Raw genomic sequence first — 115343 nt, 5'->3', positions numbered from 1 at the left:
CCGGCGCACGGGCGTTGCACCGGAGCCGCGCACCGGGCCGGGCGAGGGGCCACCGGCGCGCCCTGAACGTCGGCCGGCCCGCGGCGGGGCTCAGCGCACGGCTTCGAGCATGTCCGTGCAGCCGAGGGCGTCGGCGATCTCCGTCAGGGCGTCCTCCGCGGTGAGGGACAGCACCGCCGCCGGGTCCATGCCGAGGTCGGTGAGCAGTTCCGCGTCACCCAGCGGCCCGGCCGGCACCTGCTCGGATCCGGAGTCGTCGGCCGGGCCGTCCGCCGTCGCGGACTCCGGCTCGCCGTCCTCCGTCCCGTCGAGGTCCACGAGCTGCTCGAGGGCGGCGAGGTCCTCCGGTTCGCGGCCGAGCAGCTCGTCGGAGAGCAGGATCTCGCCGTAGGCGCTGCGCAGGGCGGCCGCGGCGTCGGAGACGAAGACGCGCGGGTCGTCCTCCCCGTCCACCCGGACGACGCCGAACCAGGCGCCGTCCTGTTCGATGCAGACGAGCACCGTCTCCTCGTCGCCCACGGCCTCGCGTGCCAGGTCGGCGAGATCGGTGAGCGTCTCCACGTCGTCGAGTTCTGTGTCGCTCGCTTGCCATCCGTCGTCGGTGCGAGCGAGCAGTGCGGCGAAATACACCTGACTCTCCCACTGGTTTTCCGTGTGCCCGAGTTGGTGACGAGGACCGTGCGATCGCGACCGTGCGGTCCCAGTCGAATCGTGGCAGAAACAGCGGCTTCGCGAAGCCTCTTCGACGTGGCGTCGTGTCGGGTTTCCGGCGGCGGGCGTCGCGACCCGCCGATCTCACCAGCGAAAGGTCCGCATTCGCATCTGGTGCCGCATACGTGCCACCCGGGCGCGCCGCGGCTGGACGCGCTCCCGGAGCTCCTTGGCCTCGTTCAGCTCGCGCAGGAAGCGGGCTCGCCGCCGCAGCCGCTCGTGGTCGATCTCGGGGCTCGCGCCCTCGCCGGCCGTCTCGGCGGCCGCTCCCCGCTCGCGGGTTCTGCCTTTGTCGGGCATATGCACACCTCCGGCGTACACGACCACTGTCTCCCCCGGTGCCGGGCGTACGCCACTGCTGGGCGTGCAGATGCCTCCGTTACTGTCGAGGTCATGCAGACCCACGTCGTCGACCACCCGCTGGTGGCCCACAAGCTGACCACCCTGCGCGACGAGCGCACCGATTCCCCCACCTTCCGCCGCCTCGCCGACGAGCTGGTCACGCTCCTCGCGTACGAGGCGACGCGGGACGTGCGCACGGAGGAGGTGGACATCACCACGCCGGTCACGTCGACGAGCGGGGTACGGCTGTCGCACCCGCGCCCGCTCGTGGTGCCGATCCTGCGTGCCGGGCTGGGGATGCTGGAGGGCATGGTGCGGCTGCTGCCGACGGCGGAGGTCGGCTTCCTGGGCATGATCCGCGACGAGGACACCCTCCAGCCGTCGACGTACGCCACCCGGATGCCGGACGACCTGTCCGGCCGGCAGGTGTACGTGCTGGACCCGATGCTGGCGACCGGCGGGACGCTGGTGGCCGCGATCCAGGAACTGATCCACCGCGGTGCCGACGACGTCACGGCGCTCTGCCTGCTGGCCGCGCCGGAGGGCATCGACCTGATGGAGCGGGAGCTGGCGGGGGCCCCGGTCCGGGTCGTCACCGCGGCGATCGACCGGCGCCTGAACGAGCACGGCTACATCGTGCCGGGGCTCGGCGACGCCGGGGACCGCATGTACGGCACCGCGGGCTGAGACCCGCGCGGGGTGCCCGGCCCGGTGCGCGTCTCGGCCCGGTGGCCGCCGCCGGGCCGTCGGCCGCCCTCGCGGGGTGTCAGCAGCTCGGTGACGGCTTCGGGGAGGGCTGCGCCAGCGCGGTCAGCGCGCGGTCGGCGTCCTTCTGCTTCGCCAGCCCCTTGAAGTCGTTGCCGATCACCAGGTCGACGTCGTCGCCCTCACGGGCGTCGTGGCGGGTCTTCGCGTCCTCCAGCTGCGTGCCGAGCACCTTCATCCGGGCGAGGGTCTCGGCGCCCGCGGCGCCGATGAGCAGGCCGGGGGCGTCGACCTTGTGGTCGAGGTGCGCGGGGGCGTTGGCGATCTCCCCGACGGCGAAGCCGCGCTTCTTCAGCTCCTTCGCCGTCTTGGCGGCGAGGCCGCTGCGCGAGGTCGCGTTGAGCACGTTCACGGTGACCTTGCCCGGCTTCGGCACGGCCGTCGGGGACACCCCCTCGCCGGCCTTCCCCTCGCCGGCCTTCCCGTTCCGCTGCGCGCCGGGCCGCGCGGAGGCGGACGCCTGCTCGGCGTTGCGCCCGTCGGCGGATGACGTGCCGTCCTGGGCGTGGCACTGGTCCCCGGTGCGGCCGGCGGCCTGGGCGGAGTCGCCGTTGCCCGCGAACACGCCGACGATCTGCAGCGAGCCCCAGCCGACCAGGCCGAGGGTCATCGCCGTCGCCAGGCCGGCGAGCACGATCTTGCGGCGGTTGCGCGGGCGCCGCATGCGCGGGTAGCGATCACCCTTGATGCGGTACTGGCCGCCCATGCCGGGGGGAGTGAGCATGCTCATGAGCGCAGGGTAGTGCGCGCCGGGTGCATTGCCTATTGGATGATCAACGGTGTGCCGTAACGAATCGGCCGTACGGCGCAGTACAACCGCTCGTACGGCCGTCGCCGCTGTTGACCCGGACGGGTGGCGCCGTGCGGCGCCGCGCGCCGTGAGGCGGCGGTGGAGCCCTCACGGAGCCGTCGCGCGGGTGGGCTCAGTCGAGTTCGAGGACGCGCGCGTGCAGGATCTGCCGCTGCTGGAGTGCGGCGCGCACGGCGCGGTGCAGGCCGTCCTCGAGGTACAGGTCGCCCTGCCACTTCACGACGTGGGCGAACAGGTCGCCGTAGAAGGTGGAGTCCTCGGCGAGCAGAGTCTCCAGGTCGAGCTGGCCCTTGGTCGTGACGAGCTGGTCCAGGCGCACCGGACGTGGGGCGACGTCCGCCCACTGGCGGGTGCTTTCCCGGCCGTGGTCCGGGTACGGCCGCCCGTTTCCGATTCGCTTGAAGATCACACGGAAAGCCTACCGGGCGACCGCCGTCGTACGCAGCCTCGGTGCGCGGGCGAGGTGTGAGGAGATCGCGCGCGCGGGGGCGTGTGGTAGGCGTGAACGCGCGCGCGGCGCGGGCTGTGCGCCCGCGTCGCGCGCCGTTCCGGGCCGGTGGCCCGTCCGGTCTCCCCGGTCCGTTACTCCGTCACCTCACCGCAGCCGGCGTGGGCGCCGCCGTGGGCGTGCTCGCGCTCGGCGCCGTTCTCCGGCGAAGGGGAGGCCAGCGACTTCGACTTCGCCTCCGCCGCGCCCTTCGCCACGGCGGCGTCCACGGCGCTGGTGTCCCAGGCGTAGGTGCCGACCGCGTGCGCGATGACGTTCACGTTGGCGTCGAAGGCCGCCATGCTGATGTTGTCCAGGTCGTCGCACGCCGCGTGGTAGCACGGGTCGTACGCGACGCCCGCCTCCCCGCCCCACAGTTCGGCCTGCTCCGGGGTCTTGACGCCCTCCGCTCCCGTGAAGGTGCCGCCGGAGGGGATGTCGACCGCGATGAAGGGGCCGTAGTCGCTGCGGCCGGTGAAGTCGGTACCGCGCGGCGCGTACCCGGCCCGGTCCATGAAGCCGTTGATGCCCGCCTCGATCTCGGCGGAACCCGCCGGGCCCGGGCCCGCGCCGACGCCGTCCGAGTCGTCGCCGTCGTAGACGAACAGGCCGTAGTTCGGGGACGCGATCATGTCGAAGTTGAGGTAGAGCGCGATCTCCTCGCGCTGCTCCTCGGACAGTCCGGCGACGTAGTGCTCGGAGCCGATAAGGCCCAGCTCCTCCGCCGACCAGAACGCGAACCGCACCGTGTTCTCATGCGTGCCGTGCCGGTCGGCGCGGGCGAGTTCCAGCGCGGCCTCCAGCAGACCGGCCGTGCCGGAGCCGTTGTCGTTGATGCCGGGACCCTCGGACACGCCGTCCAGGTGGGCGCCGAGCATCACCGTGTTCGCCGCGTCGCCGCCGCGGGTCTCGGCGAGCACGTTGGAGGTGGTGCGCTCCTCCTGGAGTTCGCGCACCTCCAGGTTCACCACGACCTCGCCCTCCGCGGCGGCTGCCGCCAGCGCCCGGCCGTCCGCCTGGCCGACGCCGCCGGTCGGGATGCGGGCCGCGTCCGGGCTGCCGAGCGTGCCGTTCAGCTCGCCCTCGGTGTTGTTGTAGATGATTGCGCCGGCCGCGCCGGCGTCCGCGGCGTTCTGCTGCTTCTGCGCGAACGTGCAGGCGCCGCGCTGGATCAGAGCGATCTTCCCGGTGTAGTCGCCGCCGTCGAAGTCCGCGGCCTCGCAGCCGGTGCTGTCGTCCTCCGGCACTGCCGCCACCGGGGCTTCCAGGCCGCCCTCCGGCGTGCTCTTGGTGTACGTCATGAGCCGGACGGGCACCTCGCGGGCGTCCGGCGACTCCACGTGCAGCTTCTCGGCGAGCGTCTCCACGTAGGTGAAGTCGAACTCCTGGTACGTCACGTCGTAGCCGGCGCCGCGCAGCAGCGTCCCCACGTACCAGGCGGACAGGTCGTGGCCCTGCGAACCGGCGGCGCGGTTGCTGTCGCTGATGTCCGCGAGGGCCTGGAAGACCCGCAGGTGCCACTTGGCGTCGTCCGCCTCGGCCCGCTTCACGAGCTTCCGCGCGAGCTGTTCCCCCTTCTTCGCCGGGTCGGGCGAGGCGCTGGCACCGGTGGAGGAGGCCAGCATCAGGGGTGCGGCGAGCGCCGCGGCGGCGAGTGCCGCGACGCCTCGGCGTCTGAGGGATGGCGATACGTGCACGGCCAGGGTCCTTCCGTGGGCGGCGAACCGGACTGTTCGACGTGAGCGGCTGCGTGTCCGCGATGCGGACGCGGTGAGGGGGGCGTGGCCACCCGGCGGCCCGCTGGAACGCCTGCGGCACACATCCGCGTCCCGCGGCCCGCCCCAACACCGGTGCGGTGCCGGAATGTTCGCTTTGCCCGGCTCCGTCTCGGCCCGGGCCGGGACCTCACCAGCGGTTCGGGTCGTCGTAGTACCGGTCGTCCGGCGGCGGGTTGTACGGCGGGTTGCGGTCCCCGTCGTGCCGCCGCTTCGTCCAGGTGAGGAACAGGCCGATGAGCAGACCGGCGGCACCGCCCCAGATGAGGATCGTCCCGAGGATCTGCAGGTCGATGCCCTCCGGGTTCCAGGTGATGGCGTACTTCAGGATCGCGCCGATGATGATCAGCGCGAGCCCGCCGGCTGCGGTCATGGCGGAGGGGCCTCCTTGGCTGCGCGTGCGGGCCGCCGTACGCCTGCCGCAGACGGCCGCTCCCCTCCAGTCGAGAGCACACCGCCCCGCGCCGCGACCGCTGCTACTGCACGGGGGTGACGCAGCGTCGGCCACCGCCTACCATCGGCTCCGACACGGAGGAGGTCCGGTCGACGGGCGTCCGGCCGTGCGCGGCGGCCCCCGTCCACCGGCCGGGGGAGCGGAGAACCGGTGACGGAGAAGCCCTACGTAGCGATCGTCGACACGTACCAGCCCACGCGGCGGCTGGTGCCGGAGTTCCGGGCGCGGGGATACGGATGCGTGCGTGTGCAGAGCGGTCCCGAGGTCCCGGAGGCTTTCCGGGCGGCCCTCGACCTGACGCACTTCGAGGACAACATCGTCCATCACGGCGATCTCGACCGGACGGTCGACCTGCTGGCCGCCTACCGTCCCGCCGCGGTCGTCCCCGGCGGCGAGCACGGCGTCGAGTTCGCGGACCTGCTCAGCGAGCGCCTCGGACTGGTGTCGAACGGCACCGAGCGCAGCGCGGTCCGGCGGGACAAGTTCGCCATGAACGAGGCGCTGCGCGCCGCGGGCGTGCCCGCGGCGGAACAACTGTGTGTGGAAGGCGAGGAGGAGCTGCTGCGCTGGCACACGGCGCTCGGCCGCCGCGCCGTGGTCAAGCCGCTGCGCAGCGGCGGCGGTGACGGCGTCTTCTTCTGCGACACCCCGGAGCAGTCCTGCGCGGCCTACCGGTCGATCCTCGGATCCGGACACATCTACGGGGGTGACAACGAGGGCGCTGTGGCCCAGGAGTACCTGGCGGGCACCGAGTTCATGGTCAACACGGTCTCCCGGGACGGCCTGCACCGGGTGTGCGACATCTGGCGGACGACCCGCCTGTCGGCCAACGGGGTACTCGACCTGTGCGCGTCGGTGCACGCCGTGCCGAGGCGGGGGCCGGAGGGCGAGCAGCTCGGGGACTACGCCGCGCGGGTGCTGGACGCGCTGGGCATCCGGCACGGTCCGGCGCATCTGGAGGTCAAGCTCACTCCGCAGGGTCCGCGGCTGATCGAGGCGGGTGCGCGCATCGCCGGGGGGGAGATCCCGCACTACGCCGAGCTGGCCCTCGGCGAGTCGCAGCTCGGCTGGACGGCACGTGCCTACACCGACCCCGCGGGCTTCCGTGCGGAGTACGGGCGTGACTACCGGCTGCGCCGGCACTTCGCGTCCGTGGCCCTGATCTCCCCGGTGGACGGTGTGCTGGGCGGCTACCCGCAGCGTGCGGCGCTGGACGGTCTGGAGAGCCTGCACGACGTGCGCACCCTGGTGGCGCCCGGTTCACGGCTGCGCCGCACCGTCGACGACCTGACCTACCCGATGATCGTCAACCTCGCGCACGAGGTCGAGGAAGTGGTGCTGCGGGACGCCCAGACGGTGCGCTACCTCGACGGCGCCGCCTTCTACGAGCGGGCCTGACCACCGGACGCCGTCGTCAGCTCCTCGGAGTCGCTCAGGATTCCGGAGGTGGCGACGAGGTAGCCGAGTTGCGCGCGACTCCCGCTGCCGAGTGCTTCGGAGACCTTGCGGATGTGCTCGGCGACGGTCCGGCGGCTGGTTCCCACGCGTCGGGCGATCGACGCGTCGGTCTCACCGGAGATGACGGCGCGCAGGATGCTCTTCTGGATGTCGGTGACCACGATGCTGGGCCGCTCGGAGAATCCCGGGTTCTGCAGCGGCACGCTGCGCCGCCAGTCGCGCTCGAACGCCTGCACCATGAAGCGGACCACGGCCGGGTGCCGGATCTCCAGTGCGGCTGCGGCCCGGTCCTCGGAGACCGGGATGAAGGCCACAGCCCGGTCGCAGACGATGAGCCGCTCGAACACCTCGGTCAGCGTGCGCATCTCCGCGCCGGCGGCGAGAGCCTGTTCCACGTAGGCCAGGGTCGGCCCGTGGGAGCGGACGGTGTGCTGGTAGAGGGTGCGCTGACGGACGCCCCGGGCGAGCAGCCGGATGTCGCGGTCCAGGGCGTCCGCGAGGTGCGCGGCCGGACGTCCGCCACCCGGCTGGGCGGTCAGCAGCTCGTCCCGGCACTCGTCGATCGCCGCCGCCAGCGCGTCGTTGATGACGTGTGCGCCGCGCAGGAGCGTCAGGGGTGGCGTCTCCCGGCCCCGGACACCCCGGTAGGCGGAGTCGAAGGCGGCGTACGCCGCCTGGGCGGTCCGTTCCGCCGCACGCAGGTCGGCTATGCGGCGGCGGAGCGGTTCCATGACGGCGAAGGACGCGGCGAGCGGGGGGACGGCCTGCACGTCGGCCGGGTCGCCGTCTCCGGTCGTGACCAGCTGCAGGCCTTGCAGGCAGTCCGGGGCTCTGCGCTCCGGACGCTCCCCCTGCAGAACCTCCCCGTAGTACTCGAGCGCGTACTCACAAGGAGACGGTATGGGCGATTTGTCGCATCCGCTCCGCTTCGTGCACTCTTGTAGCTGCTTCACGATGATGCAACTTACATCCGTGCACCCCTTCCTGTCTGGCGACCCGGTGTCCCTGGACCGGAAACTGGATGCGCCGGAACGGGTCCGGCGCAAACGGGAGGAAAAAAGAATGACTGCTCGTCGGTTCCGGCTCGCCGCCATGTCTTCTCTGGCCGTGGTTTCCGCCGCGTTAACCGTCTTCTGTGCGGCCGGTGTACAGGAAGTGCGGGCCGATTCCGGCTGGGGTCCCGGCCCCGAACCCGTGCCCGGAGGAAAGAGGGCGGCCGTGACCTCGCCGGCCGATTCCGGTGCCGGCGCCGGTACTTTCGGAGATTCCGCATCCCGGGTGGAGCGTGCCGCTCCCGCGCTTCAGGACTTCCGGGTGAACCTCTGAGGGGAAGCAGGCGATGGATCTACGTTCCGCTCGGTATTTCGTCGCGGTGGCGGAAGAGCTGCATTTCGGCAGGGCGGCGAAGAGAATGCACATCTCGCAGCCCGGGCTTTCGCAGGGAATCCGGTCACTGGAACGCGTCCTCGGCATCCCCCTCTTCGAACGCAGCAGGCAGCGGGTCTCCCTCACCGCGATGGGCGAGGCCCTGCTGCCCGGCGTGCGGAGACTCCTGGCGTCCGCCGACGAGGTGGAGGCCGTGGCGAGCGGCCTGGCGGAGCAGTTCCACGGCACGCTCAGCCTCGGCTACACGCGATCGGGCGGCCTCGGGGTCTCCTCGGAGCTGACGTCGGCCTTCCGCCGCGCCCATCCGCAGATCAGGCTGGTGACGTCGCAGGGCACGAGCGGGGGGAACATCGACGCGCTGCTGCGGCGCCGGCTGGACTGCGCGTTCGTGCGTCCGCCGGTGTCGGCCGCCGGGGCGCTCGGGTTCCTGACCGTGGGCCGCGAGGAGGTGCTCGTCGGGCTGCCCGTCGGGCACCGCCTGTCCGCCGTGCCGAACCTGTCGTGCGCGGACCTGGTCCGGGAACCGCTGGTGTTCTTCCCCCGCTCTGCGGGCGGCCTCTGGGACGCGATCGTCGACGCGGTCTACGGACCGCGGGCGACGCCACCGGTGTGCCGGGAGGAACCGGACGTGCCGCACATGCTGGTGGCCGTCGCCGAGGGGGTCGGCATCACGCTCGTCACCGAGGAGTCGGCGGCCGTGCTGGACGTGCCGGGGGTCGTGCTGCGGCGGTTGCGCGACGCCCCGACGGTGCGTCTCGACCTGGCCTGGCACCGTGACAACACCAACGTCGCGGTGCGCACGTTCGTCGCCTACGCGCACGGCGCGGTCGCCCCTCGCGCCGCCGAGCGGGCGGGGGCCGTGCGGGGCGTCCCGCCCGGCCCCCGGTCCCTGCTGGTCAGACCACGCACGCGGTCTGCGCCGGTACGGAGTGCCGCGAGCTGACCGGCACGCGGGTGCCGGTCTGCCGGCCCCGGAGCTCCAGCGTGCAGCACTTCACGCTGCCACCGGCCTTCAGCAACTCGGAGAGGTCCACGCCGATCGGGCGGTAACCCCGTTCGGCGAGCCGTCCGAGCAGGCCGGTGGCGGCTTCGGGCAGGACGACGTTCCGCCCGTCCGAGGTGGCGTTCAGCCCGAACACGGCGGCGTCCGCAGCGGTGGCGAGGACCGCGTCGGGGAACAGCTCGCGCAGCACCTCGCGGCTGCCCGGGGAGAAGGCCCCGGGGTAGTACATGACGTTGTCGTCGTCGAGCACGGACAGCGCGGTGTCCAGGTGGTAGAAGTGCTCGTCCACGAGCCGCAGTCCGATCACGGGGCGCCCGAAGAACTCCTGCGCCTCCGCGTGCGACGCGGGGTCGGTGCGGAAGCCCGTGCCGGCGAGGATCCGGCGCCCGGCGACGAGGTAGTCGCCCTCACCCTCGTTGACGTGCTGCGGGTCCTGGACGGTGTACCCGCGCTCGCGCAGCCACCGGGCGTACGCCGGGCCCTCGGCCCGCCGTTCGGCGTTCCGGAAGCGCGCGGCCAGCACCTTCCCGTCCAGCACCGTCGCCCCGTTCGCCGCGAACACCATGTCGGGGAGGCCCGGTTCGGGGTCGATCAGCTCCACGGTGTGGCCGAGGGAGAGGTAGAGGTCGTGCAGACGCTGCCACTGGGCGCAGGCCAGATCCGGGTCGACCGGCTTTCCGGGGTCCATCCAGGGGTTGATCGAATAGACCACGTCGAAGTGCGTGGGCCGGCACATCAGGTAGTGGCGGGGCCGGGCCTGCCGGCGCCCGTCGGTGTGTGCGGGGGGCATGGGGTCTCCTCCGGGAGGGTCGCGGTCGTCAGGGGCGGGAGTCGGCGGACCGCTCCCGCACGAGCAGCGGGGTCTTCCCGGAGCGCTCGTTCACGGTGAAGTCGCCGGACGCGTCGACCGCGAAGGCGTCCGGCGCCTCGGTCTCCACCTCGTAGCCCATCCGGTAGACCTGGTTGAGGACCGTGCGGTGCACCCGCTGCGCGACCTCCTCGCGGTCCGCGCCGGGACGGACCTTCACCCGCAGTTCCATCCGCTCGTGCGGCCGGCCGTGGTCGAACAGGGCCACCTGGACGTCGGTGACCGCGTCGTCGAGCCGCGCCGCGTCCTCGATCTCCTGCGCGGTGATGAGCACGCTCAGGAACTTCAGCTGCGGGTCGTCGCGGCCGGTGACCCGCAGCGCCGCTCCCGGCCTGCCGCACGCGCAGGAGACGAACTCGCCGCGGTCGCCGATGCGGTAGCGCACCACCGGGTTGACGCACTCGGGGTGCAGGTTGGTCACCAGCACCAGGCCGTCCACCAGCTCGACGTGCTGGTACGGCATCAGGTGGAAGGTGTCGAGGTCGCAGGCCGGGCCGTTGTGCCCCACGACCCAGGTCTCGGTCGAGCCGTAGACGCCGTGCAGCTCGGCGTCGGGCAGGCAGCGCCGCACCACCTGCAGGGCGTGCGGGCCGAACGCCTCGCCGGTCCACAGGAGTGTGCGGAACGGCGGCGGCGTCCGGCCCTCCGCCTCGCAGAACTCCAGCAGATGGGCGATCTGGCTCTGGGTGGCGTTGAGCGCGGTGGCGCCGACGGACTCCGTGAAGTCCAGCCATTCGGCGAGGCGTGTGTCCTCCACCGCACCCAGCGGGATCGTCACCGCCCCGCTGGCGTGGGCGAGGGCGTTGAAGAAGTTGTGCGAGGAGCAGAGCCGGCCGGGGGTGTCGTAGTTGAGCAGCACGTCGTCCGCGGCGAGGGGGTTCCAGGCCGCGTGGACCTCGTCGATGAGCTGACCGCTGGGCACCAGGCTCAGCTTCGGCGCCGAGGTGGTGCCGCCGCTGCCGAGGACGATGGCGCCGTGCGCGCGACGCCGCGCCCGCTGCAGGACGTCCGGGAGTGCGGTGCGGAAGTCGTCCTTGGTGAGGACGGGCAGATCGGCCAGCTCCGGCTCCGCCTTCCGGCGGGCCTCGTCGTAGCGAGCGGAGAGCGCGGGCAGTTCCGACATGCGGGCCAGCAGGTCGCGGACCACGTCGGCGGGAAGTCCGGTCAGTGGGGTCGGGGCGGTTTCCGGGAGGGTCGGGGCCGTCATGAGGGTCGACTCCAATCGCGCGGTGGCGGAACGGATGAAGGGCACCGCCGAGTCAGCCACGGCCCGCCCGGCGTGTCCAAGGAAATCTCCGGCTCACCTGATCACCGGTGCTTATGAGAACTGGTGAAGGAATACTCGTCCGGTACTTCGCTATTCCTCATCACCGGGTCTTATCTGCTGACGCGAAGCCGTTATTGGACGTCGGTCGCGGACCTTGCCAGAGTCGTCGCGGTATCGGCGCCCATCCGCAACGCACGACGAATCGAGGCTGAGGTCAGGCATGTTGATCCGTGACCGTTCGGGGCTCGACCTGCTCCGGCTCGCCCAGGAAGAGATCCGGGAGACGCGCCGTGCGGCGCCTTCCGCCGAGTTCTACGCGGGAAAGCTCGCACAGGTCTGGGACAGGGCACGAAAGTCCGAGGCATTCTCGGAGATCGGTGACTTCTCCCCGGAGGACTTCGCCTCGCTCCCGCTGACGGGCAAGGACGACCTCAAGGCGCACCCGTGGCGGTACGCGGTCGCCGACCTGCCCGCGGCCGCCAAGTACTACGAGACCACCGGCACGTCGGGCCGGGTCACGCCCACGCCCCGTCTCCTGGAGGACATCGTCTGGAACACCGTCTCCGTCGCGGAGGCGTGGCGGGGTGTGCTCGGGCCTTCGGAACGGGTGGCGATCCTGCTCCCCTCCGACATCGTTCCGGTCGCGGACCTGATCGTCTCCGTGTGCGAGTACCTCGGCCTGCCGCACTCCCGCGTCTACCCCTTCGCCACCGGCATCTCCGACTGGGACCGGCTCACTCAGCTGTGGCGTTCGCTGCGCCCCACGACGGTGTTCGCCGCACCGGGCGTCATGCTCCAGCTCACCCGGCTGCTCGCCCGGCGCGGCGAGCTGGAGGAGCTGAGTGCCACCGCGGACAACCTGATGCTGCTCGGCGAAGTGAGCACGCCCGCCCTGCGGACCCGGCTGGGCGCCTGGTGGGACGCCGACGCGTACGACGTCAGCTACGGGAGCACCGAGACCGGCACGCTCGCCGCGACGTGCCCCCGGGGCCGGCTCCATCTCCTGCGCGGCTCGCACTACTTCGAGCTGGTCACGGACCGCGGGGTGGTGCCGGACCCGCGAGAGGGCGTCGGGCGGCTGGTGACCACACCGCTCAACCTCCACGCACGTCCGCTGCTGCGCATGGACACCGGGGACGAGGTCGAGATCACCGGGGCCGGCTGCGGCTGCGGCGACCCCGCTCCGGTTCTCGTGGTGCGCGGGCGCAGCAGTGAGGCCCTCCGGGTCGCGGACGCGCGCCTGACCGTGCACACCGTGGAGCAGGTGGTCTACGGGACCACGTCGGCCGCCGGCTACCTGCTGGAGATCGACGAGGGCGGCGACTCCGCCCGCCTGCTGCTGGAACGTTTCGCGGGCCGCGATCCGGACCGCGAACGGGCCGACGTGACGGCCGTCCAGGACGCCTCCCGGGAAGCCTTCGGCCTGACCTGGAGCGAGGTGGCCTTCGTCAACTCGCTGCCCGCCCGGACCAAGAGCGGCGCCTCACAGAAGAGCTGGAAGCGCTCCAACGTGCGCGTCGTGGAGCGTGCCGCATGAGCGCGCCCACGTCTCTCCCCGGCACCCTCGACACCCCCGACACCTCCGGCACCCCCGACACCTCCGGCACCCCCGCGGCCCCCCGCGGCGTCACCTCCGGCGAGCCGGACCTGTGGTGCACGTACGCGGCGCTGCGGACGCTCTCCTGGCTCGGACGTGCGCCGGAGCCGGCCGCCGGTGCGGAGCCGACCTCGCGGTACCTCCACGGGCGCCGCAACCCCGACGGAGGGTACGCCTGGAGCGTCGGGATGCCCTCCGACGCCTGGGCGACGTTCTACTGCACGCAGGCGCTGCGCGACCTCGGCGAGCAGGTGCCGGATCCGGCACACGTCGCCGAGTGGCTCGCCGCCACCTGGTCGGGAGACGCCTACGCGATGACGCCCGGCCAGGCCCCGGACGTGTGGGCCACGCACTTCTCCACCCGCACCGCGGTGGCCGTCTGCGGCACGGACGTGCCGGACCGGCACCGCCTGCTGGACTGGCTGCGTTCCCTGCAGACCGCGGGCGGCGGACTGGCCTGGAACCCCGGCTCCACCGCGGCCGACGTCCGGGCCTGCCACTACGGCGTGGCCGCCTGGCAGGCGCTCGACACCGTCGAATCGGTCGCACCGCCCTGGGACGTCCCCGCGCTCGTCGGCTGGCTGCGCCGGCAGCAGGCCCCGGACGGCGGATTCCGCTTCTCCCCGGGTGCCCGGACGCCGTGCATGTGGGCCACCTACCGCGCCACGACGGCGCTGCGCGCCCTGGGAGCCGCCCCCGAACGCCCCGCCGAGCCGTGGATCCGTGCCCGGCGCGGAGCCTCCGGCGCCTTCGTGCGCTGGGAGGGCTACGAGGTCGAAGACGTGTGGGCGTCGTTCTGCGCGGTCGGCGCGCTGCAGGCGATCGACGCCCCGACGGCCGCCGTCGCGGACCGGGTCGCGGACCGGGTGGCCGAACTCGCCTGTCCCGGCGGTGGCTACACCTACCGCGAACCGGCGTCCGCCGCCGACGTACTGACCACGGCCGCAGCCCTGATCGCCGCTCCCCCCGGCGACCCGGCCCGTCCGGCCCGGACCGCCTGGCTCGAAGGCTGCCAACTGCCCAACGAGGGCGGGCTGATGTACATGCCCGGCCGGGGCAGCGAGATCCGCTGCACGTTGTGGGCCCTGACCGCCGGAGCGTTCAGCGGGCCGGGCGACGGCGAAGCCCGCGACCGCATCCGCCGGTGGCTCGGCGCACTCCAGAACACCGACGGCGGTTTCGGCTTCTGGGAGGGCCGGGGCTCGGACCTGCTGTCCACCGCCGCCGCGGTCGCGGTGGCCGGGTGCCTGGGCCTGTCCGTCGCCGACGCGATGGACGCCGCGTCACTCGAGCGCTTCACCGCCGGGTGGGAGTCCTCCCCGGAGGGAGCCGGCCGACCGGCCGGCCTGCGGCCCGGACTGCAGCGGGCGCGCATCCGCCGCGCCCTGGGCGGCGCCGACCGGGCCGACGTGGCGGCGCTCCTGGAGGAGCACCGGGTGCGCGGCGGCGGATGGGCGAACACCGGCCGCCGCATGCCCGACCTGCTCTCCACGTACGAGGCGGTGGCCACCGCCGACCTCTTCGGCATCCCCCTGGACCCGGAGCACCTGCGGCGCTTCGTCGACCGGGTCCACGGCCCGGAGGGCACCGCCTGGAGCCCGCTGGCCCCCGCTGCCGGAGGGACGCTCGCCGACTGCCTCGGGACCCTGCTCCGCCGCCGGACCGAGCAGACCGGCGACCACCCCGCACCCCTGCCCCCACTCGTCCTCTCCTGAGACCCCGCCGGAGACCGTCATGCCCACCATCCACGTCAGCGGCTCCCCCGTGCCGGTGCCCGCCCGGAGAGCGGCGGCCCTGCGCCTCACCCGATGGCTCAGCGGCCACGGCGTGCCCGCCGGGCACGTGGTGCTGCGCTTCACCACCACCGAACCGCAGAGCGTCTTCACCGGCGGGCTCCCGGCCGAGGCGCTGCCCTCCGAGGGCTCCGGCCCGCAGCACCTCGCGGTGACCGTCTGCGTCGGCCCCGACCGCGCCGAGGACTTCCGCACGGCCCTGGCCGAGGAGATCGCCGGCGCCCTGGGCGCCTCCGCCGCAACACCGTTCCTCTACATCGAGTTCCGGACCACCGACCCGGCGCAGGTCTACCTGGGCGATTCCGGACGGTTGCGCCGGGCCGCCGACGTCGCCGCCCGCAGAAAGGACCGCACATGACCGTCACCGTCCCCACCGAGGAGCAGACCCGGGTACGCGTCCGCGGGGCGCTGGAGCCGCTGCTCGGCGAGCCCCTGGCCGCCGTCGCGGACGACGACGACCTCGCCCGTGCGCTGGGCGACCGCTACGACAGCCTCACCGCGCTGGAGTGCGTGTCCCGCGTGGAGGCGGAGTTCGACATCGAGGTCGACTTCGTCGAGCACGACGTGCGGCACGTGTTCGCGACGCTGTCCCGGATCGGCGCCTTCGTCCAGGAACAGCTGGAGGACCGGGCCGTACTCGGGGGCGCCGGATGACCGGCCTCCCGTCCCCCGCCGCCGTCCCTCCCGAGACGGGCTTCGCCACGTCCGGACGGACCGGTCCGCCGGTGCGGTGGTGGCGGACGGCACGACAACTCGCCGCCGAGGTCGACCTGCTGACCGGCGCCGTGCTGGGGCCCGTCGAGCAGGTGGTGAACTTCGCACCTCCGCAGCACCTGTTCGGACGCCTCTTCGGCGAGATCCTCCCGCAGCGCCGCGGCACACCGGTGCACCACCTGTGGCAGGACCCGGCCGCCGCTCCCGAGTGGCGTCCCGGCCTCCGGACCCTCTTCGTGTGCCTTCCGTCGAGCTGGCTCCCGCTGCGGAGCGTCGCGGACCGGATCGCGGAGCTGCCGTACGCCGTCGCCCTGCACGGGACCGGCCCGGTCACCGGCACCGCCCGGCGGGTGGTGCGCGCGCTGCACGGGCGGGACTTCCGTGCGGTGGAGGTGTTCGGCTCCACCGAGACCGGGGCGGTCGCCGTCCGCGACATCGACCCCCCGGGTACCGGGACCAGCGGTGACTGGCGGCTCCTGCCCGACGTGGCCGTCGACGGCCTCGCCGACGGCCGGACGTGCCGGCTGACCGTACGCAGCCCCCGGCTCGCCCGGCGGGACGGCGACTCCGCGCCACCGGAACTGCTGCGCACGGACGACGTGGTGTGCGGAACCGGCGACCGCACCTTCCGGTTCCTGGGCCGCGCGTCCCGCCTGATCAAGGTGAACGGGGTGCGGTGCGACCTGGAGCGGGTGGAGGAGGCGGCTTCACGGTCGCTCCCCGGCTGCGAGGTGGTGTGCGTGCCCGGCCGGGACACCGTGCGCGGCGAGCACTACGAGGTCTTCTACACCGACCCCTCCGGCACCGTCCCGCCGGAGACGGTGTGGACGGTGCTGCGCGCCACGGCCGGGGCGACCGCGCTCCCGCGCGCCGTACGCCGGGTCGCGGCCGTCCCGCGCTCGGCCACCGGCAAACCGCGACCGCACCTGCTCGCCGAGGGAGGCGTCCGATGACCGGCGCTTCCCAGGCCGTACGGAACCTCGTCGCCGGTCCCGCGGCGGAGGCGTCCCCCGTTCCCGACCAGGTCGCCTCGCTGCTCGCCGGGACCACCCCCGGGAGGCGGCTGCTGCTGACCCCGGCCGCACGCACCCGCATGACCCACAGCACCGCGGCGCTGGAACGGCTGGCCGGCCGACAGCCCGTGTACGGCCTCACCCGCGGGTTCGGGCCCCTGGCCGAGTACGCGGCGGACGACGACCCGGAGGCGCAGGCGGCGGGGCTGCTGAACCACCTCACCGCCGGCCAGGGCGCGCACCTGCCCGTCGACGTCACCCGCACCATGGTGTGGCTGCGGCTGCGGGGCATGACGCGGGGCCACTCCGCCGTCGACGTGGGCGTGTGGGAGGCGCTGGCCGCGCAGTGGAACCGCGGCTTCGTGCCGGTGGTCCCGCAGGAGGGAAGCCTCAGCGCCAGCGGCGACCTGGTCCCGCTGGCCCACGCCGCGCAGGCGGCGGCGGGCGAGGGAAGGGCGTGGCTCGTCCGCCGCGGCCGGCCCGCCCGCCCCGCCCCGGCCGCGGAGGTGCTGCGCGAACTGAACCTGGCACCCGTCCGCTGGGACGCCCGTTCCGCGCTGGCCTTCGCCAACGGGACGAGCGCCTCCCTGGCCCGGGCGATGCACAACCACGTGCGCCTGGCCGCGCTCGCGGCGGCCGTGGCCGCAGCCACCGGGCGCATCGTCGCCCTGCTCGGCTGCAGCACCGAACCGTACGAGGACGGGCTCAGCGCCGCCCGGGGGCACACCGGTCAGCGGCGCGCGGCGTCGCTCATCCGGGACGAGCCCGGACGGGACCGGGCCGCCGAGGTGCCCCGGGCGCTGCAGGAGCCGTACTCGATCCGCTGTGCTCCCCAGGTCATCGGTGCCGTCCTCGACCAGCTCGACGCGCAGGGCGAGTTCCTGGCCACCGAGGCCGAGGGCTGCACGGACAATCCGGTGCTGGTCGGCGACCGGGTGCTGCACGGCGGGAACTTCCACGCCGCGCCCGTCGGGCTGGCGTCCGAGATGCACGCCCTGTGCGTCCACCAGCTCGCCTACCTCGCGGAGCGTCAGCTCGCCCTGGTGCTGGACCCTCGGCACAACGGGGGCCGCCCTCCGCTGCTGACGCCCAGCCCGGGCCGGCAGTCCGGCTTCGCCGGGGTGCAGATCGCGGCGACGGCCCACCTGGGCGCCATCCGTCAGCGGGGCTACCCCGCGTCGATGACGCCGGTGCCCACCAACCTCGGCAACCAGGACCACGTGCCGCTGGCTCTCAACTCGGCCAACGCCGTGGCGGAGGCCGTCGACCGGGCGTGGTGGATCACCTCCTCGCTCTTCCTGGCGCTGACGCAGATCGCCCACCTCGACGGTCTGCCGGTCGCGGCCCCGCCGTGGCGGCGGCTCGCTCAGGAGTGGCCCGAACTGGTCACCGACCGGCCGCTGGCCGAGGACGTCGCGGCGGAGGCGGCACGGCTGGAAGCGCACTACGCGGCCCTCCCCGTGAGGGCGCACGACGACGACAGCAAGGAGTGCGGAGCGTGACCAGTATGAGTCCCGAGAGGGGGCTTCTCGACTCCGGCCTGCTCGTCGAGCAGGCCCCGCCGTGGCCGGACCGCGGCGCGCTGGCCGAGGCGGTACGTGAACTCGCCTCCCGGCCGCCGCTGGTGCCCCCGGACGCCTGTCACGCGCTGCGCTCCGAACTGGCGCACGCCGCGGAGGGGTCGGCTCTCGTGCTGCAGGGGGGCGACTGTGCGGAGCCGTTCGCCGACTCGGCCGGGCCCCGCATCACCCGCAAGGCCGACCAACTGGACGCCCTCGCCGACCTGATGCGGGAGAGGTCCGGCCGTCCTGCGGTGCGCATCGGCCGGTTCGCCGGCCAGTACGCCAAGCCGCGGTCGCGACCGACGGAAGAGCTGCCCGGGGGGCGCACCCTCCCCGTCTACCGGGGGGACGCGGTGAACGCGCCCCAGCCCGACGCCGCGGCACGGCGCCCCGACCCGCGGCGGCTGCTCCTGGCGTACGACCACGCCGCCGAGGCGCTGGACGCGCTCTACGTGGGCGGGTACATCCCGTTCTCGGGCTGCCGGTCCGGCAGACCCCCGGTGCACACCAGCCACGAGGCGCTGCTGCTCGACCTCGAGACGGCCCTCGTACGCGACGACCCCGGGCACCCCGGCGGCTACGCGTCGTCCGCCCACATGCTGTGGATAGGCGACCGCACCCGCCGACTCGACGGCGCCCACCTGCAGTTCGCCCGCACCGTCGGCAACCCGGTGGGTGTGAAACTCGGACCGGGGGCGGAACCGGCGGACGTGCGCGAGCTGTGCGCGGCGCTCACAGCCGGGCGGGACGCGGGCAGGCTCACGTTGATCTGCCGCATGGGTGCGGGCGCCGCCCGCGAGCGGCTGCCGGCGCTGCTCGACGCGGCCGCGCCCTGGTCCGACCGCCTGGTGTGGCTCTGCGACCCGATGCACGGCAACACCGTCCCGCACGTCTCGGGGCGGAAGACCCGCCTGATGACGGACATGCTCGCGGAGGTCCGGGAGTTCGCGGCGGCGCTCCACCGGCACGGTGACCGCCCCGGCGGACTGCACCTGGAGATGACGCCGGACGACGTCACGGAGTGCGTCCAGGACGCACGCGACCTCACCCGCGCGGGAGCCCTCAGCCGCTACACCACGACCTGCGATCCGCGTCTCGACCCGAGCCAGGCCGAGACGCTCGTCGCCGCTGCCGCGGAGCTGTTCTGAGCCGCGGAGCGACACCGCGGAGAGAAGGAGAATCCGTCGTGCCCACCGAGACCCGCCGCCCGCACGTGGTGGTGCTCACACGCTGGCGGGAGCGCTACGCGGAGTACGCCCGCTACGTGGACCACGCCGCCCACGCCGTCAGCTACGTCGCCACCGACATCGCCCGCGCCGCGGTGCCCGAGGGCGCCGCCGACGTGACGGTGGTGCGGCACACCGACGACCTGGAGGAGGTGCGCTCCGCCGTCGCCGGACTCGTGCGGCGCCACGGCCCGCCGTCACGCATCGTCGCCCTCAAGGAGGACGACCTGCTGGTCGCCGCCTCGCTCCGGAGCGAGTACGGCTGTCCCGGCCCCCGGCCGGAGGAGCTGATGCGCTTCCGCGACAAGTACCTGATGGCCTCGACGGTGTCCGCGGCCGGCCTGCCGGCCCCCGCCTGCGCGCCGGCTCCGGACGCCGTGACCGTGGCGGACTTCGCACGGCGGCACGGCTGGCCGCTGGTGGTCAAGCCGCGGATCGGCAGCTCCAGCGCCGGCGTGGTGATGCTGGACGGGCCCGGGGACCTGGGGCGGGTGGAATGGGCGGAGCCGCTGCTCGTCCAGGTGGCGAACCCGCATCCGATCTACCACGTCGACGGCGTCTTCGACGGGTCGGACGTGCTGTGCTGGCGGGCCTCCCGGTACGTCAACACGTGCCTCGGGTTCCGCGACGGCACCTTTCTGGGCTCGGTCGAGGAGGACGACCCACGGGTGCTGCGCCTCATCGCGGACCACACGCCGCGGTTCCTCGGCGCACTCACCGCCCGGCCCACCCCCTTCCACCTCGAGGTGTTCGTCGACGACGGCGGGACGACCGGCACCCCCGGCGTCGAGTTCCTGGAGGTGGGGGCCCGCGTGGGCGGCGCGGAGATCCCGTTCATCTGGCGCGACCTGCACGGGTTCGACCTCATGGAGGCCGCCTTCCGCATCCAGATGGGACGGCCCCCGGTGCGATCCGCCCGGCCTCCGGGCCGTGCGGGCGCGGGCGGGCAGGCGGAGTGCGGCGGCTGGCTGCTCTTCCCCGCCCCCGCCGCCCGCCCCTGCCGTGTCACCGAGGTGACCCCGATGGCCGGCGACGTGCCGGGGGTCTACGCGGAGTCGCTGCTCAGCCCGGGCGACGTCCTCCCGGACGCGGACGCCTACTACGAGCACGTGGGCGGCAGGTTCCGCTTCCGTGCCGCGGACAGCGCCGCGGTGCGCGAGGCGATGACCCGGGTGGTCGCCGGCTTCCGGGTGGCCGCCGAACCGGTGGGCGACCTCGTCGGCGCCGACGCCGGCTGACCGGCCGCACGACCCGTACCAGGATCACGAGACGAAGGAGAACGAACGATGCCGGACAAGGGCTGCGTCGTCATCGTCGACGCCTACAGCTTCACGCGCCGCCTGGCGCCGGAGTTCCGCAAGGCGGGCTTCGACTGCGTCCGCGTGCAGAGCACGGCGGAGGTGCCGGAGGTCTACCGGTCCTCGATGGACCTGAGTGACTACTGCGACAACATCGTGCACCGCGGGGACCTGGACGAGACGGTCGCCGCCGTCGCGCGGTACGCGCCGGTCGCCGTGGTGCCCGGCGGCGAGTTCGGCGTGGAGTTCGCCGACGTCCTGAGCGAGACGATGGGGCTGGCCACGAACGGCACCGCACTGAGTTCCGCGCGCCGCGACAAGTACACGATGATCGAGACGATCAAGGCCGCCGGCGTACCGGGTGCCGCGCAGCTCCTCGTGCGGGACGAGGAGGAACTGCGCGCCTGGCACCGGGAACTGGGCGGAGCCGTCGTCGTCAAGCCGTCGCGCAGCACGGCCGGAGACGGCATCCACTTCTGCGACACCCCCGAGCAGTCCGTCGACGCCCATCGCGCCCTGACCCGCGCGGAGAACGTGTTCTCCCAGGCGAACGAGGGCATCGTCGCGCAGGAGTACCTGGCCGGCGGCGAGTACGTCGTGAACACCGTCAGCCGGGACGGGCGGCACCACGTGACCGACATGTGGAAGACGTCCCGCATCTCCGCCAACGGCGTGCTGGACCTCTGCGACGCCGTGCACCTGCTGCCCCGGCGGGGCGAAGCCGGCGAGGTGCTCGCCCCGTACGCCGTGCGGGTGCTCGACGCGCTCGGCATCCGGCACGGACCGGCACACCTGGAGGTCAAGCTCACGCCCGGTGGACCACGGCTGGTGGAGGTGGGCGCGCGCATCGCCGGCGGCGACATCCCGCACTACGCGCGCATGGGCATCGGCGCGTCCCAGATCGACTGGACCGTGGACGCCTACGTCGACCCGGAGCGTTTCCACGCCCGTTGCGACGAGGACTACGTCCTCCGCGCCCACTTCGCCTCCGTGGCCATGGTCTCGCCGGTCCAGGGCACGCTGCGCGGCTACCGGCACCTGGAGCAGATCGAGGCACTGCCGAGCCTGCACGAGATCCGCACCCTGGTGCAGCCCGACGGAGCGCTGCGCCGGACCGTCGACGACCTCACCTACCCGATGATCGTCAACCTCCGGCACGAGATCGAGGAGGTCGTGCTGCGCGACGCGGGCACCGTCCGCTTCCTCGACGGCCACGGCTTCTACGACCTCGCCTGACGGCGGGCGCGACACCATCCACCCGGAAGGACCAGCAGATGCAGAATCCGCGCACCGCCGTGCACGACTACCTGGGCGCCGCGCCCGGCGCGGGGGACTCCGCCCCCGAGGGCCGGCAGCAGCCGGAGCTGCTGACCATGCCGCTCGCCCGGCGCCGCACGCTGCACGAGCAGGGACGGCTCTCGGGCCGCGACTGGGAGCGGGCGGCCCGTGACTGGGCCATGACCGCCGACCACCGCTACCGCGCCTGCGTCGAGATGCGGGAGCCGGGGCGCGACCCGGGCGCCCTGCGGATCGGCGTGAAGGACACCGTGGACGCGGCCGGATTCGCCACCCGGCTCGGCCTCCGCCGCTACCGGCACCACCCGCGCCGTTCGGCGGCCCCGCTGGAGTCCCTGCGCCGAGCCCGCATCACGGCGAAGGTGGTCACCACCGAGCTCAACATCGGGGTCGGGTCGGGCTGCCTCAACCCCTACTTCCCGCACATCGACCCGGCGGGATCGAGCACCGGGTCCGGGGTGGCCGTGGCGGCCGGCATCTGCGACGTCTCGCTCGGCACGGACGTCCTCGGCTCGGTGCGGTGGCCGGCCGGGCGGTGCGGCGTGGTCGGCCTGAGGGTCACCCACGACCCCGCCGCCCTGCGCGGTGTCTTCCCGCTGAGCCCGGGCATGGACGCACCCGGCTGGGTGGCGCGTACGGCGGACGACCTGGAGTTCGCCTGGGCCGCCCTCGGGCTGGGCCGGCCGGCTGCCGGCACGGGAGGTCTGCGCATCGGAGTCCCCGAACGGCTCTACGCGGAAGGCTGCCTGGATCCGGAGATCGCCGCCGCGCTCGGGCGCAGCGCGGAGGCGCTGACGGAAGCCGGCCACACGGTCGCCGCGACGGACATGGGGGAGGTGTGGGACCTCCGGGGCGCCGCCTGGGAGTTGTGCGCCCGGGACGCCTGGGACGGCTACCAGGTCTGGCGGGACCTGGTCGACGACGATCTGATGCCCTCCACCGTGAAGGCCCTGGAGGCCGGAGCGAAGGTGGGCGACGAGCGGGCCGCGGCCATCCGCCGTTCGATGGCCCGGATCCGGGCGGGCGTCGGGGACTGGTTCGCCGCGCGGGCCGTGGACGCCTGGCTGCTTCCGCTGGACCCGGGCGTCCCCCTGCCGCGCGGGACGAAACCCGCCGCGGCGTCGACCATCCCCGAGCCGGGCGACCCCGCGTACGACCGCGAGGTGGGCTTCACACCGGTCGCCAGCTTCGCGGGACTCCCGGCCCTCACGCTGCCGGTGGGCCGTGACGGCACGTCGGGAGCCCCGCTGGCCATGCAGTTGGTGGGCCGTCCGCACGACGAGCCGGTGCTGCTGCGGCTCGCCCGGCAGCTCTCGGGCGTGCTCGGTGATCCGGGCTTCGGCCCGGCGGTCGAGGCGGCATCATGAGCGGGGCGAGGACGACGGGTGAGGGGAAGCGGCCGATGGCCACGAACGAGGGGAAGCGGCCGGTGGCCGGCGGGCACGGTGGAGACCGGGAGCAGGACGGCACGGCGAAGGCCGCGGCGCCCGCCGTCGGTGCCAAGCGGCTCGCGCTGATCTACCTGGCGGTGTTCGGCGGCTACACGGGGCAGCAGATCCTCACTCCCGTACTCCCCCCGCTGACCCGCGATCTGGGGCTGACGGAGTTCCAGTTCGGCCTGGTCATGAGCGTCTCCGCGGCGGTGGTGGCGCTCATCAGCCCGTGGTGGGGGCGGCGCAGCGACGTGTGGGGCCGCAAGCCCCTGCTGGTCGCCTCGTTGTTCGGGTCCGCCGTCGGCCTCGCCGCCTTCGCGGTGGCCGTGCAGTTCGGGCTCGCCGGACTGATCGGGGCCACCACGGTGTTCGTGCTCCTCATGGTCACCCGGGGCGTGGTGTTCGGCAGCGCGCTGGCCGCGCTGCCGGTCGCCGCCCAGGCCTACGTCGCCGACGTCACGCCCGACGAGCCCACGCGGGTGAAGGGCCTCGCGCGGGTCGGCGCCGCCCTCGGCCTCGCCCTCGTGCTCGGCCCCGGACTGGGCGGCCTGCTCGCCGACTTCGGGGTGCTCCCCGCGCTCTACTTCGCTCCGGCGCTGATCGTCGTGGTGGCGGTCGCCGTCCTGCTCCTCGTCCCTCGGGACCACCGCCCCGCGACGGCGAAGACCGGGGCGCCGCGGCTGAGCCCGTTCGACGCCCGGGTGTGGCCCTTCCTGGTCGCGGGTGTGGGGATCTACCTGTCCGTGAGCATGCTGCAGATGAGCATCGGCTTCCTGCTCCAGGACCGGCTGGCCCTCGGGACCAGGGAGACGGTCGAGCTGGCGGGGTACGTGCTGCTGGCGGGCGGCATTCCGATGCTCGTCGTCCAGGGCCTGGTCATCCCCTGGCTGGCCTGGCGTCCGCTGAGGTTGCTGCGCGTCGGGGTCCCGCTCACCGCGGTCGCCTTCGTCGTCATCGCGATGGCCGACTCGCTGCCCGTGCTGCTGGCCGCGACCGTGCTCTCCGGGGTCGGGCACAGCCTGGCCATCCCCGGCTACAACTCCGCGCTGAGTCTCCGTGTCGGCGGTGACGAACAGGGCGGCGTGGCCGGGCTGATCGCCTCCACCAACGGCGTCACCCTCGTCCTCGGGCCGCTGGCGGCGACCGCCCTGTACGAGGCCGGTGTGGCACTGCCGTTCGTGGCCGGCGCCTGCGTTCTCGGCCTGCTCTTCGGCTTCCTGATGCTCTTTTCCGGCGTGCGCGACCGGCCCCGGGACACCGTGCCGCAGGCGACCGCCGACGCCGCCTGAACCGGCCCCGCACCCTGCCCGCAGCTGCCGCGCCTCTTCCGCTCCTTCGTCACGCCGTTCGCGCCCGGCGGCCGCCGTTCCGGTGGCCGCCGGACACCCCTTGCCCTTCGACGGGAGGACCACCCATGTCCGCACCACCCCTGGACCAGTCGTCTCCGCCACCCCTGGAGACGGGTGAAGACCGCGGCCTCAAGCGTGAACTGGGCTTCTGGAGCCTGACGTTCATCGCCTTCGGCGGCATGATCGGATCGGGCTGGCTGTTCGGTGCCTATTACGCGGCCCAGTCCGCCGGGCCCGCGGCGCTGCTCTCGTGGCCGCTGGCCGGCGGGGCCCTGATGCTCGTCGGACTGGTCCTGGTGCAGCTCGGAGCCACCCGGCCGCGCGCCGGCGGCATGGTCCGCTGGCCGAAGGAGGCGAGCGGACCGGTCGTGGGCACCGTGGTCAGCTGGGGCATCCTGCTCGCCGTCTCCAGCGCCCTCGCCGCGGAGGCCTCGGCGATCGTCCAGTACGCCGAACGCTATCTGCCGGGCCTCTCCGAGCAGGGCAGCCTCACCGACCGGGGCACGCTCGCCGCCGTGGCGCTGCTCGCCGTGCTCGTGCTGGGCAACTGGTTCGGCGTCCGGCTCTTCGCCCGCATCAACGCCCTGATCACGGTGCTGAAGTTCGGCGTCCCGCTGCTCACCATCGTGGCGCTCCTCGCCTCCGGCTTCGAGCCCGGCAACATCGAACGCGGCGGCGGCTGGGCGCCCTACGGCTGGTCGGCGGCCCTGGGCGTGATCGCCACCGCGGGCATCATCTACGCGATGAACGGCTTCGCCGCGCCGGTCGAACTGTCCGCCGAGGCCCGGAACGCGCGCCGCGACCTGCCCCGGGCGGTGATCACGGCGATCGCCATGGCGGTGGTGCTCTACACCGTGCTCCAGGCGGTGTTCCTGCTGACCGTGCCCGCCGACCGGCTCGCCGGAGGCTGGCACGGGCTGAACTTCGACTCTCCCTACGGCCAGCTCGCGATCCTGCTCAACCTGGGCTGGCTGGCGACGATCATCTACGCGGACGCGGTCCTCTCCCCGGCCGGCGCGGCATCGGTGTTCGTCGCCTCGGGTGCGCGCGAGACCTACGCGACCGCGCGCAACGGACTGCTGCCCCGACAGGTCGCGGTGGTCCACCGGGGCTCGGGTGTGCCCCGTCGCGCCATGTGCGTCAACTTCGTCGTCAGTGTCATGTTCCTGGCGCCGTTCCGCGGCTGGCAGGACATCATCACGGTCGTGGGCGTGCTCTCCCTGCTCACCTACTCGACGTGTGCCGTGGCGGCCGGGGTGTTCCGGGAGACCGACCGGTCCGTGCGCCCGGTCGTCTCCAGGCTCGGCCTGATCGCGCCCGCGAGCTTCGTCGTCTCCACCGAGCTGATCCACTGGGCGGGCTGGCACCACCTGCGGGTCGCGCTGCCCCTGGTGGCCCTCGGCGTCGTCCTCCACGTGGTCCTGCGGCGCCGGGACCCGGACCTGCCGGGCCAGCTCCGCGGCGCGGCCTGGCTGGTGGCCTACCTGCTGATCCTCTTCGTGGTCTCCTGGGCGGGCGCCTTCGGGGGCACCGGCATGATCCCGGCTCCCTGGGACTCGGTCCTGGTCGCCGGCGCGGGCCTCGCCGTGTACGTCCGCGCGGTGCACAGCGGCGTGGCGAACGCGAAGGGCCGACCGGAGGAGACCGGCGACGCGGCGGGCAAGGGCTGAGCGCCCAAGTCAGGAGTCCTTCGCCCGGGCGGCCTTGGCCGCCTTGGCGGCGGCTTTGACCTCCTGCTTGGTGGCGCGGACGCGGTCGAGGGACTCGGGGCCGGTGACGTCGGCGACGGAGCGGTAGGAGTGCTCCTCGCCGTACGCGCCGGCCGCCTCGCGCCAGCCCTCCGGGGTGACGCCGTACCGCTTGCCCAGCAGCGCGACGCAGATCCGCGCCTTCTGCTCGCCGTAGCCCGGCAGCGCCTTGAGGCGCTTGAACAGTTCGGCACCGCTGCCCGCGCCGGACCAGACGGACTCGGCGTCGCCGTCGTAGTGCTCGACCAGGTAGGCGCAGAGCTGCTGCACCCGCTTGGCCATCGAGCCGGGGTAGCGGTGCACGGCCGGCTTCTCGGAGAGCAGCGCGGCGAACGCGTCCGGGTCGTGGGCGGCGATGCGGTGGGCGTCCAGGTCGTCGTCGCCCAGGCGCCGCGCGATGGTCCAGGGTCCCTTGAAGGCCCACTCCATCGGCACCTGCTGGTCCAGCAGCAGCCCGACGAGGGCGGCCAGCGGACTGCGGGAGAGCAGCGCGTCGGCGTCGGGGTCCTGGGCGAGGTGCACGGTGTGGTGGTCCATGGCCCCATGATCTCCGTCGCGCCGGAGGGGTGCGAGTCGGGGCGTGTGCCGCCGGGGTGCGTGCCGCCCGGGGCGTGTGCACGCAGCGCGGCGACACAGGGGCGGACGTCGAACGGATGTCCCAAACCCGCTCGTACGGCGGCGGCCTCCGCAGGATGCGCGCCGGCCGTGCGGGTAGCTCTCGGCAGGCCGCACCTTCGCGGGCCGCTTTCCGCTTTCCGCACGTCGCCGAGGAGTGAACGGGTCCCGTGGATCAGCCCTTCGACCTGCCCGACTTCTACCTCCCCCACCCCGCCCGACTGAATCCGCACGTCGACACGGCGAGAGCGCACTCCACCCGCTGGGCCCGCGAGAGGGGCATGCTGGAGGGCTCGGGCGTCTGGGAGGAGGCCGACCTCCTCGCCCACGACTACGCCCTCCTCTGCGCCTACACCCATCCCGACGCCACCGCCGACGACCTGGCGCTGGTCACCGACTGGTACGTGTGGGTGTTCTTCTTCGACGACCACTTCCTGGAGCTCTACAAGCGGCCGCAGGACCGCGAGGCGGGCCGCGCGCACCTGGACCGCCTCGTGCTGTTCATGCCCGCGGACCCCGCGGACCCCGCCGCCCCGGCTGCCGGGACGCCCGAGCCGCGCAACCCGGTCGAGGCGGGGCTGGCCGACCTGTGGGCACGCACGGTTCCCGCGATGTCCGCCGACTGGCGCGAGCGCTTCGCGCTGAGCACCGAGAACCTGCTGCGCGAGTCGCTGTGGGAGCTGTCCAACATCGACGCCGGCCGCGTCCCCAACCCGGTCGAGTACATCGAGATGCGCCGCAAGGTGGGCGGCGCGCCCTGGTCCGCCGGGCTGGTGGAGTTCGCGGCACGGGCCGAGGTGCCGGCGGAGCTGGCCGCCACCCGGCCCCTGTGCGTGCTGCGGGACGCCTTCTCCGACGCGGTGCACCTGCGCAACGACCTGTTCTCCTACGAGCGCGAGACGCGCGACGAGGGCGAGCTGAGCAACGGCGTGCTCGTGCTGGAGACCTTCCTCGGCTGCTCCACCCAGGAGGCCGCCGAGTCGGTCAACGACCTGCTCACCTCCCGGCTCCAGCAGTTCGAGTCGACCGCGCTCACCGAACTCGGCCCGCTGCTCGCCGAGAAGCACGTGCGGCCGGACGAGAGCGCGGCCGTGCTGGCGTACGTGAAGGGGCTTCAGGACTGGCAGGCGGGCGGCCACGAATGGCACCTGCGGTCCAGCCGCTACATGAACGGCGGCGGCGCCGCGGCCCCGTCCACGGCGGCTACGAGCGGGCCGCTGTCGCTGCTCGGCGTCGCCGGGACGGCCGGGCCCGGCGGGCTCGGCAGTCCCGGGGGGCTCGGCATGTCCGCCGCCGCGCTGCCGTCCACCACCCGCCGGGCCGAGGAGGCACGGGCGCGCTCGCGCAGCCACGTGCCGTTCCAGCGGGTCGGCCCGTCCGAGATCCCCGCGCTGGACATGCCGTTCACCGCCCGGCTCAGCCCGCACCTGGACGGCGCCCGGGAGCGCCTGGCCGGCTGGGCGCACCGGATGGGCATCCTCCAGCCGCAGCCGGGCGTCCCGCACTCGCACGTGTGGGACGAGGCCCTGCTCCGCGACATCGACCTGCCGTTGTGCGCGGCCGGCATCCACCCGGACGCGGACGAGGACGGCCTCGACCTGTCGTCCGGCTGGCTCGCCTGGGGCACGTACGGCGACGACTACTACCCCGCGGTCTTCGGCCGGACCCGCGACCTGGCGGGCGCGAAGGCGACCACCGACCGCCTGCCGGCCTTCATGCCGGTGGAGAACGACCTGATGCCGCCGCCCGCGAACGCCCTGGAACGCGCGCTGGCCGACCTGTGGCTGCGTACCACGGCGACGATGGATCCCGCGGCACGGCGCACGTTCCGGCGGGCGGTCGAGGTGATGCTGCAGAGCTGGCTGTGGGAGCTGGACAACCAGTTCCACCACCGCATCCCCGACCCGGTGGACTACCTCGAGATGCGGCGGATGACGTTCGGCTCCGACCTGACGATGAGCCTGTGCCGGCTCGGGCACGGGCCGGGCATCCCGCCGGAGGTCTACCGCAGCGGGCCGATGCGTTCACTGGAGAACTCCGCCGCCGACTTCGCGATGCTCGTCAACGACGTGTTCTCGTACCAGAAGGAGATCGAGTTCGAGGGCGAGCTGCACAACCTGGTGCTCGTGGTGCAGGACTTCTTCGACTGCGGACGGGCGCAGGCGGTGGCGGTCACCGGCGATCTGATGAACTCCCGGATGCGGCAGTTCCAGCACGTCGTGGCGCACGAACTGCCGGTGCTGTACGACGACTTCGGGTTGTCCGAGGACGCGCGGCGGGTGCTGGACGGGTACGTGACCGACCTGGAGCACTGGCTGTCCGGCATCCTCGTCTGGCACGAGGACTGCCGCCGCTACCGCGAGGAGGACCTGCTCCGCCACGCGGCCCGCCCACCCGGCGCGTCCGCCCTCCCCCACGCGCCCACCGGGCTGGGCACCTCCGCGGTGCGTCTGGCCCGTACGGCGGCCGCGGCCCGGGGGTGACCGGCGCCCGGACCGGCCCTCCCCCGGCGGGGCCGGTCCGCCCCTCGGCGGGCCGGTCCGGCCGCGCGGCCGGACCGGGGGCCTACGCCGCCGCGGACGCGGGGCCGGGGTCCCTCGGGGGCTGCCAGTAGCCGAGGGCGTCGACGCGCTGCTTGGGCACACCGAGTTCCCTGCGGACATACGCGCCCAGCGCGCGGGTCGTCGCCGTGTCGCAGGCGATCCACACGTACGCGCCCGCCGGGCCGCCGTGCTCCTCCAGCAGCGCCGGAAGCGCGGCCCTGACCTCCGTCACCAGGCGCCCGCCCGCGTCCTCGCGCGGGACGCGGTGCACCTCGTGCCGGGCCGGGTCGTGGCGCAGCGGCAGGTCGTCGTCGGAGGCGTGCTGGGTCTCCAGCCAGAGCGTGGCGGGGGTCCGGGGGAGTGCGTCGAGGAGCGAGTTGACGGCCGGGAGCGAGGCCGTGTCGCCGATCACGACCATCCGCTGCGGCAGCGGGTCGGGCGCGGTGAAGCCGGTGCCCTGCACGGTGGCCTCGACGGTGTCGCCGGGCACGGCCTTGCGCGCCCAGCCGGCGGCGGGGCCGTCGTGCAGCGCGAACTCGACCGTGAACGTGCCGGCTTCGGTGTCCGGGTCGACCAGGGTGTACGCCCGCTGGTGCGGCTTCCCGGCGTCGGTGAACCACATCCGCACCCACATCGTCGGGTGCACGCCGGTGGCGGCGAGCATGCCGCCGTCGGTGAACCTGAGCCGCCGGTAGTGGTCGGTGACGTCCTCCGCCCCGGTCACGGTGAACGTGAAGTCCTTGCCGCGCATCAGTCTGAGGACGACGCCCTCCCAGCCGTGCTTCGCCACGGTCCCCTCCTCGTCTTTCCGGTCTTCCCGCACGTGTCTCCGGTACCTTCGAACGCGCGTGCTTAGGTTAGCCTTACCTTAATCATCGGGGGAAGGTTTGGCGATGAAGGTCCACGGTGACGCGCGGGGCGTACCGCGCCCGAGAGCGTCGGAAGCGGGGGAGCCCCGCAGGGTCGACCCCCGCCTCGCCTTCCTCTTGCCCTCGCTGCGCGAGTTGTCCTGTGCGAGCAAGAATGACTCTTTCTTCTCTGTTGCGGCTCTCCATGTGACTTTCCGCCGATACTGTTCCCCTGTGCATCGTCGCGTGTGCGGTGCGTCACAGTGCTCGTGTTTCTCCGCAGCCGACCGAGAGCCGGTTCGGGGTGGGTCCCAGGGGGTCGTATGCAGGAAATGTCGAAGGGTGCCAATGTCGGTCTGGCGACGCTGACGGAGAACGCCGGCTCGGTGATGGTGAGTCTGAGCTGGGGCAGCGACGACGGGCAGGGAGACGCGGACGTGTCCGTCCTGCTGCTGAATGCCGACGGCAAGGTGCGCAGCGACTCGGACTTCTTCTTCTACAACAACCCCGCCGCTGGGGACGGCAGCGTGCAGTTGCTGGGCAAGACGCCTACCGCGGTCGGCATGGAGGACCGCATCGGCATCGATCTCACCGCGGTCTCCCCGGACGTGGAGCAGGTCGTGGTCGCCGCCAGCCGCTACGGCGGTGCCCGGTTCGGGGACCTCGATGACCTGAGGCTCGAACTCGCGGACAGCAGAGGGCAGGCGCTGCTCGGGTTCTCCATGGAAGCCGGGGTGGAGAGCGGCTTCGTCTTCGGCGAGCTGTACCGGCGTGGCGACGAGTGGAAGTTCCGGGCAGTGGGTCAGGGCTACGAGACGGGCTTGGCGGGCCTGGCCACCAGCTACGGAATCGATGTGGACGATGCGGAGGACGAGCCGGAGAGCGGACCCGACGTGACGACCCGCGTAGAGAGCGCAGCAGGGCTGCGGCAGCGGGCGGAGGTCGGCGCGCCGACGGATGGAGCGGCGGAGGTGCCCGCGCAACGGGAGGGACCTGCCACCTCCGGACGGCCCCGCCGACCTCGCACCGCGCGGAAGAAGGTCACGCTTCCCAAGACGGTTCGCAAGACCCTCGCCGAGAACGAGGCATGGCGATCCGCCCGGCTCTTCCCCGCGCCAACCCTGAAGAGCGACCGTGAACGCGAGACCCGTGCCACTTCGGTGCTGCTCGCGGTGATGGCCCAGGTGCCCGAATTCGGTCGTCGGCTCACCGCGTCCTTCGGCGCTCCCGCCGGGCGGATGGAGACGTTCACCGAGGTGTCGCTGCCCCACGGTGAGACCCCGAAGCGGCCGGACGGCGTCATCCGGGTGGAGCGAGCCGGCAAGCTCTGGACTGCCCTCGTCGAAACGAAGACCAACGGCAATCCGCTGAAGTCCGAACAGGTGCAGGGTTACCTCGACATCGCCGCCAGGCGTGCCTACGAAGCCGTCATCACACTGTCGAACGACGTCGCTCTCGACGGCAGGCCGCTGGTCGACGTCCGTCTCGACGGCAGGCGCAAACACAAGGTGGCGCTGTGGCATCTGTCCTGGGCGGACGTCGCGCACCAGGCGCAACTCCTCATCCGGCACGAAGGTGTGGGGAATGCGGCGCACGCCTGGCTGCTGCAAGAGCTGCTGTTCTACCTGCAGCACGAGAACTCGGGCTGTCACGGCTTCCAGAACATGGGTCCCGCGTGGGTACCGGTGCGCAACGCGATCGATACGGAGACCCTGTGCCAGGGCGATCGCAGAACTCTCGAAGTCGTGGAGAGCTGGGAGCGTCTGATCCGCCAGGTGTGTCTGCGGCTCGGAGGCGAGCTGGGTCAGAAGATCATGCCCGTTCAGCGCTCGAAGCGCGGTTCGGACCCCGCCGCCCGCAGGGAGGCGCTCGCCGACCGGCTGTGTGAGGAGGGGAGGCTGCACGCGGCGCTTCGTCTCGACGGGGTGCCGGGCGCTCTGACGATCACAGCTGACCTCCGGACCGGCAAGCTGCGTACATCCATGGAGGTACCTGCCCCGGAGAGCGGCTATCCGCTGACGTGGGCCAAGCGGCTGGTGCGGCGCCTCTCGGAGGCCCCCGCCGATCTCCACGTCGAGACGCTTGTCGACGGCTCCGGCACCGGTCCCCGCGGAACGCTGGAACGGCTCCGCCCGGAGCCTGCTGACCTCCTGCCGCGGAACGACGTACAGATCACCGGCTTCCGGCTGTCACTGTTCAAGGGCATGGGCAGCACGAGGGGCAACGGCGAGTCGGGGTTCATCCGCAGCGTCGACGACGCCGTGGACCGCTTTCACGACGCGGTGGTCGCGCAGCTCTGAGCAGCTGCGTGAGACCGGCCACAGGGGTGGGGCACGGGGGGCGGGCGGGGCTAGAGTCGGCCGTCGTGGCTGGTCGTCGGCGGGAGAGCTGTCCGTGGGTGTGACCGTCGTCGGGATCGGGGCCGACGGGTGGGGCGGGTTGCCCGAGGCGTCGCGGACGGCGCTCCGGGAGGCCGAGGCGGTCCTCGGCGGCGTGCGGCAACTGGAGTTGCTGCCCGCGGAGTGCCGCGGCGAGCGGGTGGCGTGGCCGTCGCCGTTGCGGCCCGCGGTGCCGCGGCTGCTCGCTGCGTACGCCGGGCGCCGGCTCGCCGTGCTGGCCAGCGGCGACCCCTTCCACTACGGCGTCGGCCGGGCGCTGGCCGAGGAGGCCGGACCGGGCGGGCTGCGGGTGCTGCCGCACCCGTCGTCGGTGTCGTACGCGTGCGCGCGGCTCGGCTGGCCCCTGGAGGACACCGAAGTGGTGAGCGCCGTGGGCCGGCCCCTCGCACGGCTGGCCGTCGCCCTGCATCCCGGGCGCCGCCTGCTCGTGCTCGGCTCGGGGGCCGGCACCCCCGTCGAGGTCGCGGCGCTGCTGCGGGAACGCGGCTACGGCCCCAGCCGGGTGCGCGTGCTGGAGCAGCTCGGCGGCGCCGGTGAGGCCAACCGTGACGGCACCGCGGACGACTGGCCGCACCCGCCGGGCGATCCGTTGAACGTCGTCGCCGTGGAGTGCCGCCGCGCGCCGGGTGCGCTGCCGCTCGGTGCGGTGCCCGGGCTCCCCGACGAGGCGTACGAGCACGACGGCCAGCTGACGAAACGCCACGTCCGCGCCGCGACGCTGGCCGCGCTGGCACCCGCCCCCGGTGAACTGCTGTGGGACGTGGGCGGAGGTTCCGGTTCCGTCGGGGTGGAGTGGATGCGCGCCCACCCGTCCTGCCGTGCCGTCGCCGTGGAGCACGACCCGCTGCGGGCCGAGCGCATCACCCGCAACGCGCACACGCTCGGCGTCCCCGCCCTGCGGGTGGTGTCCGGCGCCGCGCCGGAGGCGCTGGCCGGACTGCCCGCGCCGGACGCGGTGTTCGTCGGCGGCGGGCTGACCGCGCCCGGGCTGCTCGACGCCTGCTGGGACGCCCTGCCGCCCGGCGGCCGTCTCGTCGCCAACACCGTCACCCTCGAGTCCGAGGCGCTGCTCGCCGAGCGCCGCCGCCGGCACGGCGGGGAACTGGTGCGGCTCGCGGTCGCGCACGCCGTCCCGCTGGGCTCGTTCACCGGCTGGCGGCAGGCCATGCCCGTCACCCAGTGGGCGGTACGCAAGCCGCTCACGTCCGACTCCCCCTCCGGAGCGCAGAGTTGACCGTCCACTTCATCGGCGCCGGTCCCGGCGCCGCCGACCTGATCACGCTGCGCGGCGCCCGTACCCTCGCCGCCTGCGACGTCTGCCTGTACGCCGGCAGCCTGGTGCCGCGCGAACTGCTCGACGCGTGCCCGCCGCACGCCCGGCTGGTGGACACCGCACAGCTCGACCTGGACGAGATCACCGCGGAGTTCGTCCGCGCGCACGAGGCCGGGCACGACGTGGCACGTCTCCACTCGGGTGATCCGTCCGTGTTCAGCGCCGTCGCGGAACAGATGCGCCGCCTGGACGCCGTGGGCGTCCCGTACGAGGTGGTGCCCGGTGTGCCCGCGTTCGCCGCGGCGGCCGCGGCGCTGCGGCGGGAGCTGACGGTGCCGACGGTCGGTCAGACCGTGATCCTCACCCGTGTCGCGCAGCGCGCCACCGCCATGCCGGAGGGAGAGGACCTGGCGACACTCGGTCGCAGCGGCGCCCTGCTGGTGCTCCACCTCGCAGCGGCGTACGCCGACCGCGTGGTGGAGGAGCTGCTGCCGCACTACGGCGCGGACTGCCCTGCCGCCGTGGTCGCCCTGGCCAGCCGCCCGGACGAGGTGATCCTGCGCGGCACCCTCGCCGACATCGCGGACCAGGTACGGGAGGCCGGGGTGCGCCGCACCGCCGTCATCCTCGTCGGCCGCACCCTGGCAGCGGAGAACTTCCCCGACAGCCACCTGTATTCACCCGCTCGCGCGCGGCACGCGTGCGCGCCGGAGGGTGGCGCGGGACGGCCGGGGGGCCGTGCGGGAGGGCCGGAGGCCGGTGCTGACGGGCCGCCACCACGGATGGACGCCGGCTGATGACCCGTCCGGAGGCGCAAAACGGGCACCTGCTTCTGCGGGCTGCGTGAATGTTCGTGCGAAGACATTCCGCTTCGCCCGTACAAGGAGGTTCTGATGTCCGTTCGTACCGTTGCCGCTGCTGCGGCCCTCGCCGCCACCGCCCTGTTCGCCGGTGCCGGCACCGCCGCCGCCTGCGCGAACGGCGGCCCGGAAGAGGTCGAGGTCACCGTGGCCTGCAACCAGTGGCTGGAGCAGGAGGAGGGCATCAACACCTCCTTCGCCGGGCCGGTCTGCATCGACTTCGGCGACTGACACGGGCCGACTGCGGTTGAGCGGTCGTCCTCAGCATGCGTGGCCGTCCGGGCTTACCGGGCGGCCACGCCGCTGTGTGCGGGGCCCGGATCGCACCGGACGCTCGGCGGACGCCCGGCGCCTCGGCGGACCGCCCGGCGCCTCAGCGGACCGCGCTGCGGCCCACCACGGTGCCGGCCCGGTCGATGCACACCACGTCCACCGCCACCGGCGCGCCGCGCAGCACCTGCAGCGCCTGGTCACGGGCCGCGACCGCGACCAGGTCGCCCAGCGGAACGCCCGCCGCCGCGCACAGCTGCAGCGCCGCCAGGCCCGTGTTCGCCGAGGCCACCTCGGCGGCCAGGGCCTCCCCGGCACCGCCCTCGCGGGCCAGCGCCGCCAGGAACCCCTTGTCGACCTGCGAACGCCCCGAGTGCAGGTCCAGGTGACCCGCCGCCAGCTTCGACAGCTTGGCGAAGCCGCCGCAGACCGTCAGCCGCTCCACCGGGTGCCGTCGCACGTACTTCAGGACCGCACCCGCGAAGTCGCCCATGTCCAGCAGCGCGTCCTCCGGCAGCCCGTACTCCGCGACCACGGTCCGCTCCGACGTGGAGCCGGTGCACCCGGCGAGGTGGGTACGCCCGGCCGCGCGGGCGACGTCCACCCCGCGCCGGATCGAGTCGATCCAGGCGGAGCACGAGTACGGCACCACGATCCCGGTCGTCCCGAGGACGGACAGGCCGCCGAGGATGCCCAGGCGCGGGTTCCACGTCGAGCGGGCGATCTCCTCGCCGTGGTCGACGGACAGGGTGAGCTCCACGTCCCCGCCGCCGCCGTGCGCGGCCGCGACCCGCGCCACGTGGTCCCGCATCATCTGCCGCGGCACGGGGTTCACCGCCGGTTCGCCCACCTCCAGCGGCAGGCCCGGCCGGGTGACCGTGCCGACGCCGGGCCCGGCGCGGAAGACGACGCCGGAGCCGGCGGGCAGCGGCCGTACGGTGGCGCGGACCAGCGCGCCGTGCGTGACGTCCGGGTCGTCGCCGGCGTCCTTCACCACCCCGGCGGTGGCCCATCCGTCGCCGGCCTCCTCCACGGCGAGGGCGAACGACGGAGTCTGCCCCTTGGGGAGGGTGATGGTCACCGGGTCCGGGAACTCGCCGGTCAGCAGCGCCGTGTACGCGGCCGTGGCGGACGCCGTCGCGCAGGCGCCGGTCGTCCAGCCGGGGCGGAGACCGGTGTGCTTCAGTTGGGCGTCCCGCCCGCCCTCACTCACGGCGTCACCCACGAGAGGAGCCCCGCGTGCACGTGCTGATCCTGGGCGGCACGACCGAGGCCCGCCGCCTCGCCGAACTGCTGGCGGACCGGACGGTCTGGCCCGGGCTGCGGGTGACCTCGTCGCTGGCGGGCCGGGTACGGCGGCCGGTGCCGCCGCCGGGCGAGGTGCGCGTCGGGGGCTTCGGCGGCGCGGAGGGCATGGCGCGGTGGCTGCGGGAAAAACGGGTCGACGCGCTCATCGATGCCACCCATCCCTTCGCCGGCACCATCGGCTTCCATGCGGCCCGGGCGGCCGCCACCACCCATGTTCCCCTGCTGGCGGTGCGCCGGCCCGGCTGGGCCCCGGGTCCCGGGGACGACTGGCACCCGGCCGCCGACCTCCCGGCCGCCGCCGCGCTGCTGCCCGCGCTGGGCCGGCGCGTCTTCCTCACCACGGGACGCATGGGTCTGGCCGCTTTCGCGGGGGTCCGCGACGCCTGGTTCCTGGTGCGTACCGTCGACCCGCCTGCGGGGGCGTGCCCCCCGGACGCGGAGGTGCTCCTGGACCGCGGCCCCTTCAGCCTGGCGGGGGAGCGCGAGCTGTTGCGGCGGCACCGGGTGGAGGTGCTGGTCACCAAGGACAGCGGCGGCTCCGCCACCGCCCCCAAGCTGGCCGCCGCCCGGGAGGCGGGCGTCCCGGTGATCCTCGTGCGCCGCCCGCCCGCCCCGGAGGAGGTCGCCGAGGTGTCCACCCCCGCCGCCGCGGCGGCATGGCTGCGCACCACCCTCCGGGGCGGGGGTGGGTGAGGGGGCGGGCGGTTGGGGTGTGCGGCACCGCCTTCCGCAGCGGCCCCGCAGCCCGCAGCCCGCGGCCCGCGGCCTGCGGCCTGCGGCCTGCGACCGGCCACCGGGCTCTCAGCCCTCCGGGTACCGCCGAGGGGTCCAGACGACCTGGTGACCGGTGCCGTCGCCCCTGCCCTCACCGATCCCCTCCCCGCGCGTGGCGACGCGGGTCTGGGAGGAGCCGACGATGAGCAGGGTGCGCATGTCCACCGTGGCCGGGTCGAGGTCGGCGAGGCGGACGACGCGGACGCGTTCGCCCTCCCCGCCCACGTCGCGGGCGACGACCACCGGGGTGTCCGGCGCACGGTGCTCCAGCAGCAGTTCGCGGGCCTTGCCGACCTGCCAGGTGCGGCTGCGCGAGCCGGGGTTGTACAGCGCCAGCACGAGGTCGGCGGCGGCCGCGGCGTGCAGCCGCCGGGCGACGACCTCCCACGGCTTGAGCCGGTCGGACAGGGAGAGCGCCGCGTAGTCGTGCCCCAGCGGCGCGCCCGCGCGCGCGGCGGCCGCGCTGGCGGCGGTCAGGCCGGGCAGTACCCGCACCGGCACGTCGCGGTAGGGCTCCTCCGCCGCGGCCTCCAGCACGGCGGTGGCCATGGCGAAGACGCCCGGGTCGCCGCCGGACACCACCGCCACCCGGCGCCCGCGCCGGGCCAGGTCGAGGGCGAACTCGGCGCGTTCCGCCTCCACCTTGTTGTCCGAGCCGTGGCGGAGCTGACCCGGCCGGACGGGTACCCGGTCCAGGTAGGTGGTGTAGCCGACCAGGTCGTCGGCCGCCGCGAGGGCGCCGCGGGTCTCCGGGGTGAGCCATGAGGGACCGGCCGGGCCGGTGCCGACGACCACCACCTCGCCGTCTCCGGCGGCGCGTTCGGGCCGCGGGGCGTCCACCCGGCTGGGCAGTACGGCCAGGGAGAAGTAGGGCACCGTGCCGGCGTCGGTGCCGGCCAGCCGCCCGGTGCGTTCGCCGGGCATGGTCGCCCGCTCGACGTACAGGGCCTCGTCCAGCCGGCCGGAGCGTTCCACCGCGCGGCGCACGTGCGGGAAGGTGCGGCCGAGCTTCATCACCGCCGCCGCGTCGGTGGCGGCGAGCCGTGCCGTCAGCTCTTCCTCCGGCAGCGTGCCGGGCAGGATCGTCAGCACCTCCTCGCCCTCGACCAGCGGGGTCCCCAGGCGGGCCGCCGCCGCGCTGACCGAGGTGACGCCCGGGATGACCTCGGTCGGGTAGCGGTGGGCGAGCCGCTTGTGCATGTGCATGTAGGAGCCGTAGAAGAACGGGTCGCCCTCCGCGAGCACGGCGACCGTCAGCCCCGCGTCCAGGTGTGCGGCGAGGCGTGCGGCGGCCTCGGTGTAGAAGTCGTCGAGGGCGCCGCGGTATCCGCCGGGATGGTCGGTCCCCTCCGTCGTGACGGGGTAGACCAGCGCCTCCTCGACGTGGTCCTCCCGGATGTGCCGCGCGGCGATGGAACGCGCGATGGAACGGCCGTGGCGGGCGCTGTGGTAGGCGACCACGTCGGCGGCGGCGAGGGCTTCGACGGCGCGCATCGTCATCAACGACGGGTCGCCGGGGCCGAGTCCGACGCCGTACAGCCGTCCCGTACCGGCGGCGGGGTGACCGGTCGCGGAGCAACCGGGGGCGGGGTTGGGGGCGTTCACTCTTCCTCGCTCGCGATCGCGTTGAGCGCGGCCGCGGCGAGCGCGCTGCCGCCGCGCCTGCCGCGTACCACCAGGTGTTCCAGGCCGGCCGGGTGTGCGGCGAGGGCGTCCTTCGACTCGGCCGCGCCGACGAAACCGACCGGCACCCCGATGACGGCGGCGGGGTGCGGGGCTCCCGCGTCGATCATCTCCAGCAGCCGGAACAGCGCCGTCGGCGCGTTGCCGACGGCGACGACGCCGCCGTCCAGCCGGTCGCCCCACAGGTCCATCGCGGCGGCGCTGCGGGTGGTGCCCAGCCGCGCGGCCAGCTCCGGCACGGACGGGTCGGACAGCGTGCACACCACGTCGTTGCCGGCGGGCAGCCGTTTGCGGGTCACGCCGCTGGCCACCATCTGCACGTCGCACAGGACGGGCGCACCGGCACGGAGCGCCGTGCGGGCCCGCGCGACGGCCTCGGGGGAGAAGGCGAGGTCGCGGACGAGGTCGACCATGCCGCAGGCGTGGATCATGCGCACCGCGACCTGCGCCACGTCCGGGGGGAGCCCGTCGAGGTCCGCCTCCGCCCGGATGGTGGCGAAGGACTGCCGGTAGATGGCGGCGCCGTCCTTCTCGTACGCGTAGGCGCCTGCGTGGCCCGCGCCACGGTGGTCGTCGGTCCGGTGCATGGGGGTGGCCCCGCCCCTCTCGGTGGTCCCGGTCGTCTGGTCGCCGCTCATCCGGTCACCCGTCGGCGGTGGTGGTGCGTGCCGCTGCGGCGGCGGTGAGCGCGGCGGCGAACTCCCCGGTGTCGTCCGTGGCGGGCACGGACACCTCGTAGCGGCCGTCGCCGGTGGCGACGGCGTCCACGTGCGGGCCCTTCGGACGTCCGCAGCGACGGGGGCAGCCCGACAGGTACACCGGCAGCGGCGGCCGGGAGTCGTGGGCGGCGGCCGCGGCGAGGGCGTCCGCGCGGACGTCGGACAGCGACGCCGCGCAGCCCGGGCGTCCCGCGCAGGCACCGAGGCCGAACCACGGCGAGGCGGCCGAGGTGACCAGGCCGGCCGCTCCGGTCTCCGCCGACGCGGCGGCCGCCGAAGCCGACGCGAGTCCCGGCACGACGACGCCGCGCCACGGGGTGACGCGGAGTACGCCGCTGCCCCGGGTGAGCGCCAGGTCGGCGAGCAGGCGCGCCTGGTCGGACGTGAGGGTTCCCAGTGGCGCGGTCACGCACAGGACGGCATGCCCGCCCCCGGGCGCCACGACCACGCCGGGCGCGGGTCCCGCCCCTTCGACGTGCGCGCCCGGGGTTGCGCGGCCCGCCCCGGCGGCGTCGCGCACGCGTGGGGCGCCGGCGTCGTGCCCGCCACCGGTGGCGGGGCCCGCGCCCGGTACGGGGGACGGCCGTCCGAAACGGGTGCGCAGCGCCTCGGTGACGGCGGCGGCCGTGTCCGGGGCGTCGGAGAAGCGCCAGGCGCCGGTGCCGAGGGCGAGGAAGGTCTGTGCGGCGTACAGCGCGGCGCCCGGAGCGTCCGCCGCCGGGACGGTGACCGCCGCGCCGGAGGTGCCGACCCGGACCACGGCCGTGGCGGACGCGTCCGCCGGGCCGTCGGCACCCGGCGCGGGCGTCGCCGCCGTCACCGTCACGTCGGCACCCAGCGCGGCGACGTCGCCGCGGCCGTCGTCGAAGGCGAAGAGGAAGCGCCCGGAAAGACCGGCTGCCCCCGGGTCGGCGCACAGCAGGCGGTCCAACTCGCGGACCCACGGCCGGACGTCGGCGTGCCCGCGGGCGTCCAGGCCGGACAGCGGGGTGGCCACCACGTTGCGCACCCGTTCGTGCGCGGCGGAGGGCAGCAGTCCCGCCTCCCGCAGCCGGGCGGCGAGTTCGGCGCCGCAGCCGGCGGCGAGTCCGCGGAGCTGGACGTTGCCACGCGAGGTGAGGTGGAGGGCGCCGTCGCCGAGACGGTCCGCCGTGTCGGCGAGCAGGTGTGCCTGGGCGGCGGTGAGCGCACCGCCGGGCACCCGTACCCGTGCCAGGGCGCCGTCGTCCGCGGCGTGCAGCCGCAGCGCGCCCGGGCAGGCGTCGTCGCGGCCCCGGACGGGGGCCGTGACGGGGGCAGGGCTCGCTGAGGTGCGGCCACGGGGCGTCGGCATCGCGGCGAGCATACAGACGGAAGGCGCCCGGACCGTATGCCCCGGATCACGGCTCGGAGCACCTGCGTTGCGCTTACGATGCTGGTCGGCGGGTCGTACGCCCGTCATCGCCGTTGACGGCGACAGGGGAGGAAGCCCGGTGCGATTCCGGCGCGGTCCCGCCACTGTGAGTCCGGTGCCAAGGAACCGGACGAGCCAGGAACTCCCGCCGTCCGACACCGCCCGGGGCGTGGACACCCCGAGGAAGGCTTCACGTCGCATGCCGCTTTCGCCCGCGGAACGAGACCCGCAGCCCGCCGACTCCCCCGGATCCGCACCCGACTCCTCCGGCTCCCCGGCCGTCCTGCTGCTGTCGACGTCAGACACCGACCTGCTCAGCGCCCGCGCGGCCGGCGGTCCCGTGCGCTACCGCTTCGCCAACCCCTCCCGCCTGGACCTGGACGACCTGCCGGGGCTCCTGGACGGCACCGGCCTGGTCGTCGTCCGGCTGCTGGGCGGGCTGCGGGCCTGGGAGGACGGGCTGGACGCGCTGCTCGCCGGGGACCGGCCGGTGGTGGTGCTGACCGGTGAACAGGCCCCGGACGCCCAGCTGATGGCGGCGTCGACGGTGCCCGTCGGGATCGCCGCCGAGGCGCACCGCTACCTCGCGCACGGCGGTCCCGGCAACCTCGAGCAGCTCGCGCGGTTCCTGTCCGACACAGTGCTGCTCACCGGACACGGCTTCGAGCCGCCCGCCGCCGCGCCGACCTGGGGCCCGCTGGAACGCACGGCCCCCGCACCCGCCGACGGCGCCCCCACGGTCGCCGTCCTCTACTACCGGGCGCACCACATGAGCGGCAACACCGCCTTCGTGGAGGCGTTGTGCGCTGCGCTGGAGGAGGCGGGTGCCCGCGCGCTCCCCCTGTACGTGGCGTCCCTGCGTGCTCCCGAGCCGGAGCTGATCGACGCACTGCGCGCGGCCGACGCGATCGTCACCACCGTGCTGGCGGCGGGCGGCACCCGCCCCGCCGAGGCGTCGGCGGGCGGCGACGACGAGTCCTGGGACGCGGGCGCGCTCACCTCGCTGGACGTGCCGATCCTCCAGGCGCTGTGCCTGACGGGTTCGCGTGCCGCCTGGGAGGAGAACGACGAGGGGGTGTCCCCGCTGGACGCGGCCGGTCAGATCGCCGTGCCGGAGTTCGACGGGCGGCTGATCACCGTGCCGTTCTCCTTCAAGGAGATCGACCCGGACGGCCTGCCCGCCTACGTGCCCGACCGCGAACGGGCCGCCCGCGTCGCGGGGATCGCCCTCCGGCACGCCCGCCTGCGCCACCTGCCGCCCCCGGACAAGCGGATCGCCCTGGTGCTGTCCGCGTACCCGACGAAGCACTCCCGGATCGGCAACGCGGTCGGCCTGGACACGCCCGCCAGCGCCGTGACGCTGCTGCGCCGGCTGCGCGCCGAGGGTTACGACTTCGGCGACGCCGAGATCCCGGGGCTGGCATCCGGAGACGGCGACGAGCTGATCCGCGCCCTGATCGACGCGGGCGGCCACGATCAGGACTGGCTGACCGAGGAGCAGTTGGCCCGGAACCCGGTGCGCATCCCGGCCGCCGACTACCGGCGCTGGTTCGCCGAGCTGGACCCGGCGCTGCGGCAGGCCGTGGAGGAGCACTGGGGGCCGCCGCCGGGGGAGATGTTCGTCGACCGCAGCCGCAACGACGAGGGCGACATCGTGCTCGCCGCGCTGCGGTTCGGGAACCTGCTGGTGCTGATCCAGCCGCCGCGCGGCTTCGGGGAGAACCCGGTCGCGATCTACCACGACCCCGACCTGCCCCCGTCGCACCACTACCTGGCCGCGTACCGCTGGATCGCCGCCCCGGACGGGGAGGGGGGTTTCGGCGCGGACGCGATGATCCACCTGGGCAAGCACGGCAACCTGGAATGGCTGCCCGGCAAGAACGCCGGCCTGTCCGCGGGCTGCGCGCCCGACGCGGCGCTGGGCGACCTGCCGCTGGTGTACCCCTTCCTGGTCAACGACCCGGGCGAGGGCACGCAGGCCAAACGCCGGGTGCACGCCACGCTGATCGACCACCTGGTGCCGCCGATGGCCCGCGCCGACTCCTACGGCGACATCGCGCGACTGGAGCAACTCCTCGACGAGTACGCGCAGATCTCCGCGATGGACCCGGCCAAACTGCCCGCCATCCGCGCCCAGATCTGGACGCTGATCCAGGCCGCGAAGCTCGACCACGACCTGGGGATGGCGGACCGTCCGGACGACGACGGCTTCGACGACTTCCTGCTGCACGTGGACGGCTGGCTGTGCGAGGTGAAGGACGCGCAGATCCGCGACGGCCTGCACGTCCTGGGCGGCGCCCCGACCGGACCGGAGCGCGTCAACCTGGTGCTGGCGGTGCTGCGGGCCCGTCAGATCTGGGGTGGCACCTCCGCCCTCCCCGGTCTGCGCGAAGCACTCGGCCTGGACGAGGCCGCGGCGACCCGTACGGCAGCCGACGCGGCGGAGGAGCGGGCGCGGGCTCTGGTGCAGGCCATGGAGGACGCCGGCTGGGAACCGTCCGCGGTCTCCGAGGTGGCCGCGGGGGAGAACGAACAGGTGGCCCGCATCCTGGAGTTCGCCGCCCGCGAGGTGGTGCCCAGGCTGGCCGCCACGACGGACGAGATCGACCACGCGGTGCACGCGCTGGCCGGCGGGTTCGTGCCGGCCGGGCCGTCCGGCTCACCGCTGCGCGGGCTGGTCAACGTGCTGCCCACCGGCCGCAACTTCTACTCCGTGGACCCCAAGGCCGTGCCCTCGCGCCTCGCGTGGGAGACGGGGCAGGCGCTCGCTGACTCGCTGCTGGAGCGCTACCGCACCGACAACGGCGTCTGGCCGGCCTCCGTGGGTCTGTCGCTGTGGGGCACCAGCGCGATGCGCACCGCCGGGGACGACGTGGCCGAGGCGCTGGCGCTGCTGGGCGTACGGCCCGTGTGGGACGACGCGTCCCGCCGCGTCACCGGCCTGGAACCGGTGCCCCTTGAGGATCTGGGGCGCCCGCGCATCGACGTGACGCTGCGCATCTCGGGCTTCTTCCGGGACGCGTTCCCGCACACCGTCGGCCTGCTGGACGACGCCGTCCGGCTCGCCGCGTCCCTCGACGAGCCGGACCAGGACAACCACGTCCGCGCGCACACCCGCGCCGAGATCGCCGAGCACGGCGACGAACGCCGCGCCACCACCCGCATCTTCGGCTCACGACCGGGCACCTACGGCGCCGGCCTGCTCCAGCTGATCGACTCCCGCGACTGGCGCACCGACGCCGATCTGGCCGAGGTCTACACGGTGTGGGGCGGATACGCCTACGGCCGCGGGCTGGACGGAGCGCCGGCCCGGGAGGCGATGGAGAGCGCCTACCGGCGCATCGCGGTGGCGGCGAAGAACACCGACACCCGCGAGCACGACATCGCCGACTCGGACGACTACTTCCAGTACCACGGCGGCATGGTGGCCACCGTGCGCGCGCTGCGCGGCAGCGCGCCGGAGGCGTACATCGGGGACTCCACGCGTCCCGAGACCGTACGCACCCGCACCCTGGTGGAGGAGACCTCACGCGTCTTCCGCGCCCGCGTGGTCAACCCCCGCTGGATCGCGGCGATGCGCCGCCACGGGTACAAGGGCGCCTTCGAACTGGCCGCCACGGTCGACTACCTCTTCGGCTACGACGCCACCACGGGCGTGGTCGCCGACTGGATGTACGACAAACTGGCCGAAACCTACGTACTGGACCCGGAGAACCGGGAGTTCCTCCAGCAGGCCAACCCGTGGGCGCTGCACGGCATCGCGGAGCGGCTGCTGGAGGCCGAGTCGCGCGGCATGTGGGAGAAGCCGGACCCCGCCGCGGTCGCGGCGCTCCGGGAGGTGCTGCTCGAGGCCGAGGGCGACCTCGAGGGCGACGCCGACTGACCCCCGCCGCACCCGCCCGGCGCGGTCGAACGGTTCCGCGCCGGGCCCGCGGCCGGCCTGCCGTTCCCAGCCTCAGGCGTGGGGCCGTGCCTGGCCGGGGTGCGGGCCGTGCCTGGCCGGGGTGCGGGGCTCCGCCCCGCACCCGAGGACCGCCTTACCGGAGGTACATGCCGCTGGGGCCGCCGTGCTGCTGCGTCCACCCGTCGCCGGTGCCGAACTGCGCGAGCTGCTGCGTGAACTCGGCGGCGACCTGCTGCGGGTCCTCCGTCGCCGGGCGCGAGGTGATGTTCATCGCGACCGTGAGGATGCCACTGACCGGCGCGTTCGGGGAGAGGCGCACGGGAGTGCAGGTGAAGGAGTAGGTCTGCGGGGTGTCGGCGTCCCGCGTGATGAGGCGCGCCTCCGCCAGGGTGGTCGTCTGGCCGGTGCGGTACGCGTCGTCCATGGCCTTGAAGACGCCGACCGTGTCCAGGCCGGGCAGTACCGTACGGCCCTCGCTGAGGCGCTGGACGCGGCCGAACGCGTCGCCCTGGCGGCCGTTGGCGTAGCGCAGCACGTGCTTCGGGCCCTCGGTGAGCATGATGGGCCAGGGGGCGCCGTCGAAGACGGCGAACATCTCCTCCTGCTGGGTGAGCAGGCTGTCGCGCAGGCGGAACTCCGACAGCAGCGTCTCGGCGAGCTGCTGCATGCTCTCCTTCACGCCGCGGTCCCACTCGCGGGGCCGCATGTCGGCGACGCACACCGTGCCCAGGATGACGCCGGTGTGGTCGCGCAGCGGCGTACCGAGGTAGGCCCGCACGCCCATCTCGTTGACCAGCGGGTTGCCCTTGAAGCGGGGGTAGTCGAAGACGTCGTCGAGGGCGAGCTGTGCACCCTGCGCGACGACGTGCGGGCAGAAGCCGTAGTCGGTGGGGGCGGAGCGGGGGATGTCCGGGATGTCGCTGAGGTCGAAGGAGACGGCGCGGCGCTCCTGGCCGTCGTCGTCGCCGGACCGCGGGGCGTACATGCCGCGGAACATCTGCTGCTTGTCGTTGATGAAGTTGACCATGGCGAGCGGAGCCTGGGTCAGGCTTGCGGCGATCCGCGCCGTGCGGTCGAATTCGGCCTCGGGGTCGGGTGCGTTGAGGCCGAGGCGCTGCAGGCGTCGCCGACGCCGCTCGGCGTCATCAGGCTGATCGGGCGTCACGGGGTCCATGGCCGCCCATGAAACCAGAATATCGTCTTCCGCACCGCCCCCCGGGCAACATCGGGGACAAGCGGTGGCTGCTGCCGCAGGCACATGCCGGTATCAGTTGCCGTGTGGTCAATCTCTCAGGCTGTCCACAGTCCTGCGTGTTTAACCGACACCCGGTGACTTTGCGCCAGTTGGCTTCATGCCGATGGGCCTGATTCGTCCTTGCGTAGGACAATCGGCCCTCCAGGCAAAACCGGAGTGTGTGGTTCAGCTCGCGTCCTCCGGGTTCACGTATGCGCTTTCGTCATTGATCATTGGCGGGTTCGCTTGTCGACGGCCGGTCAAGAAACAAGCACACAACGCAGTGAAGGAGAGTTCCGATGGGTGGCAGGTCCGCAGGAGATGTCGATGCGCGCTCCGTGGCTGTCATCGGCCTGGCCTGCCGGTTCCCCGGTGCGGCGGACGCCGATCGGTTGTGGGAACTACTCGAGGCCGGCATCGACGCGACGAGCGAGACGCCGGCGGAACGCTACGACGTCGAAGCCCTCTACTCCGCCGGATCCGAGCCCGGCACCCTCGCCGCCCGCCGGGCGGGCTACGTCGAAGGGGCCGGCGACTTCGACGCCGAGTTCTTCGGCATGTCCCCCACCGAGGCCGCCGAACTCGACCCGCAGGCACGCCTGTTGCTCATGACGTCCTGGGAGGCGCTGGAGGACGCCGGCCAGTGTGCCGGGGATCTCGCGGGAAGCCGCACCGGCGTCTACGTCGGCAACACACGGGCCGACTACCTGGAGATCCAGTTCCGCCAGGGCCTCCAGTCCGTCGCGCCCTCCTACTTCCACAACTTCCGTCCCCTGCTGCCCGGACGCGTCTCCCGCGCCCTCGACCTGCGCGGACCCAGCATCCTGGTCGACACCGCCTGCTCCTCGTCGCTCTCCGCCGTGCACTCCGCCGTGCAGGCGATGCGCGCCGGGGAGATACCCCTCGCCCTGGCCGCAGGCGTCAACATCCCGCTGCGTCCCGACGAGGGCGTGATGATGACCCAGGCCGGCACCCTCGCCCGCGACGGACGCAGCAAGTTCGGCGACGCGGGCGCCGACGGCTACTCGCCGAGCGACGGCGTCGGCGTGGTCGTGCTCAAGCCGCTGGCCGCCGCGCTCGCCGACGGCGACCGGATACGCGCCGTCATCCGCGGCAGCGCCGTCGGCAACGACGGCGGCACCGGCGACTCGCTTCTGCTGCCCTCCCTCGAGGGACAACTGGACGTACTGCGGTGGGCGTACGAGGATGCCGGGGTGAATCCGGCGGACATCGACTTCGTGGAGGCGCACGGCACCGGCTCGCCCTCACTCGACCACCTCGAACTCGGCGCGCTCGGCAGCGTCCTGGGCGAGGGCAGGCCCGCGGAGCGGCCCTGCCTGGTCGGATCGGTCAAGACCAATATCGGGCACGCCGAAGCGGCCGGAAGCATCGCCGGCCTCATCAAGACGGTGCTGTGTCTGGAGCACGAGCAGGTCCCCGGAAACCTGCACTTCGACACCCCCAACCCGCTGGTCCCCTGGGACGAACTCCCGCTGGAGCTGCCCGCCAAACCGCAGGACCTCTCGGGCCGCGAACGGCCGCTGCTGGCCGGTGTCTCCGGCCAGGGCGCGTCCTGCCTCAACGCCCACCTGGTGCTCAGCCAGGGCCAGACCCGTGCGATCGACCCGGCGCTGGCGCCCGCACCGGAACACGGCGCCGAGCCGCAGCTGCTCGCCGTGTCCGCGCGCTCGCCGCAGGCGCTCGCCGACCTCGCCGAGGCGTACGTCCGCTACCTGTCCCCCGGCGGACGCGGCTCGGTCCTGCCGCTGGCCGACGTCTGCTTCAGCGCCGCCACCCGCAGAGAACACCAACAGCACCGGCTCGCCGTGATCGGCGCCACCCACGAGGAGCTGGCGGAAGCACTCCAGGTCGCCGCGGTGCCGGACGCCGTCCCGCCGGCCGAACCGCCCGCCGGCCAGGACCGACGCAAGGGCGCGCTGGCCAGCATGGCGGAGCGCTACCTGGGCCTGCGGTCCGCCGACGTCAAGCGCCGGGAGCTGCTGGAGGCCGCCGCCGAGCAGTACCGGGCCGGCGTACTCCCGCCCTGGGCCGAGGTGTTCCCGCAGGCCGGACGCTTCGTCCCGCTGCCGCACTACGCCTGGCAGACCCGCCGCTACTGGGCGGGCGAGACCCCCGACCTGGACGCGGACGGCGAGGCACCGGACCTCGCCGGCCGGGTGCTGCGCGAACACGCCCGTACCGCCTACTCGGACGACTCGCAGCTCGCGGAGATCGGCATCGACTCCCTCGCCCGCCTCGGCATCGTGCTCCAGCTCGCCGAACAGCACGGGCTGGAGGTCGACATCGAAGACCTGGCGGAGCTGCGCACCGTGCGCGCCTTTCGCGCGTGGATCTCCGGCCTGGAGGCGAAGGTCGCATGACCGCCGCGAGCACCACCGCGAGCACCGCGAGCACCACCGCACCGAGAACGCTCTACGAGGTCTTCTCCCGTGCGGCGGCCGCCCACCCCGACGCCACCGCCCTGGAGATCGGCGACGACCGCCTGACGTACGCCGAGCTGCGGCATCTCGCAGACCGTGCCGCCGCCCGCCTCACCTCCGCCGCCGGCGGAGCGCCGCCCCGCCGGGTCGGCCTGCTGGCCGGCCGTACGACCGCCGCGTACGTCGGCTACCTCGCGATCCTGCGCACCGGTGCCACCGTGGTGCCGCTCAACCCGGGCTTCCCGCCCGGCCGCAACGCGGCCGTCGCGGGGGCGGCCGGCCTCGACCTGACGGTCGCCGAGGACGCCGAGGCCGGGAAGGAGACCGGCGTACCGCTGCTGGTCCTGGACCGGGACGACGTCACTCCGGGCGCCGACCACGCCGCCACCGTCGCCGTCGAGCCCGGACCGGCGGGACCGGGCGACGTGGCGTACGTGATCTTCACCTCCGGCTCCACCGGCACTCCGAAGGGTGTGCCGGTCCTGCACCGCAACATCTGCACCCACCTGGCGCACATCGCCCAGCGGTACGCCATCGGTCCCGGCTCCCGGCTCTCCCAGTCCTTCGAGCTCACCTTCGACGGCTCGGTGCACGACCTGTTCGTCGCCTGGGCCTCCGGCGGCACCCTGGTCGTCCCCACCCAGGCGCAGCTCATGGCGCCGGTGAAGTTCGTGAACTCCCGCCGCCTCACGCACTGGTTCTCGGTGCCCGCGATCGCGTCGTTCGCCTCCCGGCTGGGCACCCTGCGCCCGGACAGCATGCCGGACCTGCGCTGGAGCATCTTCGGCGGCGAGGCGCTGCCCGCGCCGCTGGCCCGCGCCTGGCAGGCCGCCGCACCCGGCTCCACCCTCGAAGTGCTGTACGGGCCGACGGAGGCCACCATCTCCTGCACCCAGTACCGCCCGGGCCCCCGCGTCGAGGACTGGCCACAGACGCCGAACGGCACCATGCCGATCGGCGAGCCGTACCCCACCACCGAGGTCGTGGTGCTCGACGAGCAGGGCCGGCCGGGCGACGTCGGGGAGCTGTGTGTACGCGGTCCCCAGCGCTTCCCCGGCTACCTGGACGCCGCCGACGACGCCGGACGCTTCCTCGCCATCGACGACGACGGCACCGTCCACCCGTACGACGGCAGCGGGCCGCTCACCGAGGCGCACTGGTACCGCACCGGCGACCGGGTGGCCCGGGAGGACTTCGGGCTGGTGCACCTCGGCCGCACCGACCACCAGGTCAAGGTCCGCGGCTACCGCATCGAACTCGGTGAGGTCGAGGGCCCGTTGCGCACCCGGCCCGGCGTGACCGAGGCCGCCGTCGTCGCCGTCCCCGGACCGGACGGCCAGCAGGAACTGGTCGCCGCCGTCACCGGCACCGGCCTCGACGCGGACACCCTGTTCGCCGGACTGCGCGGCCGGCTGCCGGAGTACATGCTGCCCCGGCGTATCGAGGTGCTGGCCGAGATGCCGCACAACACCAACGGCAAGATCGACCGCCGCGCGGTGCTCGCCCGGGTCGGGCAGTCCGCGCCGACCGCCCGGTGAAGCCCGGCCGGACCACGTGAACCGCGAGAGCACTGTGAGCACGCCCCCGTGAGCACGCCCCGAAGACCTGTGAGGCCGTACATGTTCGACGCCATCGTGGTCGGCGCCCGCTGCGCGGGCTCCCCGACGGCCATGCTGCTCGCCCGCGCCGGATACCGGGTGCTGCTGATGGACCGGGCGGAGTTCCCGTCCGACACCCTCTCCACCCACCTCATCCACCAGCCCGGCGTCGCCACGCTCGCCCGCTGGGGTCTGCTCGACCGGCTGCGCGCCACCGGCTGCCCGCCGCTGGAACGTGCCGTCTACGAGGTCGCGGACGTCCGCCTGGAGGGTTGCGGCCACGGCGTAGACGGCCAGCGTGCGGGCTACGCACCGCGCCGCCGCGTGCTCGACGCCCTGCTGGTGGAGGCGGCGGCCGAAGCAGGCGTCGAGGTCCGCGAACGCTGCTCCGTGAACGCCCTCCTGCACGACGAGACCGGACGCGTCGTCGGCGTGCAGGGCACCTACGGCGGCCGGCGCTTCACCGAGCACGCGCCGCTGGTCGTCGGCGCGGACGGCATGCGCTCCACCGTCGCCCGGCTCGTCGAGGCCCCCTTCACCGTCGAGGACCCGCGCCTCACCTGCGCCTACTACTCCTACTGGGACGACGTCCCCGCCTGCTTCGAGCTGTACGAGCGCCCCGGCGCCTGGGTGGCCGCCGTCCCCACCAACGACGCCGCGACTCTGGTGCTTACCTACTTCCCGCAGGACCGCTTCGACGAGGTGCGCACCGACGCGCAGCGCGCCTACCTCGAGCAGATACGCACCACCGCGCCCGCCCTCGCCGACCGGCTGCGCGGCCGGCTGCCGATGGAGCGGCTGCGCGGCACCGGCGACCAGCAGAACTACTTCCGGCAGGCCGCCGGCCCCGGCTGGGCCCTGGTCGGCGACGCCGGTCACCACAAGGACTCCATCACCGCGCGCGGCATCAGCGACGCCTTCTTCCAGGCCGAGTGCCTGGTCCGGCACGTCGGCGCCGACCTCCACGACCCCGCCGGGCTGGACGCCGCGCTCGCCGGCTACGCGCTCGAGCGGGACGAGGCGCTGACCGACGGCTACCAGGGCACGCTGTCCGCCGCCCGGCTGGAGGTGCACGACCAGCGGCTCACCCTGCTGCGCGCCGTCGCCAAGGACGCGGAGCTCACCGCCACCTACTTCGACATCGTCGCCGGAGCCGCCACCATCAAGGCGCTCTACACCCCGCAACTGCTGGCCGCCATGTGAACGGAAGGTGAGCGGGCGACGTCGTTCGCGCACACATGCGTCACCGGTCGTGTCCGTGTGCCGTCGCTATCCGGGCGAATGGGACCGCCGTCTACCGAGCTCTCCTCTTACTGTCGAAGGCGCACTACGACCCTGATACGGTTCGGCAGTCAGTCGGTACGCGACGATGACCGGTCAACCGACGCTGCGCGAAAGGCGCTTGGCGTGGGCGGAACCCACTGAAACTCCTTGCTGACACCTTCGCACGAGGACGCAGATGCCAGGTTTGTCAAGTAGGCCTACGGCACACAGAGCCGTGCACGGTAAGTCCCTGACACACTCGCTCGTCCTGCTGACAGTGACGCCTGTCATCGTTCTCGTCGGGCTCTGGGCGTTCGCGGCCACCGCGCTGGTCGTCGAACGGCAGACCGAGGAGAACCCGGCGCGTGCCGACGAGCTGGTGATGTGGGTCGCCATCGGCAGCATCGTCGCCGGCGCCGTACTCATCACCACCTGTCTGCTGGTCTGGCGGTACTCCCGCGGTCTCACCGGCCGCCTCCACCGGCTCCACCGGGAGACCGTGGAACTGGCCGGAACCGGACTGCCGCAGCTCGTACGGCAGCTCACCACCGGCGACAAGAAGCTTCCCGAGGAGCCCGCACCGGACCGCAGCCACGGCGACGACGAGGTCGGCGCCATGGCCTACGCGCTGCACCAGCTGCGCAAGTCCGTCGGCGACACCCTCGCCGAGCAGGCCCGCGGCCGCGAAGGCTCCGAGCAGGTGTTCCTCGGACTGGCCCGCCGCACCCAGGTGCTGATATCCCGACTCATCCCCAAGCTGGACGAGCTGGAACGCAAGCACCACGACTCCGACCTGCTGAAGGACATCTTCGCGGTCGACCACCTCGCCACCCGTGTCCGCCGGCACACCGAGAACCTGGTCATCCTCGGCGGCGCCCCGCCCGTGCGCCGCTGGAGCCGGGCCGTCCCGATCTACGAAGTGCTGCGCAGCGCGATATCCGAGACCGAGGACTACCGTCGCGTCGACGCCCAGCCCGCCCCCCAGGTGTCCCTGGTCGGTCCGGCCGTCGCCGACGTCGTGCACCTGCTCGCGGAACTCATCGAGAACGGCACCGCCTTCTCCCCGCCGGAGACCAAGGTCTCCGTAAGCGCTTCCCACGTCGCGAACGGCCTCGCCCTCGAGGTCGAGGACCGCGGCCTGGGCATGCCGGAAGCCAAGTACGCCCACATCAACCGGCTGCTGTCCGAGCCGCCCCGCCTCGACATGATGTCGCTGGGCGAGACTCCGCGCCTCGGCCTCTTCGTGGTCGCCCGCCTTGCCCGCCGGCACCACCTCGAAGTCTCCCTCCGCCGCTCCCACTACGGCGGCACGCTGGCCATCGTGCTGCTGCCGCACGAGCTGCTGGAGGAGACCAAGTCGCTGCTGTCCAGCATCGTGGACCGGCGCCAGGAGAGCGCCGACCGGCCGATGCCCGCCGGTGCCGGGCTCCTGGGCTCGTCCTCCTCGGTGAGCGAGACGGCGCTGCCCGCCGAACCGGCGGCAGCCTCCGCGCTCCCCGCCGCCGCCTCGGCCCCGGCCTTCCCGGCCCCGGCCGCAGCGGCATCCGCCGGACCGGCACCCGCGGGGGCGGGGAGCGGATCCGGCATGACCATGGCCGCCGTGGCGTCCGCGAGCGACGACAGCGACGGCTTCCCCTCGTACGGAGGTGCAGGTCTTCTGCCAAGCACTGACGAACCGGCCGCGGACGCGGGCCCATCGGAGGCGGCCGCGCGCTCCGAGCAGCCCCCGGCCGCAGATCCGGCACCCGCACCACACGCCCCGGCCCCCGCCGCCTCGTACGGCTCCGGTCCCTCGCTCGAACCCGCCTACGCCCGGACCCCCGGGCACACCCCCGGACTCCCGTCCGGGCAGGGCTCCGAGCGGAGTCACGACCGCGCCTACGGCGGTGGCTACGACCACGGTTCCCCCCGCATGTCCGGCGGTGCCGGCCTCTACCCGGGCCCTGAGGACGGGCCCGGGAACGGCCCCGGCGCCGCACCCGACTACGGCCGTGACCACGGCCGCGGGCCCGGCCGCGGGCCCGACCACGGCAGCGGTACCTCCGCCGCGCCGCCTCCCCCTCCCCTTCCCCAGCGCACCTCCGCACCGTCGGCCGAGCGGGCTCCCGAGCCCTCCGCCGCCCCTGCCGACAGCCCTCCCGGGCCGGACGGGATCGCCATGCCGAAGACCCTCCCGACCCGGGTCCGGGGCGAGAACCTCGCCGCCCCGCTGCGCCGTTCGCCGAACGAGTCGCCGGAGAGCGCCGGCCCGCCGTCCCCCGACAGGGCGGGCGCGGCCATCGGCGCGATCCAGTCGGCCAACCGGCGTGCACGCAACGCGCGGCCCGTTCCGCCCCCTCCGCCCCCATCGCCCGCTTCGTCGTCCACGCCCTCGACGCCGGCACCCCCCGCCGGCGGTCACGAGGCGCCGATGGACAGGCCGGAGTACGGCACCGGTTCCCAGGAATCTTGAGGAAGAACACACGACGATGACCCAGCCCACCGCCAGCGGCGACCTGAACTGGCTTCTCAACAATCTGGTGGCCGGTGTTCCCGAAGTGCACCACGCCATCCTGCTCTCCCAGGACGGTCTGACGCTGGCCTGGTCGGAGGGCATGGCCCGGGACGACGCCGAGCACCTCTCCGCGGTCGCCAGCGGACTGCAGAGCCTCTCGCACGGCGTCGCCCGCCACTTCTCCGGTGGCCAGGTCCGGCAGACCGTGATCGAGATGGACAACGCCTTCCTCTTCGTGACCAATGCCGGATACGGTGCCCGACTGGCCGTCCTGGCATCGGATCAGGTGGACGCGGGGATAGCCGCGTACGAGATGGCGATGATCGTTCAGAAGGTCGGGGAATACCTCAGTGCCGCACCACGCACGGAGGTCGCCTCCCACGGGCACAGCAGGGGGAATTGAGCATTCCGAAGGACAGGCCGTGGTTCGACGAGGGGGCCGGCTACCTCGTCCGGCCCTACACGGTCACCCAGGGACGCACCAGCCACGACCGGTCCGACTTCACCCTGATCACGCTGGTCAGAGCCACCGGACCCTCGATGCTGCCGCCCGGGTACGTGGACCAGTCGGAGTCGGCGGCCATCCTCGAACTCTGCCGGGAGCGGCCGCTGGCGGTCGCCGAGGTCGCCGCCCGCCTGGACCTCCCCCCGAGCGTGGTCAAAGTGCTCTGCGGCGACCTGCTCGACAGATCGATGATCACCATCAAGGTGCCCGGCACGGAGTCCGGCGCACCGAGCGTGGAACTACTGGAAAGGGTCATTCGTGGTATACGCGAACTCTGACCGGATGAATGGCCCCGTCGCGATGCCGACGGCACTGAAGATCCTCATCGCGGGCGGCTTCGGCGTCGGCAAGACCACCATGATCGGCTCGGTCAGCGAAGTGGCGCCGCTGGAGACCGAGGAGTACATGACCACGGCGAGCCTCGGCGTGGACGACCTCGCCGGCACGCCGGACAAGAAGACCACCACGGTCGCCATGGACTTCGGCCGCATCACCCTGGACGCCGACCACGTCCTGTACCTCTTCGGCACCCCCGGCCAGGACCGCTTCTGGTTCATGTGGGACGACCTCTCGCTCGGCGCCATCGGCGCCGTCGTCCTCGCCGACCCCCGCCGGATGAGCGACTGCTTCGCCTCCGTGGACTTCTTCGAGCAGCGCGGCATCCCCTTCGCCGTGGGCGTCAACTGCTTCTACGGGCGCCGGGAGTTCAGCACCGACCAGATCCGCACCGCCCTCAACCTGCGCACCCCGGCGCCGGTCATCATGTGCGACGTCCGCCACCGCAGCTCCAGCAAGAACGTGCTCCTCGCTCTGCTGGAGTCCGCCAAGGCCGCCGCCGCCAACCGCCTCGTCGCCGGCCCCTGACCGCCCGCCCCGGCCGGCGCGGCCGGGGCGGGCGGTCAGGGGGCTCAGGTGGCCCCGGAAGCCGCCGCTCAGGAGTAGAAGTTGCGCGGCCACCGGTGCTTCCGCAGCACGGCGAGCTTCCCGGCGGCCAGCGCGCGCCCGTCGCTGACCGCCACGTTGCGCTCGACGTTCCGCACGGTGCGCATGCCGGGGATGACGGTGGACACCGCAGGCGAACTCAGCACGAAGCGCAGCGCGTGCTCGGCCGTCTCGTCCCGTCCGATGCCGAGGTCGGTGGTCAGCGCGTCCACCCGCCGTTCGACCTGCGCCGGCCTGTCGTCACGGAAGTAGCGGCGGCGGAAGTCCCCTTCGGGGAACGTGCTGTCCGCCGTGATCCGCCCGGTGAGGCCGCCCTCGTCCAGGGCCACCCGCACGACGACGCCCACGCCGTGCTCCACGCACGCCGGCAGCAGTTCGTCCTCCGGCGACTGGTCGAAGACGTTGTAGATCACCTGCACGCTGTCCACGGCACCGGAGCGCACCAGTTCGACGGCGTTGCCCGGCTGATGGTCGTTGACGGAGATGCCGAACAGGCCGATCTTCCCTTCCTGCTTCAGCGCCGTGACCGTCTCCAGCCAGTCGCCGCGCCCGACCCACTCGTCGCTCCACACGTGGAACTGCAGCAGGTCGAAGTGGTCCAGCCCGCTGCTGCGGAGACTGGTCTCCAGGCTCGCGCGAATGTGCTCACCGGGAAACGTCCCGGCCGGGTCGAGCCCTTCAGGGGCGGGCCACACCCCGTTCAGCGGCGGCACCTTGGTGGCGACCCGCACCTCGTCGCGCCGCCGCTCCCGGACGACCCGCCCGACGATCCGCTCGCTCTCGCCGTAGCCCCGGGCCGTGTCGACGAAGGTGACGCCGAGGTCGAGGGCGCGGTCCAGCGCGCGCAGCGACTCGTCCTCGGTCGCACCCACCCAGCCGGACTCCCCGATGCCCCAGGCGCCGTACCCGATCTCGGAAACCGTCACTCCGCTCGCGCCCAACTCGCGGTACCGCACGCATCCACCCCTCCGGCCGACGCGCCCCGGCCCCGGCCGCACTCGGCTCTCCGGAACGTCCCCGGCGACCCTAGAGCGGCCCGCGCCCCGCGGCATCCGGTTTTCCCCCAGGCGCCGCGGCACGCGGGTCGGGCGGACGACGCGGCTACCGGGCCACGAACTGGGTGAGGACGGCCTGCACCTCGTAGATGTCGACGCCCTTGGTGAACGTCTTCTCGATCGGCGCCGGGCTCCCGGACAGCCAGATCTTCAGCTCGGCGTCCAGGTCGAAGGTGCCGGCCGTCTCCACCGAGAAGTGCGTGATGCTCCGGTAGGGCACCGAGTGGTACTCCGTCTTCTTGCCGGTGATCCCCTGCTTGTCGACCAGGATCAGCCGCCGGTCGGTGAAGAGGATGACGTCCCGGACCAACTGGTACGCCACGTGCACCCGTTCGCCGTTCCCCAGCAGCCGCCCGTAGTCCTGCTGCGCCTTCCCCGCGTCGATGGTGTGCGCGTTCCCGAACAGCGCCACGTCCGCCCCCTCTCGTCGAAGTTCACCCGATCTCGGGTAGAGACGCGGACGCGGCGGCCGTGGTTGCCGACGGGTGAGAGCCCGTTCCCGGGCCCACCTCACGGAACGGACGCGGGAACCGGCGTCGTCGTGCGGCACGCGGCTTCCGCGGTCCGGGCGAAGCGGACGGCGTCGAGGACCGCGGCGGCGCCGGGATCGTTGTTGAAGTAGACGAACACGTCGTCCCGGTCGGCGTACGCGTCCGCGATCCGTTCCGCCCAGACGCGCAGCGCCTGCCGGCCGTACCGCGGCCACGGTCGCGCGGCGCCCTCGTGCAGGCGCACATACCCCCAGGACGCCGTCCGCCACAGCGGGGTGACGGGACGGGACAGGCGGTCCGCCCAGCACACCGGGCTGTCGTGGCGCTCCAGCACCGCCCGCAGGGCATGCCGCTCCTCCCACCAGGAGGCGTGCCGCAGCTCGACGGCCACCCGCACCCCGCGCGGGAAGCACCGCAGGCACGCGTCGAGCGCGTCCACGTCCGCGCGGAAACCGGGCGGCAGCTGCACCAGCACCGGCCCCAGCCGGTCACCCAGCCCTTCCACGGCCCGGCCCGTCAGCCGCGCCACCGGCCCGGACGGCTCCCGCAGCCGCCGGATGTGCGTGAGATACCGGCTGGCCTTGACGGTCATCACGAACCCCTCCGGCGTCCGCTCCCGCCATCCGGCGAACGTCTCCGTGGTGGGCAGCCGGTAGAAGGCGGAGTTGTTCTCCACCGTCGCGAACCGCCGCGCGTACTCCTCCAGCCAGAGCCGCTGCGGCACCTGCGCCGGGTAGAGCACTCCGCACCAGTCCCGGTACTGCCACCCGGACGTCCCGACCCACATCACGCGTCGGCGGGTACCCCCGCCCCGGCCGGCGGAACGGCTACTCGGCGTGTACGGCCTGCCGGGGCGCGCCGCGGAACACGTTGCGCGCGTGCCAGGCGCGGTGCTCCGCCGCGACCGTCGCCGCGCCGCGCTGCGGCCCGATCAGCGGCCGTCCCGCCAGCTCCAGCACCTGTTCCCGCGCGGCCCGTCCCCGTCCGACGAAGTGCTGGGACACCATGACCTCCCGGCCCTCCCCGACGCCGAGCACACCCTTGTCGAACAACCGGTGATGCAGCGAGCACAGGCAGAGACCGTTCTCGACGACGTCCGGCCCGTCGAACGCCCACCACCGCACGTGCGCCGCCTCCAGCCCCACGGGCACGGCCCCGATGCTGCCGTCGTAGCCGCAGAACGCGCACCGGTACTCGTACGCGGTCAGTACGGCGTTCCGCATCCGACGGTCGCGTATCCGCCGGTCCCGCCGCCGGCGCGCGGTCGGCACCACCTCCGTCACCACGTCCGTCACGCCCGCACCCGTCACGAGGCCCACCGCATCCAGCAACTCCTCGTGCAGCGACGGAGGGAAGTGCAGATCCAGCAGTACGGCCGCCAGCCGGTCGGCGAGCCCCGCGTCATCCGCCAGCGCCTGCCGCAGCCCGGGCGCCAGCCGCCCGGTAGCCCCCGACTCCCGCAGCGCGCCCACACCGGTTCCGGGGCTGCCCCGCCCGCCGTCGGTGCGCACCTCCCACACCCCGTCGCCGGCCAGATGGTGGAACGGGTACGCCGGCGTCGTCCGGTGCGCGGGCCCGTACTCCTCGAGCAGCCGTTTCAGGTCGTTCTCCACGGCGCTGTACCGCAGCCCCGCGTCCGCGTCCTCCTGGAACCGCCCCAGCGCGTACAGCAGCAGCAACGGCTTGTGCGGCGCCCGCACCCCGTTCGCGCTCCACTGCCGCAGCTCCCCGACGCGCCCCACCCAGTCCACGAACGAAGATCCTAAGCGGAAGCGGAAGCGGAACCTCGAACACCCCGAGCAGCCGCCGCTGGACGGGGCGTCAGGCGCCGCGTGCCTCCGGAGGGACGGGCTGTTCGCACCAGATCGTCTTGCCGTCACGGCTGTGCCGGCTGCCCCAGCGCTGGGTCAGCTGTGCCACCAGAAGGAGTCCGCGTCCGCCTTCGTCGAAGACCGGTGTGCGGCGCAGGTGCGGGGCGGTGCTGCTGGTGTCGGAGACCTCGCAGATGAGGGCGTTGTCCTTGATCAGCCGGAGCTGGATGGGGGGAGTCCCGTAGCGGATGGCGTTGGTGACGAGTTCGCTCACCACCAGTTCGGTGACGCAGGCCATGTCCTCCAGACCCCAGGCGGCCATCCGGCGGGTGGCCCAGGACCGGGCGTCGGCGACGACCGCCGGGTCGGCGGGCACGTCCCACGTGGCGACCCGGTCCTCGTCGAGGGCGTGGGTGCGGGCGATCAGCACCGCCACGTCGTCCTCGGGGTGCTCGGGCAGAAGGGCCCGGACGACCGCGTCGCAGCGGGCGTCCAGGGAGGAGGCCGGACGGGCGAGCGCGCGGCCCAGCCGCTCCAGGTTCTCGTCGATCTCGCCGGCGCGGGTGCTGATCAGCCCGTCGGTGTAGAGGACGAGTTCGCTGCCGTCCCGCAGCCGCAGTTCGCTGGTCACGTAGGGCAGGCCGCAACCTCCCAGCGGGGGACCGCATTCGACGGGCGGGAACGTGACGTCGCCGTCCGGGGTGAGCAGCGCCGGTGGCGGCTGCCCGGCGGAGGCGACGGAGCAGTTCCGGGTGACGGGGTCGTACACGGCGTACAGGCAGCTCGCCGTCGCCTCCGAGGTGGCGGACCCTTCCGGTGCGCCCGCCTCACCGGCGTCGAGGTGGGTGACCTGGTCGTCGAGGCGGGCCAGCAGTTCGTCGGGGGCGAGGTCCACGTCGGCGAGGGTGCGTACGGCCGTGCGCAGGCGGCCCATGGTGGCGGCGGCGTGGATGCCGTGGCCGACCACGTCGCCGATCACCAGGGCGACGCGGCCGCCCGACAGGGGGATCACGTCGACCCAGTCGCCGCCGACGCCGAACTGGGAACTCGCGGGCAGGTACCGGAAGGTGGCCTCCAGCGCGGGACGGCGCGGGAGCTCCCGGGGGAGCAGGCTCCGTTGGAGGGCGAGCGCGGCGGTGTGCTCGCGGGTGTAGCTGCGGGCGTTGTCGAGGGAGATGGCCGCACGGGTCACCACCTCCTCGGCGAGGAGCAGGTCGTCGTCCTCGAACGGCTCGTTCGGCCAGGAGCGGCAGAACACCGTCAGACCCAGGGTCACCCCCCGTGCGCGGATGGGGACGAGCAGCCACGAGTGGAAGCCGTACTGCTCGGCGCGCTCGGCCCGCACCGGGTCGTCCGCGAACCACCGGCTCACCCGGGAGTCCCTGCACCTGAGCAGCAGCGGGCGGCCCTCGGCGAGGCAGCGGAACGGGGGCGAGGACGGCGGGTACGTGTCCACGGCGCCGGGCGCGGCCATGGCCTCCGGGGCCCCTTCGTTCACGGACTGGTGCGCCATGCGGCGCAGCGTGACGCCGGTGACGACGGGGCCTGGTTCGTCGCCGCGGAGCAGCGGCTCCAGCAGGTCGACGCTCACGAAGTCGGCGAGCCGGGGCACGAGTACGTCGGCGAGTTCCTGGGCGGTCATGCTCAGGTCGAGCGTGCTGCCGATGCGTGCGCCGGCTTCGTTCAGGAGGGCCAGCCGCTCCCGGTAGGCGTGCGGTTCGGTCACGTCGTGCACCGTGGCGCACACGCCCAGTATCCGGCCCGCGCTGCCCCGCAGCGGGGAGGCGGTGGCCAGCAGTACGCGGTCGTGGTCCGGGTCGGCCCGTGTGCGCGCGTGCATCGTGCAAGGGGCCGCGTCGGTGCCGCTGCGCATCGCCTGGCGCATGCAGGCCTCCCACCGGGCGATGTCCGGGCTGGTCAGGACGTCGCCCGGCCGTGTCCCCCGGCGTTCGCACTGGGAGGTGCCGGTCATCCTGCTCATGGCGGTGTTCTGCCAGACGCAGCGCAGGTCCGTGTCGTACACCGTGAGCGGCACGGGGGACGCACTGAACAGCCAGTCCAGCATGGCCGGGCCGTCGGGGAGCGCGAAGACCTCCGCGACGTCGTGGGTGACGTCGTGTGTGCCGGCGCGTGCGACGTCGTGCGTGCCGTGGTGCGGTCCCGCTGCCGTGTCGGTCGCGGTGCCGTGGGTCGTGCCGTCCGCCGCGTCGTCCTCCGGTGCGACGGCCAGCAGCGCCCGCTGCCCCGCGCCGCCGTCGGAGAGGCGGCACGCCCGCACCGGAACCGTCAGCAGGTGCCCGCTCGCGTGCCGCAGGGTGACGTCGCCGTCCCATTCCTCGGTGACCGACGACAGGACCCCGGGGCCGGAGGCGATGAGGCGTCCCACCGGCACGCCCACGACCTGGTCGGCGAAGTAGCCCAGGAGGTACCGGGCGCCGGGACTCCATCCCGTCACCACGTCCGCCTCACCGAGGGTGATCACGGCGACCCGGCGGGCGGTGGGCGGGTCCGCGAGAAGCCGGTGGTGATCGCTCCGGTGCTGGTCGGGTACGTTCATAGCGCCTACCTCGCTCCTGTGGAACGCTTCCGGCGTTCCACCGCAGGCATGCCCTCCAGCGTCCCCCCGGATCGGCTCGCACACAAGCACAGCGACCCGTTCCGGCGACCCGCCGCGCCGGGGGCCGTACAGCCCCGGGGCCGGGGCGTCACCTCGATCGGAGCGTCCACGAAAACCCGGGTGAAACATTTCCGTCGTCCCGGCGCATCAAGAAGGTGAACACCACACGCGGCGAGCGGCAACACGGGGGAGTCGTACATGAGGCAGGGACGCTCGGACGAGTACGCCGAGTTCGCGCGAGCGCGAGCGGGGCACCTCTACCGGTCCGCGTGTCTGCTCACCGCCGGCGACACGCACCTGGCCGAGGACCTCGTGCAGGAGACCCTCGGCCGGTTGTACGTCCGCTGGGGGCGGGTGTCCCGCGCGGAGAACCCGGCAGGGTACGCGCAGACCGTGCTCACCCGGACGTTCCTCGCCCACCGCCGTCGGCACAGCAGCGGCGAGCGGGTGACGGACCGGTTGCCGGACCGGGGCGTCGCCGTCGACGGCGACGCCTCGCTGCGGCTGACGCTGATGGACGGACTTTCCCGGCTGGCGGTGAAGGACCGGGCCGTCCTCGTCCTCCGCTACTGGGAGGACCGCTCGGTCGCCCAGACCGCCGACGTGCTCGACGTCAGCTCGGCGGCCGTGCGGACGCGCTGCGTGCGGGCGCTCGGACGGCTCAGGGAGCTGCTGAGCGAGGACCTGGCGGAGTACGCCGGGCGCTGACACCGACCGTCGCCGGCTCCGCCTTCGTGCTCGATTCGACTCATCCCCCGGAAAGGGTGGTTTGGCCATGCCCGAGAACCCTCACGACGATCCGTCCGACGACCGGGTCGTCGCCGCCCTGCGCGAGGCCGCGCACGGCTTCGAGGCCGACCACGAGGCGCTCGTCGCCGGCGGACGGTCCCGTGGACGCAGGACGGTCCTGCTGCGTCGCCGGGCAGGCGTGCTGGGCGGGGTGGCAGGCGTCGCTCTGATCGGCGTGGCCGGCGCGGTGCTGCCCACGGGCGGCGCGTCGGAGCCCGGGCCCGTCAACGTGGCGTCGAGCGGCTCCCCCTCCGCCGCTCCCTCGTCCGCCGTCTCCGCCACGCCCACCTCCCCGGCCTCCGCCGCTCCCACGTCTTTCACCGGCGACGCCCTCCTGCGGGAGCTTCGGGAAATCCTCCCGGACGGTGGTCGCTTCAGCGGTGAGAGCGCCCGTGGCACGGATGCCGAGCTGGGGCCGACCGCGCGACTCGTGTACGACGACGGTGACGGTGCCGCCGCGATCGCGGTGGGCTTCAGCCGGGTCGACCCGGACAGCGCGCGGGCCGAGGAGCTGACGACGTGCCCGGACCCGACCTTCACCCCGCACGACGACTGCAGCAGTAGCCGGCTGTCCGACGGCTCGCGGTTCATGGTGTTCCAGGGCTACGAGTATCCGGACCGGCGTGTAGACACCAAGTGGTGGTCGGCGGGCCTGGTCACGCCTCAGGGACAGTACGTGTCCGTCGACGAGTGGAACGCCCCGGCGCAGAAGGGCGCGCCGGTCAGCCGCGAGAACCCTCCACTGACGCCGGAGCAGCTGCGGGAGGTCGTGACCGCCGACGTGTGGCGCGACGTGGTGGACGCCGTTCCGCAGGACCCCGGGCCGACACCCACGGAGAGCCTCCCGGACGACCCTCCGCCACCGGGCGCACCGGGAAACGAGGTGGGTAGGACCCTCGCCGAACTGCTTCCCGGGAAGCTGGACGTGGTCGAGCGCGGGCACCAGGACTCCCAGTACGCCTACGTCGTGGTGGACGACGGGCGGGGAAGGAGCCTCGTCCAGATCAACGTGCAGTACGGGATGGACGACGTCGCCGACGAACTCTTCGCATCCGCCGAGACCCTTCCCGACGGCACGCTCGTCGCCACCCGGCAGGGACCGGGCGACGACCGGGTCCCGGGGGTCGTCATGTGGACCGTGGACACCCTGCGGCCCGGTTCCGACGGCTTCCGCGTCGTGATCAGCGCCTTCAACAACGGTGCGGCGCACGCCGAGCCGGGCCGCGCCACCCCGGCGCTGACGATGCAGCAGCTGCGGGAGGTCGCGCTCAGCCCGAAGTGGGAGAAGCTCCGCTAGGACGCGCAGTGCGGGGCGCACACGACGGTGCGAGAGGTCGCCGCCGCCGACGGCTGTGAAGCCGGCTGCGGTTCACGAACCCGACGAAGGCTCCGACCGGCGAACCGGTCCGGGGCCTTCGTTCAGCTGGTGAGGCGAACTCGTGCGGGGTTGCCCCAACACGCTTTCCACCTGCGTGGGCGGACTGCTCGATCAGCAACCGTGAGGGTGCCGGGTCTCCTACCCGCGGCAGGGAGCGTGGCAACTGAGACCAAACTGAGGCCACGAACTACGTAGGGCCCCACCGCCGGAGCGGTGGGGCCCTACGTTCAGCCCGGTGAGGCTGGGCGGAGGATACGAGATTCGAACTCGTGAGGGGTTGCCCCCAACACGCTTTCCAAGCGTGCGCCCTAGGCCACTAGGCGAATCCTCCGCCGCAAACCATACAAGACATCGAGGGGTGCTCGCGAACCCGCTCCCCGGGGTCGGCCGGTTGGGTCCGGAGGGGTGGGTGGGTGGTTCGTTCGCAGCTCGGGGCATCGGGTAGGCTGAGCGCAGCCCCTCACGTGGCGCTAACTCTCTGAACTCCCCCAGGGCCGGAAGGCAGCAAGGGTAGGGGGGCTCTGGCGGGTGCGTGAGGGGCGCCTTGCGTTCCGGCCACGGCGTCCGCGCGTCGCTGTGTCCTCGGGGTTCCTGTGATGTCGGTGGGGGCCGATATCGTCGGGGTGTGTCGTCCCTCGCTCTGTACCGCCGCTACCGCCCGGAGACCTTCGCCGAGGTCATCGGGCAGGAGCATGTCACCGACCCGCTGCAGCAGGCGCTGCGCAACAACCGGGTCAACCACGCGTATCTCTTCAGCGGGCCGCGCGGCTGCGGCAAGACGACCAGTGCGCGCATCCTCGCCCGCTGCCTGAACTGCGAGCAGGGCCCCACGCCGACGCCGTGCGGAGCGTGCCGGTCCTGCCTGGACCTGGCGCGCAACGGGCCCGGGTCGATCGACGTGATCGAGATCGACGCCGCCTCGCACGGCGGTGTGGACGACGCCCGTGAGCTGCGCGAGAAGGCGTTCTTCGGGCCGGCCTCCAGTCGTTACAAGATCTACATCATCGACGAGGCGCACATGGTCACCCCGGCGGGCTTCAACGCCCTGCTGAAGGTGGTCGAGGAGCCGCCGGAGCACCTCAAGTTCATCTTCGCGACGACGGAGCCGGAGAAGGTCATCGGCACCATCCGGTCGCGTACGCACCACTATCCGTTCCGGCTGGTGCCGCCCGGGACGTTGCGGGACTACCTGTCGGCCGTGTGCGAGCGCGAGGCGATCCCGGTGGACGAGGCCGTCCTGCCGCTCGCGGTGCGCGCGGGCGCCGGATCCGTACGTGACTCGATGTCCGTGATGGACCAGCTGCTGGCCGGGGCCGGCGAGGACGGCGTGACGTACGCCATGGCCACCGCGCTGCTCGGCTACACGGACGGCGCGCTGCTGGACGAGGTCGTGGAGGCGTTCGCGGGCGGCGACGGGGCGTCGGCTTTCGAGATCGTGGACCGCGTGATCGAGGGCGGCCACGACCCGCGCCGTTTCGTGGCCGACCTCCTGGAGCGGCTGCGTGACCTGGTGATCCTCGCGGCGGTGCCGGACGCGGCGGAGAAGGGGCTGATCGACGCGCCGGTGGACGTGCTGGAGCGGATGCTCGACCAGGCGCGGAAGTTCGGCGCGGCGGAGCTGAGCCGTGCGGCGGACCTGGTGAACAGCGGCCTGACCGAGATGCGGGGGGCGACCTCCCCGCGGCTGCAACTGGAGCTGATCTGCGCCCGCGTGCTGCTGCCCGCGACATACGCGGACGAGCAGTCGGTGCAGGCGCGCCTGGACCGACTGGAGCGCGGCGCCACGGTGGCGGGTGCGGGAGGCCCGGTGGCGGGCCCCGCACCGGCCGCCGCGGGCGGTGTGCCGGCAGCGCCCGGAGCGACCGGGCCGGCAGCGGCGCGTGCCGCGCTGGGCGGTCCGCCCGCGGGGCCGCCGCAGGCGGAAGCCCCGAGCGGGCAGGCACCGCAGACGCACGCACCGCAGACGCACGCGACGCAGGGACCGGTGCACCAGGGCGATGGTGCGCCGGGGCGGCCCGCCCAGGCGGCCGAGGCGGACGAGGGCGAGGTCGGCCCCGACGGCTGGCCGGTCGGAGCCGCACCCGCCGCAGGCCCCGAGCCGGGGCGCCGCCCCGGTGCGTCCCCCGCTGGGAGCACGGCGCCGCAGGAGGGGGCCGGTGGTCCGGGGGCGGGCGGCCCGGGCGCCGAGACGCCGGGACGGCGTCCGGGCGCGTGGCCGACGGGCACCGGGCCCGCCGAGGGCGCTCAGGAACCACGGCAGCCGCAGCAGCAGGCGGAGCGGCGACCGGGAGAGTGGCCCGGCGCGGGAGGTGGTGCGGGCTCCGCGGCCCCGTCCGCCGAGGCCGCCCCGGTGCAGGGGCGGGCGGCCGGGCCGCCCGCAGCACAGCCGCAGCAGTCCCAGCAGCCCCAGTCCCACCCACAGCCCCAGTCCCACCCACAGCCCCAGTCCCACCCACAGCCCCAGGCGCCGTCGCAGGACAGCGCGCAGGGTGCGGCTCAGGTGCGGCAGCTGTGGCCGCAGATCCTCGAGGCGGTCAAGAACCGTCGCCGCTTCACCTGGATCCTCCTCAGCCAGAACGCCCAGGTCGTCGGCTTCGACGGCACGACGCTCCAGGTCGGTTTCTCCACCTCCGGCGCACGGGACAGCTTCGCGAACGGCGGCAGCGTCGAGGTGCTCGTGCAGGCACTGAACGACGCGGTCGGCGTGCAGTGGAAGGTCGAAGCGGTCGTCGATCCGTCCGGCGGCGCCGGTTCGGGACCGGCTGGCGGCGGCCGTGGCCCGGGTCCGGGCCCGGGTCCGGGGCAGGGCGGCCACGGCGGGCCCGGAGGCGCGGGTGGTTCCGGGTGGGGCGGCGGCGGTACGTCGCCGGGCCCCGGCGCGGGAGCGGTCCCGCACCCGTCCCCACCACCCGGCGCCGGTGACGGCGCGGGTCCCGGAGGGGGAGGTGGCGCTTCGGCCGCATCTCCGTCTGCGGGCGCGCGCCAGGCCCTGGCCTACGCCCAGACCGCGCCGGCGGGAGCGGAGGCGGGCGCGGCTCCCCGTCCGTCGGCACCGGTGGCGGCGCCTGCGGCTCAGCCCTCTTCCATCGAGGACGACATGCCGGCGGACGACGACGCCGACCTCGACGAGAATGCCCTCTCTGGCTACGACCTGATCGTGCGCGAACTGGGCGCCACGGTGATCGAGGAGATCCCGCACGACTGACGGGCTCCCGCCGGTCGGCCGGACGAGTCTCCCGGGCGGGCCGTGCGCCGCCGCTCGGGCGCCGAGGGCGGGGGCTCCGCCCGGCCGGGCGGAGTGGCGGACGTCGGGCTCCGCGCACGCCGCGCCGTCCGGGTCGTGCCCCACGGCCCTGCAGTCGGGTCCGGGTGCGGGGTCGCGCGGGGGAGGCGGGCCCACCGAGCCGGCCTCCCCGCTCCGTGCGTCGGGGCGCGGCGTCGGCGGGCGGCTGGTGGGGAGGGCCGCGAACGCGGCGCCGAACACGTAGGCTCGGGCGCGTACACACGTCCTCGACGACCAGGAGCCAGTCGTGATTCCCGGTGGTGGCCAGCCCGACATGCAGCAGCTGCTGCAGCAGGCGCAGAAGATGCAGCAGGACCTCGCGGCGGCGCAGGAGGAGCTCGCGCAGGCCCACGTCGAGGGGTCGGCGGGCGGTGGCCTGGTCAAGGCGACGGTCAATGGTTCCGGTGAGCTGCAGGGTCTGGTGATCGACCCCGGGGCCGTGGACCCGCAGGACACGGAGACCCTGGCCGACCTGGTGGTCGCCGCCGTGCGGGACGCGAACAACGAGGCCCAGGAGCTGGCGCAGCAGAAGCTCGGCCCGCTGGCACAGGGCCTGGGCGGCATGCCGGGCATGCCCTTCTGACGGACGCACGGGGTGACGTACGGGCGTCCGCGCCGGCGGTCCCGCCGCGTGGGCGCCGCGTCGTTCCCGTCCTCGTCCTCCGCTTCGGTGCCACGCCGGGACCCACCCCTGCGTGCAGCGTGCCCCGAGCCGCCCGGGCGACCTGCGGCGGTCCGGTACGACAACCGCCGAGGCGGTAGCAGCCGCGCGCCGCGGGCGACTACCGTACGGCGTACGGCAGAGCCGGGAGCCGGTTCCCGGGGAGTGAGAGCAGGCATCCGTGTACGAAGGCGTGGTCCAGGACCTCATCGACGAGTTGGGCAGGCTGCCCGGCGTCGGTCCGAAGAGCGCGCAGCGGATCGCCTTCCACATCCTCCAGGCGGAGCCGACCGACGTCCGGCGTCTCGCGGCGGCCCTCACCGAGGTGAAGGAGAAGGTCCGCTTCTGCGCGGTCTGCGGCAACGTCGCGCAGGCCGAGCAGTGCCGGGTCTGCCAGGACCCACGTCGCGACCCCGCGCTGATCTGCGTGGTGGAGGAGCCGAAGGACGTCGTCGCGATCGAGCGGACCCGGGAGTTCCGCGGCCGGTACCACGTGCTGGGCGGGGCGATCAGCCCGATCGAGGGCGTGGGCCCGGACGATCTGCGTATCCGTGAGCTGATGACCAGGCTCGCGGACGGTTCGGTGACGGAGCTGATCCTGGCCACCGACCCCAACCTGGAGGGCGAGGCCACGGCCACGTACCTCGCGCGCCTGGTCTCCGCGATGGGCCTCAAGGTCACCCGCCTGGCCAGCGGCCTCCCCGTCGGGGGGGATCTCGAATACGCCGACGAGGTCACGCTGGGGCGGGCCTTCGAGGGGAGGCGAACGCTGGATGTCTGACGCCACGCTCAACTCGATCAAGGACGACCCGAACGACTTCGCCGTGCAGATCTCCGACCAGGTCGAGAGCTTCCTCGTCTCGGTCGTGGAGGTCGCCAAGGGCGACGAGCCGGACAGCGCCGTCCCGTACCTGCTGCTGGAGCTGTCCCAACTGCTCCTGGCGGGGGGCCGGTTGGGCGCGCACGAGGACATCGTTCCCGAGGAGCGCTACGAGCCGGACATCGGCCCGGAGGCGGATGTGGACGAGCTGCGCGAGCGCCTCGCGGGCCTGCTGGAGCACGTCGACGTCTACACCGAGGTCTTCGACCCGTACGAGCCGCACAAGGCTCCGGTGGCCTGCCGGATCTCCGACGACGTGGCGAACATCGTGACCGACCTGCGGCACGGCATGGCCCACTACCGCGCGGGTCGCGTCAGCGAGGCGCTGTGGTGGTGGCAGTTCTCCTACCTCACCAACTGGGGTACGGCCGCCTCGGCGTCGCTGCGGGCGCTCCAGTCGCTGGTGGCGCACGTGCGGCTGAACCAGCCGCTGGGTGCGCTCGACGGGCTGGACACCGACAGCGACACCGAGAGCTACGACGGTGAGCTGGAGGCGGAGGCCGGTGCGGTGATGGCCGCGGAGATCGGCGAACCGCTGGGCATCCGGCCGAACGGCAGCCCGGCCTGACCAGCGGGTGGGCCGGCCCACCCCGAACGGACCGGGCCGGACCGTCCCGAACGGACCCGAACGGCCCGCCGGATCAGCCCGGCCCGCGCTCCCGCCGCCGCCCCCGGACCCTCAGCCCTGTCCGGCCGGCGGCACGGGCTCGCCGCGGTAGACCCCGAAGCACCAGAGGTTGCCCTCGGGGTCGGTGATCGTGAAGTCGCGGTTGCCGTAGTCCTGGTCGGTGAGGTCGCGCCCGATGGTGACCCCGGCCGCCTTGACCCGTGCGTAGAGGCCGTCGACGTCGTCGGTGACCACGTAGGCGCCGAAGGTGCCGGGCGTCACGTTCCACTCGCCGTCGGGCTTGTGGGAACCGAGCATCACGCCGCCGCCCTCGGGCCAGCTGAGCTGGGCGTGCGCGACCCGGTCGCCGTCGGTGTAGACGGCGGTGCGGTGGAAGCCGATCTTCTCCACCAGGAAGTCGATCAGGCCGAGCGCGTCACGGGCCGAGAGGGTGGGCCAGACGGTCGGCGCGGGGGCCTGAGGCGTGGGGTCTCCGGTCTGTGGTGTGCCGGTCTCGGTGCCGGTGTGCTGTGCGTTCATGCGTCCCACTCTTCGCCGTTCCGGTGTCCTCCGGCTTGGATATTCCGGCGCTCCTCGCAGATCCACCCGGTCGGGCTCAGCCCGGTGTACTGGCGGAAGTCCCGCACCAGGTGCGAGTGGTCGAAGTAGCCGCAGCGGGCGGCGATCCGCGACAGGTCGGGCGTCCGCCCCGCCGTGACGGCCTCCGTCACGGCGCGCTGCGCCCGTTCGAACCGCATCAGCCGGCTGACCTGCTTGGGCCCGGCCCCCACCTCGCGCTGGAAGAGGGTGGTGAGCTGCCGCCGGCTGAGCGCGACGTGCCGGGCCATGCCGTCGAGCGAGCCCGCGCCGCCGTGCCAGGCCATCCAGCGCCAGGCCTCCGCGATCTCCGGGCGCACCTCGGCCCGCCGTCCGGCGTCCTCCGCCTGCCGCCGCAGGTACGCGGTCAGCGTCGCGAAGCGTTCCGCCCAGCCGGACTGCTCGCCGAGCTGCTCGCGGATCTCCACGGCCCGCGCGCCGAGGACGTCTCCGCCGTCGCCCGCCAGCTGCGTGAGCTCGGCCGCGGGCATGCCGAAGAGGGCACGCGCGGCCAGCGGGTGCACCGCCAGCTGCACGCCCTCCTCGTGGGACGGCTGCACGACGTACGCCGGCCGCTGGTGCAGGCCGCCGAGCACGATCTCGGTCCGGTACGCGTCCGCCGAGCGGGCGTGCTCGGGAGACTCGCCGGCCACCACCGGGCCGTCGAGGGAGAAGATCAGCGTGAGGTGGGGGGACGGCAGCCCGCGGTGCAGCTGCGGTGTGGCGCCACGGCTGCGGTAACCGGTCGTCGAGGCCACCATGGCGCCGAGGGTGCGGCGGGCGCGCGCGAACTCGTACGTGCCCCCCAGCGGCGGGTCCGCCGGGGGCGCGGTCGGTGCGGCAGCGGTCGTGGCGCTGCGACGGCCGGAGCCCATGGGGCCAGTATGCGCGCCGCCGCCGACAGCCGCCGCTGACAGCCGCCGCCGACAGCCGCCGCGCCCGGCGGTCCGTCCGGCTCGGGCGCCGGTACGGCTCCACGCCGGCACGTCCGCATGGTCGGCGACCTGCTGTCGCGCGGCCCTTCGGGGAGAGGACGGGCGGCATGGCCCAGCCACGTGTTCAGGCGAACGACCCGATCCGGAACGACTTCGTTCAGGCCGTGGCGGGGGCGGCTCCGGCACGGTCGGCGGGTGCGTCGCCCGCCGTCTCGGGGAGCATGGCGCGCACCGCCGTACGGATGCTCGGCAGCGGGTCGAAGCCGTCCTCCGGCAGGGCCACCTGCTGGAACATCAGCCCTTCGAGCAGGGCGGCCAGGGCCCGGCTGTGCTCCTCGGGTTGGGGGGAGCCCATTGCCTTGAGGATGCGGGCGCCCCAGTCGAGGAGCGAGGCGTGGCCGCGGCGCAGCGCCTCGCCGACCGCGGGGCGCGCGATGGCCTCCAGCGTGAGGGCGTACCGGGCGGTGGTGCGGTGCCTGCCCGGCCCGACCAGGTGCCGGACGAGCCCCTCCAGTGCGGTGGCCAGTTCCTCGGGACCGTCCGGGACCGAGGGGTCGTCGGGCGCCGGAGTCCCGGTGGGCGCGGCCGGGAGGGTGCCGACGCCGCGCTCCCAGTCCTCGCGGTCCAGGGCTTCGAGGTGCGCCACGATGCCGTCGAGCAGTGCCTCGCGGTTCCGGAAGTGATTGGAGGTGCTGCCCGGCGGCACGCCCGCCGTCGTGTCCACCGCCTGGTAGGTGAGCCGGCGCAGTCCCCCGGTGGCCAGCACCTCCACGGCTGCGTCCAGGACTTCTCGTCTGCGGCCGCCACCCATCGTCGCCTCGTCTCCCTCCGTGTACCGATCTCCCCCGGAACGGAGAACTCTACGGGTGCCGGCCCGCCACGCCACCGCTCTACTGTAAACGTAGTACGGTGGGGTCCATGACGCGGAGCGCACTGATCATCGGCGGCGGCATCGGCGGGCTGGCCTGCGCGGCACGGCTGGTCCAGGACGGGTGGGACGTGGAGGTCCGGGAACGTGCCGCCGGCCTGCCGCGTACCGGCACCACGCTGGGCATGTGGCCCAGCGCCCTGAGGGCTCTCGACGCCGTCGGCGCCGGCGACGAGATCCGCGCGCGCGGCCACGTGCAGCGCGGCGGTGCCCTGCTGCGGCCCGACGGCCGCCGCATCGCGTCCGTCGACGTGTCCGTACGCTCGGGCACGCACGACCAGGTCCGTCTCGTCGCCCGGCCGACCCTCCTCCGTACGCTCGCCGGCCTGCTGCCCGACGGCGTCGTCCGCTTCGACGCCGAGGTCCCGGACGTCACCCTCGCCGGCGGCGCCCACGACGTGGTGATCGCCGCCGACGGGTTGGGCAGCCGTGCCCGACACGCGCTCTTCGGCGACGCCCACGGCATCCGGTACACGGGCGTCACCTCGTGGCGCGGCACGGTCGACGGCGCGACCGAACACGCGTCGGAGACCTGGGGCAACGCCTCGCGCTTCGGCATCACCCCGCACGAGGCGGGCCGCACGAACTGGTTCGCCTGCGTCCGGGCGCCCTGGCGGGCCGTCGCCAAGGGCGGCGATCCGACGGCGCTGCGCACCGCCTTCGGCGGCTGGCACGCCGACGTGCGGCGCGTACTCGACGCGGTCGAGAAGGCGGGCGGCGAGGACGTGCTGCGGCACGACCTGTGCGACCTGGAACGGCCGTTGCCGAGCTACGTGCGCGGGCGGGTGGCACTGATCGGCGACGCGGCTCACGCGATGACGCCCGACCTCGGCCGCGGGGAGTGCGAGGCGCTGGTCGACGGCGTCACGCTGGCCCGCGAACTCGCGGCCCACCGGCACGTCGAGGACGCCCTCGCCGCCTACGACGCGCTGCGCCGCCGCCCCACGCAGCGGATCGCCCGCGCGGCGGCGGCCATGAACCGCGCCGTCCACACCCCGGGCGTCGCCCCCTTCCGGAACGCGGCCCTGCGCCTCCTCCTCGGCGTCGGCAACCCGCCTGCGTAGGCGCCGTGTTCCGCGGATTGTGACGGTATCCGCACATGACCGTCGCCTCTTCGCCCCGACGAGCCGTCTAGCGTCGGGCACGACCGGAACAGGGCGCCGGGGGAGCAACGGTGTCTGCGCAGTTCGAGGTGGAGCCCGAGGCTCTGCGGACCTACGCGAGGAACGTGGGCAGCGCGCAGGATTTCGGCCACCAGATCGAAGAGGCATTGGCGGGCGTGGACCGGCCGGTGGTCTTCGGCCTCAGCAGTGTTTCGCAGCGCGCGAGAACACCACCACGCCGCCGATGGCCGAACCCGTCGGTGATCCGGAAGCGGAAGAAGACTTTCGGGGACCGGGTCTTCTCCTTCGTCGTCACGCCTGTCTACTACCTCAGCGACCCCGTCGGGACGATCTACGACTGGCTCGTGAGCAAGCTGTTCTTCCGGCGGAAGCGTGCACTGCGCGGCGGCTGGGGAAGTATCGCCGGGTCACTTCTCGCGGCGCACAAGGCCGCCGCCCGTCGCCTCCTGGTGTCGGGCCAATTCGGGCTGCACCTCGTGTACGTCGGCGATCTGGGCTCGGAGACGGGCTGGTCCGTGACGCGGGAGAAGGTGCGCGGTGTCGAGCACCTCGATGGGGAAGGCGGAATGCCGCACAAGGCCACGCTCCGCTTCCACTTCACGGACGGATCCTGGGGCGACCTCGTCGTCATCGGTCCGGCGTGGCAGCAGTTGCTGTCCCAGTTCCCGTCCGTTTCCGGGCAGTAGCGCGCGCCGTCGGGCGTCGTTGCCCCCAGCGACCCGACGCACCTGCGCCGGGCGGTGATTGGTGCGGGCTATGCCCGCATGACATCTCCCCTCGCGGGTGTGACCGGCCGCACACTCGCCGGGACATCACGTTCCAGCGCGAGGTTCGGCCGCCGCCCCACAGCCCCACCCACTCGGCGGTCGCGGCTCGCGTTCGACGAGAGGATCCCCCGCATGAGCCGCTACAGACGTTCGGCCCGCACCGTGAGGGCCCTGTCCGCCGCACTCGGACTGGGTCTGGCCGCCGCGACGATGGCCGCCGTCCCCGCCACCTCGGTCGCCGCCGCACCGGCGCCCCAGAGTGAGGGAACCTTCGCCGCCTACACCGGCGAGGGCGTCAGCGCCGAACAGCGCGCGCAGAGCAAGGCATTCTTCGACGCGATCGCGAAGAAGGCGGAGCAGCGCCAGGCCGCCGAGCCCGGCATCCAGGCCGTCACCGTCACCTACGACGACGACCAGGCCCCCTCGTTCAACTACGAGATCGACCGCAGCGCCCAGATCTGGAACGCGGCGGTCAGCAACGTCACGCTCGTCGAGGTCTCCTCCGGCGCGGACTTCGACTACTACGAGGGCAACGACTCCCGCGGCAGCTACGCCTACACCGACGGGCGCGGCCACGGGTACGTCTTCCTCGACTACCAGCAGAACCAGGTCTACGACTCGCTCCGTGTCGTCACGCACGAGACCGGCCACGTGCTCGGCCTGCCGGACAACTACTCCGGCCCGTGCAGCGAGCTGATGTCCGGCGGCGGCCCCGGCCCGTCGTGCACCAACGCGTACCCGAACGCCAACGAGGCGTACCGGGTCGACCAGAACTTCGCCTTCGGCTTCGCGCCGGCGGCCGACAAGGGCTTCAGGACGGTCCGCTGAACAGCGTGACCTGACCTGACGAGCTCCGGCCGAGGGCCCGTGGGTGCGCACCGGTGCGCACCCACGGGCCCGACGCGTTGCCGGGGGGGCTGCTGTCCTCAGCCGCCGTAGGGGCGGGTGATGATCTCCATGTTGTGCCGGTCCGGGTCCTCCCAGTAGACGCCGCGGCCGCCGTCGTGGTGGTTGATCTCGTTCACCCGGTGGTGGAACGGGTCGGCGTAGTAGGTGAGGCCCGCGTCCTCGATGCGCGCGAAGATCGCGTCGAACTCGTCCTCCGAGACGAGGAACGCATAGTGCTGCGGCGTCACGGGACGGTCCCCGGCGTCGGCGTAGTCCAGCGCGACGCCGTTCTCGGTGACGACCGGCAGGAACGGCCCGTACTGCGGCTGCACCTCCAGGCCGAGCAGGTCGGCGAGGAACCGCGCGGACCGCTCCTTGTCGGTGGCGGCGACGATCGTGTGGTTGAGCTGCACGGGCATGACGTGTCCTTCCGGCGACCGTGGTACGCCTCCAGCGTCGCGCCCCGGTTCCCCCCGGACAATCCGCCACAATGCGTGTCGCACTCCTCCGCTGGGCGTAGGCCCTGCGGAGCGCCCGGGTGCTCGGTCAGCGGGACGCGCGCTCGCCACCCGGCTCCGGGGCCGGGGCGTGCCGGTCGCCCCTGCCGCCGCGCAGGTGCCGGGCCCGGCGGCCGACCAGTGCGATGAGGGCGGCGCTCACGATCAGGCAGAGCAGTGCCCGGCGCAGGCCGGCCGCTGCGGAGAGAGCGCCGATCACGGCCGGCGCGGCGACGAAGGAGACGTAGCCGCACGCGGTCACCAGGGACGCGGCCGCCCCGCTCCGGGCGCCGCTGCGCCGGGCGGCGAGTGAGTACGCGATCGGTACGAGCGGCGCCGCGCCGACCCCGGCGAGGAGGAGTCCGGCCACGACCAGCGGCGCGCGGTCCGTGCTCAGCGCGAGGACGAAACCGGCGGCCGCGATCACGCCGCCACCGGCCACCACGCGCCCCTCGCCGAACGCGCCGATCACCCGGTCGGCGACCAGGCGCCCGGTCATCGTCGCCAGATGGAAGGCGGCGATGCCGACTCCGCCGACCAGCGCTCCGGCATCCAGTACCTGGCGAAGGTAGAGGGAGCTGTAGCCCTCGACGGCGCCGTCGTTGAAGAACTGGAGCGTGACGATCGCGGCGGCCGCCCCCACGCCCGGCAGGGCGAGGACGGCGAGCAGTCCGCGCCGCGCCGGCCGCCCCTCCCGGCCGGCGGTCTCCTCGGCCGCGCCGGCCTCGGCGTCCTCCGCCGCGGGCGGCGGCAGGGGCACGGCGGTTCCCGCGAGGCCGAGCAGCACCAGCAGCACGCCCGTGGCGACGAACACCGCACGGTGGCCGCCGCCGAGGCCGACCGTCGCCGCCGCCGCGAGCGCCCCCGCGGCCCCCGCGCCGCTGAACACCGCGTGGAGGCGCGGCATCATCACTCGCCCGGTGCGGCGCTCGTAGTCGCCGCCGAGCACGTTGACCACCACGTCGTACAGGCTGCACAGCACCCCGAAGAGCAGGAACAGCCCGATCATCGCGCCGTACGAACCGACCGTGCTCAGCGCGGCGAAGGCCAGCCCGGAGCCGGTGCAGCCGACCACGACGCCCGTACGCCGGCCCAGGCGGTCGACGATCCGCCCGGAGACCAGGACGGACGGCACCGCGACGCAGGCCAGCGCGGTCAGCGCGGCGCCGAGGCGGGGCGCGTCCGTGCCGGTCGCCACGGCCAGGTCGGCAAGGAGCACCGCCCACACCCCGGCCTGCGCGCCCAGCAGGGCGAAGGCCGCGAACGCGAGGCGCAGCAACCACCGGTCGGTCGTCTCGACGTGTCCGCTCCGCTTCACGCGCCGTTCCTCCGTCCTCGCGCCGTTCACGTCGGCTCGCGTACGGGGCGCACCATCCCAGCGCGGGGTGTCCCGGAGCCAGCCGTTTTCCGGCAGCCGCCCGCCGCGGGCTCACCTTGACATGCAGCCGAGTGGCTGCCTATCGTCAAACATGCAGCCGCACGGTTGCATGAATGGAGGATCGGTGGGGATGGACGACGAGGTCTTCAAGGCGCTGGCGGACCCCGGCAGGCGCCGGCTGCTCGACAGTCTCAACGCCCGGAACGGGCAGAGCCTGCGCGAGCTGTGCGCGGAGCTGGACATGACCCGCCAGTCGGTCAGCAAGCACCTGGCCGTGCTGGAGGACGCCCGTCTGATCACCACGCTCCGGCGCGGCAGGGAGAAGCTGCACCACCTCGACGCCGAGCCGATCAACGCCCTCGCCGACCGCTGGATCAGCCGCTACGACCGCGCGCGGGCGCAGGCGCTCGCCGACCTGAAGACCGCACTGGAGGCCCCCGGCATGAACCGCGACGACACCGGCGACGCGTTCGTCTACACCACCTACATCGCCACCACTCCCGAGAAGCTCTGGCAGGCCCTGACCGACCCGGCGTTCACCCGCCGCTACTGGGGCGTCGAGTTCGGCACGGACTGGAAGCCCGGCTCGCAGATGACCTGGGCGGAACGCGGCCACGCCACCGCCGGCCCGGAGCAGGTCGTGCTGGAGTCCGAGCCCTACCGGCGGCTGTCGTACACCTGGCACACGTTCACGCCCGAGTGGGCACAGAACGTGGGCATCGGGACCCGGACCCTGGAGCGGCTCACCGCCGAGCAGCGCTCGAAGGTGACCTTCGAGCTCACCTCCATGGAGGGCCTGGTCCGCCTCACCGTCGTCCACGACGGCTTCGAGCCCGGCAGCACCGTCCGCGAGATGATCCAGGAGGGCTGGCCCGCCCTCCTCGCCGCCCTCAAGTCGCTCCTCGAGACGGGCGACGTCCCCCCGGCCCTCGCCCCCGGCGCACCGGACTGAACCCGTCGCGTCCCGCCCGGCACCCGCCCCACGTGCCTTCGGTCGTGCTCTCCGACACCGCCGAACGCCGTGCCCCGCGGGGGAGCGGCGGGCGGGTTGCCCGTTCCCCCGCGGGCCACGGGACGGCAGGCGTCAGTGCGGGGCGTCGGCGCGTTCGAGGAGGAAGAGGGGGATCTCGCGGTCGGTCTTCTCCTGGTACTCGGCGTAGGGCGGGAACGCCTCGACCGCGCGGCGCCACCAGACGGCCTTCTCCTCGCCGGTGACCTCGCGGGCGTGCATGTCCTGGAGGACGGCGCCGTCCTGGAGCTCGACGCGCGGGTCGGCGACGATGTTGTGGTACCAGCGCGGGTGGTCGGGGGCGCCCCCGACGGAGGCGACGGCCGCGTAGGCGCCCTCGTGCTCGACCTTCATCAGCGGGGTCTTGCGGATCTTGCCGCTCTTCGCGCCACGCGTGGTCAGGACGATGACCGGCAGGCCCTTCATCGTGGTGCCCTTGGTGCCGCCGGAACTCTCGTACAGCTCGACCTGGTCCCGCACCCACTTCGCCGGGCTCGGCTCGTACTCACCCTTCAGGGGCATGCCGTCCGTCCTCTCGTCGATGATGGTCCGCCGTGTGGAACGTGCGACGCGCTGTCACCGTTCCCCACCGCGAGGTTACGGAACGTGTGCGCCGGGGGATGTACAGCGGGGGAGGGGGGATCGGATGGAGCGGAAGAAGGACCACACCGCGACGGCACAGGTCGTCGGTGCTGCGGGGACGCTGCAGGTCTGGGCCGCGTGGGGGCTGCAGGTCGCCGAGCCTGCGTCGGCGCTCACTCTGCTCGTCACCGGGGTGCTGACCTGGGGCGGATGCGTGTACTTCGCGGTGAAGGCGTCCCGGGAGGCGTCGAAGTCGCCGTTCGAGGCGGAGCGCGAGCGCGAGCGGATGCGGGCCCGGGTCCCGGCCGACGTGCGCGGTCCGGCGGCGGCCTCGGACCCGCCGCCGGACCGCGCTCCGTGAGGAGGGGAGCGACCTTCACCCGTTCGGCGCAGCGCTCCGACGCCGGGTCCACATGTGAGGTGCCGCACGTTTCCGTGTGCGGGCGGGGGCATCGGGCAGGTGAATCTTCGCTGGGCGGGTCAGACACGAGCACTCGTCCAGTTCGCTGTGTGCGCGGCCGCCTGCCGATGGCGGGCCGGGCGCGGTCTCACAGCGTGAGAGCGGACGGTCGGATCCCGCCTGCTCGGTAAAATGGGCCGAACGCGGGGCTCCGGCCGAAATGAGCCCCGGTGAGACTCGAGGAGCGAGCACACGTGGGCCTTGTCGTGCAGAAGTACGGCGGCTCCTCCGTTGCCGACGCCGAGGGCGTCAAGCGCGTTGCCAAGCGGATCGTCGAAGCCAAGAAGAACGGCAACCAGGTTGTCGTGGTGGTTTCTGCGATGGGCGACACGACGGACGAGCTGATCGATCTCGCTGGAGAGGTGTCCCCGGTAGCGGACGGGCGCGAGTTCGACATGCTGCTGACCGCCGGAGAGCGCATCTCCATGGCTCTGCTGGCCATGGCGATCAAGTCCCTCGGCCACGAGGCGCAGTCCTTCACCGGAAGCCAGGCCGGTCTGATCACGGACTCCGCGCACAACAAGGCGCGGATTCTGGACGTGACCCCGGGACGCATCCAGGCGTCCGTCGACGAGGGCAACATCGCGATCGTCGCCGGCTTCCAGGGCGTGTCCCAGGAGAGCAAGGACATCACCACCCTGGGCCGCGGCGGTTCGGACACCACCGCGGTGGCGCTGGCCGCCGCCCTGGACGCCGAGGTCTGCGAGATCTACACCGACGTGGACGGCGTGTTCACGGCCGACCCCCGGGTCGTCAAGTCGGCGAAGAAGATCGACTGGATCAACTACGAGGACATGCTGGAGCTGGCCAGCTCCGGTTCCAAGGTCCTGCTGCACCGCTGCGTCGAGTACGCGCGGCGCTACAACATCCCGATCCATGTACGGTCGTCCTTCTCCGGCCTGGAGGGCACATGGGTCAGCAGCGAGCCGCAGGGCGGCTACAGCGGACAAGGGGAAATGCCAGTGGAACAGGCCCTCATCTCGGGTGTCGCGCATGACACCTCGGAGGCCAAGGTCACCGTCGTCGGGGTGCCCGACAAGCCGGGTGAGGCCGCGGCCATCTTCCGGGTGATCGCCGAGGCCGAGATCAACGTCGACATGGTCGTGCAGAACGTGTCCGCCGCGACCACCGGCCTGACCGACATCTCCTTCACCCTCCCCAAGGCCGACGGCAAGAAGGCCATCTCCGCGCTGGAGAAGGCCAAGACCAGCATCGGCTACGCCTCGCTCCGCTACGACGACCAGATCGCCAAGATCTCCCTCGTCGGCGCGGGCATGAAGACCAACCCCGGTGTCACCGCGACCTTCTTCGAGGCGCTGTCCAATGCCGGCGTGAACATCGAGCTGATCTCCACCTCCGAGATCCGCATCTCCGTGGTCACCCGCGAGGACGACGTCAACGACTCGGTCGTCGCGGTGCACACCGCGTTCGGTCTCGACAGCGAGACCGACGAGGCCGTGGTCTACGGCGGCACCGGTCGCTGAGGCGGGTGCACGGCAGGTCCGGCTCGTGAGGCGGACGCGGACGACCGGGAGGTCCCGGTGAAGACAGGCGGGGAACCGACCCTGGCGGTGCTCGGCGCGACCGGGGCCGTCGGGTCGGTGCTGCGCGGACTGCTGTCCGAACGGCGGGACGTGTGGGGCGAGATCAGGCTCCTCGCGTCGCCGCGGTCCGCGGGCCGCAAGCTCCCCGTGCGCGGCGAGGAGGTCGAGGTCCTGGCGCTGGACGAGGAGGCCCTGGAGGGCGTCGACGTGGCGCTGTTCCACCTCCCGGACGACGCCGCCGCGCAGTGGGCGCCGGTCGCCGCCGCCAAGGGCGCGGTGGTGATCGACTCCTCCGCGGTGTTCCGGGCCGAGGACGACGTGCCCCTGGTGGTGCCCGAGATCAACGCGCACGCCGCCCGCGTGCGACCGCGCGGCATCGTCGCCTCCCCCGACTGCACGACGCTGGCGCTGATCGTCGCGGTCGGCGCACTGCACTCCGCGTGGGGCCTGGAGTCTCTGGTGCTGTCGACCTACCAGGCCGTCTCCGGGTCCGGCCGCGAGGGCGTGGACACCCTGCGCAGGCAACTCGCCGAGGTCGCGGGCACCGACCTGGGGACCAAGCCCGGCGACGTGCGCCGCGCCGTGACCGGTGGCGGCCCCTACCCCGCGCCGATCGCCCTCAACGTCGTCCCGTTCGCGGGCGCCGGGGCGCCCGACGGCTGGACCACCGACGAGATGGCCGTACGCACCGAGACGCGCAAGATCCTCGGGATGCCGCAGCTCCCGGTGAGTGTCACCTGCGTCCGCGTGCCGGTGGTCACCGGGCACTCCGTCGCGGTGCACGCGCGGTTCGAGAACGAGGTGACCGTCCCCCAGGCGCACGAGATCCTCGCCGCCGCACCCGGTGTCGTGCTGTGCGACGCCCCCGGTGAGGGCGAGTTCCCCACCCCGGCGGACGCGGTCGGCACCGACCCGACGTGGGCCGGCCGGGTGCGCCGCACACTGGACGACCCGCAGGCGCTGGAGTTCTTCGTCTGCGGCGACAACCTCCGCAAGGGCGCCGCGCTCAACTCGGTACAGATCGCGGAACTCGTCGCATCTCCGGGCTGAAGCCACCTACCGGACCAGCCGCACCCCACCGGGCCGATGGGACCGGATCGGGGCGAACAGCCTTGATACGGCACGGGTTTACCCCGCTGTGCGGTTCTGAGTGCGTCGTTCCGGTTTCTGTGAAGAAATTGTGATCGGTTGATGGTCCAGGCCACTAGCTAGCAGCCGTTGGTTGAAAGAGAATCGAACGCCCCGGCCACCGCAACCGACTGTGGGCGGGGGAGCGTCTCTGTGTGCATCGCCGACCCGGACGACCGGGCGCCGGAGCCCCGGGCCGCTTGGAGATCGGGACGACGGCGGACTTCAGGGATGGGGCTGGTACGCATGGGACTTCACCGAGCATGCACACTCCTGCCCGACGCCTGGGAATCCGCGTACAACCCTGACGGGGGGATGCGTGTCCAACCAGCGTGGCAGAGGCACTCGGAATCGCGACAGCACCCGGCCCCGGCGTCCGCAGCCTGCGGCGCCCCGGCTCGGCAGGCATGCCCGTGATGGCGCCCTGGTCGGCGCCGCAGACGGCGACGACCCCCGCGCGGGTCGCGTCCGGACGCGGAGGCGCTGACGAGGCGATGACCCTGGGCACCACCGTCGATCAGCTCACCGAGACCTACCGCACGCACTACCGCTCCCTGCTCGGCCTCGCCGCGCTCCTGCTGGACGACACCGCCTCCTGCGAGGACGTCGTCCAGGAGGCGTTCATCCGCGTGCACTCCGCCCGCACGCGCGTGCGCGAGCCGGAGAAGACCCTGGCCTACCTGCGGCAGACCGTGGTGAACCTCTCCCGGTCCACGCTGCGCCGCCGCATTCTCGGCATGAAGCTGCTGTCCAAGCCCATGCCGGACATGGCCAGCGCCGAGGAGGGCGCCTACGACCGCATGGAGCGGGACGAGTTGAAGCAGGCGCTGCGCGGGCTCCAGCGCCGTCAGCGCGAGGTCCTGGTGCTGCGGTATTTTGCCGACATGACAGAGGCGCAGGTCGCCGAGGTCCTCGGCCTCTCGCTCGGTTCCGTGAAGGCTTACGGCTCGCGCGGCATCGCCGCGCTCAGGGTCGCCATGGAGGCGACGGCATGAGCACGTCGCACGACCGGAACGACCCGCACGAACCGCTCGACGGCGCCGGGCGGGCGGCGGACGACGCCGCCCCCGAGGCCGCGGCGGAGCACACCGAGCCCTCCCCCGAGCAGCGCGCCGGAGGAGACCGGTCCGAGCGGCCCGGCGAGCAGCCCCCCGCCGTGAACGAGGGCCCGGCGGACGACGCTTCGTCCTCGGAAGCCGGCCGCACCGACGGCGACCCCAACGGCGAGGGTCACGCAGACGCAGACGCAGACGCAGACGCAGACGCAGACGCAGACGCAGACGCAGACGCAGACGCAGACGCAGACTCCGGCGCCGCGCTCGACCTCGAGAGCATGGACGAGGTCGCGCTGCGGCGCCTGCTGCAGGACAGCGTGCGCGACATCGAACCGTCCCCCGGCACACTGGAACACCTCCAGCACGCCGTGCCCGCCCGCCGCGCCCGGCGGCGGAACGTGATGGTGGGCGCCGCCGCGGCGGTTCTCGCCTGCGGCGTCGCCGTGCCGACCGTGCTGCACGCCGACTTCGTGCCGGGCGCCGGCAAGCCCATGCACAACGCCGGCCATTCCCAGGACCACGTCCCGGCCGAAGAGCGCGGCGGCGTGAACCAGGGCGACGGCACGGCCGGCGGCGACACCGCTGCCGGCGGACACTCCGGCGCGGGGCACGGCACCGGCGAAGCCGGCGCTCCCACCACCGGGTCCTCCACGGGCCCCAACCCGAGCAGCAGCCTCGGACCCGTCTCGCCCACCTGCACCCGCGCACAGCTCGGCGCCTCGGAGAGCCGCCGGGAGGCGCCCGACGCGCAGGGCCACGTCTACGGCTCGTTCCGGGTGGTCAACGTCTCGGCGGACTCCTGCACGGTCGAGGGCGGCGGCATCGTGATGGCCACCGCGCGGGGCAGGGCCGACAGCAGCATGATCCAGGTCGTCGACCACACCAGCGGCGACGTCGCCACCGGCCTGCCCGATCCGGTCGCCGTGGACGACGAGGTGGTGCTCGAACCGGGTGCCGCGTACGTGGTCCGCTTCGCCTGGGTGCCGACGGCCGGCAGCGGATGCTCCCCGACCACCCCGCCTCCCGGCGAGGGCGGCGACGGTGCTCAGGGCGGCGCACGGCCGATGGGCAGCTCCGGCGACGTGGTCGACGCTGGCACCTCCGGCGGCACCTCCGGCGGCACCTCCGGCGGAGGCGCCGAGGGCGGCGACGGCACGCCCGAAGAGCCTGGAACCGGTGGTTCCGGCACCGGCGGGTCCGGCTCCGGCGGCTCCGGGTCCGGCGGGTCCGGCGACGGCGGTTCGGACACCGGCGGGTCCGGCTCCGGTGGGACCGACGGCGGCTCAACGGGAGGCGGCGGCGAGCCCGTGCCCCCGTCCGCGGTGCTGCTGTCCCACACGCCCGAGGCCGGTGAGCCCACCGTGGACCCCGTGCAGCTCGACGGCGCCTGCGCCGGCACGGTCTACCGGACCGGGGTGCTGCCGGCGGCCTGAGGCCGCGTACCGTTGACGCGTGTACCGGTTCCTGCTGACCCCGCGATGGTGGGGGATCAACCTCTTCGTCGCCCTCGCGATCCCGGTCTGCCTGTTCATGGGCACCTGGCAGCTCAGCCGCTTCGAGGCGCGCGTCGACAGCCACCAGCAGCAGGAGAAGGCGGCCGAACGGGCCGCCGACGCCACCCCCGAGCCGCTGGCCGACCTGCTGCCGCTCACCACGGAGACCGTCGGCCGCACCGCCGAGACCACCGGCCGCTACGACACCGGCCGTCCGCTGCTCGTCCCGGACCGCCGCGTCGACGGCGAGCGCGGGTTCTACGTGCTGACCCTGCTGCGTACGGACTCCGGGCCCGCGCTGCCCGTGGTGCGCGGCTGGCTGCCCGGGGACGCCGACCCGGCGAAGGTGCCGGCGCCCCCCGGGGGCGAGGTGACGGTCGCCGGGGTGCTGCAGGTCTCCGAGACCGAGGGCAGCGCCGGCGTGCACCCGGCGGGCGGCCTGCCCGAGGGGCAGCTCGGCATGATCAGTGCCGCCGCGCTGGTCAACGTGGTGCCGTACGACGTGCGTGACGTGTGGATCACCGTGCAGCGGCCCGAGGCGCCGCTGCGGCCGGTGCCGCCGGTCGCAGCCGCCGGCACCGGCCTGGACCTCCAGGCGTTCCAGAACCTGGGTTACACCGCCGAGTGGTTCGCCTTCGTCGGCTTCGTCCTCTTCATGTGGTTCCGGCTCTTCCGGCGGGACGCCGAACTGGCGCGCGACGCCGCGCTCGGCCTCCCACCGGAGGACCCGACGGGCCGCCGTACGCCGGAGAGCGCTCCGGCGACGGGCGGCCCGGCATCCGGGGAGCCCCGGGAGGGCGGGAACTCCGGAGAAGGCGTCACGCCGGAGCCGCGGGAAGCCCCGGAAGGTGCCGCTGGGCGAACTCGATCTCCAAGCGGAGCTGCTTGATCCGCTCCTCCACCACCAGCGAGCCGTGCCCGGCGTCGTACCGGTACACCTCGTGCGGGTGGCTGCGCGCCTCCAGCCGCTCGACGTAGTTCTCCACCTGCCGGATCGGGCAGCGCGGGTCGTTGACCCCCGCGGAGACGTACACCGGCGCGCGCACGTCGTCCACGTACGTCAGCGGCGACGAGGCCGCGTACCGCTCGGGCACCTCCTCCGGGGTCCCGCCGAGCAGGGTGCGGTCCATGGACTTCAGCGCCTCCATCTCGTCGTGGTAGGCGGTGACGTAGTCGGCGACCGGGACGGCGGCCAGGCCCAGCGCCCACTTCTCCGGCTGGGTGCCCAGGCCGAGCAGCGTCAGGTAGCCGCCCCACGAGCCGCCTGCCAGCACCAGCCGCTCCGGGTCCGCGAGCCCGGTCTCCACGGCCCAGTCGCGCACGGCCGCGATGTCCTCCAGCTCGATCAGGCCGACGCGGTGCTTGAGCGCGTCCGTCCAGGCCCGGCCGTAGCCCGTGGAGCCGCGGTAGTTGACCCGGACCACGGCGAAGCCGTGGTCCACCCAGGCGGCGGGCTGGCCGGCGAACGCGTCGCTGTCGTGCCAGGTCGGGCCGCCGTGCACGTCGAACACCGTGGGGAACGGGCCCTCGCCCGCGGGACGCTGCACCAGCGCGTGCACCCGCCCGCCCGGGCTCTCCACCCAGGCGTCCTCCACCGGGACCGAGCCGGGTGCCTTCATGCCCGGCGGGTCGAGGACGACCGCGCCGGTCGTCGACCGCACCTGCGGCGGCTCGGCGGCCGACGACCACAGGTACTCCACCGAGCCGTCCGGACGGGCGGTCGCCCCGGACACCGACCCCTTCGGCGTCTCCACCCGCTCCGGCGTGCCGAGCCCGTCCGGGGTCAGGGCGCACCGCCACATCTCGCTCCGCGCCTGGTGGCTGTGCACCACGAGCAGCGCGCCGCCGTCCGGGTACCACTCGGCGCTCACGTCGCCGGGCAGGCCCAGGTCCAGGTCGGTGGTCGCGCCGGTCAGCGGGTCCCACACCATGGGCTCCCAGCGGCCGCGCCGCTGGTGCCCGACCAGGAGCCGGGAGTCGCCGACGGCCGGGGCGAAGCCCAGTACGGTCAGCCCCAGCTCCTTCGTGCCGCCCTCGCTGTCGTCCAGTTCGGCGACGGTGCCGCCGTCGGTGCGGACCACGCGCAGAGCCGAGTGCATGGCGTCGCCGTGCTCGGTGTGCTCGACGGCGATCAGGTCCCCGTCGTGGCTGAGGTCGCCGACACCGGCAGACTCCTGGTGCCGGTAGATCTCCACCGGCTCCGCGCCCGGCCGCACCACGTGCAGCGTGGATCCCTCCTCGTCGGTGGAGCGCCCGACCACCGCGCTGCCGTCCCGGCCCAGCGCCAGGCCCGCGGGGTAGGACGGCTCCAGGCCGGGAGCGGCGGGCTCGTCCGGGCCGCCGCCGAACGGCTGCCGCATCCACACGCCGAACTCGTCGCCGTCGGTGTCGGAGAACCACCAGATCCACTCGCCGTCGGGCGTCAGCACCCCGTCCGTGGTGCCGTTCGGCCGGTCGGTGGCCTGTCGCTGGGTGCCGGTGGCCCGGTCCCAGGCGTACAGCTCGAAGGTGCCGGTGGCGTTGGAGACGAACAGGGAACGGTCGGGCGCGTCCTCCGCCCACTCCGGCAGCCCCACGCGGGGTGCCCGGAACCGCTTCTCCCAGTCCGGCATGGCGTCGTCCGTGTGCGTCGTCATGCCCCCATTCTGTGCTCCGCGCGGGGGGTCACGGCCTGCGGGGTGAAGATCGTCCATATAGGTGTCCAAACGCGTCCGGACGGGTGAACCGCAACAACCTCTCGGGGGCTCCGGAGTTGTCCAGGGTGCTCCGGCACCGGGGCACCCCCATGATCCGGAAGGAAAGACTCGTGCTCAAGAAGGTTTTCGCGACCGCTGCCGTCGCTGCCTCCGTCGTCGGCGCCAGCGGTGCCGTGGCCGCCCCCGCCATGGCCGTCGGTGACGGCAACGAGAACGTCACCACGCAGAACGGCAACGGCTCGAAGCAGGTGTACGGCAACACCACCACCGGCGGTCACATGAGCCCGAACATGGCGCTCGTGAACGGCTCGCTGAACAAGCCGTGCATCGCGGTGCCGGTCACCAAGACCAACGTTCTGAACGGCATCGGTGCCGTCGGCGTCAACGTCAACGACGTGCTGACCAGCCAGAACAACCAGAACTGCACCGAGAACTCGACCCAGGTCGACGGCGACGACCCGCTGTCGCACCTGCTGAGCGACGGCATCCCGGTCCTGTCGCAGAACGGTGCCGGCAACGGCAACGGCGACTGACCAACCCCCGTCTGACGGGCACTTCACACTCCGGAAGGAAAGACTCGTGCTCAAGAAGGTTTTCGCGACGGCCGCCGTCGCTGTCTCCGTCGTCGGCGCCAGCGGTGCCGTGGCCGCCCCCGCGATGGCGGTCGGTGACGTCAACGAGAACGTCACCACGCAGAACGGCAACGGCTCGAAGCAGGTGTACGGCAACACCACCACCGGCGGTCACATGAGCCCGAACATGGCGCTCGTGAACGGCTCGCTGAACAAGCCCTGCGTGGCGGTTCCGGTCACCAAGACCAACGTTCTGAACGGCATCGGCCTCGTCGCCGGCGTCAACGTCAACGACGTGCTGACCAGCCAGAACAACCAGAACTGCACCGAGAACTCGACCCAGGTCGACGGCGACGACCCGCTGTCGCACCTGTTGAGCGACGGTGTGCCGGTCCTCTCGCAGAACGGCGCCGGCAACGGCAACGGCGAGTAACCAGCCTCCCGGCTGATCCGGTCCCGGCCCGTTCCCGGTCCGGGACCGACCGACCCTTCGAAGGCCCCTCCCCCGGCGCGCACGCGCCGGGGGAGGGGCCGCGCGTCGTCCCGGCCCCTCCCGGCTACCTTGGGCCGCAGCACACCCGACCCGGGAGAACCATGCCGGCACCGTTCGCACGCCCCCGCCTGCTGTACGTCAGCGACCTGACCTACCCGGCGCGCGGCCGCCGCTACGGCGACGAGGACGTCCACCTCTCCGCACGGCTCCGGGACGTCTACGACGTCGCGCTGTGCCACCCGCTGGACGCCGCCGCGCTGCTGGACGCCTTCGACCTGTGCCTGATCCGCAACAGCGGCCCGGTGATCCACTACCAGGAGGCGTACGAACGTTTCCGCGACGTCGCCCGGCGCACCGGCGCGCGGGTGCACAACCCGCTGACCGGACGGGGCGACATGGCCGGCAAGCAGTACCTGGTGGACCTCGCCGCCGAGGGCTTCCCCGTCATCCCCACCGTGGACCGGCACGCCGACCTGGGACGGCTCCCGGCGGCTCGCCGCTACGTCGTCAAGCCGAAGGCCGGCGCCGACTCCATCGGCCTGGAGACCCTCGGCCACGCCGACCTGGACTCCCTCGCCTTCGACGACGGCACCCTGCTGGTCCAGCCGCACGTCGACTTCCGCTACGAGGTGTCGTTCTACTTCGTCGACCGCGTCCTCCAGTACGCCCTGCACGCGCCGGACCCCGAGCGCCGCTGGGAGCTGCGGCCCTACGAACCCACCGGCGCCGACCGCGAGTTCGCCCAGCGCTTCGCGGACTGGAACACCCTGGACCACGGCATCCAGCGTGTCGACGCCTGCCGCACGGCAGACGGCGGGCTGCTGCTGGTCGAGCTGGAGGACCTCAACCCGTACCTGTCCCTGGACCTCGTGCCCGACGACGTCCGCGACCGGTTCGTCGCCGCCCTGCACGCCTCGCTGCGCGCCGTGCTGGAGACGTGAACGCCCCGCCGTGCCCCGCGTCCTACGGGGCGGGGGAGCCGCCGCCGAGGATGCCCCGCTCGTAGCCCACCGCCACGGCCGCCGCCCGGTCGTTGACGCCCAGCTTGGCGTACAGGTGGGTGAGGTGCGTCTTCACCGTGGCCTCGCTGATGAAGAGGCGGCGTGCGATCTCGCGGTTCGCGGTGCCCGCCGCGACCAGCGCCAGGACCTCGCCCTCCCGGGCGCTGAGCGGCGTGCCCGTGCCTGCCCGGTCCCCGCCGTTCCCGCCGCTCCCGTGCGTCGCCCGCATCCGGGACACCAGCCGTGACGCCACCGCCGGGGACAGCACGCTGCGGCCCGCCGCGGCGGCGCGTACGGCCGTGAACAGCTCGTCGCGCGGCGCGTCCTTGAGCAGGTAGCCGGTGGCGCCCGCCTCGATCGCGGGCAGCGTGTCGGAGTCGGTGTCGTAGGTGGTGAGCACCAGGACCTTGCTGCGGCAGCCGCGCCGGGCCAGCTCGGCGATCGCGGCGACCCCGCCGCCGCCCGGCATCCGCAGGTCCATCAGCACCACGTCGGGGTCCAGGCGGCCGGCCAGTTCGACGGCCTCCTCACCGCTCGCCGCCTCGCCCAGCACCTCGAAGCCCGCCGCCGTCCCGGAGCCTGCGCCTGCGGCCGGGCCGGTGGACGCCGCTCCGGTGCCGGCCGCCGCCTCGAACATGCCGCGCAGCCCGTCCCGTACCACCGGGTGGTCGTCGACGAGAAGCAGCGTGATCGGGCGCTCAGTCATGGCGCACCAACGGTACGCGGGCGGACACCGCCGTGCCCTGGCCCGGCTCCGACTCGACGTCCACGCGCCCGGCCAGACGTTCCGCGCGGGCCCGCATGCCGGCCAGCCCGAACCCGCCGGACCGGGTGCGCGGCGGCACGGCCGCCGGATCGAAGCCGCAGCCGTCGTCCCGCACGTCCAGGACGACCTCGCCGTCCATGAAGGACAGCGTCACCCCGACGCGGGACGCCCCGGCGTGCCGGGCGGTGTTGGCCAGGCTCTCCTGCGCGATGCGCAGCAGGCTCGCCTCGATCTCGTCGTGCAGCTTCTCCGCCGCCCCGGTCAGGGTGAACTCCGCCCGCACCCCGGCCTGCACGCCCCACCCGGCCACCGCCTTCTCCAGCGCGGCGGGCAGCGCGTCCTGCGCCAGCGCACTCGGCGCCAGGTCGTGCACCGACCGGCGGGCCTCGCCGAGGCTGTGCCGGGCCAGCGCCTGCGCGCGATCCAGATGTGCACGGCGTACGGCGGGATCGTCGGCGTCCCGGACGACCTGCAGCTGGGTGACGATGCCGGTCAGGCCCTGGGCGAGGGTGTCGTGGATCTCGGCCGCCAGCCGGCGCCGTTCGTCGGCGACACCGGCCTCGCGGGCCTGCACGAGGAGCTGGGCGTGCAGGCCCGCGTTCTCCCGCAGGGCCTGCTCCAGGCGGGCGTTGGTGCGTTCCAGCTCGGCGATGGTGGCGGCCTTGGCCGCCGCCTCCTCGGCCTCCTTCTCGCCGAGGTGGCCGAAGACGACGCCGAGCCCGGCGTTCAGCAGGTACAGCGCGCCGAACACTCCCCACTGCGTGGCCGATCCCGGCGGCAGTCCGCCGGACTGCGACCCGGCCATCGTCACGGCCGTGGCGAAGAGGCCCGGCCGCACCCAGCGCGGCGGCAGCAGCCGCGCTCCGTCGAAGTAACCGATCAGGGCGTAGATCGCGGCGAACGGGTTCAGCCAGCTCATCGCGAACCCGAGCACGGTGCGCGCGGCGTAGTAGCCGCAGCTCGCCGCCGAGACCCGCCGCCGCCCGTACCGCGACCAGGACAGCTCCAGGGCCAGCGCGGCCACCAGCAGCGCACCGCACGCATACCGTTCGGCGGGCGTCAGGAACACGGACGCGGTTGCCGCCGACAGCACCCCGGCCAGCCCCAGCAGGCCGTACGGGCCCCAGCGGTAGAACGTCTCCCAGCCCTCGCCCGTGGCGAGGACCGGGAGGTCGGGGGCGGCCCGCCGCGCCCCCTCGGTGCTCTCCCCCGCCGCTTCCGTGGCCATGACGCCCAGCATGCCCGTCTCCCGTTCCCGCGTCACTCCGCTCGCGCGTCACTCCCAGCGGAACCAGCGGACCGCGGCCGCCCAGAGGGCTCCCGCCCACAGAGCGATCACCAGCAGCTGCCACCACTGCGGCCAGCCCCCGCCCGCGGTGTCGTGCAGCGCCTGGGACGCCGCACCGAAGGGCGTCAGCTCCACGATCTGCCGCAACGAGTCCGGCATGGTCTGCACCGGAAGGTAGACCCCGGCGGAGAACATCGCCGGAAAGAAGGCCACCGTGCCGATCGTCTGCGCGGCCTTCGAGGTGCGCGAGAGCGCGGCGATGGTGCCGCCCGATGCCGTGCCGGCGAGCGCCGTGAGCACGACGGCGAGCGCGTACCCGAATGGCTGCCCGGGCAGCGGAACCCCGAAGGCGATCCGGCCGACCGCCAGCGCCAGCACGATGGCGGCCAGCACCGCCACCCCGTGCAGGACCAGTTGGGCGCCGATCAGCGCCTTCGGGTCGACCGGAGTGACCGACAGCCGCCGCAGGATGCCCCGTTCGCGGTAGCCGGTGAGCACCGCCGGCAGCGTCTGCACGCCGGCCACCACGATCGACAGCAGCACCGCCACCGGCACGTACAGGTCGATGACGCGCAGCCCGCTAAGCGACGCGTCCGGCTCCCGGAAGCCCGGGATCAGGCCGAGGACGGTGACCAGCAGGGACGGGAAGGCCACGATCCAGAACAGTGCGCCCGGCTCGCGGCGGAACAGCCGCGCCTCCGCGCGCAGGACGGCCCGGGCCGCCTGCGCAGCCGGCGGCGCGGCGTCGGGTGCGGTCGTCGTGGTCATCCTCGCGCCTCCGTGCGGCTCGTGTGGCTGGTGCCGTTGGTGTGGCTCGTGCTGCTCGTGGAGCCGGTCGCGTCGACCCCGGTCAGGTCGAGGAAGGCGTCGTCCAGCGTGCCGTCCGTGACCCGCAGGTGCCGTGCCGTGATGCCGTGCCGGGCCAGCAGCGAGACGACGGCGTTCACCGTCTCGTCGCTGCCCGTCAGTTCGACCCGGCCCGCCGTGACACGCACCGGACCGGCGTCGGGGAGTGCGGCCAGTTCACCGTCCTCCAGCGGGCGTGAGGGCGTGAAGGCGATGACCGTCGACGCGGCCGCCCGGCTGATCAGCCCGCCCGGGGTGTCCAGCGCGGCGAGCCGTCCGCGGTCGATGACCGCCACCCGGTCGCACAGGCGCTGCGCCTCCTCCATGAAGTGCGTGACCAGCAGCACCGTCACCCCCGACGCCCGCACCTCCTCGATCAGCTGCCAGGTGTCCCGGCGGGCGCGCGGGTCCAGCCCGGTGGTCAACTCGTCCAGCACCACGACCCGGGGGGTGCCGATCAGCGCGAGGGCGATGAACAGCCGCTGCTTCTGACCACCGCTCAGCTGGGCGAAACGGGTACCCAGCTTCTCCTCCAGGCCCAGGCGTTCGGCCAGCGCCAGCGGGTCCGCCGGGCGGGCGTGGAACGCCGCGTACAGCTCCAGCGCCTCCCGCACCGTGAGCTTCGGCTGGAGCTCGCTCTCCTGGAGCTGCGCCCCGAGAAGGCGCGTCACCCGGTCGTGGTCCGCCACCGGGTCGAGCCCCGCCACCCGCACCGTCCCCGCGTCCGGAACGCGCAGCCCCTCCACGCACTCCACCGTCGTCGTCTTCCCGGCGCCGTTCGGGCCGAGGACGCCGAAGATCTCGCCCTCCTCGACGGTGAAACTCACCCCGTCGACCACACGGCGTCCCCCGTAGGACTTCGCGACATCCTGCACTTCGATGATCCCCATGCCCGCCAGGATCGCGTCGACCCGCCCCCGCGCACATCGCCCGTTCCGCCCGAAGCGGCATCGACCGATCGGCTGATGCGGCCGTACGACCTGTCGTTCCCGGAATCGGAGGAGACCGGGTGTACGGCTGCCGCGCACCACTCCTTAGGGTCAGGGGGTAGCCGTACGACCGCCCGCCGCGTCCACCGACCCCGAGGTGCCCCGTGACGACCGTCCTCCTCTCCGCGTCCGACCAGTCCCCCGGCGGCATCGCAGGATGGGCCACCAGCCTCGTCGACACCCTCGGCGGACCCGGGGCCGGGCTGGCCATCGCCCTGGAGAACCTCTTCCCGCCGCTCCCCAGCGAGGTCATCCTCCCCCTCACCGGCTTCGCCGCCGCGCAGGGCGTACTCAGCCTCCCCCTCGCGATCTTCTGGACCACCCTGGGTTCCGTCGTCGGCGCCGCCGCCCTCTACTGGATCGGCGCGCTCCTCGGGCGCGACCGCGTGCGCCGCATCTGGGCCCGGATGCCGCTCGTCAAGGCGTCCGACCTGACGCGCACCGAGGAGTGGTTCGAGAAGCACGGCACCAAAGCCGTCTTCTTCGGGCGCATGGTGCCCATCTTCCGCAGCCTCATCTCCGTCCCGGCCGGCGTCGAACGGATGCCGCTTCTGGTGTTCCTCGGCCTCACCACGCTGGGCAGCGCCATCTGGAACACCGTGCTGATACTCGCCGGCTACCTGCTCGGCGACCAGTGGCACCTGGTCGAGCAGTACGCGGGCATCCTCTCCAAGGTCGTCCTCGGCCTGGTCCTCCTGGCCGTCGCCGTCTTCGTCGTCAAGCGCCTCCGCGAACGCAGCCCCCACCCCGACCGCGCGAACTGACCCGCGCGGGGCCGCCCTTCCGGTACGCACGGCGACGTCCCGCCCGAGCCGGGGCCGGGCGGGATCCGCAGGGGCGCGGGTGCGTCAGCGGTTGCGGTGGAGGCGGCCGCAGGTGGTGCGGAAGCCCTCACCGCTCTCGGTGTAGCAGTAGTCGAGCGTGTTCCGGTCGAGCAGTTCGAAGCTGTACGTGCCCTCGGCGTCCGCGCCGGCCATCAGCTCGGCACCCGGCGTGAACGCGCCGACCAGCCGGTCCTGGCGCGGGCCGTCCGGGGTGGACCAGCGCATCACCCCGCGGAACGTCTTGCCCTGCTGCTCCCGCACGGTGAGCGTGACGGGCCCGTTGCGGTACCCCTCCACGTCGGCGATCCGCTCCCGGAAGCCGCTCCACTTGCCGAGCAGTGACACGTGGCGGGAGCCGCCGCCGTCCGCCGCCGACCCTCCTGCGACGGCGGATCCGGCGGTGACCGGCGCCATCAACAGCGCGGCGGCGACGACCACGGCGCCTCTCGTGAGCGCACGCTTCGTGGGGGCCATGAACTGTCCTCTCGTCATCGGCCGGAGACGGCCGGAACCCCCCTGGGCGTGATCAACCTAGGCAGACCGCCCCCGCACCGCATCCCCTGCGCGCCACCCGGGCGACGCGCGTCCTTCCCCCGGAGCCGGGGGAAGGACCAGTACCGGGGAAGGGACCAGCGGGACGACATGCCGAAGGGCCCGTACTCAGCCGAGTACGGGCCCTGTGCGGTGTTCTCCAGTCGGGGTGGCGGGATTTGAACCCACGACCTCTTCGTCCCGAACGAAGCGCGCTGCCAAGCTGCGCCACACCCCGAAGCAACGGGGACTACTCTAGCCCAGGTCCGCCCGGACGCGAAATCCGGTTTCTGCGGGGGCGGCGGGGTCGTTCCGGGCTGGTCAGGAGGCCGGGGTGAGGGTGAGCAGAGTGGCTTCCGGGGGGCAGGCGAAACGGATCGGCGTGTACCGGTTGGCGCCGCAGCCCGCGGAGACGTGCAGGTACGAGGTGCGGCCCCCGGCGCGGTGGGTGGAGAGTCCCTTGACCCGGTCGGTGTCGATGTCGCAATTGGTGACCAGGGCGCCGTAGAAGGGGATGCAGAGCTGGCCGCCGTGCGTGTGGCCGGCGAGGATCAGCGGGTACCGGTCGGCTGTGAAGGCGTCCAGGACCCGCAGGTAGGGGGCGTGCACGACGGCGAGGGAGAGGTCGGCGCCCTCGTCCGAGCCGCCGGCGACCTGGCTGTAGCGGTCGCGCTTGATGTGCGGGTCGTCCAGGCCGGTGAGGGCGACCTCCTGGCCGGTGGCCAGCTTGAGGCGGCCGCGGGCGTTGGTCAGCTCCACCCAGCCCGCGGAGTCGAAGCCGTCCCGCAGGTCCTCCCACGGGTTGTGGACGGCGTCCTTCACGGGAGCGTTGCCGTTGAGGCCGTGCCGGCCCTGCGCCTTCTCGACGAGGTAGCGGGCCGGGTTGCGGAAGCGGGGACCGTAGTAGTCGTTGGAGCCGAAGACGTACGCGCCGGGAAAGTCCATCAGCGGGCCGAGGGAGTCCAGCACCTCGGGGACGGCCTCGGTGTCCGAGAGGTTGTCGCCGGTGTTGATCACGAAGTCCGGACGCAGCCCGGCCAGCGAGCGGAGCCACTGCTGCTTCTTGCGCTGCCCGCACACCATGTGGATGTCGGAGATCTGGAGGAGGCGGAGCGGGGGCGCTCCCGCCGGCAGGACGGGCACGGTCACGCGGCGGAGCCGGAAGGCGCGCGGCTCGACCGCCACCGCGTACGTCAGGGCGGCAGTGCCGGCGGCCAGCACCCCGGCCGTCGCTTTGAGGGGGATTCCGTATCGCGCGCGCATCCGGCCATGGTCGCAGACGCGGCACGCTCCGTGCACGGCCGCGGACCGGGGGCGGGGCCGCCCGCCGGGGAATGCGGTGGGCGGTCGGTGGGTGGGGCTGGCAGACTCCTGTGCCATGACCACGCTCAAGTCCCGGCTGCAGGACGACCTGACCGCAGCGATCAAGGCGCGCGACGAGTTGCGCTCCGCCACGCTCCGGATGACCCTCACCGCGATCACCAAGGAGGAGGTGGCGGGCACCGAGTCCCGTGCGCTCTCCGACGACGAGGTGCAGAAGGTGATCACCCGCGAGGCGAAGAAGCGGCGCGAGGCCGCCGAGGCGTTCGAGAAGGGCGGCCGCGCGGCCTCGGCCGAGCGCGAGCGCGCGGAGGGCGAGGTGCTCGCCGACTACCTTCCGAAGCAGCTGTCGGACGACGAGCTGGAGCAGATCGTCGCCGAGTCCGTGGCCGAGGCGAAGGGGCAGGGCGCCGAGGGGCCGAAGGCGATGGGGGCCGTGATGAAGATCGTGAACCCGAAGGTCGCCGGGCGGGCCGAGGGCGGCCGTGTCGCCGGCATGGTCAAGAAGCTGCTCGCCGGCTGAGGCGCGCGAGGACGAACCGCCGAGGGGGCGCTCCTGACGGGAGCGCCCCCTCGCGCGTGTCCGGTCAGTCCCGGCCGCGGCCCCAGCCGCCTCCGTTGTCGTTGCCGCCGATGAGGTCCGGCGGGATGGTGAAGTCCGGGAACGGGTTCCCGCCGCCATCGCCGGGCCGGTCGTCGTCGCGGTCCTCGTCCCGGTCGTCCTCGGGCTTCTTCTGCTCGGCGCGCGGCACGTCCACGTCCTGGAACGGCGTCGCGGGCGCGCCCTCCAGGGCACCCGCGATCCCGCCCTTCCAGATGGGTGCGGGAAGGCACCCGCCGCAGACCTTCGGGTAGTACTGGCCGCCCACCGTGATGCCGTACATCTCGACTTGGTGGTTGACGTCGCCGACCCAGACGGCACCGGACGCCTCCGGGGTGTAGCCGACGAACCAGGCACTCTTCATGCCGTCGGTCGTGCCGGTCTTCCCGGCGTTGTCCCGGTCGGCCAGTTTGGCGGAGGGGGCGGTACCGCTCGTCACCACGCCGGTCAGCATCTCGTTGAGGGTGTCCGCGATCTTCTCCGGCATCGCGCGGGAACACGTGGACTCCGGCACGCCGAGCTTCCGTCCCTTGTCGTCCGTGACGGCATCGAGCGCGATCGGTGTGCAGTGCACGCCGCGGTTGGCGAAGGTGGCGTAGGCGGTGGCCATCGTCAAGGGGGAGGCGCCTTGCGTGCCCAGGGTGAGGGAGGGGACCTCTTGGGTCGGGTTTCCGTCCGCGCGGTGGAAGCCCGCCCGCTCAGCCGTCTTCTTCGCCGCGCAGACGCCGGCTTTCTCCTCCAGCAGCACGAAATACGTGTTGATCGACTTGGCCAGGGCCGAGCTCATGTCCCAGGTGCCCTTTTCGCTGTCCAGCTCGTTCTGCAGGGACCACGGCCCGGCCCCAGGCGCTCCGTTGCAGTCCGTGAACCTGCTCTTGTCGATCTTCAGCTTGCTGCCGGTGGTGAAGGTCTGCGCGGGGCTGATGCCCTTCTCCAGGGCGGCGGCCGCTGTGAAGGCCTTGAACGTCGAGCCGACTTGGTAGCCGTTCTGCGGGCCGCCCATGTCGTGGTCCACGGAGAGGTTGAGCGTCGTCTCGTTCTCCGCCGGTCGTGTGCCGTACGGACGGGACTGGGCCATGCTCAGGATGCGTCCGGTTCCGGGCTCGACGACGGTCATCGCGGAGGCGACGCTGTCCGACTGGTCGACGCGGGAGGTGACGGATTCCTGCGCCGAGGTCTGGGCCTGGGGATCGAGCGTGGTCTTGATCGTCAGGCCGCCGCGGTTCCACCGGTCACGCCGGTCCTGGGCGGTCTTCCCGAACGCCGGGCTGGCGAGGAAGACCTCCTTCACGTAGTCGCAGAAGAAGCCGGCGCCGTTGACGGCGGTGATGCAGCCCTGCTGAGGCTGACTGACGTCCAGGCCGAGGTCCTGCGCCGCGGCGGCCTTCGCCTCTTCGCGGGTGACGTCGCGGCTGCCGGCCATGCGGGACAGGACGGCGTTGCGGCGCTGCTTCGCGCGGTCCGGGTTGATCGTCGGGTCGTAGTAGCTGGGCGACTGGACGAGGCCGGCGAGCAGGGCGCTCTCGTGGAGTTCGAGGTCCTTCGCGGGCTTGGAGAAGAACCGCTGGGCGGCGGCTTCGACACCGTACGCGCCCTGCCCGAAATAGGTGATGTTGAGGTAGTTCTCGAGGATCTGCTTCTTGGTGAGCTCCTCCTCGATCTGGATCGCGTACTTCAGCTCGCGGATCTTGCGGCCGATGGTCTGCTGCTGGGCCTCTGCGACGGCGTCCGGGTCGTCCTTCGCGGCCTCGACGAAGACGTTCTTCACGTATTGCTGCGTCAGGGTGGAGGCGCCCTGGCTGATCTGGCCGGACTGGGCGTTCTCGTTGAGCGCCCGGAGCACGCCCTTGAGGTCGACGGCGCCGTGTTCGTAGAACCGGGAGTCCTCGATGGCCACGATGGCCTGCTTCACGTACGGCGACATCTGCGCGGTGTCGACGACGGTGCGGTCGCGCGAGTAGACCTTGGCGATCTCACCGCCCTCGTTGTCGAGGATGGTGGTGCGCTGGCTCAGCGGCGGGCGCTTCAGCTTGGCGGGGAGCTCGTCGAAGCCCTCGACGGATCCCTTCGCGGCCAGGCCCATCAAGCCGAAGCCGGGAAGGGCGATGCCGGCCGTGACGGCGCCCGCGAGGACGCTGACGCCGATGAATCTCGCGACCTGCTGGGGCATGGAGAGCCCACCCGCGCGCTTGGAAGCCATAAGGGGCAGCGTAGACGACCGCCGGGAACCGCCGGGAGGGGACGGCCGGGCGCCGTCAGAGGGCGCAGCTCTGGCTGTCGACGGGGCCGAGGTTGTCCGTGCTGCCGGCCTTGATGTCGGGGAGGACCTCGTCGGCGGTGAGGGCGTAGCCGGTGCGGTCGTTCTCCAGCGACTTGGCGAACACCACGCCGTAGACCTCGCCCTGCGGGGTCAGCAGGGGGCCGCCGGAGTTGCCCTGGCGGATCATCGTGTAGAGCGAGTAGACCTCGCGGCGGACGGTGCCGCGGTGGTAGATGTCCGGGCCGTTGGCCCGCAGCGTGCCGCGGACGCGGGCGGACCGTACGTCGAACGCGCCGTTCTCCGGGAAGCCGGCCACGATCGCGCCGTCGCCGCTCTCCGCGTCGCCGTCGGCGAACTCCAGGGCGGGGGCCTCCAGGCCGGGCACGTCGAGCACGGCGACGTCGCGCTCCCAGTCGTAGAGGACCACGGTGGCGTCGTAGAGGCGGCCCTCGCCGCCGATCTGCACGGTGGGTTCGTCGACGCCGCCGACGACGTGCGCGTTGGTCATCACCCGCTGGTCGTCGAAGACGAAGCCGGTGCCCTCGAGGACCTTGTCGCAGCTGGTCGCCGTGCCGACGACCTTGACGATGGACTCCTTGGCGCGGGCGACGACCGGGCTGTTCGCCAGGGCGGGGTCGGGCGGCGGGACCTCGGCGATGGGCTCGTTGGAGAAGGGGGAGAAGACCTGCGGGAGGCCGTTCTGCGCGAGGACGGAGGAGAAGTCGGCGAACCAGTTGTTGGCGTCCTCGGGGACGACCTGGGAGACGCCGAGCAGCACGCGCGAGCTCCGCACCTCCTTGCCGACGGTGGGCAGCGCCGTGCCGGCCAGTGCGGAGCCGATGAGCCACGCGACCAGCAGCATGGCCAGCACGTTGACCAGCGCCCCGCCCGTGGCGTCCAGCACACGGGCGGGGGACCAGGTGATGTACCGCCGGAGCCTGTTGCCGAGGTGCGTGGTGAACGCCTGACCCACGGACGCGCACACGATGACGACGACGACGGCCGCCACCGCGCCGAGCGTGCCCGGGGGCGCGTCGTCGGTCAGCTCGCTCCACAGCGGGGGCAGCACCAGGATCGCCGCGAGCCCGCCCCCGAGGAAGCCGATCACGGACAGGACGCCGACGACGAAGCCCTGCCGGTAGCCGACGAAGGCGAACCACAGGGCCGCGAGCACGAGCAGTATGTCCAGCACGTTCACCGCGTCACCGTCTCATGCCTGCCAATCGAGCGGGACGAGGTTTTCCCGGTCCCACGGCCGCTCCCAGCCTGCGAAGTGCAGGATGCGGTCGATGAGTCCGGCCGTGAAGCCCCACACCAGCGCCGAGCCGACGGCGAACGCGGGCCCGCGGTAGCCGCGGGGGTGGACGACGGTGACGCGGTTGGCCGGGTCGGCGAGTTCGGAGACGGGCACGGTGAACACCCGGGCGGTCTCCGCCGGATCGACCGGCGAGACGGGCGTCGGCCGGCGCCACCAGCCGAGGACGGGCGTGACGACGAAGCCGCTGACCGGGATGTAGAGCGCGGGCAGCGTGGCGAAGAGCTGCACGCCCGACGGGTCGAGGCCGGTCTCCTCCTCGGCCTCGCGCAGGGCTGCGTACAGCGGGCCGTCGCCGTCCGGGTCGCCGTCCTCGGGGTCGAGTCCGCCGCCGGGGAACGACGGCTGGCCGGCGTGGGCACGCAGGCTCGAGGACCGTTCCATCAGCAGCAGCTCGGGTCCGTGCGCGCCCTCGCCGAAGAGGATCAGCACGGCGGACGGCCGCCCGCCGCCTTCGGGCGGCAGGAAGCGGCTCAGCTGCTCCGGACGGACGGTGGAGACGGCTCGCAGCACGGGCGTCAGCCACTCGGGCAGGCCGTCGGGACGGATCTCGACGTCGAGCGGCACGGTGCCGTTCCGGCCGTGCGCGGACGCCCCGGCCCCCGGGCGGGGGCCGGGGGAGGGGCGGGTCACCGAGCCCCCAGCGGGGGCGCGGGCTCGCCCGGGTAGTCGGCCGGGGGCTTCAGGCGCTGGCCCGGCTTGCCGCCCATCTCGTACTTGAGCAGCTTCCGGGCCTTGTCCGGGTCGGTCTCGCCCTCGCCGTACGCCGGGCAGAGCGGGGCGACGGGGCAGGCGCCGCAGGCCGGCTTGCGGGAATGGCAGATGCGGCGGCCGTGGAAGATCAGGCGGTGCGAGAGCATCGTCCATTCGCTCTTCGGGAAGATCTCCGCGATCTCCTTCTCGACCTTGTCGGGGTCGGTCTGCTCGGTCCAGCCGAAGCGGCGCACGAGGCGGCCGAAGTGGGTGTCGACGGTCAGGCCGGGCACCCCGAACGCGTTGCCGAGCACGACGTTCGCCGTCTTGCGGCCCACGCCGGGCAGGGTGACCAGGTCCTTCATCGTGCCCGGCACCTCGCCGCCGAAGCGGTCCCGCAGCGCTGCGGACAGGCCCAGCACCGAGCGCGCCTTGGCGCGGAAGAACCCGGTCGGGCGCAGCAGCTCTTCCAGCTTCTCCGGGTCGGCGGCGGCCATGTCCTCCGGCGTCGGGTAGGCGGCGAACAGCGCGGGCGTCGTCTGGTTGACCCGCAGGTCGGTCGTCTGGGCGGAGAGGACGGTGGCGACGAGCAGCTGGAACGGGTTCTCGAAGTCGAGCTCGGGGTGGGCGTAGGAGTAGACCTCGGCCAACTCGCGGTTGATGCGCCGGGCACGCCGCACCATGGCGAGGTGCGACTCCGGCTTCCGATCCGCCGCTCTCCGTGCCGCCGTCTGCCGCGGCGCGGTCTTCTTCTCGGCCTTCTTCGCGGCTGCGGGCTCCCTGCCGGAGCCTCTCCCTGCCGCGCCGGCCGCCGTGTCCTTCGCTGCGCTCTTCTTCGTCGATCTCACCGAGCGTGTACCCTCCGTCGCCCCAGCGTACTGCCCGGACGCCTGTTCGCCCAGAGCGGAATCGTCCGCCTCCGTCACTCGCCCGGCCCCCTTCCTGCGCGTTCGACCGGGGTGTCAGCCACCCGGCCAGACTAAAGGGGGCGACTGACATTCGCCCCGCACGAGCGCAATTCGCGGCTCAATCGGCCCCCTGCCGTAGGGGTGGGCGGGCGCGTACGTCAAACTTGTGACTGATCGCACCGCTTTACCGTCCGGCATCATGGGGCCACAATCCCCATGGGCAGGTCGACAAGGAGAGAACTCGTGGACGACGTTCTGCGGCGCGCCCCGCTCTTCGCGGCGCTCGATGAGGAGCAATCCGCCGAGCTGCGCGCCTCCATGACCGAGACGACGCTCGCCCGCGGCGAAGCACTCTTCCACGAAGGGGACCCCGGCGACCGGCTCTACGTGGTCACCGAGGGGAAGGTGAAGCTGCACCGGACCTCCCCGGACGGGCGGGAGAACATGCTGGCCGTCCTTGGCCCCGGCGAGCTCATCGGAGAGCTGTCCCTCTTCGACCCCGGTCCCCGTACGGCCACCGCCTCGGCGCTGACCGAGGTCAAGCTGCTGGGCCTGGGCCACAACGACCTCCAGCCCTGGCTGAACGTGCGCCCCGAGGTGGCCTCCGCGCTGCTCCGGGCGATCGCCCGGCGGCTGCGCCGCACCAACGACTCGATGTCCGACCTCGTCTTCTCCGACGTGCCGGGCCGTGTCGCCAAGCAGCTCCTGGACCTGTCGCGCCGCTTCGGCGTGCAGTCCGAGGAGGGCATCCACGTGGTGCACGACCTCACGCAGGAGGAGCTGGCCCAGCTCGTCGGCGCCTCCCGGGAGACGGTCAACAAGGCACTGGCGGACTTCGCCGGCCGTGGCTGGCTGCGTCTGGAGGCCCGTGCGGTGATCCTGCTGGACATCGAGCGGCTGGCCAAGCGCAGCCGCTGACACCGTCGGCCTCCTGAGGCCCTCGCGCCCCGTGCCCCGAGCGCCGTGCGGCTCCCTCCGGGGAGCCGCCCGGCGCTCGTCTCACACCAGGCCGCGCTCCGTCAGGTACTCCAGCTGGGCGCGCACGGACAGCTCGGCCGCCGGCCACAGCGCCCGGTCCACGTCCGCGTACACGTGCGCGACGACGTCCTGCGCCGTGCGGTGTCCGGACTCCACGGCCGTCTCCACCTGGGCGAGCCGGTTCGCGCGGTGCGCGAGGTAGAACTCGACGGCGCCCTGCGCGTCCTCCAGCACCGGCCCGTGCCCCGGCAGCACGGTCGCGACCCCGTCGTCCACGGTGAGCGACCGCAGCCGGCGCAGCGAGTCCAGGTAGTCGCCGAGCCTGCCGTCCGGGTGCGCCACCATGGTGGTGCCGCGGCCCAGCAGGGTGTCGCCGGTCAGGACCGCACGGTCGGCCGGCAGGTGGAAGGAGAGCGAGTCCGCGGTGTGCCCGGGGGTCGCCACCACCCGCAGCTCCAGCCCGCCGGTCGTGACCACGTCGCCCGCCGCCAGACCCTCGTCGCCGAGCCGCAGCGCCGGGTCCAGCGCGCGCACCGGCGTACCGGTCAGCTCCGCGAAGCGGCCCGCGCCCTCCGCGTGGTCCGGGTGGCCGTGGGTGAGCAGGGTGAGGGCGACGCGCTTGCCGGCCCGCTCCGCCGTCGTGATCACGTTCCGCAGGTGGCTCTCGTCGAGCGGGCCGGGGTCGATCACCACGGCCAGGTCGGAGTCCTGCTCGCCGACGATCCAGGTGTTGGTGCCGTCCAGGGTCATCGGAGACGGGTTCGGCGCCAGCACGCAACGCGCGCGCGGGGAGCCCGAGCCGTCGATCGGGCCGCCGAGCGGACGTCCGGGGAGAGCGGCGGGGTCGGTCACGGCGCCACCCGCTTGGTGAACTCGTCGTGGCCCGGCCAGCTCAGTTCGATGCGTCCCTGCTCGTCCAGCCGGGCCTGGGCCAGGACCGGGTCCAGGTCGCGTTCCGCGGAGCCGACGAGCGCGGCGGCAGGGGAGCCGTACTCCTGAAGCTGCCGCAGGGTGGCGATGGTGGGCGGCATCATCAGCAGGTCGCCGCGGTCGTAGCCGGCGGCGGCGTCCGCGGGGCGGATCCACTCCGTGCGGTCGGCCTCCGAGGAGGCGTTGCGGGTGCGCTGCCCCTCGGGGAGGACGGCGACGAAGAACCAGGTGTCGTAGCGCCGTGCCTCGAACTCCGGGGTGACCCAGCGGGCGAACGCGCCCAGCAGGTCGCTGCGCAGCAGCAGGCCGCGGCGGGCCAGGAAGTCCGCGAACGACAGGTCGCGCGCCACGAGCGCGGCGCGGTCGGCCTCCCAGTCCTCGCCCGTGGTGTCGGCGACGACGGTGTCCGCGTCCGGGCCGGCGAGCAGGACGCCCGCCTCCTCGAACGTCTCCCGCACAGCCGCGCAGACGATGCCCTGCGCGGTCGCCTCGTCGGTGCCGAACCGCACGGCCCACACCGAGCGGGCCGGGCCCGCCCAGCCGATCTCCGCGTCCTCGGCCTCGTCGCGCGGGTCGACGGACCCGCCGGGGTAGGCGTACGCGCCGCCGGCGAACGCCATGGACGCGCGGCGGCGCAGCATGTGGACGGCGAAGCCGCCCGCCGCACCGTCCCCGCCCGCCGCACCGTCCCCGGGGGTCTCCCGCAGGAGCATCACGGTGGCGGCCCGGCGCGGCGTGACGGGCGTGAGGTCGCCCGCCGCGAGCGCCCGGATGCGCTCCGGCCACTCCGGCGGGTACCACTGGCCGTTCTTGGTGGTCATGGGGCGGATGCTACGGGTCGGCGGCCGGATGTTCGAGGGCGCCCGGCGGCGGCACCGTCCCGGTGGCGGCACCGCCGGACGGTGCGTGCACCGCCCGTCAGCCGGCCGTCAGGCCGTTCAGTCCGCCAGCTCGACCTGGATCTCCACCTCGACCGGCGCGTCCAGCGGCAGCACCGCGACGCCCACCGCGCTGCGCGCGTGGACGCCCTTGTCGCCGAGGACCTCGCCCAGCAGCTCGCTGGCTCCGTTGATCACACCGGGCTGCGCGGTGAAGTCCGGCGCGGAGGCCACGAACCCGACGACCTTGACGACGCGCGCGATGCGGTCCAGGTCGCCGACCACCGACTTGACCGCGGCCAGCGCGTTGAGTGCGCACACCCCGGCCAGTTCCTTCGCCTGCTCCGCGCTCACCTCGGCGCCGACCTTGCCGGCGGCGGGCAGCTTGCCGTCCACGAACGGCACCTGGCCGGCCGTGTACACGTACGACCCGGTCCGCACCGCCGGCACGTACGCGCCCGCCGGGGCGGCGACCTCCGGCAGCGTCAGGCCGAGTTCGGCGATCCGCGCCTCGACGGTGCCGCCCGCGGTCACGCCTTCTCCCGCTTGAGGTAGGCCACCAGCTGCTCGGCGTTCGGGCCGGGCACCACCTGGACGAGCTCCCAGCCGTCCTCGCCCCAGGTGTCCAGGATCTGCTTCGTCGCGTGCACGAGGAGCGGCACGGTCGCGTATTCCCACTTCGTCATGGCACGACCCTAGCCTCTACGGGTTCGGGGACGGACGCGGCACGGGGGCGCTACGCGTGCGGGGGTCAGGTCCTGGTTAGGCTCCGACACGTGAGCAGGCTGCACGTAGTCACCGGCAAGGGCGGGACCGGCAAGACGACGGTCGCCGCCGCACTCGCGCTGGCGCTGGCCGCCGACGGCAGGCGCACGCTGCTCGTCGAAGTGGAGGGACGCCAGGGCATCGCACAGCTCTTCGAGACGGAGGCGCTGCCGTACGAGGAGCGGAAGATCGCCGTCGCGCACGGCGGCGGGGAGGTGTACGCGCTCGCCATAGACGCCGAACGGGCTCTCCTCGACTACCTCCAGATGTTCTACAAACTGGGCGGTGCCGGGCGCGCGCTGCGCAAGATAGGAGCCGTCGACTTCGCCACCACCATCGCCCCCGGACTCCGCGACGTGCTGCTCACCGGCAAGGTGTGCGAGGCCGTGCGACGCCGCGACAAGCGCGGCAGGTGGGCGTACGACGCGGTGGTGATGGACGCGCCGCCCACCGGGCGCATCACCCGCTTCCTCGGCGTGAACGACGAGGTGGCGGGGCTGGCGCGGGTCGGCCCCGTGCACCGGCAGGCCCAGGCCGTGATGGGCGTCCTCAAGTCCGCCGAGACGGCCGTGCACCTGGTGACGCTGCTGGAGGAGATGCCGGTGCAGGAGACCGTGGACGGCGTCGCCGAACTGCGCGCCGCCGGACTGCCGGTGGGCGGTGTGGCGGTCAACATGCTGCGCCCCCGGCTGCTGGACGAGCCGGGCACCGCGACCGTGGCGGCCGGCGAGGACGTCGTACCGGCGGGGCTGGCGCGGGCGTTCGCAGCCGCGGGCCTCGGCGGCGCGGGGCGCGGCGGACGGGCGGAGCAGCTCGTCGCACCGTTGCTGAGACAGGGCCGTGAGCACGTCGAACGGGTCGCCCTGGAACGGGCCGAGCGCGCCGAGATCGACGCCCTGGGGCTGCCCGTGTGGGAACTGGAGCTGCTGGACGAGGGCGTGGACCTGGCGGGCCTGTACGGGCTCGCCGCCGACCTGGCGGACCAGGGGGTGCGGAAGTGAGCACGGGAACGGGCGCCGGGGGCGGCGCTGCGCGGAGCCACGGAGCGCTGGAGGACGTGCCGGTGCTCGAGATCGACCCGCTGCTGGACGACACGGAGACGCGCATCGTGGTCTGCTGCGGCTCCGGCGGGGTCGGGAAGACCACCACGGCCGCTGCGCTCGGGCTGCGGGCGGCCGAACGCGGCCGCAAGGTCGTGGTGCTGACCATCGACCCGGCGCGACGGCTGGCGCAGTCCATGGGGCTGACCGCACTCGACAACACCCCGCGCCGGGTACCGGGCGTCGCCGAGGACAAGGGCGGCGAACTGCACGCCATGATGCTCGACATGAAGCGCACCTTCGACGAGGTCGTCGAGGCGCACGCGGACGAGGAACGCGCTCGCGCCATCCTGGAGAACCCCTTCTACGCCTCGCTCTCCGCCGGGTTCGCCGGCACCCAGGAGTACATGGCGATGGAGAAGCTCGGTCAGCTCAGGGCGCGCGACGAGTGGGACCTGATCGTCGTCGACACCCCGCCCAGCCGCTCCGCGCTGGACTTCCTGGACGCGCCCAAGCGACTCGGGTCCTTCCTGGACGGGAAGTTCATCCGGCTCCTGACCGCGCCTGCCAAGGTCGGCGGCCGGGCCGGCATGAAGTTCGTGAACCTGGGTGTGGCCGGCCTGTCGATGTTCACCGGGGCGCTGGACAAGCTGCTCGGCGCGTCCCTCCTGCGCGACGTGCAGACGTTCGTCGCGGCCATGGACACCACCTTCGGCGGCTTCCGCACCCGCGCCGACGCCACCTACCGGCTGCTCCAGGGCTCCGACACGGCCTTCCTGGTGGTCGCCGCGCCGGAACGGGACGCGCTGCGCGAGGCGGCGTACTTCGTGGAACGGCTGGGTGCCGAACGCATGCCGCTGGCCGGGCTGGTGCTCAACCGGATGCACGGCAGCGGCGCGTCCCGCCTCGGTGCGGAGCGCGCCGCGGCGGCGGCGGAGGCTCTCGAGGCCTCGGGTGTTACGGCGTCCGGGGCGTCCTCCGAGGGGTCAGAGGCGTCCGGGGCGTCCGAGGTGGACGAGGCGGGCCCCGTTGCGCCGGAGGACGCCGCCCTGGCGGCCGGGCTGCTGCGGCTGCACGCCGAACGGATGCGCGTCATGGCGCGCGAACGCCGTCAGCGCGACCGGTTCGTCGCCCGGCACCGTGAGGTGCCGGTGGCGGAGATCGGCGCACTGCCCGGCGACGTGCACGACCTGGAAGGCCTGCGTGCCGTCGGCGGTCGTCTGGCGGCCCACCCGGGCGCGGACGGACCAGGTGGTGCGGAGACGCGCGGCCGGCCCGCCGGTCCGCCTGCGGACTAGCCCGCGGCAGCCGCGGCGTAGCGCCGGTACCGCGCCTCCGCGTGGGCGATCACCGCGGTCGGACCGTCCACCACCGCGGCGGTGGCGTCCACCACGGGGGCGTCGGCCACGGCGCCGTCCCTCACGCCGTCGTCGGCGACCGGGCCGCCGAGTTCGTCCGGCAGGACGCCCGTGCTGCGCTCGTACTCCGAGCGTGCGGTCTCCAGAAGGCGGCGCCACGAGGTGACGGTAGGGCGGCGCCGGAGCAAGGCTCTGCGCTCCCGCTCCGTCATCCCGCCCCACACGCCGAACTCGACGCGGTTGTCGAGGGCGTCGGCCAGGCACTCGGTGCGCACCGGGCACCCCGTGCAGACCGCCTTGGCGCGGTTCTGCGCCGCGCCTTGTACGAACAGTTCGTCCGGATCGGTAGTGCGACAGGCGGCCTGTGCACTCCAGTCGGTAACCCAGCCCATGCCGGTGCCGTCCTCTCCCGAATCGAGGCTCCCCCACGGCGGCAAGCGGCATATTCACCGTTGCCAGTTGAGGACGTTACGGAAGCCTGCCCTCGGCGCAACACCCCCTGCGGGTCCAATCTTGAATGGCCCGATCGGACTATGCGTACGCGGCAGATCACCCAACGGAGTGACGGGGCGGCAACCTGCGCTTTTCCGGCGGTGCGGGACGATCGGCGCGCCGGGCACCCGGGAGCGGTGCGCGAGGACCGGTCCGCGCCGGCAGTGTGCGGGCAGCCGAGACGGCAGCTGTGGGGTGGTCGGCGCCCGTCCCGAAGGCACCCGTGGGAGCCGCCTGCTGACGGTGTGTCGACCTCCGCAGGGCGTCGTGGTGTCCGTCCCGCTCGCCGGTGGGCGGCGCGGGGTGGGGGCGGTCCGGTGGACGCCTCCACTGCGCGGACGCCTCACTGTGCGGATCTCTCAGGCGCGTGGATGCCTCAGGCGCGCGCCGAACCAGCGCGCCCGGCGGCCCAGGATGCGCGGGATGCCCAGTGCGGGCTCTCGGGGGTCTCGGAGAGCGAGCCGGTCCCCGCCCCGTACGGGACGCCCCCTCCTCGGACCCTTGTGCTCGCGTGCCACGTCACGATGGTCGTGCGTCAAGCCCATACTTCGGTCTCTGCCCGGCGTCCATGGTCGGTAACCGCACTTCGTGCACTCGTCCGGGGGTTTCCTCGGGCATATGTGCGGCAGTCTTCCGGAATTCAGCGATCCGGTTCGGGGTCGCGCAGCCAGTCGATCAGCTCCGCGGAGAAGACCTCCGGGTCCTCCTCGTGCGGAAAGTGCCCGAGGCCGTCGAAGAGACGCCAGCGGTACGGCGCTTCGACATACTCGCCGGAGCCGGCCGCGCTGCGGGTCCGCAGCACCGGGTCGAGGGAACCGTGCAGATGCAGCGTGGGCACCCGGACCGGCCGCTTCATACGGCGGTTGAACTGGAAGCCGTCCGGCCGTGCCATCGACCGGACGAGCCAACGGTACGGCTCCACCGAGCAGTGCGCGGTGGAGGGGATGCACACGGCCTGGCGGAAGCGGTCCAGCGTGTCGTCGTCCAGGGTGCCGTCCAGCTTGGGCCCGGACCACTCGCGGATCAGCCGGGCCACCAGGGCGCCGTCGTCGGCCGTCAGCCTGCGCTCCGGAATCCACGGGCGCTGGAAGCCCCAGATGTGGCTGCTGGCCGCGCTCTGCCGCATGTCGGTGAGCATCGCGGCCCGCCAGCGACGCGGATGCGGCATCGAGGCGACGGCCAGCCGGCGGACCAGCTTGGGACGCATCACGGCCGCCGTCCACGCCAGGTAGCCGCCCAGGTCGTGGCCGACCAGCGCGGCGTCCGGCTCGCCGAGCGACCGGATGACCCCGGTGACGTCGAGGGCCAGGTTCGCCGGGTCGTAGCCGCGCGGGGTGCGGTCGCTGCCGCCCACGCCGCGCAGGTCCATGGCGACGGCGCGGTAGCCGGCGTCCGCCAGCGCGGTCAGCTGACGCCGCCAGGTCCACCAGTACTGCGGGAACCCGTGCAGGAGCAGCACCAGCGGTCCCTCGCCGGCCTCGGCGATGTGGAACCGCGCGCCGTTCGCCGCCACGTCCCGGTGGGTCCACGGCCCGTCGGGACGTACGACTGCGGCGGTGCTGTCAGGGTGCGTCATGGCCTGAGCGTGTCACACCCCGGACTTCTCCATGGACACCGAGGAGCGGACGACCTGCTTGTCCACGGACACGGAGGGACGCGCATGCGGCTTGACGTTCTGGAGCACGGCCGCGGACTCCTTGGCCGACGCGATGGCTCGCTTCGGCGGCTCGATGCGCTTGAGGGCGGCCTTCGCCACGAGGGCGAGCAGCAGCGCCAGGACGATGAAGGCTCCGCCGACGATCAGGAACGACCAGGCGAGGCCGAGCCCCAGGTTGTGGATCCCGTAGGCGGCGGCGAAGGACAGCACCGGCAGGGAGAACAGCAGCAGGACCGCGGCCACGATGCCGGCGCCGCCCCCGATGGCGCCGCGCTTCACGTCCTGGCGGATCTCCGCCTTGGCGAGCGCGATCTCGTCGTGCACCAGGGCGGACAGCTCGGTGGTGGCCGAGGCGACCAGCTGGCCCAGGCTCCGGTCGTCTGCGGCTGTGCTCATCGCTCTCTCCCTCTGGTTCGGTTACCGGTCGGTCATCCGATGATGCCGGATCATCGTCCCCCTGCGTGTACCCACGCGCGTCGCGGGGGCACCGGAAGGCCTTCCGCCTGCCGGTGCCCCCGCGACGCGTGCGCCGCCGGCGCCCTCGGGCCGTGCGGGCACGGCCGGGTGACGGCGCGTCGGCGCCGCCGCCCTCGCCGGGTGGTCGTGCTCAGTCCTCGCTCGGGGCGCTGGGCATCTTGGCCTCGATGAGGTCCATCACCGAGGAGTCGGTGAGCGTGCTGACGTCTCCCCGCTCACGGTTCTCCGCGACGTCACGCAGCAGACGGCGCATGATCTTGCCGGAACGGGTCTTGGGCAGCTCCGCGACGGCCAGGATCTGCTTCGGCTTCGCGATCGGTCCGAGCTGCTTGGCGACGTGCTGCCGCAACTCCTCCGAGAGTCCTTCGTCCTCGGCCGCAGAGCCGCGCAGGATCACGAACGCCACGATGGCCTGCGTGGTCTGCGGGTCGGTGGCGCCGACCACCGCGGCCTCGGCGACCTTGGGGTGCGCGACCAGCGCGGACTCCACCTCCGTGGTGGAGATGTTGTGGCCCGAGACGAGCATGACGTCGTCGACCCGTCCGAGCAGCCAGACGTCGCCGTCGTCGTCCTTCTTCGCGCCGTCGCCCGCGAAGTACTTGTCCTGGAAACGGGACCAGTAGGTGTCGAGGAAGCGCTTGTCGTCGCCCCAGATGGTGCGCAGCATCGACGGCCACGGCTCGGTGAGCACCAGATAGCCGCCCCCGCCATCGGGGACCTCGTGCGCCTCGTCGTCCACGACGGTCGCGGAGATGCCGGGCAGCGGCACCTGGGCGGAACCGGGCTTCGCCTCCGTCACGCCGGGCAGCGGGCTGATCATCATGCCGCCGGTCTCCGTCTGCCACCAGGTGTCCACCACGGGCGTACGGTCCCCGCCGATGTGGTGGCGGTACCAGACCCACGCCTCGGGGTTGATCGGCTCGCCGACCGAACCGAGGATGCGCAGCGACGACAGGTCGAACTTGGCCGGGATGTCGTCGCCCCACTTCATGCACGCGCGGATCGCGGTGGGCGCGGTGTAGAGCAGCGTCACGCCGTACTTCTGGACGATCTCCCACCAGCGGCCCTTGTGCGGGCTGTCCGGGGTGCCCTCGTACAGCACCTCGGTGGCGCCGTTGGCCAGCGGCCCGTAGACGATGTACGAGTGTCCGGTCACCCAGCCCACGTCGGCGGTGCACCAGAACACGTCGGTCTCCGGCTTCAGGTCGAAGACCGCGTGATGGGTGTAGGCGACCTGGGTGAGATAGCCGCCGGTGGTGTGCAGGATGCCCTTCGGCTTACCGGTGGTGCCGGAGGTGTAGAGGATGAAGAGCGGGTGCTCGGCGTCGAAGTCCTGCGCGGTGTGCCGGTCGGACTGCCGGTCGACGAGGTCGTGCCACCACACGTCCCGGTCGTCGTGCCAGGCGATGTCCTCCTGGCCGGTGCGGCGCACGACCAGCACCGAGCGCACGTTCTCCGTGCCCGGACGGGTCAGGGCCTCGTCGACGGCCGGCTTCAGCGCGCTGGCACCGCCCTTGCGGTACCCGCCGTCGGCGGTGATGACCACGCGGGCGTCGGCGTCCTGGATGCGGGTCGCCAGGGCGTCCGCGGAGAACCCGCCGAACACGACGGAGTGCGGGGCGCCGATGCGGGCGCAGGCCAGCATGGCGACGACGGTCTCCGGGATCATCGGCATGTAGACCGCGACCCGGTCTCCCGCCTGCACGCCCAGCTCGGTCAGGGCGTTCGCCGCCTTGCAGACCTCACCCTGGAGATCCGCGTAGGTGAGCGTGCGGGTGTCGCCCGGCTCGCCCTCGAAGTGGAAGGCGACCCGGTCGCCGTTCCCCGCCTCGACGTGCCGGTCGACGCAGTTGTAGGCGACGTTGAGCTTGCCGTCGGCGAACCACTTGGCGAAGGGCGGGTTGGACCAGTCGAGCGTCTCGGTCGGTTCGGTGCCCCAGGAGAGGCGACGCGCCTGCTCGGCCCAGAAGCCCAGCCGGTCGGCCCTCGCCTGCTCGTACGCCTCCGCCGCCACGTTGGCGTGGGCGGCCAGCTCAGCGGGAGGAGCGAATCGACGCTCCTCCTTGAGAAGATTGGCCAGGCTCTCGTTACTCACGACATCTCCCTTTCCCAGGGTGTCCGTTGTGTCCCATGCCTAGGACCTGTCCGGCGCATCTTCTCGGGCCCGCGACGACGGCTACGGCACCTCTCCCCTGTGCCCTTCGGGCACGGGGGTGTCCCCACCGTTGTCGCATCGCGCGAGTGCGACAGGCACGAGCTGCGATCCTCCGCCTTGCGATGCGTCCCCACGGTCCTGGCGGACCTGGGGAGACCCCATGCACCAGACGCCGCGGGCCGACCCTCAAAGATCCGCCTGACAGGCCCTAGCTCATCAGCCCGTGCGCCCCCGTGACAAGGGTTGACGCGGAATATTGGTTTAGACCTGTTGAGGTGTTCTCCTCGCGCTGTCTCACGAGGGCCCTGCTCCCCCTGCGGAGGCGTGCGCACCGCATCCCGAGGGGGCTGGCGCGTGACGTGCGCCCATCGCTCCGCTCATCTCTCCGTCCTCCGGCTGTACCGGGAGGAACACGGGCCGCGCCTCGCGAAGGGACGGTGCGAGATCCATGACGTACGCCTGCGCCTCCCCGACGTGGAAGTACATGCCGTGCAGCTCCAGGGCGCCCCTCGCCACGCGCTGGGCCACGCAGGGGTGAGCGACGAGGTGCTCGAGCTGCTGGACCACGTTGGCGAGACACAGCGCCTCCAGAGCGTCCGAGGTGCGGCCCGGAACGCGCGGCACCGAGCGGGGCTGCTCGGCCGCTCGGCGCACGCTCGACGCGCCGTGCCGCAGCCACCTGCCGAGCGAACTGTCCACGGCCGCCGCGTCGGCGGCCTGCAGTGCCTGCATCGCCCCGCATCCGGAATGCCCGCAGACGGTGATCGACTCGACCTCGAGCACCTCCACCGCGTACTCGATCGCTGCTGCGACCGAGTCGTCCCCGCTCTCCTGGCCGGGCAGTGGCACCAGGTTGCCGATGTTCCGCACCGTGAACAGGTCTCCCGGACCGCTGGAGGTGATCATGCTGGTGACCAGCCGGGAGTCCGCACAGGTGAGGAACAGGTGCGACGGACGCTGCCCCTCGGCGGCCAGCCGGGCCAGCTCCTTGCGGACCCGTGGCGCCGTGGACCGCTGGAAGTTCCGCACGCCGCCGAGCAGCTGCCCCCGGCGCGCGGTGTGTTCCGGGCGCTCGCCGGACGTCGGGCGGGTGCACTGGTGGTTGCGCCACGGTGTCCAGGGCGAGCATCCGTGAGCGGCGGGGGGCTCGGCGATCTGCCGGCCCTCCCGCCCCTCGACGTCCACGCCGCCTCCGCGCGCCTCCTGGGTCGCGCGCCACTCCTGCAGGGTCTCGAAGGCCGCGTGGTCCATGAACGACCCGTCCAACTCGACGACCGCGTCGGCTCCTTCCGGAACGCGTGCGAGTGCCCGGCTGAGCCGGGGCACGGCGAGGAACGTGAGCTGCCCGCGCACGTGGACCCGGTGGACGGCGCCGTCCACCCGGATGGTGATCCGCGTGTGGGCCAACCTGTTCAGCGCGACGGCCACGGCGAGGACGATGCCGATGCCCACGCCCTCCAGTACGCCGAGCAGCACCACTCCTGCGAACGTCGCCGCGTACACCAGGGCCTCCCGGTGCCGGGTGACCGTCCGGATGTGGGAGATCTTCACCATCTGGACGCCGACCACCATCACCAGTGCGGCCAGTGCCGCGAGGGGGATCCGTTCCAGGATCGCGACGGCCAGACCGGCTGCGAGCAGCACCCATACGCCGTGCAGGATGGAGGAGTTGCGGCTGACCGCTCCCGCCGCGACGTTGGCCGAGCTGCGCACCGCCACTCCCGCGACGGGGAGGCCGCCGAGGGCACCGGAGACCACGTTGGAAGCGCCGAGGCCGCGCAGCTCCCGGTCCAGGTCGGCGCGCGGCACCCGGTCGTCGCCGGTCCGCGCGGCGGTGAGCTTGTCCATCGCCACGGCGGAGAGGAGGGTCTGCACGCCGGAGACCATCATGATCGTGAGCAGCCCGGCGAGCAGCCCCAGCAACGGCCCTTCGGGGAGCTGGGGAAGCGCGTGGCTCCGCCACGAGGGCAGGTCGACCCTGGCCAGACCGAGACCGGCCGCCGTCGCCACGACGGTGGCCAGGCCCACGGCGGCGAGCGGTCCGGGCACCTTCGCCAGCACGCCGCCTGCTCCGCCGGGAAGCCGGCGCAGCCACGGCCAGCCCAGCAGCACGCCGACGGTGAGTGCGCTGACCGCGAGGGCCGTCGGGCGGGTGTCGACGAGCTGACCCGGGAGTGCGGCCAGGTTCGCCACCGCCGAACTCTCCGGGCTTCCGCCGAGGACGATGTGCAGCTGTGCCAGGGCGATCGTGACGCCGATGCCCGCCAGCATGCCGTGCACGATCGCCGGGCTCACGACGAGCACCGACCGGGCCACCCTGAGCCGGCCGAGGACGAGTTGCACCAGACCCGCACCCACGGTGAGTGCGCAGGTGGTGCGCCAGCCGTAGACGTTGATCAGGTCCGCGGTGACGACCGTGAGACCGGCGGCGGGTCCGCCGATCTGGAGCGGCGCGCCGCCGAGCCGTCCCCCGACGATGCCGCCGACCGCGGCGGCGACGAGTCCAGCCTGGAGCGGAGCCCCTGCCGTCAGCGCGATGCCGAGAGAGAGCGGCAGCGCGATCAGGAAGACCGTGACGGACGCCGACAGGTCGGCGACACGGCGGTTCCGACGGCGAATCCGTTCGGGGTCACGGGAGGCGCAGCTCTTCTCTCCGAGGGCTTCGCCGGCGCTGCGTGGAGTGCGTACGGGGGCGGTGGACGGCATCGTTCGGTCACCTCCGGGCGTTTGGTCTATGCGCCTTCACCTGCGTATACGCGACAAGCGAAAGATCACGACTACTCTCAGTAGTGGTAAATGAAGCGTAAGGGAACGTAAAGACTTGGAGAAGTCGACGGTGATGATCACTGCGAATGTTCCGCCTTGCGAGTGAAAAAGTAAGCCAGTCCGCTTGTCATACCGGCTCTTCCCTCCTTCCGGTGTCACGTTGGGGCGGCGTCCATCGCGCACATCAGCTGGACGGCTGTTCTTCCCGACTTGTGAGGATGAGGTGAGCCCATGACCGTCAGGAGACGCCGGGCCGCGGGTACGGCCACGCTGACCGCCCTGGCACTGCTGCTCGGCGGATGCGCCGGCCCCGGGGGTGAGGACGCCGACGACGGCCGGTCGTCGCGGAGCTCCGACGACGAGGTGCCCCGGGCCAAGCCCCGGTTGCTGGGGGACGGCTCCACGGCCGTCACCGGCCGGCAGCCCGGCCAGCCCGTGCCGAGCAGACTCGCGCCCGGCGCGAAGCCGCCCCAGTTCGTGGTCTTCTCGTGGGACGGCGCCGGAGAGGACGGCAACCGCCTCTTCTCCCGCTTCAGGGAGCTGGCGAAGGAGTACGACGCCTCCATGACCTACTTCCTCAGCGGCATCTACCTGCTGCCCGAGGAGCAACGCGAGCGCTACCACCCGCCCGGACACCCGGTGGGCGCATCCGACATCGGCTACCTCGACGACGAGGACATCCGCGCCACACTCCGGGAACTCCGCCTCGCCTGGCTCGACGGAAGCGAGGTCGGCACCCACTTCAACGGGCACTTCTGCGGTCCGGGCGGCGTCGGCAGCTGGTCGGTGCAGGAATGGAAGAGCGAGATCAGGCAGTCCAAGTACTTCGTCCAGCACTGGAAGACCACCACCGGCTGGAAGGGCATGCCCCCGCTGCCCTTCGACTACGACAAGGAGCTGATCGGCGGCCGCACCCCCTGCCTCGAAGGCCGTGACAACCTGCTCCCCGCAGCCAGGGACATGGGATTCCGCTACGACTCCAGCGGCAACGGCACCCAGGTGTGGCCCGGCAAGGAGGAAGGGCTGTGGGACCTGCCGTTGCAGCAGATCCCCATGCCCGGGCGTTCGTTCGAGACCCTGTCGATGGACTACAACTTCCTCGCCAACCAGTCCGGCACGGTCGAGGGCGACCCGGCCAGGCGGGCGTACTGGGAGCGTCAGTGGCACGACGGTCTCCTGCAGGGCTTCCGCCGCGCCTACGAGGGCAACCGTGCCCCGATGATCGTCGGCAACCACTTCGAGCAGTGGAACGGCGGCATCTACATGGAGGGCCTCGCCGAGGTCATCAAGACGGTGTGCCCGCTGGAGGACGTGCGCTGCGTCTCCTTCAAGCAGCTCGTCGACTGGCTCGACGCCCAGGACCCC

At 73.2% G+C, this 115343-nt stretch carries 101 protein-coding genes, 2 tRNA genes, 1 other RNA gene, 1 pseudogene and 1 riboswitch; of the genes and pseudogenes, 56 read left to right on the top strand and 49 right to left on the bottom strand.

Annotation, left to right across the window (positions count from 1 at the left end; genetic code table 11):
• Positions 1-90: 90 nt before the first annotated feature.
• Positions 91-630, bottom strand: a complete 540-nt coding sequence (locus K304_RS0121140; protein ID WP_027765338.1) for a tRNA adenosine deaminase-associated protein — start codon at positions 628-630, stop codon at positions 91-93.
• Positions 631-795: 165 nt separating this feature from the next.
• Positions 796-1011, bottom strand: coding sequence for a hypothetical protein (locus K304_RS0121135; RefSeq protein ID WP_027765337.1), 216 nt, complete (start codon positions 1009-1011; stop codon positions 796-798).
• A 93-nt stretch (positions 1012-1104) separates the two neighbouring features.
• On the opposite strand from K304_RS0121135, the gene upp reads away from it, so the two are divergent.
• Positions 1105-1740 carry a uracil phosphoribosyltransferase gene (gene upp / locus K304_RS0121130; protein ID WP_027765336.1) on the top strand — a complete coding sequence of 212 codons (636 nt, stop codon included), beginning with the start codon at positions 1105-1107 and terminating at the stop codon, positions 1738-1740.
• A gap of 79 nt (positions 1741-1819) precedes the next feature.
• Here the strand turns inward: upp and K304_RS0121125 are convergent, their stop codons facing one another.
• The 4 genes from K304_RS0121125 to K304_RS30465 all read right to left on the bottom strand — a co-directional run bounded on the left by K304_RS0121125 (position 1820) and on the right by K304_RS30465 (position 5264).
• Positions 1820-2548, bottom strand: coding sequence for a LytR C-terminal domain-containing protein (locus K304_RS0121125; RefSeq protein ID WP_078529485.1), 729 nt, complete (start codon positions 2546-2548; stop codon positions 1820-1822).
• Positions 2549-2741: 193 nt separating this feature from the next.
• Complete coding sequence (locus K304_RS0121120) at positions 2742-3038, bottom strand: type II toxin-antitoxin system VapB family antitoxin (protein ID WP_027765334.1); 297 nt, start codon at positions 3036-3038, stop codon at positions 2742-2744.
• A gap of 173 nt (positions 3039-3211) precedes the next feature.
• A complete protein-coding gene (locus K304_RS30470; protein WP_078529647.1) occupies positions 3212-4741 on the bottom strand; it encodes a M28 family metallopeptidase in 1530 nt (509 codons plus the stop codon).
• Between the two features lie 280 nt (positions 4742-5021).
• Positions 5022-5264, bottom strand: a complete 243-nt coding sequence (locus tag K304_RS30465) for a hypothetical protein (RefSeq protein ID WP_037791435.1) — start codon at positions 5262-5264, stop codon at positions 5022-5024.
• 231 nt (positions 5265-5495) lie between these two features.
• On the opposite strand from K304_RS30465, the gene K304_RS0121105 reads away from it, so the two are divergent.
• On the top strand, positions 5496-6743 hold the full coding sequence (locus K304_RS0121105; protein ID WP_027765333.1) for an ATP-grasp domain-containing protein: 1248 nt from the start codon (positions 5496-5498) through the stop codon (positions 6741-6743).
• Here the strand turns inward: K304_RS0121105 and K304_RS30460 are convergent.
• Positions 6728-7573, bottom strand: a complete 846-nt coding sequence (locus tag K304_RS30460; RefSeq protein WP_486591766.1) for a LuxR C-terminal-related transcriptional regulator — start codon at positions 7571-7573, stop codon at positions 6728-6730. The genes K304_RS0121105 and K304_RS30460 overlap by 16 nt on opposite strands.
• A gap of 130 nt (positions 7574-7703) precedes the next feature.
• Here K304_RS30460 and K304_RS33485 point away from each other — a divergent pair, with 130 nt between their 5' ends.
• Together K304_RS33485 and K304_RS30455 are read left to right on the top strand one after the other, a co-directional pair.
• A complete protein-coding gene (locus tag K304_RS33485; RefSeq protein ID WP_158687394.1) occupies positions 7704-8129 on the top strand; it encodes a hypothetical protein in 426 nt (141 codons plus the stop codon).
• Between the two features lie 13 nt (positions 8130-8142).
• Positions 8143-9132, top strand: a complete 990-nt coding sequence (locus tag K304_RS30455) for a LysR substrate-binding domain-containing protein (RefSeq protein WP_078529483.1) — start codon at positions 8143-8145, stop codon at positions 9130-9132.
• Here K304_RS30455 and ddaH read toward each other — a convergent pair.
• Positions 9086-9982: a dimethylargininase gene (gene ddaH, locus K304_RS30450; protein ID WP_078529481.1), complete on the bottom strand. Its 897-nt coding sequence runs from the start codon at positions 9980-9982 to the stop codon at positions 9086-9088. The two genes, K304_RS30455 and ddaH, sit on opposite strands and share 47 nt — an antisense overlap.
• 28 nt (positions 9983-10010) lie before the next feature.
• The gene (locus tag K304_RS0121085) at positions 10011-11267 is read right to left on the bottom strand and encodes an AMP-binding protein (protein ID WP_037791433.1); all 1257 of its coding nucleotides are present in this window, start codon (positions 11265-11267) and stop codon (positions 10011-10013) included.
• 280 nt (positions 11268-11547) lie between these two features.
• Here K304_RS0121085 and K304_RS31840 point away from each other — a divergent pair, with 280 nt between their 5' ends.
• The 12 genes from K304_RS31840 (at position 11548) to K304_RS30420 (ending at position 26278) form a co-directional block, all read left to right on the top strand.
• Complete coding sequence (locus K304_RS31840) at positions 11548-12864, top strand: phenylacetate--CoA ligase family protein (protein ID WP_027765331.1); 1317 nt, start codon at positions 11548-11550, stop codon at positions 12862-12864.
• Positions 12861-14639 (top strand): prenyltransferase/squalene oxidase repeat-containing protein, encoded by a 1779-nt coding sequence (locus K304_RS30440; protein WP_078529479.1) that lies wholly within the window; start codon positions 12861-12863, stop codon positions 14637-14639. Before K304_RS31840 ends, K304_RS30440 begins: the two co-directional genes overlap by 4 nt.
• Before the next feature lie 19 nt (positions 14640-14658).
• A complete protein-coding gene (locus K304_RS0121070; RefSeq protein ID WP_027765330.1) occupies positions 14659-15075 on the top strand; it encodes a hypothetical protein in 417 nt (138 codons plus the stop codon).
• On the top strand, positions 15072-15371 hold the full coding sequence (locus K304_RS0121065) for a phosphopantetheine-binding protein (RefSeq protein ID WP_027765329.1): 300 nt from the start codon (positions 15072-15074) through the stop codon (positions 15369-15371). The genes K304_RS0121070 and K304_RS0121065 overlap by 4 nt, the downstream gene beginning before the upstream one ends.
• Positions 15368-16384: an AMP-binding protein gene (locus K304_RS0121060; protein ID WP_027765328.1), complete on the top strand. Its 1017-nt coding sequence runs from the start codon at positions 15368-15370 to the stop codon at positions 16382-16384. The genes K304_RS0121065 and K304_RS0121060 overlap by 4 nt, the downstream gene beginning before the upstream one ends.
• Complete coding sequence (locus tag K304_RS30435; RefSeq protein ID WP_051308681.1) at positions 16381-17946, top strand: aromatic amino acid ammonia-lyase; 1566 nt, start codon at positions 16381-16383, stop codon at positions 17944-17946. The genes K304_RS0121060 and K304_RS30435 overlap by 4 nt, the downstream gene beginning before the upstream one ends.
• Positions 17947-17951: 5 nt before the next feature.
• Entirely contained in the window at positions 17952-19154 is a 1203-nt protein-coding gene (locus tag K304_RS0121050) for a 3-deoxy-7-phosphoheptulonate synthase (RefSeq protein ID WP_037791431.1), read from the top strand.
• A gap of 38 nt (positions 19155-19192) precedes the next feature.
• Entirely contained in the window at positions 19193-20470 is a 1278-nt protein-coding gene (locus K304_RS0121045; protein WP_027765326.1) for a biotin carboxylase, read from the top strand.
• 48 nt (positions 20471-20518) lie between these two features.
• Entirely contained in the window at positions 20519-21766 is a 1248-nt protein-coding gene (locus K304_RS0121040; protein ID WP_027765325.1) for an ATP-grasp domain-containing protein, read from the top strand.
• 38 nt (positions 21767-21804) lie between these two features.
• Positions 21805-23193, top strand: a complete 1389-nt coding sequence (locus K304_RS30430) for an amidase (RefSeq protein ID WP_051308680.1) — start codon at positions 21805-21807, stop codon at positions 23191-23193.
• A gap of 35 nt (positions 23194-23228) precedes the next feature.
• On the top strand, positions 23229-24548 hold the full coding sequence (locus K304_RS30425) for an MFS transporter (protein WP_051308679.1): 1320 nt from the start codon (positions 23229-23231) through the stop codon (positions 24546-24548).
• A gap of 125 nt (positions 24549-24673) precedes the next feature.
• The gene (locus K304_RS30420; RefSeq protein WP_051308678.1) at positions 24674-26278 is read left to right on the top strand and encodes an APC family permease; all 1605 of its coding nucleotides are present in this window, start codon (positions 24674-24676) and stop codon (positions 26276-26278) included.
• A gap of 9 nt (positions 26279-26287) precedes the next feature.
• On the opposite strand, the gene K304_RS0121020 is transcribed toward K304_RS30420, so the two are convergent.
• Positions 26288-26893, bottom strand: coding sequence for an HhH-GPD-type base excision DNA repair protein (locus K304_RS0121020; protein ID WP_027765324.1), 606 nt, complete (start codon positions 26891-26893; stop codon positions 26288-26290).
• A 248-nt stretch (positions 26894-27141) separates the two neighbouring features.
• On the opposite strand from K304_RS0121020, the gene K304_RS0121015 reads away from it, so the two are divergent.
• Positions 27142-29454: a terpene synthase family protein gene (locus K304_RS0121015; protein ID WP_027765323.1), complete on the top strand. Its 2313-nt coding sequence runs from the start codon at positions 27142-27144 to the stop codon at positions 29452-29454.
• 82 nt (positions 29455-29536) lie between these two features.
• Here the strand turns inward: K304_RS0121015 and K304_RS0121010 are convergent, their stop codons facing one another.
• Positions 29537-30265 (bottom strand): siderophore-interacting protein, encoded by a 729-nt coding sequence (locus K304_RS0121010; RefSeq protein WP_051308790.1) that lies wholly within the window; start codon positions 30263-30265, stop codon positions 29537-29539.
• 420 nt (positions 30266-30685) lie between these two features.
• On the opposite strand from K304_RS0121010, the gene K304_RS30415 reads away from it, so the two are divergent.
• The 4 genes from K304_RS30415 to K304_RS30405 all read left to right on the top strand — a co-directional run bounded on the left by K304_RS30415 (position 30686) and on the right by K304_RS30405 (position 35125).
• Complete coding sequence (locus K304_RS30415; RefSeq protein ID WP_037791610.1) at positions 30686-32662, top strand: TerD family protein; 1977 nt, start codon at positions 30686-30688, stop codon at positions 32660-32662.
• Between the two features lie 100 nt (positions 32663-32762).
• Positions 32763-33995, top strand: coding sequence for a precorrin-6y C5,15-methyltransferase (decarboxylating) subunit CbiE (gene cbiE / locus K304_RS0121000; RefSeq protein ID WP_199779671.1), 1233 nt, complete (start codon positions 32763-32765; stop codon positions 33993-33995).
• On the top strand, positions 33992-34831 hold the full coding sequence (gene cobM, locus K304_RS30410) for a precorrin-4 C(11)-methyltransferase (protein ID WP_078529475.1): 840 nt from the start codon (positions 33992-33994) through the stop codon (positions 34829-34831). The genes cbiE and cobM overlap by 4 nt, the downstream gene beginning before the upstream one ends.
• 96 nt (positions 34832-34927) lie before the next feature.
• Positions 34928-35125 (top strand): hypothetical protein, encoded by a 198-nt coding sequence (locus K304_RS30405; protein ID WP_037791429.1) that lies wholly within the window; start codon positions 34928-34930, stop codon positions 35123-35125.
• Positions 35126-35267: 142 nt separating this feature from the next.
• Here the strand turns inward: K304_RS30405 and K304_RS0120985 are convergent, their stop codons facing one another.
• Positions 35268-36377 carry a cobalt-precorrin-5B (C(1))-methyltransferase gene (locus K304_RS0120985; RefSeq protein WP_486591765.1) on the bottom strand — a complete coding sequence of 370 codons (1110 nt, stop codon included), beginning with the start codon at positions 36375-36377 and terminating at the stop codon, positions 35268-35270.
• A gap of 26 nt (positions 36378-36403) precedes the next feature.
• On the opposite strand from K304_RS0120985, the gene K304_RS0120980 reads away from it, so the two are divergent.
• Positions 36404-37165, top strand: coding sequence for a cobalt-precorrin-6A reductase (locus tag K304_RS0120980; RefSeq protein ID WP_027765319.1), 762 nt, complete (start codon positions 36404-36406; stop codon positions 37163-37165).
• Between the two features lie 108 nt (positions 37166-37273).
• On the opposite strand, the gene K304_RS0120975 is transcribed toward K304_RS0120980, so the two are convergent.
• Genes K304_RS0120975 through cobG form a run of 3 tightly spaced genes read right to left on the bottom strand, consistent with a single transcriptional unit; the run spans position 37274 to position 40981 of the window.
• Positions 37274-38851: a precorrin-2 C(20)-methyltransferase gene (locus tag K304_RS0120975; protein ID WP_051308677.1), complete on the bottom strand. Its 1578-nt coding sequence runs from the start codon at positions 38849-38851 to the stop codon at positions 37274-37276.
• A complete protein-coding gene (locus tag K304_RS0120970; protein ID WP_051308789.1) occupies positions 38848-39516 on the bottom strand; it encodes a precorrin-8X methylmutase in 669 nt (222 codons plus the stop codon). Before K304_RS0120970 ends, K304_RS0120975 begins: the two co-directional genes overlap by 4 nt.
• A gap of 55 nt (positions 39517-39571) precedes the next feature.
• Complete coding sequence (gene cobG, locus K304_RS0120965) at positions 39572-40981, bottom strand: precorrin-3B synthase (protein WP_486591764.1); 1410 nt, start codon at positions 40979-40981, stop codon at positions 39572-39574.
• Positions 40982-41053: 72 nt separating this feature from the next.
• Positions 41054-41205: riboswitch (cobalamin riboswitch) on the top strand.
• A 35-nt stretch (positions 41206-41240) separates the two neighbouring features.
• Between cobG and cobN the strand changes: the two genes are divergently transcribed.
• On the top strand, positions 41241-44924 hold the full coding sequence (gene cobN / locus K304_RS0120960; RefSeq protein WP_078529473.1) for a cobaltochelatase subunit CobN: 3684 nt from the start codon (positions 41241-41243) through the stop codon (positions 44922-44924).
• 154 nt (positions 44925-45078) lie between these two features.
• Here cobN and K304_RS31835 read toward each other — a convergent pair whose 3' ends face one another.
• A complete protein-coding gene (locus tag K304_RS31835; RefSeq protein WP_051308676.1) occupies positions 45079-46119 on the bottom strand; it encodes a GAF domain-containing protein in 1041 nt (346 codons plus the stop codon).
• A 398-nt stretch (positions 46120-46517) separates the two neighbouring features.
• Between K304_RS31835 and K304_RS30395 the strand changes: the two genes are divergently transcribed.
• The 7 genes from K304_RS30395 (at position 46518) to K304_RS0120920 (ending at position 55344) form a co-directional block, all read left to right on the top strand.
• Positions 46518-48560: a beta-ketoacyl synthase N-terminal-like domain-containing protein gene (locus tag K304_RS30395; RefSeq protein WP_486591763.1), complete on the top strand. Its 2043-nt coding sequence runs from the start codon at positions 46518-46520 to the stop codon at positions 48558-48560.
• Positions 48557-50158 carry an amino acid adenylation domain-containing protein gene (locus K304_RS30390; protein ID WP_051308674.1) on the top strand — a complete coding sequence of 534 codons (1602 nt, stop codon included), beginning with the start codon at positions 48557-48559 and terminating at the stop codon, positions 50156-50158. Before K304_RS30395 ends, K304_RS30390 begins: the two co-directional genes overlap by 4 nt.
• An 81-nt stretch (positions 50159-50239) precedes the next feature.
• Complete coding sequence (locus K304_RS0120940) at positions 50240-51421, top strand: FAD-dependent monooxygenase (protein ID WP_027765314.1); 1182 nt, start codon at positions 50240-50242, stop codon at positions 51419-51421.
• A 337-nt stretch (positions 51422-51758) separates the two neighbouring features.
• A complete protein-coding gene (locus K304_RS31830; RefSeq protein ID WP_051308673.1) occupies positions 51759-53933 on the top strand; it encodes an ATP-binding protein in 2175 nt (724 codons plus the stop codon).
• Positions 53934-53949: 16 nt separating this feature from the next.
• The gene (locus K304_RS0120930) at positions 53950-54378 is read left to right on the top strand and encodes a roadblock/LC7 domain-containing protein (protein ID WP_027765313.1); all 429 of its coding nucleotides are present in this window, start codon (positions 53950-53952) and stop codon (positions 54376-54378) included.
• Entirely contained in the window at positions 54375-54758 is a 384-nt protein-coding gene (locus K304_RS0120925; RefSeq protein ID WP_027765312.1) for a DUF742 domain-containing protein, read from the top strand. Before K304_RS0120930 ends, K304_RS0120925 begins: the two co-directional genes overlap by 4 nt.
• A 4-nt stretch (positions 54759-54762) precedes the next feature.
• Positions 54763-55344, top strand: a complete 582-nt coding sequence (locus K304_RS0120920; RefSeq protein ID WP_078529461.1) for a GTP-binding protein — start codon at positions 54763-54765, stop codon at positions 55342-55344.
• 68 nt (positions 55345-55412) lie between these two features.
• On the opposite strand, the gene K304_RS0120915 is transcribed toward K304_RS0120920, so the two are convergent.
• The 5 genes from K304_RS0120915 to K304_RS30380 form a co-directional block, all read right to left on the bottom strand.
• The gene (locus tag K304_RS0120915; protein WP_027765310.1) at positions 55413-56378 is read right to left on the bottom strand and encodes an aldo/keto reductase; all 966 of its coding nucleotides are present in this window, start codon (positions 56376-56378) and stop codon (positions 55413-55415) included.
• Between the two features lie 145 nt (positions 56379-56523).
• Positions 56524-56889 carry a PH domain-containing protein gene (locus tag K304_RS0120910; protein WP_027765309.1) on the bottom strand — a complete coding sequence of 122 codons (366 nt, stop codon included), beginning with the start codon at positions 56887-56889 and terminating at the stop codon, positions 56524-56526.
• Between the two features lie 98 nt (positions 56890-56987).
• Positions 56988-57755 (bottom strand): DUF72 domain-containing protein, encoded by a 768-nt coding sequence (locus K304_RS0120905; protein WP_037791426.1) that lies wholly within the window; start codon positions 57753-57755, stop codon positions 56988-56990.
• Between the two features lie 40 nt (positions 57756-57795).
• Complete coding sequence (locus K304_RS0120900; protein ID WP_027765307.1) at positions 57796-58719, bottom strand: phosphorothioated DNA-binding restriction endonuclease; 924 nt, start codon at positions 58717-58719, stop codon at positions 57796-57798.
• A 70-nt stretch (positions 58720-58789) separates the two neighbouring features.
• Positions 58790-61336, bottom strand: a complete 2547-nt coding sequence (locus K304_RS30380) for a SpoIIE family protein phosphatase (RefSeq protein WP_051308672.1) — start codon at positions 61334-61336, stop codon at positions 58790-58792.
• A gap of 258 nt (positions 61337-61594) precedes the next feature.
• Here K304_RS30380 and K304_RS0120890 point away from each other — a divergent pair, with 258 nt between their 5' ends.
• Entirely contained in the window at positions 61595-62104 is a 510-nt protein-coding gene (locus K304_RS0120890; RefSeq protein WP_027765306.1) for a SigE family RNA polymerase sigma factor, read from the top strand.
• A gap of 67 nt (positions 62105-62171) precedes the next feature.
• Positions 62172-63482, top strand: a complete 1311-nt coding sequence (locus tag K304_RS33480; protein WP_027765305.1) for a hypothetical protein — start codon at positions 62172-62174, stop codon at positions 63480-63482.
• A gap of 327 nt (positions 63483-63809) precedes the next feature.
• Here the strand turns inward: K304_RS33480 and K304_RS0120880 are convergent.
• A tRNA-Ser gene (locus tag K304_RS0120880) sits at positions 63810-63894 on the bottom strand.
• A 121-nt stretch (positions 63895-64015) separates the two neighbouring features.
• On the opposite strand from K304_RS0120880, the gene ffs reads away from it, so the two are divergent.
• From ffs to K304_RS0120860, 5 genes are all read left to right on the top strand, one after another.
• An RNA gene (gene ffs, locus K304_RS32515) (signal recognition particle sRNA small type) lies at positions 64016-64110 on the top strand.
• A 78-nt stretch (positions 64111-64188) separates the two neighbouring features.
• On the top strand, positions 64189-66768 hold the full coding sequence (locus K304_RS0120875) for a DNA polymerase III subunit gamma and tau (protein WP_027765304.1): 2580 nt from the start codon (positions 64189-64191) through the stop codon (positions 66766-66768).
• Positions 66769-67093: 325 nt separating this feature from the next.
• Positions 67094-67429 carry a YbaB/EbfC family nucleoid-associated protein gene (locus K304_RS0120870; protein ID WP_078529457.1) on the top strand — a complete coding sequence of 112 codons (336 nt, stop codon included), beginning with the start codon at positions 67094-67096 and terminating at the stop codon, positions 67427-67429.
• 259 nt (positions 67430-67688) lie between these two features.
• Positions 67689-68288, top strand: coding sequence for a recombination mediator RecR (recR, locus tag K304_RS0120865; protein WP_027765302.1), 600 nt, complete (start codon positions 67689-67691; stop codon positions 68286-68288).
• On the top strand, positions 68281-68955 hold the full coding sequence (locus tag K304_RS0120860; protein WP_027765301.1) for a DUF5063 domain-containing protein: 675 nt from the start codon (positions 68281-68283) through the stop codon (positions 68953-68955). Before recR ends, K304_RS0120860 begins: the two co-directional genes overlap by 8 nt.
• Before the next feature lie 111 nt (positions 68956-69066).
• On the opposite strand, the gene K304_RS30375 is transcribed toward K304_RS0120860, so the two are convergent.
• The 3 genes from K304_RS30375 to K304_RS30370 all read right to left on the bottom strand — a co-directional run bounded on the left by K304_RS30375 (position 69067) and on the right by K304_RS30370 (position 71337).
• On the bottom strand, positions 69067-69534 hold the full coding sequence (locus tag K304_RS30375; protein WP_051308671.1) for a VOC family protein: 468 nt from the start codon (positions 69532-69534) through the stop codon (positions 69067-69069).
• Positions 69531-70466, bottom strand: a complete 936-nt coding sequence (locus K304_RS0120850) for a helix-turn-helix transcriptional regulator (RefSeq protein ID WP_078529455.1) — start codon at positions 70464-70466, stop codon at positions 69531-69533. Before K304_RS0120850 ends, K304_RS30375 begins: the two co-directional genes overlap by 4 nt.
• Positions 70467-70683: 217 nt before the next feature.
• Positions 70684-71337, bottom strand: a complete 654-nt coding sequence (locus tag K304_RS30370; protein ID WP_037791424.1) for a TetR family transcriptional regulator — start codon at positions 71335-71337, stop codon at positions 70684-70686.
• A gap of 107 nt (positions 71338-71444) precedes the next feature.
• Between K304_RS30370 and K304_RS0120840 the strand changes: the two genes are divergently transcribed.
• The 3 genes from K304_RS0120840 to snpA all read left to right on the top strand — a co-directional run bounded on the left by K304_RS0120840 (position 71445) and on the right by snpA (position 74173).
• Positions 71445-72518, top strand: coding sequence for an FAD-dependent monooxygenase (locus K304_RS0120840; RefSeq protein WP_027765299.1), 1074 nt, complete (start codon positions 71445-71447; stop codon positions 72516-72518).
• A 110-nt stretch (positions 72519-72628) separates the two neighbouring features.
• The gene (locus K304_RS0120835; RefSeq protein WP_027765298.1) at positions 72629-73264 is read left to right on the top strand and encodes a hypothetical protein; all 636 of its coding nucleotides are present in this window, start codon (positions 72629-72631) and stop codon (positions 73262-73264) included.
• Between the two features lie 213 nt (positions 73265-73477).
• On the top strand, positions 73478-74173 hold the full coding sequence (snpA, locus tag K304_RS0120830) for a snapalysin (protein WP_027765297.1): 696 nt from the start codon (positions 73478-73480) through the stop codon (positions 74171-74173).
• A 98-nt stretch (positions 74174-74271) separates the two neighbouring features.
• Here the strand turns inward: snpA and K304_RS0120825 are convergent, their stop codons facing one another.
• Positions 74272-74652, bottom strand: a complete 381-nt coding sequence (locus K304_RS0120825) for a VOC family protein (protein WP_027765296.1) — start codon at positions 74650-74652, stop codon at positions 74272-74274.
• Positions 74653-74779: 127 nt separating this feature from the next.
• Positions 74780-76048: an MFS transporter gene (locus tag K304_RS0120820; RefSeq protein ID WP_027765295.1), complete on the bottom strand. Its 1269-nt coding sequence runs from the start codon at positions 76046-76048 to the stop codon at positions 74780-74782.
• A gap of 190 nt (positions 76049-76238) precedes the next feature.
• Between K304_RS0120820 and K304_RS0120815 the strand changes: the two genes are divergently transcribed.
• Positions 76239-77060 carry a metalloregulator ArsR/SmtB family transcription factor gene (locus K304_RS0120815; RefSeq protein WP_037791422.1) on the top strand — a complete coding sequence of 274 codons (822 nt, stop codon included), beginning with the start codon at positions 76239-76241 and terminating at the stop codon, positions 77058-77060.
• 132 nt (positions 77061-77192) lie between these two features.
• On the opposite strand, the gene K304_RS0120810 is transcribed toward K304_RS0120815, so the two are convergent.
• Positions 77193-77639, bottom strand: a complete 447-nt coding sequence (locus K304_RS0120810) for a nitroreductase family deazaflavin-dependent oxidoreductase (RefSeq protein WP_027765293.1) — start codon at positions 77637-77639, stop codon at positions 77193-77195.
• Between the two features lie 124 nt (positions 77640-77763).
• On the opposite strand from K304_RS0120810, the gene K304_RS0120805 reads away from it, so the two are divergent.
• From K304_RS0120805 to K304_RS30360, 6 genes are all read left to right on the top strand, one after another.
• The gene (locus K304_RS0120805) at positions 77764-78060 is read left to right on the top strand and encodes a hypothetical protein (protein WP_027765292.1); all 297 of its coding nucleotides are present in this window, start codon (positions 77764-77766) and stop codon (positions 78058-78060) included.
• Between the two features lie 293 nt (positions 78061-78353).
• Positions 78354-79643: an aspartate kinase gene (locus K304_RS0120800; RefSeq protein WP_027765291.1), complete on the top strand. Its 1290-nt coding sequence runs from the start codon at positions 78354-78356 to the stop codon at positions 79641-79643.
• 57 nt (positions 79644-79700) lie between these two features.
• Positions 79701-80753: an aspartate-semialdehyde dehydrogenase gene (locus K304_RS0120795; protein WP_027765290.1), complete on the top strand. Its 1053-nt coding sequence runs from the start codon at positions 79701-79703 to the stop codon at positions 80751-80753.
• 485 nt (positions 80754-81238) lie between these two features.
• Entirely contained in the window at positions 81239-81826 is a 588-nt protein-coding gene (locus tag K304_RS0120790) for a SigE family RNA polymerase sigma factor (RefSeq protein WP_078529451.1), read from the top strand.
• Positions 81823-83319, top strand: a complete 1497-nt coding sequence (locus K304_RS30365; protein ID WP_051308670.1) for a hypothetical protein — start codon at positions 81823-81825, stop codon at positions 83317-83319. The genes K304_RS0120790 and K304_RS30365 overlap by 4 nt, the downstream gene beginning before the upstream one ends.
• Before the next feature lie 19 nt (positions 83320-83338).
• Positions 83339-84268, top strand: a complete 930-nt coding sequence (locus tag K304_RS30360; protein WP_051308669.1) for an SURF1 family protein — start codon at positions 83339-83341, stop codon at positions 84266-84268.
• Here the strand turns inward: K304_RS30360 and K304_RS0120775 are convergent.
• A complete protein-coding gene (locus K304_RS0120775) occupies positions 84198-86015 on the bottom strand; it encodes a S9 family peptidase (RefSeq protein ID WP_027765288.1) in 1818 nt (605 codons plus the stop codon). The two genes, K304_RS30360 and K304_RS0120775, sit on opposite strands and share 71 nt — an antisense overlap.
• 170 nt (positions 86016-86185) lie before the next feature.
• Between K304_RS0120775 and K304_RS0120770 the strand changes: the two genes are divergently transcribed.
• From K304_RS0120770 to K304_RS0120760, 3 genes are all read left to right on the top strand, one after another.
• Positions 86186-86608, top strand: coding sequence for a rodlin (locus tag K304_RS0120770; RefSeq protein ID WP_027765287.1), 423 nt, complete (start codon positions 86186-86188; stop codon positions 86606-86608).
• A gap of 46 nt (positions 86609-86654) precedes the next feature.
• Positions 86655-87080, top strand: coding sequence for a rodlin (locus K304_RS0120765; RefSeq protein ID WP_027765286.1), 426 nt, complete (start codon positions 86655-86657; stop codon positions 87078-87080).
• Positions 87081-87241: 161 nt separating this feature from the next.
• The gene (locus K304_RS0120760) at positions 87242-88081 is read left to right on the top strand and encodes a hypothetical protein (RefSeq protein WP_027765285.1); all 840 of its coding nucleotides are present in this window, start codon (positions 87242-87244) and stop codon (positions 88079-88081) included.
• A 22-nt stretch (positions 88082-88103) separates the two neighbouring features.
• On the opposite strand, the gene K304_RS0120755 is transcribed toward K304_RS0120760, so the two are convergent.
• From K304_RS0120755 to K304_RS30350, 4 genes are read right to left on the bottom strand one after another with little or no spacing between them, the layout of a single operon-like run.
• The gene (locus K304_RS0120755) at positions 88104-88847 is read right to left on the bottom strand and encodes a response regulator (protein ID WP_027765284.1); all 744 of its coding nucleotides are present in this window, start codon (positions 88845-88847) and stop codon (positions 88104-88106) included.
• The gene (locus K304_RS30355; protein ID WP_106965656.1) at positions 88840-90135 is read right to left on the bottom strand and encodes a sensor histidine kinase; all 1296 of its coding nucleotides are present in this window, start codon (positions 90133-90135) and stop codon (positions 88840-88842) included. The genes K304_RS0120755 and K304_RS30355 overlap by 8 nt, the downstream gene beginning before the upstream one ends.
• Positions 90136-90183: 48 nt before the next feature.
• Positions 90184-90963, bottom strand: a complete 780-nt coding sequence (locus tag K304_RS0120745; protein WP_027765283.1) for an ABC transporter permease — start codon at positions 90961-90963, stop codon at positions 90184-90186.
• Positions 90960-91931 carry an ABC transporter ATP-binding protein gene (locus tag K304_RS30350; RefSeq protein WP_078529445.1) on the bottom strand — a complete coding sequence of 324 codons (972 nt, stop codon included), beginning with the start codon at positions 91929-91931 and terminating at the stop codon, positions 90960-90962. Before K304_RS30350 ends, K304_RS0120745 begins: the two co-directional genes overlap by 4 nt.
• Positions 91932-92134: 203 nt before the next feature.
• Here K304_RS30350 and K304_RS0120735 point away from each other — a divergent pair, with 203 nt between their 5' ends.
• Complete coding sequence (locus K304_RS0120735; RefSeq protein WP_027765282.1) at positions 92135-92794, top strand: DedA family protein; 660 nt, start codon at positions 92135-92137, stop codon at positions 92792-92794.
• Positions 92795-92878: 84 nt separating this feature from the next.
• Here the strand turns inward: K304_RS0120735 and K304_RS0120730 are convergent, their stop codons facing one another.
• The 3 genes from K304_RS0120730 to K304_RS0120720 form a co-directional block, all read right to left on the bottom strand.
• On the bottom strand, positions 92879-93328 hold the full coding sequence (locus K304_RS0120730) for a hypothetical protein (RefSeq protein ID WP_027765281.1): 450 nt from the start codon (positions 93326-93328) through the stop codon (positions 92879-92881).
• A gap of 221 nt (positions 93329-93549) precedes the next feature.
• A tRNA-Pro gene (locus tag K304_RS0120725) sits at positions 93550-93623 on the bottom strand.
• 83 nt (positions 93624-93706) lie between these two features.
• The gene (locus K304_RS0120720; RefSeq protein WP_027765280.1) at positions 93707-94648 is read right to left on the bottom strand and encodes a metallophosphoesterase; all 942 of its coding nucleotides are present in this window, start codon (positions 94646-94648) and stop codon (positions 93707-93709) included.
• Between the two features lie 115 nt (positions 94649-94763).
• Between K304_RS0120720 and K304_RS0120715 the strand changes: the two genes are divergently transcribed.
• Entirely contained in the window at positions 94764-95228 is a 465-nt protein-coding gene (locus tag K304_RS0120715; RefSeq protein WP_027765279.1) for a GatB/YqeY domain-containing protein, read from the top strand.
• Positions 95229-95292: 64 nt separating this feature from the next.
• On the opposite strand, the gene K304_RS0120710 is transcribed toward K304_RS0120715, so the two are convergent.
• The 4 genes from K304_RS0120710 to nth form a co-directional block, all read right to left on the bottom strand.
• A complete protein-coding gene (locus tag K304_RS0120710; protein WP_027765278.1) occupies positions 95293-97506 on the bottom strand; it encodes a transglycosylase domain-containing protein in 2214 nt (737 codons plus the stop codon).
• A gap of 55 nt (positions 97507-97561) precedes the next feature.
• Entirely contained in the window at positions 97562-98764 is a 1203-nt protein-coding gene (locus K304_RS0120705; protein WP_027765277.1) for a MarP family serine protease, read from the bottom strand.
• A gap of 12 nt (positions 98765-98776) precedes the next feature.
• Positions 98777-99448 carry an NUDIX hydrolase gene (locus tag K304_RS0120700; RefSeq protein WP_027765276.1) on the bottom strand — a complete coding sequence of 224 codons (672 nt, stop codon included), beginning with the start codon at positions 99446-99448 and terminating at the stop codon, positions 98777-98779.
• 62 nt (positions 99449-99510) lie between these two features.
• Positions 99511-100500: an endonuclease III gene (gene nth, locus K304_RS0120695; RefSeq protein ID WP_486591762.1), complete on the bottom strand. Its 990-nt coding sequence runs from the start codon at positions 100498-100500 to the stop codon at positions 99511-99513.
• 225 nt (positions 100501-100725) lie between these two features.
• On the opposite strand from nth, the gene K304_RS0120690 reads away from it, so the two are divergent.
• Positions 100726-101400 (top strand): Crp/Fnr family transcriptional regulator, encoded by a 675-nt coding sequence (locus K304_RS0120690; RefSeq protein ID WP_027765274.1) that lies wholly within the window; start codon positions 100726-100728, stop codon positions 101398-101400.
• 81 nt (positions 101401-101481) lie between these two features.
• On the opposite strand, the gene K304_RS0120685 is transcribed toward K304_RS0120690, so the two are convergent.
• The 4 genes from K304_RS0120685 to sp36 form a co-directional block, all read right to left on the bottom strand.
• Positions 101482-102312, bottom strand: a complete 831-nt coding sequence (locus tag K304_RS0120685) for an MBL fold metallo-hydrolase (RefSeq protein WP_027765273.1) — start codon at positions 102310-102312, stop codon at positions 101482-101484.
• Positions 102309-103211 carry an NUDIX hydrolase gene (locus K304_RS0120680; RefSeq protein WP_037791415.1) on the bottom strand — a complete coding sequence of 301 codons (903 nt, stop codon included), beginning with the start codon at positions 103209-103211 and terminating at the stop codon, positions 102309-102311. Before K304_RS0120680 ends, K304_RS0120685 begins: the two co-directional genes overlap by 4 nt.
• Positions 103212-103328: 117 nt before the next feature.
• On the bottom strand, positions 103329-103802 hold the full coding sequence (locus tag K304_RS0120675; RefSeq protein WP_027765271.1) for a RidA family protein: 474 nt from the start codon (positions 103800-103802) through the stop codon (positions 103329-103331).
• Positions 103799-103954 carry a Sp36 family protein gene (sp36, locus tag K304_RS33125; RefSeq protein WP_106965643.1) on the bottom strand — a complete coding sequence of 52 codons (156 nt, stop codon included), beginning with the start codon at positions 103952-103954 and terminating at the stop codon, positions 103799-103801. Before sp36 ends, K304_RS0120675 begins: the two co-directional genes overlap by 4 nt.
• Positions 103955-104044: 90 nt before the next feature.
• Here sp36 and bagA point away from each other — a divergent pair, with 90 nt between their 5' ends.
• Positions 104045-105034 (top strand): ATPase BagA, encoded by a 990-nt coding sequence (gene bagA, locus K304_RS0120665; RefSeq protein ID WP_027765270.1) that lies wholly within the window; start codon positions 104045-104047, stop codon positions 105032-105034.
• A gap of 47 nt (positions 105035-105081) precedes the next feature.
• Positions 105082-106371 (top strand): ATPase BagB, encoded by a 1290-nt coding sequence (gene bagB, locus K304_RS30345; protein WP_486591794.1) that lies wholly within the window; start codon positions 105082-105084, stop codon positions 106369-106371.
• Between the two features lie 158 nt (positions 106372-106529).
• On the opposite strand, the pseudogene K304_RS30340 reads toward bagB, so the two are convergent.
• The 5 genes and pseudogenes from K304_RS30340 to K304_RS30330 all read right to left on the bottom strand — a co-directional run.
• Positions 106530-106823 (bottom strand): annotated as a pseudogene (locus K304_RS30340) (WhiB family transcriptional regulator); the annotation flags it as partial.
• 740 nt (positions 106824-107563) lie between these two features.
• Positions 107564-108499, bottom strand: coding sequence for an alpha/beta fold hydrolase (locus K304_RS0120650; protein ID WP_027765269.1), 936 nt, complete (start codon positions 108497-108499; stop codon positions 107564-107566).
• A 12-nt stretch (positions 108500-108511) separates the two neighbouring features.
• Positions 108512-108976 (bottom strand): phage holin family protein, encoded by a 465-nt coding sequence (locus K304_RS30335; protein WP_051308667.1) that lies wholly within the window; start codon positions 108974-108976, stop codon positions 108512-108514.
• A 211-nt stretch (positions 108977-109187) separates the two neighbouring features.
• On the bottom strand, positions 109188-111152 hold the full coding sequence (acs, locus tag K304_RS0120640; RefSeq protein WP_027765268.1) for an acetate--CoA ligase: 1965 nt from the start codon (positions 111150-111152) through the stop codon (positions 109188-109190).
• Positions 111153-111506: 354 nt separating this feature from the next.
• Positions 111507-113918, bottom strand: coding sequence for a SulP family inorganic anion transporter (locus K304_RS30330; protein WP_078529434.1), 2412 nt, complete (start codon positions 113916-113918; stop codon positions 111507-111509).
• A gap of 291 nt (positions 113919-114209) precedes the next feature.
• Between K304_RS30330 and K304_RS0120630 the strand changes: the two genes are divergently transcribed.
• The coding region (locus K304_RS0120630) for a hypothetical protein (protein WP_027765267.1) at positions 114210-115343 on the top strand (1134 nt) is incomplete at its 3' end.

The organism is Streptomyces sp. CNS606 (genome assembly GCF_000426325.1).
Note: the sequence above shows the minus strand (reverse complement) of the source record. Positions and strands in the feature narration are given on the sequence as shown.

What these genes read in the sequence shown, in the direction of transcription:
- K304_RS30425 (WP_051308679.1), top strand. Translation starts at nt 23,229, where the DNA reads ATGGCCACGAACGAGGGGAAGCGGCCGGTGGCCGGCGGGCACGGTGGA.
- K304_RS30330 (WP_078529434.1), bottom strand. Translation starts at nt 113,918, where the DNA reads ATGCCGTCCACCGCCCCCGTACGCACTCCACGCAGCGCCGGCGAAGCC.
- K304_RS0120810 (WP_027765293.1), bottom strand. Translation starts at nt 77,639, where the DNA reads ATGCCCCTGAAGGGTGAGTACGAGCCGAGCCCGGCGAAGTGGGTGCGG.
- K304_RS0120940 (WP_027765314.1), top strand. Translation starts at nt 50,240, where the DNA reads ATGTTCGACGCCATCGTGGTCGGCGCCCGCTGCGCGGGCTCCCCGACG.
- K304_RS0120930 (WP_027765313.1), top strand. Translation starts at nt 53,950, where the DNA reads ATGACCCAGCCCACCGCCAGCGGCGACCTGAACTGGCTTCTCAACAAT.
- K304_RS31840 (WP_027765331.1), top strand. Translation starts at nt 11,548, where the DNA reads ATGTTGATCCGTGACCGTTCGGGGCTCGACCTGCTCCGGCTCGCCCAG.
- K304_RS0120745 (WP_027765283.1), bottom strand. Translation starts at nt 90,963, where the DNA reads ATGACCACGACGACCGCACCCGACGCCGCGCCGCCGGCTGCGCAGGCG.
- K304_RS0120715 (WP_027765279.1), top strand. Translation starts at nt 94,764, where the DNA reads ATGACCACGCTCAAGTCCCGGCTGCAGGACGACCTGACCGCAGCGATC.
- K304_RS30420 (WP_051308678.1), top strand. Translation starts at nt 24,674, where the DNA reads ATGTCCGCACCACCCCTGGACCAGTCGTCTCCGCCACCCCTGGAGACG.
- K304_RS0120860 (WP_027765301.1), top strand. Translation starts at nt 68,281, where the DNA reads ATGTCTGACGCCACGCTCAACTCGATCAAGGACGACCCGAACGACTTC.
- K304_RS0120760 (WP_027765285.1), top strand. Translation starts at nt 87,242, where the DNA reads ATGCCGGCACCGTTCGCACGCCCCCGCCTGCTGTACGTCAGCGACCTG.
- K304_RS30430 (WP_051308680.1), top strand. Translation starts at nt 21,805, where the DNA reads ATGCAGAATCCGCGCACCGCCGTGCACGACTACCTGGGCGCCGCGCCC.
- K304_RS33485 (WP_158687394.1), top strand. Translation starts at nt 7,704, where the DNA reads ATGGGCGATTTGTCGCATCCGCTCCGCTTCGTGCACTCTTGTAGCTGC.
- K304_RS0120890 (WP_027765306.1), top strand. Translation starts at nt 61,595, where the DNA reads ATGAGGCAGGGACGCTCGGACGAGTACGCCGAGTTCGCGCGAGCGCGA.
- K304_RS0121135 (WP_027765337.1), bottom strand. Translation starts at nt 1,011, where the DNA reads ATGCCCGACAAAGGCAGAACCCGCGAGCGGGGAGCGGCCGCCGAGACG.
- K304_RS0120790 (WP_078529451.1), top strand. Translation starts at nt 81,239, where the DNA reads ATGCCCGTGATGGCGCCCTGGTCGGCGCCGCAGACGGCGACGACCCCC.
- K304_RS30435 (WP_051308681.1), top strand. Translation starts at nt 16,381, where the DNA reads ATGACCGGCGCTTCCCAGGCCGTACGGAACCTCGTCGCCGGTCCCGCG.
- K304_RS30405 (WP_037791429.1), top strand. Translation starts at nt 34,928, where the DNA reads ATGTCCGTTCGTACCGTTGCCGCTGCTGCGGCCCTCGCCGCCACCGCC.
- K304_RS30335 (WP_051308667.1), bottom strand. Translation starts at nt 108,976, where the DNA reads ATGAGCACAGCCGCAGACGACCGGAGCCTGGGCCAGCTGGTCGCCTCG.
- K304_RS30370 (WP_037791424.1), bottom strand. Translation starts at nt 71,337, where the DNA reads ATGGGTGGCGGCCGCAGACGAGAAGTCCTGGACGCAGCCGTGGAGGTG.
- upp (WP_027765336.1), top strand. Translation starts at nt 1,105, where the DNA reads ATGCAGACCCACGTCGTCGACCACCCGCTGGTGGCCCACAAGCTGACC.
- K304_RS30415 (WP_037791610.1), top strand. Translation starts at nt 30,686, where the DNA reads ATGCAGGAAATGTCGAAGGGTGCCAATGTCGGTCTGGCGACGCTGACG.
- sp36 (WP_106965643.1), bottom strand. Translation starts at nt 103,954, where the DNA reads ATGACGAAGTGGGAATACGCGACCGTGCCGCTCCTCGTGCACGCGACG.
- K304_RS0121065 (WP_027765329.1), top strand. Translation starts at nt 15,072, where the DNA reads ATGACCGTCACCGTCCCCACCGAGGAGCAGACCCGGGTACGCGTCCGC.
- K304_RS0121070 (WP_027765330.1), top strand. Translation starts at nt 14,659, where the DNA reads ATGCCCACCATCCACGTCAGCGGCTCCCCCGTGCCGGTGCCCGCCCGG.
- K304_RS30380 (WP_051308672.1), bottom strand. Translation starts at nt 61,336, where the DNA reads ATGAACGTACCCGACCAGCACCGGAGCGATCACCACCGGCTTCTCGCG.
- K304_RS0120905 (WP_037791426.1), bottom strand. Translation starts at nt 57,755, where the DNA reads ATGTGGGTCGGGACGTCCGGGTGGCAGTACCGGGACTGGTGCGGAGTG.
- K304_RS0120680 (WP_037791415.1), bottom strand. Translation starts at nt 103,211, where the DNA reads ATGACCACCAAGAACGGCCAGTGGTACCCGCCGGAGTGGCCGGAGCGC.
- K304_RS0121060 (WP_027765328.1), top strand. Translation starts at nt 15,368, where the DNA reads ATGACCGGCCTCCCGTCCCCCGCCGCCGTCCCTCCCGAGACGGGCTTC.
- K304_RS31835 (WP_051308676.1), bottom strand. Translation starts at nt 46,119, where the DNA reads ATGGACCCCGTGACGCCCGATCAGCCTGATGACGCCGAGCGGCGTCGG.
- K304_RS0120970 (WP_051308789.1), bottom strand. Translation starts at nt 39,516, where the DNA reads ATGCACCGGACCGACGACCACCGTGGCGCGGGCCACGCAGGCGCCTAC.
- K304_RS0121125 (WP_078529485.1), bottom strand. Translation starts at nt 2,548, where the DNA reads ATGAGCATGCTCACTCCCCCCGGCATGGGCGGCCAGTACCGCATCAAG.
- K304_RS30355 (WP_106965656.1), bottom strand. Translation starts at nt 90,135, where the DNA reads ATGGCCACGGAAGCGGCGGGGGAGAGCACCGAGGGGGCGCGGCGGGCC.
- K304_RS30440 (WP_078529479.1), top strand. Translation starts at nt 12,861, where the DNA reads ATGAGCGCGCCCACGTCTCTCCCCGGCACCCTCGACACCCCCGACACC.
- K304_RS30365 (WP_051308670.1), top strand. Translation starts at nt 81,823, where the DNA reads ATGAGCACGTCGCACGACCGGAACGACCCGCACGAACCGCTCGACGGC.
- K304_RS0120755 (WP_027765284.1), bottom strand. Translation starts at nt 88,847, where the DNA reads ATGACTGAGCGCCCGATCACGCTGCTTCTCGTCGACGACCACCCGGTG.
- K304_RS30455 (WP_078529483.1), top strand. Translation starts at nt 8,143, where the DNA reads ATGGATCTACGTTCCGCTCGGTATTTCGTCGCGGTGGCGGAAGAGCTG.
- K304_RS30375 (WP_051308671.1), bottom strand. Translation starts at nt 69,534, where the DNA reads ATGAACGCACAGCACACCGGCACCGAGACCGGCACACCACAGACCGGA.
- K304_RS0120730 (WP_027765281.1), bottom strand. Translation starts at nt 93,328, where the DNA reads ATGGCCCCCACGAAGCGTGCGCTCACGAGAGGCGCCGTGGTCGTCGCC.
- K304_RS0121020 (WP_027765324.1), bottom strand. Translation starts at nt 26,893, where the DNA reads ATGGACCACCACACCGTGCACCTCGCCCAGGACCCCGACGCCGACGCG.
- K304_RS0121050 (WP_037791431.1), top strand. Translation starts at nt 17,952, where the DNA reads ATGAGTCCCGAGAGGGGGCTTCTCGACTCCGGCCTGCTCGTCGAGCAG.
- K304_RS0120775 (WP_027765288.1), bottom strand. Translation starts at nt 86,015, where the DNA reads ATGACGACGCACACGGACGACGCCATGCCGGACTGGGAGAAGCGGTTC.
- K304_RS30470 (WP_078529647.1), bottom strand. Translation starts at nt 4,741, where the DNA reads ATGCTGGCCTCCTCCACCGGTGCCAGCGCCTCGCCCGACCCGGCGAAG.
- K304_RS0120920 (WP_078529461.1), top strand. Translation starts at nt 54,763, where the DNA reads ATGAATGGCCCCGTCGCGATGCCGACGGCACTGAAGATCCTCATCGCG.
- K304_RS0120815 (WP_037791422.1), top strand. Translation starts at nt 76,239, where the DNA reads ATGGACGACGAGGTCTTCAAGGCGCTGGCGGACCCCGGCAGGCGCCGG.
- K304_RS0120850 (WP_078529455.1), bottom strand. Translation starts at nt 70,466, where the DNA reads ATGGGCTCCGGCCGTCGCAGCGCCACGACCGCTGCCGCACCGACCGCG.
- K304_RS0120805 (WP_027765292.1), top strand. Translation starts at nt 77,764, where the DNA reads ATGGAGCGGAAGAAGGACCACACCGCGACGGCACAGGTCGTCGGTGCT.
- K304_RS0121085 (WP_037791433.1), bottom strand. Translation starts at nt 11,267, where the DNA reads ATGACGGCCCCGACCCTCCCGGAAACCGCCCCGACCCCACTGACCGGA.
- K304_RS0120710 (WP_027765278.1), bottom strand. Translation starts at nt 97,506, where the DNA reads ATGGCTTCCAAGCGCGCGGGTGGGCTCTCCATGCCCCAGCAGGTCGCG.
- K304_RS30465 (WP_037791435.1), bottom strand. Translation starts at nt 5,264, where the DNA reads ATGACCGCAGCCGGCGGGCTCGCGCTGATCATCATCGGCGCGATCCTG.
- K304_RS0121010 (WP_051308790.1), bottom strand. Translation starts at nt 30,265, where the DNA reads ATGCGCGGCAAGGACTTCACGTTCACCGTGACCGGGGCGGAGGACGTC.
- cobG (WP_486591764.1), bottom strand. Translation starts at nt 40,981, where the DNA reads ATGCCGACGCCCCGTGGCCGCACCTCAGCGAGCCCTGCCCCCGTCACG.
- K304_RS0120825 (WP_027765296.1), bottom strand. Translation starts at nt 74,652, where the DNA reads ATGCCCGTGCAGCTCAACCACACGATCGTCGCCGCCACCGACAAGGAG.
- snpA (WP_027765297.1), top strand. Translation starts at nt 73,478, where the DNA reads ATGAGCCGCTACAGACGTTCGGCCCGCACCGTGAGGGCCCTGTCCGCC.
- K304_RS0120650 (WP_027765269.1), bottom strand. Translation starts at nt 108,499, where the DNA reads ATGACGCACCCTGACAGCACCGCCGCAGTCGTACGTCCCGACGGGCCG.
- K304_RS0120840 (WP_027765299.1), top strand. Translation starts at nt 71,445, where the DNA reads ATGACGCGGAGCGCACTGATCATCGGCGGCGGCATCGGCGGGCTGGCC.
- K304_RS30350 (WP_078529445.1), bottom strand. Translation starts at nt 91,931, where the DNA reads ATGGGGATCATCGAAGTGCAGGATGTCGCGAAGTCCTACGGGGGACGC.
- ddaH (WP_078529481.1), bottom strand. Translation starts at nt 9,982, where the DNA reads ATGCCCCCCGCACACACCGACGGGCGCCGGCAGGCCCGGCCCCGCCAC.
- K304_RS0120720 (WP_027765280.1), bottom strand. Translation starts at nt 94,648, where the DNA reads ATGCGCGCGCGATACGGAATCCCCCTCAAAGCGACGGCCGGGGTGCTG.
- K304_RS30390 (WP_051308674.1), top strand. Translation starts at nt 48,557, where the DNA reads ATGACCGCCGCGAGCACCACCGCGAGCACCGCGAGCACCACCGCACCG.
- K304_RS0121040 (WP_027765325.1), top strand. Translation starts at nt 20,519, where the DNA reads ATGCCGGACAAGGGCTGCGTCGTCATCGTCGACGCCTACAGCTTCACG.
- K304_RS33480 (WP_027765305.1), top strand. Translation starts at nt 62,172, where the DNA reads ATGCCCGAGAACCCTCACGACGATCCGTCCGACGACCGGGTCGTCGCC.
- cobN (WP_078529473.1), top strand. Translation starts at nt 41,241, where the DNA reads ATGCCGCTTTCGCCCGCGGAACGAGACCCGCAGCCCGCCGACTCCCCC.